This is a genomic window from Paenibacillus sp. FSL K6-2393 (assembly GCF_038002545.1).
Taxonomy (GTDB): domain Bacteria; phylum Bacillota; class Bacilli; order Paenibacillales; family Paenibacillaceae; genus Paenibacillus.
In genome coordinates, this window is sequence record NZ_JBBOCU010000001.1 from 5,190,433 (window position 1) to 5,305,775 (window position 115,343).

Below are 115,343 nucleotides of genomic sequence, written 5' to 3' on the forward strand. Positions count from 1 at the left end.
CCGTATCAAACGTCCCATCTGCAAATCCCATGTTACTCGCATCCATCGGCTTAAACTGAATCCTTCCATGGCCCGCATACGTAGCCTCTGCTTGACGTAACGAATCCATATCCGTATCCATTCCAGTAATCTGTTCGATACCACTGAATAGTTCAAGTAAAGTAGGAATAAATCTACCTGATCCCGTGCCTACGTCCAATACCTGCCCTGCCCGATGCGTACTCAAATGTTTCTTCAATTCATCCACGGAAAACACCATCCCGGTTATGACTTTGCTTTTAATTTAAAAGAAGAAGACTTCCTATGTATGTAAAATTTTCTCTCAAGGTACATCATAACCCATAATGTGGGATTTGCGAATAAACGAAGTAAGCCATCTCTGTTTATATCGCATTTCTAGCCAAAAACACGCTACTCTGCACGTGTTACATCATGCAAAGCGCGTGGATATCAGCAGAACTTTCATCCAACTTTTGTAACTGCCCACAATCTATCTAGCTATCTATTCCATAACATATTCATTATGCCGACCGCTTCAATCTGAATCTCTTTTTCTTCATTATCCGCAAAACGGTAACTATATGTTGAAAAAATCCCCATATGACGTATATGTCCACCTTTAAAATGAAGCTTCTTTCCCTCACCGTCAATTGTCTGCGTAAACGGCCTGCCTTCATTCACATCATACGAAAAATGGATGTCATGTTCACTTGCAAGCCATGCAACAAAATCTTCTTCGTTTGGATTGGTCATTACTAGAATAACGAGCAGAACAACAAGTACAACAATGCCCGCTCGTAATCCTGCGCCCCTCTTGTTACCATGCTTGTGCTCACGCTTCATCCCATTCACCCCGTTTCTTGAAGAGAAATCTCTACGTTCTTCGCCAAAACCCAACCACTCAATCCATAGGAGGATGAGATCACCATGTACTTGTATTTCTCTTCTATTAGCCGAGTTTGTAATTCCTCATAGGAAACATAACTGACAGGCCAACCGTAGCCCTTCCCCGACTCTAACAACTCTCGATTATGAGGAATAAAATGCTCTATGTCCCACTCATCGAGATCCAAAATAATACTGCCATGCAGCGGTGTATCAAACGCATGGGCCATTACACCAGAGAATAAGACATCCATATTTTTCGGCACATCATGACTCGAACGAGTACACATCCTTATCCTTTCGTTCTCTAAATCGACTTCGTAGCTTAATATGGTGTTGTCATGCAAACTTGGCATAGTACCTCTCCTTCCAGTGTGCACATATATCAAACACCGTAATATTGTTTATAGTCTGAGACCCATTCCGCTTTGGAAAAATCAACAAAATCATACGGCTCGCACTGTTTAAGGTAAAGCAACTCCTCATGGGCCTGCCCCCCGTCCATTTTTTCCAGATAAAATAAAGTCTGACTGACTTTCGGTTCTCAATCTCTTGTTTCAATAGTTCTCGGATCGGCTCTCGATGGATGTCATCAGGCTCCAATCCGTATAACTGTAGCAGTTCTTCCTCGTTCATACTTGTTCTCCTTACCTACTTGAGAATGTTATTTAACTCTTCCGCTTTTTTCCTGCTATCCATTCTAGCATAAAAATAAAAAGCGATGATGTGCAGCCAATGTTCTCATACATGATAAAAAGACTACTCACTCATGAGTAGCCCCTATGCATTCATATAACCTTACTCAATCTCCAGATACATCTCCTGATCTTGCAGGATTATCTCATTCATGTGTGCAATAGCTACTTTTGCCACAGTCTGATATGCAGCATATAATGCCTCTGTTCTCTGGAGCAAGATCGGGTCCTTCTCCAGATCCGTTGGCAGTACCTCACGCCACACTTCATCCACTCTGTTTTTGTCCGTGATCAGACTTTCTATCTGGTCCAGTACAGTTACCATTTCATCTAAATGAAAAAAGTGCATCCCATTTTTAATTCCATTCCAACTCTTGATCTCGATGATGTTATATGCCGAAAACCAATAAAACTCTGCCAGACTCTTCGTGTGATTGTGATAGGAATAGAACAGAAATAAGGCTTGTTGCCCTTCATGTAACTTTCGGTATATCTCTGTTTTGGCCGCTATATCTCTGCCCCGTACAGAAACAAGCATCGGTTTAATACACAACCAGCTAAGCTGCTTTGAATGTACATCTTCTGCTCGCACTCTAGCCTTCATAACATTCTCCTCTCTATTCAGCGCTTCAAGGATTCTCTGGTGCTTTCACTGCCGGGTCATTCTCTCCGCCCATTCTGCGTCTGGCTGTCTCCATCTTCCCTGTCGAAGGCACATGTTCAGACGCTTTAGCTAATCCGAATGTGGGCATGTTAGCGTATATGGTCTCGAAGGAACCTGACTGAGCCTTGTATGTTTCATGATAAATTCCTACTGTTCCGTCAGTACCAATGGATCGGTTGAATCTTTTCCAAGCTTCCAAGTGTAATCCGCCCCGTGCGTATTTCTCCAACTCATCGTAAGAGCGCCAGTATTGGAGTAGCGTCACCCCACGCCAGCTTATAAAATACTCTGTACTCAGAAATCCGGTCTCCGGATTCATATAAAGTTCTTTAATCATCGGGCCCATGGACTTTAAGACAGGCAGCCATTTATGTATAGCCCACAGACGATTGATCCTCATTCCGATGATAAAAACAACAAATTCTCCCTCAATCTGAGCTGAGTATCTTCCCTTATATATATTCGGCATGTCTCTCCTCCTTCTCGTCAAAAACATTCGATTTCATCGGATCTGGACGACCCTTCCTAACCGCTCATAGTCATCCAAGGGGAAATCAAAACTCCACCGTTTGTGATATTCCTCCAGTCCCATTTCCTTCAATTTGCTTAGCTCTCTGTAGAACAGCTTGGTCAACTTGACTAGGGTTAATTCCTCGGACATAAGTAATGGCCCCTCTGTAACGGCTTTCGGACTAAAATTATCACTCATCTCATACACCATGAATTGAACGATTAGCTGTGAACGTTTCTTGATCCAGAAGCGATATTCTCCAGGTTCGGTCTGCATGGTCATGGTTACCTCCGTGGCTCCGTTGTGCAATGCAACGAATTGACGTGCTATCTCATCAACCGCATCCGACAAAAAAGAAACTGGGATCTCAATTTGTTCTCCCTGATTGGGTTTAACCAGGATATCAAGCCAGCCATGCGGTTCAAGCGTCATAACAATGTCCATAGCCATCCTAAATCCTCCTTTATGTGATTCTCTGATGCAAGAATAACTGGAGACCATACCTTTCATTACATATACTTTCTAATTTAGAATTAGGTGAATTTGGGAGTAGTAGACGTCCTTTTAATTTGTGTCCAAGTCCCTTATGGTCCTGTTTGTTTCTCAGCCATTAAAACTCTTACAATGCTGGTCGCGTTGTTGAATTTCATTTTGTTATTCTTCTGTTGGTAGTCCCACCCTTGTTTTATAGCATATTGAATAAGGTTGGATATCAGTCTGGGTTCATAGACAAATATATCCCATGTATCTTCCCAAGCAACATCGAACTCTACATATGTGGATTTAAGCGCATTCGAATAAACCCGAATGACGATATCGTATGCTTGCTCATCCACAACGTACAGGAAAAGTGTATCATTCACTACAATTTTGCGGACTTGTTTCCTGTATACCTTCAGGTAAATCCCTCCCTTGCTTACACAGTGCTGCGTAAATCTTCATACACATTCCATTTTGTATACAATTGTTTTAGCGCTAACGCCGTTTTATGTATGAACTTGTCCATAGCTTCCATAGATAAAATATTTAAGTCACCCAAAGGTTGGTTGTCAGGGTTAGCTAAAAACGCCAGTTTCTCTCCCCTATACTGATACACCTCAGATTCCAGCAATCCACCTAAATCAAATGCTCTCCCTACTTTCAGCTCACTTAACCAATCGTTGGCCTTGTTCCAATTCCGTAAAATCATAAACTCCAGCTTCGTGACATCCTTCGTATACACGCTTCTTCCATTGGGGTTGGCTTCATACGCAGGGTAAATATCGAATGTCCACACGCGGTCCGTATAGATATGGGCGATGTAACCGCACAGATATTGCATGAATTTGGGATCAATATAAGCCAACTTCTTGTTGGACTCAAAAAAGGCTTGAAGCTCTTCGTCTGTTGCGAATCTTCCTGACTCTGGCATGAGGTGAGTTTTTGCTTTTTCGGTACGGGTGTTGGTTCTTACATGGATAGAATCAGGAGCGAGACTTCCCAATAACAACTCAGGGGAAGGCTTGGATATCAATTCGGATGCAATTGCAAAATGAACCATCGGCCAAGGCAATAAAAAAACTCCCTTCTTTATTAAAAATGATGTTCTATGAACTACAAAGCTAAGTGCTCACTCTCTTGTACATGTATCAATTCAATATCCTCACAATAGAATCCTAATATTCCGTCCTCGTAGTCCTCAACGAAATATTTCATTGGATGATATCCGTGGTCTTTCAGATCTTTAATATTAAACCCACTGATCTGAACTAGAACACCATGAGGCTTATAATGAAAATTTTCAATATTAGTGAATCTAAAAAGTAATTCATATGTAACATTGGAGAATTTCATTAAAAATGTAATATCGGCTATCAAAATATTTTCATAATATTTGTCTTGTTTTATATACAGATTCAACCCAGCAAGCCACTCCAAATTTTGAACAGAAAATGCTGGAATAAAAGGTTGAATTAATTCCATGTTTTTCATCATAATCTAACCTCAAATCATTTTGAGTTATTCTATTAACGCTGTCACTTGCGTAGTAATTTAGACTCTCCTTGCTTCAAGTCTACAAATATAGGCTTCTGCACCTTGTTAATTGTGGAAATATCAATCTCATCCACACTTTTAAAAACAAGCTGTAATGACTCCTTTTGTTCATCTTCAAATAAAAGAGTTACCTGATCATCACAGAGTTTTCCTTCCAACTCCGCAATAACGTCAAATAAAAACATTACAAATACTACTTCATTTCCATCCGGATACGTATAGTGCATCCTCTCGCCCGTGTAGATGGAGGCCAATTCATAAGAACTCACCTCAAGCCCTGTTTCCTCTTTCACTTCTCTAAATCATGGTTTCTTCGATTCGTTCACCTGGCTCCATACCACCACCAGGTAATCCCCAATCTCCATAATCTGATCTCTTTTGGAGCAGAACCCTCCCCATATGATCTCGAATAATAGCTCCACCCGTAACTACAATACGACTAGTCATTACTCTTGCTCCTCTCTGTTGAGTTGCTTCTCAACAGCTTACGATTTTAATCAGGAACCTTTTCTATCGATTTATATCCCAAAATGCACAATGCATTTCCCATTTATCTCAGCATACTTTGCCATGTTAGCAAGCTTATGTAATTCGTTGATTAATTCAACTTTGTTGTACACGAGTTTCTCGTAGTAGCCCTTCCGTTCTTCTCCATCAACACAGTAACTCCCTGTTAGAACAATCGGATCAGTCGCATGGTTAAATAGATCAATCCAGGCCCGAATGAGTTGATAAAACTTCAACAAAACATCCTGTTCTTCAATAACGGTTATTCCATAGTTGTTCAGCCCACTACATCTCATGCAGGTAGATGGATTCCATGTATCCAACCAACAAAGGGAATCATAGATGTACGCAATGAATTCGTCTTCCAAGGTCGCATGATTCTCTGTGGTTAATCCACTTCCATGTATTCTCCCTTGTGAATCCCATGAGTAGTAGGTATGAATATTCCCGTCTACTTGCGATTTGTTTTCGATAACAAAATGATGATTCGGCATACCTACGTACTTCCCCCCTTACACGTCACTCCCATAGACTCCTCTTAATTCATCATAACCCATGTATTGGTAAATGGAAATTGAAAAAGATCCTATCTAACTCCCAAATTAGGAGAAGCAAAATAAGACCGTGAAAAAACTTCCTTACATTCATAAAACCCTTCGTCTATTCAGAAATTCTGTTCCTTCTTCTCGATACATCTCTATAAATTCATTGGTCACATGATCATGCCTCAGTATTCCCATATAATCTGTTCCAGGTTTCTTTGGTCTATAATCTGAATCCACCGTGTAGATATTAAAGTGCACCTCATCTTCGTCCTCTGATACATCCGTATGATCGAAAAGTGAAATCACTTCATATTTACCGAGAAACCTAAACGGAGATTCCTGACGCTCTATAATATAAAAAGGATGATGTGAGGTTCTCTATCTGAATGAATTTCTGGTATCCCTTAAGCTCTTCAGGTATAAGATCCATGTACTGTCTAGCTACATCTTCTGCCTGAAATACACCCGAAATCCACTTCAAATCCCCCTTGGTTACTGCGATAATGAACAGAGTAATCACCTTCTAATTCAAATATTATTTCTCTCTTTCACGCAAAAAAGTCTGGGACAAAATCCGGTGGGTGCCAGCGATGTTGTCAATCTCAATGTTATATTCAGACTCAATATATTTAATCTGATGTTGCTCATAATACTTTTTCCAGAATGAAACTGCTGCCGCATTGTTAGCAAGCTGTTCTACTTGGAATGTGCCCTCAAATTGAGCAAAAACCAATTCAATCGCTTGCGCTGCTAGCCCCTGTCCCCGATATTTTTTCACCAAGAACAGCTCTTGCACCGTATAATCCACATCTTCTGGCACATATGGAGGTGAGCACACCAGTACGAATCCAATAACCTTCCCTTCATACTGAATCAAAAACGGATGTAATTCATCGCGTTCCAGATATAGATAGGTGTTCGTTGGATCATATGTACCCTCTTTACGCAAATCTTCGCCAGAAAATTCAGACAGATCATATAAGTACAAGTTGTACAGGTTGAGAAACAATTCCTTTTGCTCTGCCAAAATACTCGTAATTTGTACATTCATCTTCATTGCACATCTCCCTTAGTTAATGAGTTGGTTAGTGATCCATACATGACTTTACCGATCTCCACAGCGAGCTTGCTGTGCCCTGTTCTCAATATATCGTTTCAACCCGAGCAGATATAGGCAAAGTTTGGTTTAAACCATAGAGTAACCTTACATTCACGGTCGACATGCACATATGTACAAAAAAAAGACTCCCTACAGAGTCCAATTATTGGTCTTATCTTTATTTTTCACCAAGTATCCATTAGCACTTAGCTAATAATTATTGGATTTTATAGGTTCAACTAAACTTTTTACACAAAAACGGAGAGGACAGAAATAACCTGAAGAAGCGGAGCGATCGGAAGGTTGTTCTGTCATTGGAGTGCTCAGTGTAAACCTCTTTAGTTGAACTTATATAGATAATCAACCACAGGATATGAGATCACATTGCGATCTCTGTACGTTGAAATCACCACTTCGTGATGTGTGCTAAGAATTCCATTTTGCAACATCACCGGCCGGAAACCACGCTCCATCGCACCGTTGTAGGTGAATAGAACACATTCTTCTGCGGCAAAACCAGCGATGATCACCAATTCGATTCCATGACTCTTCAACACCTGCTCCAGATCGGTCTGCCAGAAGGCATTGGAAGCTTCCTTGGTAACCGTGAGATCCTTCTCGTTCACATCCACCTCGGGAATAATACGATACTCATCTGACGCTGCCTCCTCCATGCCCTCCACATCTTGTATGTGAACCACCACATGGTCGTTCGATCGCAGCACACCTGCAACATGGTTAATGTACTCACAGGCATGGTCTATCGAAGTCTGGTCCATCTTTTTCCGCACAATACTCTCTTGCATATCAACAATCAGCAAACCTACTTTCATCCAATCTCTCCTCATAAATAAATTTTACGCCGCATGGTTGAGTAACTTCCTTTGTTAAACTGAGAACTTAATCTTTAAATAATTCATTCAGCATCCGGTCGCGGTTCTCCAGAAAACTGCGGGTAATCTGATAGTGATCGGTCTCCTCATAGGCTACCTCTTGAATATGGCTATCGTCAAAACTTAAAATCTCTGCCCCCGGATATCCCAGCAAAATGGGTGAGTGCGTCGCAATAATGAATTGCGAAGTGCCTGACAGATCGTGGAGGATACGCAATAAGGAGAGCTGCCTTGCTGGAGATAAAGCGGCTTCGGGCTCATCGAGCAGATAGATGCCTTTGGAACTGAAGCGATTGACGAATAGACTGAGAAAAGACTCCCCATGTGATTGTTCATGTAATGAACGCCCGCCATAATATTGAAGCGATGCCGGCATCTCATCGACATGTGATGCGAATTGATAGAACGATTCAGAGCGCATGAAGAAACCATTCGTTATTTTGGGCAACCAGGCCAGCCTGAGATAACTCCCGAGCGAGGATTCCGAAGCATGTGTCTCATAGGTATTATTCCTGACACCCCCTGCGGTATTGAAGCCACATTGATGTGCGATGCCTTCCAGCAGCGTAGATTTCCCTGAACCATTTTCACCTACAAAAAAAGTAACGTTATTCGTGAGCTCCAATCGTTCCAAGGACCGGATCGCGGGGATGTCAAAAGGATATTGGTCCCGATTCTCGATCTTGGCCGACATGAGTTCCACACTTCGAAGATACATAATCATCCTCCCACATTTATTTTATATTAAGTTTAACTAAAGAATATTTACAATTATGAGGATAACGAAAAGCTGCGGGTTTATTGCCTTCATAATAGAAGTGCCCAATCCAGGATAAATCGTAATGGATGAGAGCGAGTAGCAACGTGACTTTGATATCAATAAACCAAAAAATCCATGCCACAAAGGCCGACAAAAACGCGAAATAATGCAAAATGCGGTTGTTCCGATCCTGATGCTCCTGAAGGTAATAACGCAAGTCCTTGCGCAGACGATTCAACATCAACCCACATCCATTTCACCTAAAATATAGCTCCTTATTTCCTTCTCCATCGTAACCTATTTCGGGGTACATATGAAACCGTTTCAACCAAAAAAGAGCAAGCCATAGGCTTACTCTCTCTTCAAGGTTAATAGACAAATCTGCGCTGCGCCCAATAGCTGAATACAAAGATGGATACCTCGGTCAATAGCTTGGCTGCGAGCAGTGGAATAATCAGTTTTTCATTATAAAAATACAGTAAACCATAGTTTAATAACAGCACCAGCAGGACAAGCGAGAAGTATTTGGGCAAAGACTGCCGAACCTTCGAGGTTCGTCCAGCGGAAAATACATACTTCCGATTAATCGTATAGTTGAAGATGGAGCTACATAGTCTTGCTGCGACAACCGACAGAAACAGATTGTGTGTGAAATACTGAATAACAAATAATAGTCCAAAATCAATCAGAGCGGACAGCACCGAAGATGTGCTGAACATCAGGATTGGCATATAGATCCGGAACGAATCAACCAGCGGGCGGAAATGGGAGGACTCATTGTGATCCAGATACACCGTATCAATAAACTCCTCCGTAATCTCATACCCTTCCTTGTGTGCTGTTAACAGCATGTTCATCTCGTATTCAAACCGATCCCCCGGAATCTGATTCAGCCAGTCCAGCATGGAGTAAGGAAACCCGCGTAGACCCGTCTGCGTGTCATATACTTTGGTACCTGTTGTGAGGGAAAAGACCGCCCGTGTGACGGTGTTGCCAAAACGGCTACGTGCTGGAATTTTACCACTGAAGCGACGGCTACCGAGTACAATTCCTGGTGTCGTTTGTGCGAGCAATACTTCAAAGATACGCTTAATATCATGTGGCAGATGCTGCCCGTCACTATCTGCGCACACGACACCGCCCTGAGGTCCAAACTCCTTAATATACTGAAAGCCCGTCTTCAACGCCCTCCCCTTACCCAGATTGACGGGATGTGTCAGGACCGTACAGCCATAGGCTTCTGCTGTTTCAAAAATGCCACGGTAACCGGGTCCACTACCATCATCCACAATCACAATAGGTCCAAGCTTAAATGTCTGTAACTGCAGAACAAGATTTAGTAAACGCACATCGGGTTCATATGATGGAATTAATATCGTCATGATCCTTGTCCCTCCGTCAGATATAAAATGTCACTCACGCCACGTTCCTGGTTGCGTCCCAGCGGGTTATTAACGACTCTGCCCATAAAATACATCGTGGATGAACCGCCGCCGTCCAGATTGTAGGCTTCGGTTGCTCCAAGGCCTTTCATGACATCAGCCAGTTCTGCCAAGGTCATGCCACGGCTGTCGTCCTGCCGTCCGTCCACCACCACGAAGACATAATGATTCGGAGCAATCATGCCGATCGCAGTTCTTGGATTCGCATCCTGGATGGAGCGGTTGCCAAAGTTGTTATCGATTTTCACACTGCTAAAATCACTGACGATCTCGCCATCCTGAATCAGAATGGGCCCAAAGGATAACGTATTGGTTGCACCTTCGGCCAGCAATTCCGAGGAAGAAATCTCGTTCTCGTTGTAGGTTTTCATCGTTCCGTCATTGAACAGGGCAAGTGCATCCCGCGTGGGGCTGTCCCGATACAATGTTCCATTTCGAATAATGACACCATCATCACGGAATCCATAGTAATCACCGTTAATGGCAAAGATCGCATTGTTGGCTGCGGCAATCTCTGACGTATTTTCGGTAATGTTTGTTCCAAAGCTGTTATCCGCCAGCGCGGTTCGCAGGCTGCTTGCATCTGTTAGCTGAACATCAGCGACATAATACGTAATCTGATCTGAGCCAGATCCTGTCTGTACCTTTTCAATATTGACCTTCATATCATCACTCGAATAATTCCAATCATCTGATGTTGCATTCACTTCAGTTGCGGTGGTCGAAGTATTGCTGAAATCATTCACGTTGTTCGTTGTTGCTGTTGCCGTGTTCCCATCCGCTACAACCACCTGCACATGCCGGATCAGGTAACGGTCAGCCAAACTGTACAGGATTCCACCAACCGCAAGCACGATGACAAGTGTGATGATGAGCCATCTGCGCTTTATTGGAGAGATGGGCCTTTTATGTGGGTCTTTCCGGGTTGGTTTCTCATAGATCTTCATCATGTGAATCTCACCTCTTCATCTAAGTTCTTAAGGCCATATTAGGCCGGGTAGCTTAAATGAATCTGAAACCACATCAATTGAACTAAAGAAATTCACACTGACACTACGATGACAGAACAACCATCCAATCGCTGGTTCAATTTATAACAAAAAAGGCCATCCGTTTTCCTATTAAGGAAATCAGATCACCCTGATTTTTAATCTATATAACCCTAAATGTCGCTGTTATCCTGTACATATCTCGTTCAACATACATATCACATTTCTTTAACAACCTCTTCCTGTTATGCGTCTGCAAAAAGAGCATCGTACGCGGGACAAGGCCGCTTTTCCAAAAATTCCGTTAACGCCGGTGGCTGTTGGGTATAGATATCCTTCAACGACGTTCCAGTATAGATGTTGCCAATCACAACAGGATGGCATAACTCACAGATGAGAATATCCCCGTTTCCGTGCAGGTGCAGCTGTTTCGTGCCATCCACACAATTAGAGAAATACACACCAGGTTGTTCGCGCAAATTCAACTGTTCAGCGAACCGATCCATACAGGTGAAATAGAGCGTTGTATCTGGCTTTTTATGTTTAATTAATTCCGTAACAGATCGAACAAGGGACTCTTTGGATACAATCTGGGTCCAGTCGGTATGCGGCATCTTAATACTGTTCTGGATCTCATGGATGCGCACACCCAGATCATACACCTTATCGCTAATGGCCTGCATGTTCGCTTGGTTACCCTCAAACAGTAACGTTTCCAGCACCGTCTCCAGACCAGCTTCCGTACACATATGGATATTCTGCTCCAGTCTCTCATACATGCGAGGATGCACGTGGTAGTACGTAGCATACGACTCCGCATCCGTATAATTGAACGAGATATGAATGTTGGACAAGCCTGCATCACGCAACGCGATGATTCGTTCTTCAGTCAGCAGACTGGCATTACTGTTCAATTGTGTATCGATGCCATGTGCCGCACAGTACGTCACAATTTCCAGGCAATCCTGATATTTCAGAGTAACTTCTCCCCCTGACAATCGCACTCTCTTGAGACGAGGAAGCTCACTAATAATACGGATGACTTCCTGACTATTGATACACGCTCCATCATCCCGATTGTAGGCGCAGCAATAGTCGCATTTATAATTGCAGTTCGATGTCACTCCCACCTCAAGCCCTTCCAGCTCATATACGCCGGGTGTTTCCAGTTCGAGTGATTTATATCTGTTTTTGGTCGTCAATTCGTTGTACCTCCTGGTTCCTTCATTCAATCCATGTTTTAATAACTTGAAGATTATAGCGAAAGGCACCAGGTTCAAGATATGACATTATGTACGTTGCTTGCTGAAAACAAAAATAAAACCCATTTCCTCAACGATCAGGAATGGGCCAACGCTAGGCATATAATTATTGAATTAGACAATATAAAATACGATACCTTGACCTTTTGATGCAGCAATTCAAGCTCTTTCTTACTTCTGCTTTTATTGTGTACCACTGATAAATTCAGGATTATAGGAAAATCCATGGCTCGCCAGCATGATAAATGACACACGACTTTTCAATAACACGTTCTTTATTTAATACTAGTATAGAAGTCTTCTTTTACGATAGCATACATCTTCAGATCCTGAAGCTCATTTTTCACCCTCATGTACTTCCTCAGCAGACCTTCGAATTGCATGCCTGCCTTCTCCATGACCTTGGCGGAACCTGTGTTTTCCACCAAACATCTGGCCTGGATTCGCTCTAGCCCCACATCGTCAAATCCAAATTGGATGATTCGTTTCACTACCTCGGTCATGTAGCCTTGATTCCAATATTGATCAGATAACACATATCCCAGCTCAACTCTCCTGTTATCGCTATCACACCCTAGATAGTTACAACTACCGATCAGCCTCTTAGTGTGTTTATCTTCAATCCCCCATGGGCCTATTAGATCCGTCTCATAGCGACTCATGACAAAATCTAAAAAAGCTTTTGTGTCTTCTATGCTCTGATGCGCGTCCCAAGTGGTGAACTCCGATACAGCAGGTACAACGCAGTAACTATACATATCGTCCAGATCATCATAGGTAAGAGGTCGGAGTAACGTCCGTTCGGTTTCCAACACGGGAAATGGTTCGAAGAAACTTTCAATCGGTTTCATAGATTTATCCTCCCTCAGATTGTTATGAAAAAGAAACTCACAGGCAGCTCGGTCCGTGTTGCCTACCTCATCTGTTGTAAAATTAAGGCCACAATCTGAGTGTCTTCCACTGCCCATCTTGCATCACATATTGGACTCGTACATGCTTGCGCTCCGAATCTCCCTGCCAAAACTCCACCTCTTGTGCATTCACGGCATATAAACGCCAATGAGGTGTAACAACACGAGGGTCACGTCTTATCTTTTCCTTCTGAGCTTCAATGGAACTATCCAACACTTCCTCGCTATCCAAAACCTCACTCTGATGCCCTGTCATAGCAACTGCTCTTGCTCCAGCTGAACGTTTGCTGAAATCATCAGCGCCCGCTTCATCTCCCCGATCCTCGGCAATTCCCCTTATCCGAATCTGTCTTCCAAGGGAAGGCCAGTAGAATGTCAGAGCGACATGAGAATTCCCCTTCAACTGCTGCCCTTTTCGACTCTCCGAACTGGAGGCAAAATAGAACGTTTCGTCGGTTACGTTTTTCAAAATCAATACTCTCGCATCAGGATAACCGTCTTGATCCACGGTAGAGATCGTCATGGCATGAGGTTCCTTCACTTCGTTCTCAACCGCCAATCTCAACCAATCCAAAAATAGTTTCCCTGGCCGCTCCGGCAACTGCCCTATATCCCACGTTGGAAATGGTCCGGATAAAGACTTCAAACGTTGCAACAGTTCAATTGGTTTATCGCTCATGTCATCTCCTCCTTCTATTTAACATGGAAAAACAACTAATCTAGATGACTTAACACATTTGCGTTGCTAAGTTTCCAACCATGCCTTCCCTTTTCAACGGTATGTACACTGGTGTTGTCCATGGGATAAAAGCTGGATTTATTGCTCCATTCCCTCTTCTCAAGCAGATAATACAGGATGTTAATCACTCCGCCGTGAGTAATTAACAGAACATTGGACTTGACTGTTTGTTCCTCTATATCTCTAAGAAGACTCTCCAAAGATGTGCTTATCCGGTTATAAAAATCCCTTGGACTTTCTCCTCCCGGAAAAGGTGAATCCATCTCAAGAGTGTTGAAATAAACTCCTGGGTAATGTTCTTCAGCATCCTTATGGAGCATGCCTGCCATATCTCCGTTATTCATCTCCCGCCAATCTTTCATTAAGCTAGCCTGCATATTTAGTTTCTTCTCAATTTCTCGTGATGTCTGTACTGCACGAGGAAGATCACTGCTAATGATCGTATGTATGTTGTACTCCTCAGCATGATGATGTAGATGCTCTCCCAGTCTCCTGGATTGATTGATCCCCTGTTCCGTAAGTCCACGATCACTCCATCCGCCTCGATACCCTTCCTCATCCATCCCATGCCTTACCAGATAAATTTTCAAGATCTCTCCTCCTTTTCACTTCTATAATGAACAATATACCTTTACACTGTATGACTAGCCCGGCATATACAATAAACCCGACCTCAGATAGCTTCTATCCAAGATCGGGCATTTCCTGCTTACCACTTATCTTACAAATGTGTTATGAACTCGCTCGGATTTGATAAAGTAAGGAATCCAGATGGCACAAGTAAGTACCGACTTGCCAATATCTCTTAACGAGTTTCCATCCTCAAGTTCTCTCGCCATCGGAATCTGAAGCAACAATAGATAATCAATGATACTAACGGCTAGACTGACACTATAAAACATGATCATAAGACGAGGAAAGATCGATTTTTTACTATACAAAGTAATGATAGTATATATGCTAAACACTAAAAACAGTGCGTTATATACCGTTTCAAAAATAACGACCGGTCCCCATAGCGGGTGATAATATGCAGATTGCTTCGAAGTTAGCAACTCCCAAGTCTCTGTTGTAAGCATGGGCAAACAATACATAACCAATTGGAGCGCCAGGAAAATCAATGTAAGAAATAATCCAATCTGGACGAGAATCAGCCAACCACCTAAGCCCGATACGCCTAGTGGACGGTAGTCTGTCTTTTGCTCTTGAATATGTGGTTCCACCTCTTAACACTTCCTTAACTAGTTTTGTTTTTCTGAGATGAGTCTTCCTCGTAATTGTAAATTGAATCTACGGGTGATTCTTACCCCTTCATTCACGTGCGTTGTATGTATTTTCACACTCTTCTTATAGCAATCTCTCCGCCCTCCTATTATATAGAATTTTACACAACTTCCTTATTGTACTACGAGTGTCAAGGCACAGGTTACCAAACATCATACTCATCCACTGTAAAAGCCAAAGAAAGACCTTCGCTATACTTCCGCCATGTTCAGTAAAGTACACGTACGTCATAATCCTCTTATACAGATGCAGATGGTGACTCTGCATTAGACTACGAAGGAGGATATGGATATGACCAATCCCAAAGTAAAACTTTTGCCTTTTGCCGACATTTCAAACTATGTCGAGGGCTTCGATATCGTTTCCACCCAGTGGGGCGGGGATGGCCTTGTTTATGTGCTTTTGATGAATCAGATTCCCGAAAGAGAGCGAGGTATGTTCGTCCAAAGTAAATTGAAGCAAAGCTATACGTACAAAGTGCTCATTGTTACAGATCAAACTATCGAGGAAGTAGTCATCTGGGGGCAGACGTTCAATTATCATTACGTACAATCATTACATGATCATCTGCTGCTCGTCGGAGCACGGTGTGCGAATTACGGAAATGAACAATTTGATTTGAACGCCAAAGTGTGTGATTTAGACGGAAATACAATTCGCGAGTTTCTGTTGGGAGACGGTATCCAAAGTGTACAGGTCACAGAGAAGGGAACAATCTGGACCAGTTACTTTGATGAAGGGGTATTTGGTAACTACGGATGGGCCGATCCAATTGGATCAAACGGTCTGTTGGCCTGGGATGAGCACGGTAATAAAGTGTACGAAAACAGCGCAGCTGACATTGCGGATTGTTACGCACTCAATGTGGTGAATGAGAAGCAGGTCTGGTTCTACTTCTATACCGATTTTGAACTCGGTTGTATCTCAGGTGGCACCAGTGAACCCAACGTTACATTGATGAATCCAAACATCTCCGGTTCCTCTGGCTTCAGTACGGATGGTTATCATTTCTTGTTCGATGCCGGGTACGGTAAACATGGTACGTTTGTGCTTAAGAAAATGGAGAAGCCCGGAAGAATGAGCAAGGGGCAGAAGATTGGTTTATTGAATGTAGATGGTCAGCCCTTCAAGCAGGCACGGCAGGATTTTCGCCAACATCGTCTGCTACTCAGTGAAGGTAACTTGTTGTATCGGGTAACGATGGAGGAGATTACTTCCGCTTCTGGTTTGGATTAGTGGAACAGCGTGAAGAGGGTTATTTCTTAAAAGACAATCCCTCTTCTTCTAATGCCTTTCGAAGTTTAGGCATGGCAGATGGTCCGATTCCGTGCAGTTTCAAGATCTCTTTCTCCCTGTACTCCGCAAGTTGTAGTAGTGTCGTAATGCCTTCATTCTCCAAGGCACGTCTGGCGGGAGCTGACAATAAGGCTAGAAATCCCTCTGTCGGTTTACGTTCAGCTTCGCACGTTGGACAGGTTGGGCAATCGCTTTTTTTATAATACGAATGTCCTTGTTCGCATGTTCTGAGTGTTCCTTTATCGTTTGCCATGTGGGCATCACTCCTTAAAAATTGTATAATATAACCAAGTCAACCTGAATGATAGTTTACTCATAGGAGTGTGTAGAATGGAATTAAAAGACAAGTTGTTATTAATAAAAGAGAATGACTACCAAGCACCCTCAGATATATTCCCATTAGTACAAGAAATGATACATAACATCGGATCGCTGGATGCCCAACTACGTGATGAATTAATTTATACAACCTTGTCGAACTGGATTCCTGGTAATGCTCTAACTGTGCACGAACTAGAACAAATCTTACCCATAGTTTTGGATGAAAACCACTTGCTTTATAGGCTTGGAGACACAAATTCAGACTCTGTATTCACTCGATCTTTCTCTATGTTGGTTATATCGCTTTTTTTATTCAGGCATAGAGAATCACCATTTCTCTCAAAAGAACACATTCATCATATAAAAGAGAACGTATTCTACAATGTACAAAAAGAGCGTGATTACCGTGGATATGACAATGTAAAAGGCTGGGCTCATGCCATAGCACACGCAGCAGATGTTTTGGATGATTTAGCTCAATGTAGCGAACTAGATGAGACCGATCTCTTAACTATCCTCGACCTAGTTTATCAAAAAATAACCGTCACAGATCGCGTGTACTCCGATGGGGAAGATGAAAGAATGGTGAGATCCATCATTAGTGTCTTAAATAGAAAGATACTTAGTGAGACTTACATAAAGCAATGGATTCAACGTTTTGGTGATGTAGAGAAAGACGCAGAATTTCTTCCCTCGTTTAGGCAAAAGAATAACATAAAAAACTTTCTAAAGAGTCTATACTTTAGGATTAAATATCACCAATTGGATGATGATCTCGGTCCAACTATTGAGCACACATTATATAAAGTAGAACCCGTATATTATCCATGATTATCAGTCCTTCCAAATTAACACCCTTATCTCAGACATATTATTGGAAGGAATCGCAATTTTAAATATTGTTAAATTCAACTCCAAACAAATTGAAATCAGGTTATGAATTCGGCTTGTTTTCTTACCATATAACTTACATTCCGTACTCGGCAAAAACGGCTGCATATTTCTTTTCTAATATCGTCCAGCGCTTTTCGGCTCCGTATTTGGCATGCAGTTGCTGTAAATAATGCTTGGCTTCTTCCGTATCGCCGGCTTTTAGCAGGAAGCGGAAGGTTACTTCGCTTAAATGTAGCGCTGTCTTGTCCATATAATAATGGACTATATCTCTGGCCCCTGTTAGCGAGTGCAGGAATGACATGCCCTCTTCCAAATGTGACACCAGTTCTTTCGATAAAGCGTCTGGATCGATATCAGGCGTTAAGCTATAGTGGGCCGGAGCGGCAGGGGCTATTTCTCTGATTCGGCAGGTTAAATGAGATACGAACTCCGATATGTCTCCATTCAATCCAACGGAATGCAACTCCGCAAGTTCGGTGGAATGAACACCACAATTAACATAAAACTGGACTTGACGACCGGTGTTATACTTTGCTCTTTGAATGTTGAACTTGTATGCGAGGTTTCCATCCGCTTTGTAGAAATTCAGATTTTTCTTAGAATAGCCGTGTTTGGCAAATACGGGTTTGACGTCTGTACTGATGATCTTCTTAAAAAGGTCCTGCATTAGATATCACTCCCAAGGCAAAGTTTATTTAATAGGTTGTTACCTTTTTTTGTTCAGAATCATGCTTGTTCAATTTTATAAAAATACTATTTAGCTTCATCTCGAAGTTCATAAGCCAGTTTGTACATCTCTGCAATGTCATGTCTGTTCTGTTCCTGGAATCTTCGGATCGCTTCCTCAATCTCTACCACTTCCACCGCAACCACCTGCTCACCATCCTCTGGATTCAACGGATCACCGACAAGTTCAACATCTCCATATCCGATGATTCGTACGAAATGGGGATGCGGGATATGTGGTCGATACGGTTCCAACGCACTGGATGTACAGTGGAATTGGCCAAAAATCTGATATGACCGAATTTCTGCCCCAAGTTCCTCCATCAGTTCGCGTTTCAGTCCATCCATATACTGCTCACCTGCTTCAAGCGTCCCTCCGGGTAGCTCCCAGTCTCCATTATCCAGTTGAAAGACAACACATTGATCCCCGACAAATGGAATGATGCTAATATTACTCACCAGCTTTTCATCCACGATGTCGTTTAATCTGAACTCTGCCTCAATAATCCCCCAATGAATTGACGTACTCAGCGCCGGAAATAATTCCGAACTTAAGCTACTCATCCGCACCCGATCCTCTCTATCGAATTCCACTATTCTTCCAATTATAGTCGAAAACACAGAAAGAAGGCCACCTTCCCACCGGGGAATACGTGACCCTCTTAATTATTCTCTCGCGTCCTTTAAGCCTTGGATCAGCATTCTTTCCAGACGCTCAGACTATGCTCCTTCTAATGCTGCACTAGTTTCCCATTTTCCAAAAAAAGAACCCGGCTACAGAGCGGCAAAACTCGCTCATCATGCGTAACCATCACTGCACTCTTGCCCTGCTCTTTCACGAGCCTTGCAATCATGCCGACAATATCCAGCCCTCGCTCCGCATCCAGGCTGGCTGTTGGTTCATCTGCGAGCAGAACAGCCGGATCGTTCATCAAGGCCCGTGCAATGGCGACCCGCTGACGTTCTCCGCCAGACAGCTTCTCCGCATACGCTTTCCGCCGATGGGTCAACCCTACCGTATCCAACAGCTCATCCACTCGTTTCTCCGCCTTGTTTTTATCCGTTCCGGCGAGCTTTGCAACGACCATGAGTTGTTCTTCTACTTTCAGATACGGAATGAGGTTGGCACTTTGAAAGATAAAACCGAGTTGCTGAAGCCGTACATCGGATATATCTTGTTTGCTTTTGCCCATAATAGAAGCCCCGTCCAGCAGAACCTGTCCCTCTGTTGGTTCAAGAAGTGCGCCAGCAATGGACAGGAATGTACTTTTACCCGAGCCGGAAGGCCCCATTACGGCCACAAGTTCCCCTTCGGCAACCTCAAGGTCCAGTTTGTCCAGAATCGTTCGTTTGCTACCGCCATCTTCAAAGGTCTGTGTAATTCCCTGCAATACCAATCGGTTTCTCATGCTGCTGTCCTCCCAATCGCATCAAGTGCATCAATTTTGGTAACCTTCCATACCGAGAACAATGAACCCGCCACAGACATGAGTATGAATAATACACAGGTCAGTGCGAGGGTGGAAAAACCTAATTGAAATGGCATTGATGCTGGCAAGATGGACTCGAACAGTCGAACCAATACTACACTAATGACCAGACTACCAACTGACAAGACCAAGACTTGTAACGAAACACTACCCGCCAGATAACCATTACGCGTTCCGATGGCTTTTAATATCCCGAACTGACTCGTTTTCTGAATCGTGATGACATAGAAGAATACCGCAAGCACAAACGCCGAGATGACATATAGAAAAGCGATCATCATGAGCAACGATCCCTGCTCTTCCTTATATCCAGGGATGGCCGATACGGCATCCGACTTTGTGATGACTTCCGTATTAGGCATTGCAGTACTCAAGCGGTCTACCTGCTCTCCCCCATCCTTGATAGCAATGGCATTGTAAATCGGAGCATTGGCATTGGTGTCTGCTGAACCTTGCGAAGTTCGTAAACTTCCCTGGAGTGCGAGCCATTCCTGTTCATTCAGGAATACCACCGGGGAGTGACTGAAGGACTCATTTTGTACAAATCCACCAACGGTCCATTCCGTTCCTGTAGCTTGATCGACCAGAACGGTGCCAATCTTGACGCCAGATTCAGACAACTTATGGTCCACCACAACCTGCCCATTTGTCTGATCTGTAATCGGAGTTCCTTCGGTAACGGTTGGAGCAAGCCAACCTTCCGGATTAACCATGAACAGCGTGACATCGATCTTTTTTGTGTCGCCCGTTGGACTGACAGTTGTCATTTTCACACCCAGTGGCTCAGCGTTCTCTTGCCCCACTACGGAGCGAGCTTGATTAAGCTGATCCTGATCCACTTGTGACCGGGTAAACCGATGATTCGAATCCTGCTCCAGCACAAAGTGGGTTGCTGCCATATTTTTGACCGAAGCTGCGTTATCATACGCCAGCCCCTGTGCAAGACCAGTAACAAACAGTACCAGAAATGAAACCAGCACCATGATTGTAGCAATTAAGGCATACCGCCCTTTGGCATACCTCATTTCCCGAATAGCCAAGTACATGTTCTGTGACCTCCCTCTTGATAACCCAAGTATAGGAGGCGAAAATGAACGGCAAATGAATAACAGATTACATCTGCGGAAGTGTCACGGTGAAGACCGTACCCTCAGGCGAACTGGAAACCTCGATCGTACCGTCATGAATTCGTATAATTTTCTGCACAATGGCAAGTCCAAGCCCGGTTCGTCCAGAAGAACGTTCCCGCGCACGATCCACCCGATAGAATCGATCGAACAGGAAAGGCAGATGCTCCGCAGCAATCCCGTCTCCTGTATCCCGAATCTGAATCACACACTGGTTATCCGTCTGCTCGGCTTGAATCTCAATGCTTCTTCCCTGTGGCAGATGATTCACTGCATTTCCCAGCAGATTCATCCACACCTGCATAAGCAGCACTTCATTGCCGACCAGCTGAATGGATTCGGGCACCGATATCCGAAGCAGTAGTTCTTTTTCTTCGAGTTGCCATTGCAGCACCTGAACCGCTTGCCGGAATTGATCTCGCAAAGAGAACTTTACTTTGGACAGATCTTCGTTTCCTTGTTCAAGGGAAGACAGGAGAAGTAGTTGTTTACTGAGCAAGGAGAGATGACGACTCTCTTCCTCAATGATCGATGCATAGTGCTCCCGCTCCTGTTCAGGCAGATCCCGATCCGCCACCAATTGGGCAAAACCCTGAATCGAGGTCAGCGGTGATTGAATCTCATGCGATACGTTGGATACAAACTGCTGCCGCGCCTGATCGACCCTCTCCAATTCACGACTCATGGTCATGAAATGCTGAGCCAGCTGTCCAATCTCATCCCGCCTTGCGGTAGGCAATTTCAGATTATATTTTCCTTGCGCAATGCGCTTGGTCGCCTCGGACAGACGTTCAATCGGATTGACCAGATAACGGGTGCTAATGAGAAAGATCAGAATACTAATGCCCACCGTCAATGCTCCAATCAGCGCAAAAAAGATTCGCAGCTCACCGAATTGCAGAATTACATCCGGGCGCATGAAGAGAGCGTAATTGGCATTGCCCAGTTGCAGATGAACACCCACGGTATTGCTTAATTGATTATCGAAGAAACCGGTAATGAACGGTTTGCTTGGAAACTGGGCGACGCCATGGTATACCTCACCCCGCAGCACCAGATCTACAGCTTGCTTGTCCAGATCTTTTTCACGGAATTCGCGGCCGTAGAATTTGTCGTTGCCTTTTCCATCCGTCACATAGATTTCGTACCCGAGTGCTGCAGCATTGTTCAAATACTGCTCCATCGTGCCGGGTTGCTGTTCCACAAATTGCTTCATTTGCGTCGCGATGCCCACCAGCTTCTCATCATTGAAATCCTTGAGCTTCGTATGATAGTAGATGTTGGACAAAAGAAAACCAAGCATGCCGCTGACTATAATCACCGCAATCGTAATGAGGAATACCCGGACGTACAAGGTCCTCAAGGTGCTTTCACCTCCATCTTGTAACCAATGCCCCGCACAGTCTGAATGACGAAATCGTCCGTATACTCGGCAAAACGATCACGCAGCCGCTTAATGTGCACATCAACGGTACGGTCATCTCCTTCGTAGTCTGCTCCCCAAACGAGCCGAATGAGCTCATCCCGCGAGAACAAACGGCCCGGAAACTGGGCAAGCTGTGAAAGTAATTCAAATTCTTTCATCGGCAAAAAGAGAATGGATTGCCCATCGGTAACCTCCACATTGTTACGGTCAATGACAATCCGGTTCATACGGATGATATCGCTGGATGTGCGATGGTACCGACGAAATAACGCTTTTACCCGGTAGACCAGTTCTTCCGGTTCAAACGGTTTGGTCACATATTCATCTGTTCCTTTCAGATAACCGTCTCTCTTATCGGATAGCTGATCGCGTGCCGTCAGTAGCATAATGGGAATGTCGTAGTGCTGTCGAATGTAATCACATAACTCCAGTCCGTCCATGCCTGGCATCATCACATCTAAGATTGCCAGATCGATCGGTGTTTCTTGCATCAGTTTGACCGCTTCCAGTCCATCCTGCGCTTCATGAACCCGATACCCTTCCTTGGTCATGACATGCCGAAGGAGTGCTCGAATATTGGCATCATCGTCTGCCAGCAGCAGATGTTTCATATCGTTGTCCGCCCTTCTATGTAGCGAGTACATCTCACTTTGATCCTGCACAGATGGTAGCATAAAAGCAACTTCATTCGCCAGCCACATTCCCGGAAACACCGCGGCCATGTTTATATTTCCATGAATCTGGTTGACACTATTATGAGGCGCAACTATAATAAAACCATAACATATGAACAAACGCTCATATATTCATTTGTTAGTGATTAACCATCGCTAAGGATCAATTATAGCCACAGTAGAAATCATATTACATAACGGAGCCTCGCTCCAAAGGAGAGGATTTAAAATGTCTGGACATCATCACAGTCATAACCAGGGGCACGATCATGGGCACAACCACGCTCACACCACCAATAACAAGAAAGTACTGTTGTTTTCCTTCATTATTATTACCATCTATATGATCGTTGAAGCCGTTGGTGGGTTCATCACCAACAGTCTCGCGCTCATCTCGGATGCAGGCCATATGTTGTCCGACTCCATTGCACTCGGGATCGCTTTACTGGCATTCACCTTTGGTGAAAAAGCGGTGAATACTGGAAAAACGTACGGATACAGACGCTTTGAGATTTTGGCTGCTACGTTAAACGGAATCACGTTAATCGCCATCGCCCTTTACATTTTCTACGAAGCCATTGGTCGTTTTATCCACCCGCCAGAAGTGGCAACCGTAGGCATGTTAATCATCAGCGTCATTGGATTGCTCATCAATATTCTGGTGGCCTGGATCATGATGCGTGGTAGCGATACCGAGAATAACCTGAATATGCGTGGGGCTTATCTCCATGTCATCAGTGACATGCTGGGATCGGTCGGGGCCATTGCGGCAGCCCTGCTCATGATGTTCTTCGGCTGGGGTTGGGCCGATCCACTGGCGAGTGTGATTGTCGCAGCACTGGTATTGCGAAGTGGTTTCTTTGTCACCAAATCATCCCTGCACATCTTGATGGAAGGAACTCCGGCCAATGTGGATGTGAATGACCTGGTGCAGACTATTAAACAAGTCGATGGCGTCAAAGGCGTACACGATGTGCACGTCTGGTCTATCACCAGTAACCTGAACGCACTGACCGCTCATATCGTGGTAGATGGAACGATGGATGTTTATGCATCCGAGATCCTAGTTCAGAAGATTGAACATATGCTGGAGCATAAAGAAATCAAACATGTGACGCTCCAAGTAGAGTCCGAAAAACATCTGCATGACACCTCGGTATTATGTACGGTCAAAGGCGACGCACCAGATGCTCACGCACATCATCACCATTGAGAAGGGTAACAAATATTAGTTGCTTCTAAATGAAAACAGGGCAGATTCCCCGGTGAAGGGAACGCCCTGTTTTTATTTTCCTAAGTTCAGCTTTTTGGTATGAGTAGAAAATAGAATAGCCTTTACCTAACCGTAGCGGGCTCTGGACTACTTGTATCTGGAGAGTAACTTCTCTTTCTTTTGATCGAATTCATATTCTGATATGATATTTTTTTCTTTTAAGTCACCTAGCTGAAGCAGTTGTTCATGAACATTTACAGGGGTCTTTTTTCTCTTGCTTGATATGATCAAAGCAAGGATTGAGAAAAGCAGACCATACAGTCCACCCAGAAGTCCCAAAACTGCCGCTACCTCCGCACCTTCTTGCGAACCATCTAAAAAAACTGCTATTAATAAAAAAATAAGTACGTACCAAATAAGGCTGACGATCGATAATGCTTTCAATGAATATTCCTCCTAAAGGTTATGTATATTTCTATTCAAAATCAGAAAAGGTCGGTCAGAAGACTAAACATCAACCTCGTCCCAGTTTATAATGACGTATCCAAGCTGGAACAACAGGATGACAATATAACTGATGTTGATTCCCAAACTGGTCTTAACTTTCTTGATCTGATCCAAGAAATCTTCTTTGTTCATTTTTCCGCGTTCCAGCTTAGACTTCATCTTTTGTTTTTCTTTCCATACAAGCACAAACTCGATTACACCAAATACACCCCATATCAATGTAAACATCAATAAAGACGCACTTGCACCCGACAATAGCATAAGGGAACCTTCATCCAAATCTTTCTCCATTCCTAGTTTGAAGCTTACATTCACACTCAAGGTGAGAATAACTACTAATCCAAAACCTATAAAACTTAAATACGGTGTGAATCTGTAGCTGCGCAATACTTCCCCTCCTTTCGGATATTAGAACCCTAGCACAAATGCCAGGGCTCTTCGATTCAAGCTCAAATTCTCTTTAAGAAACTTTGACCTTATAAACCGCATTACCAATCTAAAAGTCACAGTATTAAGTTGCTTTCGAACTGTCCATCTATTTCTTCTGTGCCTGTAACAGTTGATCATTAACAAATGCTTTCAAGAAGAAGAGTTCATTCCCATTAGGCTCCCGCAGCTGTTCCTTTTCAAAAGATGTTATCGCCTGCTCCAAGGAAGTAGATGTCACCGCTCTGCTACTGGCTGTAAGCTCTCTCCAGAATACATCCATCTCTTCCCGATCACAGATGGATTCATGACCCAACAAGAAATGCTCCGCATCATACATTTGGATATCTTGTATCATGTGGTTTAGCAAGGATTGCTTAAAATGAAACATTTTATCCGTTGTTGTTCCATAAGGACTATCTCCGAGAAAAATAGTCTTCTCATCCGGAATATAAACTATTGTTGAATCATCCGTGTGCGTACTTTGAATCCTCTCCAGCATACACAGCTTGTTCCCCAGATCAATCTGGAGGGAATCTTTAAAGACGATACCGGGCTTATCTAGTAGAAATGATTCTCTCCTCGGGATTTCCGCCTGTATAATTTCCATACAATGCGCGCTGATTATATTGGCATCTACATACTTGCGAAGTGACTGATCATCAAATGAATAATCTCTCCATTCGTTCAACCGCCGTTCTGTCAACCGATTAACGATGATCGTCGCACCGAATTCATTCATTCCCAAAAAATGATCCCAATGCGCATGAGTAATAACCACATACTGAACGGGCGGCACATCTAAGCATCGAATCTCCTCGATAAAGTCTCTGGCATGTTGAACCGAATTTCCACCATCGATCACCAGACTATGTTTTTCCCCACACACCAAGCCTAGTACCGGTCTATCTCTATCATTATCGTTGGACATATAATAAATGGAATCGCTTAATTTGTTTAACATGTCAATTTATCTCCTCTATATGAGTATTTTCATATCATAGGCAGAGAAAAACCGCATGCTTATTCTAGCTAATACATGGATTTTTCTCCGTTTATGGATTTACCAATGGAATCACCTCTTTCAATCTGTAATCAATATTTCAACGCTATGTTATGTAATGGCAACCGTTGTACTCGTTATCAGCATCAACAACGTTACGGGCGCCCAGATTCTTCGTTCCCATACACTTCTCGTAATCAGATTCAAAATCGTCCCGAGTACTAAATACGCGACGATAAACCAGATCGCTGTCTCTGCAAAAACAGACCACTGAGGCCAAAGCAATCCTGCTTTACTCAGAACAATGATACCCGTGAATGCTAAAATTGCAATCTGAAATATGCAAGCAAACCGCATGGAAACGGGGTATTTCCCGGGAAACTTTCCACCCATGGCGTACTCTCCCCAGGGCACACCTACAGCCAACGCAACCTGAAACAGAATAACGATCAGAATCAAGACGGTGAATACGATTGCCGATGTCAATACGATCATGACCACACTCCAGTATTCAAAGTGGCAGTAGAATCACTCCCATAATAGGGATACCTTATTTTCCAATCGTAGATCCTTCATTTTCTACAGAAATGCAACATGATTGTTCTCTAAATTATACAGGATATTCCACTAATTCATACTTTCTATTTTTGCCTTTCCAACTCCCCTGCCTGTCCGCTATCAAAATTCTGCGAGGTCCTACACTCCTTAACCACAGTAACATTCACTAAGTTTGTAATATAGAAACTCACCCTTGCAAACATCATAGCTCTTCATATGATCTATGGAATCTACTCGCTCTTTCAACATTCGCATCTCTCGATTGAGAATTAATACATACAAATAGAGACTTTCACTAAAGGAGAGTCTCTATTTGTATTCTATATTTGTATTTTACTGAGCAACTACTTCGCTACGGATAACAAGTTATACGGACATTATTTACCCATTAAGCTGAGTCATCATTTCTTTCATATAACGTGTTCCATGGACCTCATTTTGGGGACTTACCTTTTCAATACGAGCTAAGTCATCAGGTGTCAGTTCAATCGTTGCAGCGTTCGCGTTTTCCTCCAAATATTTGATTCGTTTCGTTCCCGGAATCGGTAATGCGTTATTAGCCATAGTCCAAGCCAAACCCAATTGTGCAGGCGTGCAACTCTTCTCCATGGCGATCTCTTTGATTTTATCCACAACTTCTATATTTTTGGCGAAATTGTCTCCTTGGAACCTCGGCATATATCTGCGCAGATCATTAACAGCCAAATCTTCGAATTTCCGTATCTCACCTGAGATAAACCCTCTGCTTAATGGACTGTATGCAATATGTGTAATATTCAGTTCTCTCGCAGTTGGTAGAATCTCGTCCTCAATATCCCGGCTCCACAGGGAATATTCACTCTGCAACGCAGAGATCGGATGAATGGCGTGTGCCCGACGTAAAGTGGAAGCCGATGCTTCCGACAAGCCAAGGCAGCGGACTTTTCCCTCTTTGACCAAGTCAGCCATCGCACCAACGGTTTCCTCAATCGGAATCTGAGGATCTACCCTGTGTTGGTAGTACAGATCAATATAGTCTGTATTCAACCGGCGAAGACTTGCTTCTACAGCCTTTTTCACGTAATCCGGATGGCCATTCAACGTTTCATAATTCGGGGTATATCCAAATTTGGTAGCAATAATGGCCCGATCGCGACGTCCCTTCAGCGCTTTCCCCAGTAGTTCCTCATTATGACCGTTCCCATACACATCTGCTGTATCTAGCAGTGTAACGCCAATCTCCAGCGCGTGATGGATGGTCTTCATTGACTCCTCATCATTGGTTTCTCCGTACATCCCCGGAGACATGCCCATAACTCCCAGTCCAATCGAAGATACGATGATATCGCTATTTCCCAGCACTCTTTGCTTCATTTCTCCATCTCTCCATCCGTTAATATTAGTCTTTGCCGATGCTTTCCATTTGGTCTAGCAACTTGCTCTCTGATGGAAGCTTTCCTGTTTCTATGTCTTCATATATGGTCAATTTGTTATTCACCGCTGCAAGTGCTTCGGCAATTTCAAGTTGGCGGCGATGTAACTCCTCTTTATATTCGTGAAGGATCGCTTTCCGTTGTGGAATCGTAGAGTCACCATCCAGCGCCAGACTAACCATATGTTTCAGTGTAGATACTTTCATTCCCGTTGCCCGGAAACAAGACATCAGTCGCATCCAATCCAGATGTTCTTCCTCGAACATCCGATTTCCATGTTGATCTCGTTGAATGTACGGAAGCAGTCCCTCCTTCTCGTAGTAACGAATTTTATGTGCAGGACAACCCAGCCGCTCCGAAGCTTCTTTTATCGAGAAAGCCATACTGCTGACTCCTCCTTTATGTTTATTTTTGGATACATTTGGCCGGTTCTTTTACATCCTAAGGCTTAATGTTCACATTAAGGCAAGCACTAATTTCAAAAAAATTAAATTCACTGACGTTCACTATTTAAACAAACGGAGGACATCACACACACTTCAGTACTGGGAAATAACGAATAGAGGAGATATGCCGAAAAGATCGGTGAAAGCTGGAATTGAGGAGAAGAGTTTGGAGATGCTGGCTACTGTTTCGCTTGCTTCAATCATTGGGTGCCATACAGTACCCGGGCTTGATCACAGTTTAACGGTTCAGTAAAAGGTACTTCCAAGAAGTATTCCAGCTGCCATTGCTGCGTTTTTAGAGCCTGTTTACTTGTTGGTTTGTCCCAAGGCGGGTATACACGTATGGCTCGCTTGCCACCTTTGCCTTGATCCGATACGATATCTCGCTGTAACAATACATGCTTTGGAAATACAAATTGACCAAAATGGCTACCTGCGCGCGTACTAATTACATACATATCTGCTGGATCTGATACATCATATGGCTGTGTCGATCCATCCTCACTACGCTGCCACAGGGTAACAAATTGTCCAATCTTGGTTGGCGTGGTTTTGGCGACGCGAAATCGAATGGAGAGAGAATTTATGGTGAACACATATGCCCCGTATTCAGCATTTTGTGCTTCTTCATGTGGTTGTGAGCATACAAAACCACACTTGTCATAGATAAGTTCTTTACTAGCAAGTAAGTCGCCATGAAGTACATCGGAGGTCGTCCAAGCATTCGGACGATTCAAACTACTTTTGTTATCCAACTTGTAATATCTCTCCTGTCTTGTATGGTCTGAACTAAGGCATTAGCGATAGCTATAAAAACTCTGCTAGTTCAAAGTTCCTGACATAATCGCTTCCATTCCTGCCACGCCTTCAAGTATTCAGGCAGATCATCAGGATGATGTTTATTACTCAGCCCAATTCGACAATACAGATGGACCAGAGCTTCCTCAATCAATCTGGATTTATCCATTTCTACTTGCTCTAAAAGTTCGAACGTAGCAAATAATGTTTCGGTGTTGATATAATCCGGCGAGGAGCTAAAAGCATACAAGAAATCATAGACGATAGGTCCAACCATTGGAGATGGGTCAATAACGCCGATGAGTTCATCTTGATCATATACAAAATTATGAACCCCCGTATCACCATGCAAAAGAAACTTCTCTTCTTCCTCATGAAACAACCGATCCACTTTGGATTGAACCAGATTATAATCATCTGTCGTTAAAACACTTCCAATATTCATCTTTGCTTCATGAATACTAATCTGATTGAATTCCTTCCATGTCCTCCGCGGGAACTCCACTCTCCCCCATGATTTCGTATCTGTAGAACGCACATATGTATTGAATAACTCTTTCACCAGACGAGTTAACCAGTCTCTCTTCTGTCCCCTGTTGAAATGGGTCGTGCCTTCCATATACGTATAAATAAAATAAGTGTTATCCGGATCAGTGAACAAAACTTCAGGCAATAACGGAGAATTCTTATACGTATCCAAAAACTGCTGGGTGATGTGAATCTGTTCGGGTTCATCCGATTTTAGAATATATTGCGTATTCAGATTCGTACTCAACCGATAAACACGTCCAGCTGTGGTACCTGACAAACTTTGAATTTCAGATATTTCTTCATTGATATGATGCATCTTGAATAAGTTATTGACCTCATTTATCGTTGGATTAATTAACATATGGTTCTCCTCATATAACTAGGATCTTGATTCATTTGGTAAACATAAGTTAAGGTGAGCATTAAGCTCCAGCTCCACGCTGAATTATCTTTCAAAATGGGCTCGTTCTTCTTGGTTGGAGCTAAAAATTATTCTCTGAATTCCGTTCCATCAATGATCCATTGTACGGCATCCCAAATATCCTCTGCGATATAATCAGGTTCGGTCTCCGTCCATTTGTCTCTAAATTTGGTTAATGAAGATTCCCCCCAGCCTGTTCTCACCATGATCTTGGTCGCTCCTACGGCATGGGCAGCAAGCATGTCTGTATCTCCTACATCTCCAATAACGATGCATTTGGATAAATCCAAACCGTGTTCCTCTGAGGCCTGTAGTAACATTCCGGGTTGTGGCTTTCTGCAACTGCATTCTTGCTCATGCGGACATATATAGGAGTGATCAAATCCGTACTCGCGAAATTGCTCTTCAAAATCCTCAACACTTGCCTCTCCACGAGAAATTCGATATTGATTCGTAAAAGCCAGTACCATAATTCTTTCTCGTTTCAAACGCATAATTGCTTCTTGAGCATTGGGGTATAATCTGAAATCTCTCGGATGAATAAAATGACCTGTACCACCAATTGTTCCATCTCTGTCTATAAAAACAGCTTGTACGTTTCCCTGTGGTTTCATCATGGTCTGTTCCCTTCTTAGAAAAATTTCAAGTCGTGTCGTTCATCTAAACTTTCTCATCGATAATATGCTTGCTGCCATCTTGCTGTTTATTGTGTTGTTGTTTTTTAATTTCAGTTTTCAGATAGTGCACTTCTTTGATTAATACATCCAGCTTTTTCGATGTTTTGGATGAATCTATCGCATACCGTACAATTGCAGCAAAGATAAGAACCACAATAAAACTTATAAGTGATACTACTAAAGCTCCATAAAACTCCAAAATGGTGTTCAACTCCTTGCTGTCAAAATAATAAGTCATAAAACTCTTTCGAAAACCAAAACCATATAATACCCAGGATAACCATAATGGTACCTAGTACTTTTAATATTATTTCGATATGTTTAGGGATATCACTATTGGGTGGGTTATCTTCAAACTCGTAATTCGGTTTAATATTTCGATATCTCATCAGGACAAATATTTTGTATAGAAAATCAGGAAAGAAGTAACATGCAATACCCACGACAAATACGGGAGTAGATAAATACCCAAAGGTACTGGTGGTCCATTCCATCTCTATTCCCTCCGTAATCATCCTCTTGGCCTCTCTCATTCTACCTCTACAAGAATGTCAGCACAGCGCACAATCAATTCAGGCATATTTTCTCCACCAAATAGAACATGAAGCTCATATCCGTTATCGATCCGATACAGCTCTTGATAAAGCCAGTAACTGCCTACAATCCCACCGTCTTGCTTAAGGATTTCCGGCGCAACGAGCGTGAGTTTATTTATATTGGTGAAGCCCCCACGGGTGTCAAAACGAATGACCACTTCATCCCCTGTCAGCAGTTCCGTCACTGTACAATCATGATATTGAACCTGGCTATGTATTTCATCGGAAATATCCTGTGCGATCATCACTTCTCTAAATTCTTTCGATATGCGTTCCATTTCTCTTCTATTTTCTGCACTCTGTTTCTTCAGCTGGAGCTTAACTTCTCTCGTGCAATAACCCAACGTAAAGACACGGATATCCGCAATTTGTTCAACGATTTCCTGTGGCAAATTCTCCGCCTTGTATTGAAAATTCCACTCCATCGATTCTTTGTACTCTTCCTTACATTTCTTCTCATCAAAAGGAGGACGTACATCATATTCTGCAATGAGTTTCTCGATATGCTCTCGTTCTTCCGGAGGCATGTGAAATACGATCTGATCCTCTTCAGTCACTTCTTCCTCACCGAAAGCTTTGTCTACGCGAGTAAGTACTTGACCATCATGCTCCAGCATGAAACGTGGGTCCAAGTTATATAGCTCTCGCTCCTGCTTCACATGTGCTTTTTCCTTTCTTTTATACAGCCTTAAAAATAGATCCTCATCTGACTCGTAAGCTCCGTTATGTACTCTTAAACCAAAATGAAGATGTGTCTGCTGACAAAGCTCATACCATTCTTTCGTTAGATATCTCATGGGCATCTCTCCTGGTAATTTTTAGAAGTCTTTTTTTTGCATCGCTACTCCTCCAAAATCTTCAGCCCTAACGATTCCTTATACTCAACAGACGTACTGGTCTACCCCAAGGTTTGAAACAATTTGTGTTTTATTTCTTTGTCGTTTCGCGCGGCCCATTCATGAACAGCTTCTACGCCTGCGGATTCCTGACCTCGTTGAAAATAAGAACATAGATCCATCGGTACTAACCGTTTACCATAGAGTTTGATGCCAATCCGTCTGTAATTCATATAAATAACTCAATCTGAGATGCATCATATCTCTGAAGTTTCATAGAAATCACATGATCGCTTTCCAGCGTAATACTGGGTTTAGTGAAAAACAAACGCCAGAGCAGAAAACGATATAACCGAGATTAAAGGTCAATATAACGATCAGGGAGTACTTCAGAATACCATTTTTATAGTAAATACCATCCCTGAAAAGTATAGCTTCAATGACCAACATACATAATAGGCTCAACCATGCTCTTGGATAAATCGTCTTGTATGTGATGAGTTCCATCTCCTAATTATTCTCTTCATTAATCCGAAGCCACTTGGAAGGGGCTTTTCTGGCAAAATGCTTTTCAACAAAATCCAAAATGTTATCAATGCCAGGCAATGCCGCATTATCTTTGGCTTCGTCAAACGTCATCCATTGGTACTCGATATGTTCATGATTTAACCGGACAACCTGACTTTCATCCACATATCCTACGAATACAGGAGCGGTATAGATATAATCCTCTATGGGTGAGTAATATTGTTCGAATTGATTGGCAGAATACAACCGGACTTCCGTAATACCTGTTTCCTCGTAGATTTCTCTGAGTGCAGCTTCCCATGCCTTCTCGCCCTCTTCTATCCCGCCGCCAACATAACACCACTCGTTATGCAACATACGACCAGCCCGCTTCAGCATCAGTACACGGTATTGATCGAGGCTTTTCTTCAACAGAACTACAGCCACGCCTTCACAACGAATAGGGACTACCTGTTTCACGTGCTCCGCACCATTCAATTTCTCGCCCCCTTCTCTTCAGAATCGAAGTCCTCCAAAACTTTAAACTTATCTCCGTGGATTTTATCCAGATGCTCTTCTCCCCAATAACATAAATGGTCCAGGGCAGGCTTGAGTCCCCAGCCGTAGTCCGTTAACTCATATTCCACTTTGGGAGGAACCTCCGAATATACCTTGCGCTGCACAATCTCATCCTTTTCCAGACCTCTGAGCTGTGTTGTCAGCATCTTCTGCGTAATGTCAGGTATCAATCTTCGAAGCTCCGACGTGCGTTTCCGTCCTGTCATCAAATGATAAATAATTAAAGGCTTCCACTTTCCGCCCATCACTTCCAAGGCCGCTTCCACGCCAACTTTATATTTCTTTGTAGCGTTTGTGTCTTCATGTTCCGTCATTTTTGAACCCCTCCATAATCAGGCTATATCAAGGTGAATCATAATCTTTTTATTGCTCTTTTTTCTATTATTTGAGCCTATTTCGAGGCATCCATTTAGGGTACTTTAATGTTCCTATAGCACTTCATTCTTCCTATAGAACATCAAAGTGCGTACTTCCAGATGTTTTCATACCTGTTTATAATAGCATCAGCCACTGATTTATGGCTACAAGACTGCAATCCAGAAAGGTAGTGAAAGATAAGATGAACGTACTCGTTGTAGTATCCCACCCAAGAAAAGACTCCTTGACCTTTCAGGTAGCACAACGTTTTGCACAGGGTCTTACCGATGCCGGTCACGGTTATGAGATATTGGATTTGCATGGGATTGGATTCGACCCGATTCTCCGAGAGATGGATGAACCAGACTATACCCAAGAAAATCAGGTGTTCTCGCCTGAGGTTGAAACCGAGATGAAGCGATTGAAGAAACACGATGCTGTGGCTTTTGTGTTTCCTCTCTGGTGGTGGCATCTGCCAGCCATGTTGAAAGGTTATGTAGATCGTGTCATGAACAACGGATTTGCCTATGGCGCGAATAAGCTCCCTCATCAGCAGATATTGTGGATCGCTCTTTCGGGTGTGACGGAAGAACAGGTGCAGAAGCGCAACTATGGTCAATCGATCGACAACCTGCTCAATGTGGGGATTGCCGATTACTGCGGCGTGTCCCAATCGAGGGTTGAGTTTTTATATGAAACGTTGGAATCCAAGCCTGAGCATTATGAGGCACTGCTGAACCATGCACATCACTTGGGACTGAACTATGCCAACGATATTCCGACTTCATGATCGTATGAGAAAAAAGGTATGACCCGAATATGTATTCTGAAGTTTTGTGGTACGTTCAATATCGAATCACAACGCTTGAACACGCAAAAAGGTCGCTCCGAAGAGCGACCCTGCCTGTGTGTCTTGCATTATTTTACTGTCGAGAGAAGAAACTTCTCCAGCATAGTGATATCGGTGATGCTATGGTTGCAAGCTGTGTTATCCGTGCATACGTACTGAGCAATAGAAGAAAAGTTGTCCGGCGAATGAGCCTTGGTCTTCACGTTGAAGAATCCAAGCTCCTGATGACGATGACAGAACATGCAGTACCCTTTTTTGTTCGTGGGTGTAATCCGTCCCTCAATACCGAGGAATCTGCCTTCGTACGGATACACGATGAACAAGCGGCTCGTCGCAATGTCAGTCCATCTCAGATAGGTTGTATGTGCATAATCGATGGATTCGAGATCGGGCACTTTGAGCTTCTTGGCTTTCGGAAAGAGCTTTTGAATCTGCTTTACTGATACTTGCGGATATGGAATCAGATATGATTCCAGCTGGTTCAGATACGTCTGCAATTCATGTGTCGTCTCATACGTGGATAACTGCTCCAGCAGTTGCTTCTGCTCCATAGTGAGTTCATCGAAGATGCTCACCGCATTCGTGCCGACCGTATAACGGACGGTTTCCAATACTTTGGGATCCACAACCGAGCGTAGCGTTTTCAGCAGGAAATCAGCTTGTTTTTGAATATAATTAAATTGATGATTCTGAATAAATGGTGTTTGCATGGCTTTCAGCCCCTTATATTTATTAAGAAAATAAAGTAAGGTGCAAAGCCTGCGGGATGTAACATTATGTTGATGTTGATTCCAGGGCAAACAATCTCATTTTGTCGCGCCCTACACAAAGTCCGCCCCTATTCAGGCTTTGCATAAGGCTTTCTAGCGAACGAGCAATCCGGCATCATCCATATTGCCACGTCATAACCCCCAATACGATAGATATATCGAAATTATAGCAGGGCTGCATAGTGTAGGCAACGGGCTTCGTTCCAATTTCCTCTGTTCAAGAAATATAATTACATCTCAGGCTTTCTTCCCATTCTCCAGGAAATGATCTACCGCTGACTGCTCAATGGCCAGTCCTTCCGTGTAACGCTCCATGAACAAGGCAAATCCATTCACATCCGCGCTATTTGGAGAAACCTCTTGTCCTTCTGCATCAATAAACACCTTGGTAGTAAGGTACTCCGCCAAACCCTCGTGCTGCTGCTTATTAACCATGTAGGAAGCCAAAATAGCCATTCCCCATGCGCCACCTTCACCAGCGGTAGACATGACCGACACGGGAATATTCAGTGCGGATGCGCACATTTTTTGAGCGACTCGTGGGGTTTTAAACAATCCGCCATGCGCCCAAATGTGCTCAATCGTTACGTGCTCCTTCTGTGTGAGAATATCCAGCCCGAGCCTTAGTGCAGCAAACGCAGCAAACAGATGGACTCTCATAAAGTTTGCCAGATTGAAGCGGCTCTCTGGAGAACGTACGAACAACGGACGACCTTTTGCAATTCCTGTAATGTTCTCGCCTGAATAGTAGCCATAGCTCAGTAAGCCACCGCCATCAGCGTCAGCTTTCAGCGCTTCATTGAACAAGACGCTGAATAACTGATTCATATCAGGCTTCTGTCCCATCGCCTCATAAAACTCACGGAACAAGTCGACCCAGGCATTAATATCGCTCGAGCAGTTATTCGCAAGAACCATAGCCACAGGATTGCCATCAGGTGTAGTCACGATGTCAATCTCAGGGTATACCGTAGATAGGTTTTTATCTAATACAATCATGGCAAAAATCGATGTACCTACGGAAATGTTACCCGTACGTTTTTGGACACTATTCGTAGCGACCATCCCTGTTCCAGCATCGCCTTCCGGAGGGCACAGCGGAATATTGGATTCCAAGTTACCTGATGGATCTAACAGTCGGGCACCAGCTTCACTAAGATATCCGGCATGTTCACCGACAGTGTACACTTTAGGTAAAATATCTTTAAGATTCCACGGGTAGCCTTTGTCGGCAATTAAATCGTCAAACTTTTTCACCATTTCTTCATGATATCCCAGTGTGGATTCATCAATTGGGAACATGCCTGAGGCATCCCCTATACCTATAGCTTTACTGCCAGTCAACAGCCGATGTATGTAACCTGATAGTGTCGTAATATAATTGATGTTAGCGACATGCTCTTCTCCGTTCAAAATTGCTTGATACAAATGTGCGATGCTCCAACGCTCTGGAATTTTAAACTGGAATTTCTCGGTTAGCTCTGATGCAGCCTTACCCGTTGTGGCATTGCGCCATGTACGAAACGGAACCAATAACTCCCCTGTTTTATCAAGTGCAATATAACCCTGCATCATAGCAGAACATCCGATTGAGCCAATTTTTTGTATCGTTACACCATAATTTTTTTCAATCTCTTGCTTTAAATGATGATAGGTTTGTTGCAACCCATGAATCATTTCATCGATATGGTAAGTCCAGTAACCGCCAATCAATTGATTTTCCCACTCATAACTGCTGGAACAGATGGTATTAAAATGGTGATCAATAAGTACAGCTTTGATTCGTGTGGATCCAAATTCAATGCCCAGCGAAGTTTCTCCCCTGACTATTGCTTGTTTCAAGATTTGATCCATCATCGTTTTCATCCTCTCTGAATTTGGAATCCACCTGATTCGGGAATAGTTGAGTTGAATAGCCAAATCAAGGTGTAAATTTCATGAAGAAAGAGCAGGATTGGAGCTGTAACGGACAATTACAAAGTTAAAACCGCCTGTACTTCGCCACATGCCAATATTTCACCGGTTTGAATAAAACCAAGAGAGTCATAAATTTTCTTCGCAACTACATTTTCAGGTTTGTAGGTGAGTTCTACAACTTTGGCTTTTCCTCGCGGAAAAGTCCTGGCATACTCAATTGCTTTTACCACCATTTCTTTACCATATCCCTTACCTTGGTATCGCTGGTCAATCATCATCTTGAAGATGCCATAACTGCTATAATCAAAATTGCCATCCCCGTCATCATAGTACATCGAAATAAAACCTACCATATTGTCTTCCTTATAGACTGCAAAAGTAATAATAATCTGCCCCTCATCTGAGGCAACGTACGCTTCAGCAAGTGCATGTTGGTTCGAGGATATGAATCTTTGTTGGTCTGGAGTAACTTTAAGTTCAATACATTCGATAAAATTATCCCAAGTTATTCTTCTAAATTCCATTTTGAATTCCCTCCTGCACTAATCATCATTACTATTTTCTTCTCTATCTCACTGCACTCGTAAAACTCGCTTTAAAAATAAGATCATACACATTCGTGTAAGAATCATAGTACTCAAGTGCCTGTTTTCTCTCTTCGTAAAACGACTTCAACCTCTCTTTGTCTCCAGTATCGACATAAGCGATTAACTCTCGACTTGCTTTTTTGTATGCTTCTACACTTCGTCTCGCAGATCCAAAATCAAAGGAATTATAGTCTAGCACGGGAGTAAAGTTCTCCGGTCGGATTCCCGCATTTGATTCAGCTTCCGCTATGAACTCGTGTAATTTCGAGAAATCTACCGGCTCTTCCAGCAGCACATTGCCCAAAATGTGAACCACTTCCTGATCCACCTTGTTGAATCGCGTTGTAAAGACATGATTAAACACATGCATCTCCATCAAATTTCTGGTGTACAGAAAATAGCTATTAACCAGATGAAGCGTTGAGTTTTTATACTCCACCGAGAATCTTGCACCTCGAAGGATATTAGCCGGGATATATACTCGGCCGTCTATCATTTTTGCTTCGGCTCCTGCCTGTGTTTGGAGTTCCTTTTCATTAAAAATCACGCTGATTTTCTTAGGTGCACTTGAAACGGTATGAGCCATGGAGCAGCTTAATAACGTTACAGCAAGTGTAAACATCATCATCTTTTTCACTATGTACAACTCCTCGATAGGAATAATCAGGATATACTTGCATTTCATTTTTCTTATCGTACCATTTTATTGAAATAAAGGTAATACACTACATATGTGCAACGTTCTTTTTCCATACACCAAAAAGAAGCCACCTCCCTGGCCTTCCCCAGTTCAGTGACTTCTTTTTCAAACCCTATTCTAACCCCTACATTCAACTACTCCTTAACAGCACCAACCACAATCCCCGTTACAAAATAACGTTGCAGGAACGGATACACAAGCAGGATCGGCAGCGCGCTGATAAAGATCTGCGAAGCCCGAATGGTCCGTTGGGACAGGTTCTTCACCGCTTCCGGATCAAGCTTCGACATATCGGCCTGCACGATGATCGTCTGCATGAATGTCGCGAGTGGCAGCTTCTCCGCATCACGGATGTAGATAATCCCGTCAAAATATGCGTTCCAATGTCCAACCATCATAAAGAGAGAAACCGTTGCAATAACGGGTACGGAGACAGGCAGATAGATTTTAATAAACGTCTGCAAGTGACCTGCACCATCGATAAATGCAGCTTCCTCCAAATCTTTGGGAACGGTACGGAAGAAGTTCAGCAGCAGAATGATGTTAAACACCGCAACCAATCCCGGCAGGATCAAGGCCAGCAATGTGTTCATCAGTCCCAGCTTCAGAATCAGGATATATCCCGGAATGAGGCCACCGCTGAACAGCATCGTGATGACAAAATACCACAGATAGATGTTACGTGCGCGGAACACCCGCGTCTCTTTGGAAAGCGCATAGGCTGCAAGCGTATTAACAATTAACGCAAGTCCAGTACCGAGTACCGTCCGCTCCACAGATACCCATAAGGAGGAGAGGAAGTTTGTATTGGCAAATGTCTTCGCATACGCCTCCAGTGTGAATCCAATTGGCCAGAACGTGACGAGACCAGCATTTGCAGGTGCGGATGCGCTAAGTGATACCATGAGCAAGTGATACAAAGGCAGCAAGCAGAGCAGTGAAAGGATGGTCAGGAACACATTGTTGAATATGCTGAATATGCGGTAAGGCATCGTTTTATGGTACATTCGTTTGTCATCCTTTCTAGAAAATTCGATATCCGGCGAATCGGTAAGCCAGTCGGTACGAGATCACAATCAGGATCAGGCTGATGACCGACTTGAACAGATTCACAGCGGTAGCGAAACTGAACTGCCCACTTAACAGACCTTCTCTATACACAAACGTATCGATAATATCACCTTGTTGGTAAATTAACGGACTATATAAGTTAAAGATTTGGTCAAAGTTGGCGTTGAGTACATTACCCAGTGCCAGTGTTGCGATTACAATCCCAATGGGAATCAGTGCCGGGATGGTAATATACATCGTTTGCTTCCAGCGTCCTGCCCCATCTACTTCAGCTGCTTCATAAAGTGCAGGGTTAATGCCAGACAGTGCCGCGAGGAAGATGATTGTGTTGAATCCAAACTCTTTCCAGACATCACTCGCAATAATTGTGAATCGGAACCAGCTGCCATCCCCCAGGAAGAAGATCGGTTTGATGCCGAATACCGAAACCAGGAACTGATTGACAATACCCGTCTGAGCCAGAATGTCGATCAGGATGCCTGACAACGTAACCCAAGACAGAAAGTGAGGAAGATACACGAGTGTTTGAATTGTTCTTTTCAGTGCCATCTTCCGTACCTCGTTAAGCAATAAGGCGAATACAAACGGAATGATCAAGTTCATGACGATCTTCGTACAGGCAAAAAATAGCGTGTTCCACGTAATTTGCAGGAAATAATCATTTTCCCACATATACCTGAAGTGCTTCAGTCCTACCCATTCGGAATTAAAAAATCCAAGTGCAGGTTTATAATCTTGAAATGCCATCAAAATCCCGGACATCGGAATGTATGAAAATATAAAGACCATAATAGCCGCCGGCAACACCATGAAGTGCAGAATCCATGGCTGTTTGTAGCGTTTTTTTCTCTTTTTATCCAGCTTGTTCCCAACGTTTGCCTGCGGGATCCGCTTACCCTCCAATTTAGCCTCCATAGCGCTTCTCCTGTTCCCAAAAAAAGTTTTTGTGTGTGATCGGGTTCTCTGATATAAATAGTATCAAGCCGTTCTGAGGTCTGACTATATAACATTGTTAGGCTTGATAGTGTTTTGTTAGGGTATCATCGGAAGAGGTTGTTTACACACGAATTAGAAGGAGACTTTTCATGCATATATGGAAGCGCTTAATGCCTTTTCAAGGTACTACCAGATCCCGATTCAGTCTTTTTGCCAAAATAAACTTGTTAATTGTGGTCTTGTTCATCCCCATTCTGATCATGTACACCTACTCGAATAACGTCACCTATGATGTCGTCAGCAAAGAACTGCAGATCTCCAACACCAAACAGCTCACATTTCTGTCCAGTCAGATCGACTCCCGCATCAATCAGATGATGGATTTCAGCCTGATTCTCTCCCGAGATCCCAATGTCAGAGCATTCAACGGCCTTAACATGTGGGATGATCGATATGACCGGATGCAGACCCGTTATGTGATACAAGAGAAGATGACGCTGCAAACCGGCGTTACGGATATATGGCCTACTCGATATGCGGTGTATTCACAGCAGAATAAGGATGTCATAGCCAACTACAACCAAACGACAGGATATGATGAGGCGTATTTGAAAAAAAATATGAGTGGACGATGGACCTATGGGGACCAGGGAGCCGCATCACAGGACGAACTAAATTCCTTCTATTGGTTTTATACCGATTCCTTGGCCCAACCAGGAATGCTCACTGGAAGCAATCTGGTGATTGAAGCCAGCTTCAGCTATGAGAATATTCAGAATATGCTGGATACGTATAAAGCAGGCGGACAAGGCGATCCTTTCTTATATCACAAAGGAAATGCCCCCATTCTCAATCGCAGCGCGGACAAGCAGTTATCCGCAGCACTTACTCAGTATCTGGATACACACTCGCCAGAGGATACCACACAGGACGTGGTCGAACTGAACGGAAAGAAATATCTGGTTAGCTCCGTGAAGTCTACCTATCTGGATTGGCATCTGGTTGACGTCATCCCGCTGTATCAGATTCTGAAACCCATCTCGCTGAGTCAGAATCTGTTCTACACCTGTATGATTTTATTGCTGGTGGTAGGCATCTCTGCTTCAATCCTGCTGTACCGGAATGTCCAGTATCCGATTAAACAGCTGATCAAGGGCTTACGCCGCGTAGAGCAAGGGGATTATTCTGTCCGACTGCATAGCAAAAACCAGAATGAGTTCTCATTCCTGTTCCGCCGGTTCAACGATATGTCCCATCAGATTCAGGATCTGATCGAGAATGTATTCCATGAGAAAATTAGAGCCAGGGAAGCTACGCTGAAGCAATTACAAGCGCAGATCAATCCGCATTTCCTATATAATTGTCTTGGCTATATCATCAACATGGCTCAGATGAAGGACGAGCAAGCCGTGGTCTCCATGGCGCATAACCTTAGTGCCTATTATCGCTATACCACCCGTATGGAACGGGAGACGTCGTCGCTACAAGAAGAGATCAAGCTGCTGATCAACTATCTGGATATCCAGAAGCTGCGTAATGGTCGTATTGAGTATCACATTGATATCCCTGAGGATATGCTTGCCCAGTCGGTACCACGATTAATGCTTCAGCCGATGGTGGAGAATTCCGTCATACATGGTGTGGCGAAGTCCTATTCATCCGGGGAAATTCGAATTACCGGGGAGCGCTTGAATGGTTTTGGCAGAATATACATCGACGACGATGGTCCCGGCTTAAGCCCGGAACAGTACGAGGCATTGAACCTGAAGATGCAGGAACCTTTACAAGAAGAAATGGGCTGCGGCCTTTGGAATACGCACCAACGAATCACGCACCTGTTCGGCAGTCACTCCTACCTCCTATTCGGCCCATCCCCACTAGGCGGATTCCGAACCGAAATCATCTGGGAGATACCAAAAGAGGACACAAATTCCGATAAAGGAAATACCGATACAAATTGATACGTTATTAACGATAAGTTGACTATTTGATTTTGAACGAACCATTTACACGAACATTTATATAAGGCCTTGTTTAAAATAAATGATTAGAATTTACGTGAACTCAAGCGAAGGATTGAAGGGATTCTGGAGAAGCGAAGCGTTCGCCTTTCAAGCACCATTTTAACCATCCAATCTTTCAATTCAGAAAATGGGGCTTGAACAGCGATCGAAAGAACCCTTCAAATCCGTAGCGATTTTGTTCACTTCACGTATCCTTTGATTTTAATTATTGGCCTTATATACCAACCACCAAGGGAGACATTATAATGCACATGATGATCGTAGACGATGAAGCACACTGGGTCGATAACCTGTCCATGACCAAGCCCTGGCACACACTGGGGATCGAACATGTTCATAAAGCATACTCGGCACACGAAGCACTTCAAATGATTGACACCCACCCCATCGATATCGTGATCTCAGACATTCAGATGCCTGAAATGACAGGTATTGAACTGATCGAACGCATCCGCATCCGGGACAAAAAAATAAAATGTATTCTGTTATCAGGTTATTCCGAATTTGATTACGCCAAAAAAGCCATCCAATTCGAAGCCGTAGATTATCTGTTGAAGCCCCCGACCGACGATGAATTAATGGGTGCTGTGCAAAAGGCCATCGATCAATTGAACAACGAATGGGAACTTGTCAGTTCACTGACACGAACACAGTTTACGTTGCGAGAGAATCTCCCCCATTTGCGAGGACGACTGCTTCTAGGGGCGTTGCAGGGACAACGAATCGCCGCTGCCGAATGGGATCGGAAGCTCGCCAATTACAATCTCCCCTTTCATACCGGGGATGCTGCTTTAATGCTGGTACGGCTGGAAGAAGAATTCGGACACTATGACAGCAATGATCAGACCCTGATCGAATATGCGATCATCAATATGGCGGAAGAGATTATGGGTGAGTTTATGGAAGTGTGGGGCGTGAAGGAGGAGCACGGATATCTGGTGTTTTTACTTCAGTTGAAAGAACGGAAAGGCGATATTGGCAAAGAAACCATTCTGGAGAAGCTGTCCATTCAGCTTCAATCCAAAGTAAAACAATTTCTGAAAGGCTCCCTCTCCATCGTTATCACCGAGTGGTTCACCTTTCCGGATCAGCTTTACGATCGTTTCCGTCAGGCTTCAGCCTATTTCCGGCAGATCGTCGGAGACGAGCGCGAATTTGTCATGCGTGTCAGTGATGTCGAGACACCTGCGGCACAAGGTCCCTTGGACGTACTGTACACCCCGCCCACCTTCATTAGTTTGCTAGAGAGCGGACAGTGGGATGCCGCGGAAGAGAAAATCCTCGCGGTCTGCGCGGAGTTGGATGAAAAATGGTCCGAATCCTGGGAGCACTGCATGGAGGCAGGTTTTCTTATCACGGCTTCGTTCACCAACATCGCCCATCGGAACAAGCTCACTCTGACCACTTTAATGGGCAATGATGTCGAGGATTTGCAAAGTGGGGAAGTTTTCGCTACCATCAGCAAATTACGGAAATGGTCGCTCAGCGTGCTCGGCAAACTCAAGGAAGGCACGTCCAACGAGATCAAGGACATCCGTTCCGAGTATGTGAAGAAGATTCAGGATTTTACGGATAAGAACCTGCATCTGGATGTGTCTTTGCGTGTACTGGCCGACCATGTTAATCTGCACCCGACCCATTTGTCCAAAATCTACAAGATCGAAACGGGCGAAGGCATCAGTGATTATATCTCGCACCTGCGCATGGATCGGGCCTGCCACAAGCTGGTCACGACCACCAAAAAAGTGTATGAAATCAGCATGGAGATTGGTTATATGGACCCGGCTTATTTTATCAAAGTGTTCAAGCGTCAGTTCGGCGTTACGCCGCAGGAATACAGAGACCAGCATAAATAACATCTTAGAGGTTGTTCAAAAAATCCGCTTTTGATTACGAAGGATGCCTCACGGCATCATCAGCATCGAATATGGAATTCAGCCGAAATAAGCGGGGGCTTACGAAGTATGTTTCCTTTGGAAACATTGTAGTTGCTCACGTAGTTTTCCTACGCTCCGCTACTCCATTTCTAGCTTTATCCCATCTTCTCGGTACTGAAAACCGAATTTTTTGAACTTCATTTGAACATTCATTGGAACATTCACTAATAGAGTCCTATGGAAACTAACAAACTCATATAGATGCCCTCCCGCCCAAATTGGTACAGTTACATTGTAAAGATCATACACCGTAGGGGGATTGAACAATGATCAAATTCAAAACATGGTGGTCACTGCTCATGGTTATCGCGCTCATCACGATCACTGCGTGCGGCAGTGGCGAGACAGCCAGTGACAATGGTAGCGATAATACGCCGGGAACAGTCGGCTCAGCGGAAGCAGAAGCTGCTTTTGCTAAAGGAAAATACGACCCACCCATCGAGTTCAGTTCGGTATTAATGCCGAAGAAATACGTGCAAGGAGATACCAAAGAAAATAACGTGCACGATCGCTGGATGCTTGAAACGCTGGGTATGAAGCATAAAGATACTTGGTATCCGGCCAATGACGATCAATACAGACAAAAGCTGCAACTGGCTATCGCCTCTGGCGAGAAGCTGCCTGATTTTGTATCCGTACCCACCAATGCGGTACTGACCAATCAGCTGATCGACTCCGGTCAATTCATCGCCATCGATGAGTTGTTCGACAAGTACGCGAGTCAGACTCTGAAAGATCACGCAGCAGCACATCCTGAACTGTGGTATCCGTTCACCAAGGACGGCAAGAAATACAACATGCCGATCATGGAGTACACCGATAACGACGATACACTGCTCTGGCTCCGCGAGGACTGGATGGAGAAGCTGAACCTGGAAGCTCCGAAAACCATCGCTGACCTTGAGAACATCATGGACAAATTCAAAAACGAGAACCCGGACGGTCTGTCTCCAGACAAAGTATTCCCGCTGGCGATCTCGCTGAAAAATAACACCAACACCTGGATGGGTCAGCTCGACTGGTTGTTCGGTGCATACGGCACAATCGAGGAGCAATGGAACAAAGACGCAAACGGCAACCTCGAGTACGGCTCCGTTAACCCGGGTGCCAAACAAGCCCTTGCCAAGCTGGCTGAATGGATGGATAAAGGTTATATCCACGCTGACTCCGCTCTGTGGGACGAAGGCAAATCCGCTGAAAGCTGGACAGCTGGCAAAGCGGGCATTCTGCCTGGCGCAAACTGGGTACCGGACTGGCCTGCACCTGACCTGCTGAAGAACGTACCTGGCTCTAAGTATAAAGCTTACCCCGTTCCAGCTGGCCCAGATGGCAAGATCGGTACGAAGTGGCAGAACTCTGGTGTCAACGCAAGTATCATGATCAACAAGGATGCGAAGCATCCAGAAGCCATCTTCCTGTACTACAACTACTTGCTCGATAACCTAGCTAACCCGAAAGCGGGCAGTGAGTATGAATACGGCTTCGCCAAAGGTTACGACTGGGATATCATTGACGGACAACCGACCAGTGACAAAGAGAAGATCAAAGACTTCTCCAACGAATTCCCTTTCCTGACCGGCCCAGCACGTATCCCGGATCTGTACATGAAAACACTCGTGAAGCTGGCCAACGGCGAGAAGCCTGAAACACCTTACGAGAAACAAATGGCCGAATTCCGTAAACCGGAAAACTGGTATGCAGGTAAAGTGGTTATGTCCCAGATCGACATCCGTAAACAAAACTATTTCACTGGCGCTGCAACACCAACCATGGTATCCAAATGGAACCTGCTCCGCCAGTCCGAGATGGAAACCTTCAACAAAATCATCTACGGCAATTTGCCAATTGATGCCTTTGACCAATTCGTCGCCAACTGGAAATCCAATGGCGGAGATCAGATCACGCAAGAAGTGAATGATTGGTTTAAGTCAGTAAGTGCGAAGTAAGATTTGGTTTTTGGAAAAGTAGAGATTATAAAAACAGCCGAAGCGATAGTTACACGCTTCGGCTGTTTTTTAGGTAGAGATTGAGGTCGCTTCCATTGTCTTATGGGTTCGCGTTAGAGGGTTGAGGAGCCTTTGTATTGCTATCCTCTAGCATCGACTGGCCCAGTAAGGATACTGTAAGCTGAATCCCATCCTTCAGCCCTTGCATATACAACCGCTCATTCTCTATTCCTTTACTGACAATGTATCGGCTTTCCCACTCAGCATATTCAGGTGTTTGCTCGATATCCTTGCCAGCAAACAATCCTTCGAACGCTTCGTCCTTTTCCTCACGTACACGACTCAACTCAGGGTCATGCTCGATTCGGGCAGATACTTCATCTAGCCTTGCCTGGATCGCTTGTTGCAACCATGGTGGAAGTTCCAAGTCTTCTCCTCCCCTACACGTTATGTACCTCATTCATCATCGTACAACTCGGTTACGTCTCGCCTTCATTTCACCCACTCGGGCCACCAGTTCGTCCACCCTTCGGCTCTGTTCTTGCACTTCGGGGTTGTCCCACAACGGAATCGCTTGCTTCAAGGATGCCTCACCAAGCTGATTAAGCTTGCGCCGTTCCTCTTCCAATAAGTCAAGCAACCGGCTCATAAATCCACCTCTCTGATGGGTCTAAACTACGCCAAGTCTTGTTAAGACTAGACGTGAGCAGTCAATTTTAATGCGATTATCTATATCCGATGTTGTATACTAATACTTTTGTCTAATCCAAATTGTAAGATAAACCGTGATTGCTTTAATGCGGAAATCGAATTAAAAATAAAAAACACCGATATAAACCTTCGGTGTAAAAACTTCGTACCTTATCCGCTAAAACCACGATTTTTCACGTTCTACAGGTCTTGTTTAACGCTTGCATTCGATAATAGCTTTAAAACTTACAGATAAGGCCATGACTTTAGCCATAATATCTATTTGATATTCTCATCGTTGGTCTGAACTTTTTGGTTATGGAGTACTCCTTAAGATCTTCAGCCTCAGCATAAGCCTTCAACACTTCATGGTTTATTTCCATCACCTAATTTCATTTCTCTAAGGCCATCATGGCGTTACTTCTTTTTAAAGCTTCAGCGAAAAAAGAGAGAAATGTCTCTGCTCAAGAAACTATTTCATAGGATGCTGCTGTGTTATGTGATGTTCTGACTCGTTAGTTTATGATTCTTACAACATTTTTTGTATTTTTTCCCGCTTCCACAAGGGCAAGGTGAATTAAGCGTAACGTTTTTGTACAATTGCTTACCTTCTTCTGAATAATTAAAGAAAAGTTCCATTTCACTTATTTCTCCTGATAAGTATTCAGTAGTGTGTGCTACATTCATCATTTCTTTCGATATTTTCTTGAATTCTACATCTAAGTTAATACTGGGGTTAGAATCGTGCTCTATAATTATATATATAGCTGTATAAATATTTTTGAGAATTTGAATTACATGACGAAATAACCTTGGTTCACTCGAATACTCCAAATATTCACCTGTAATCATTTCAACATATTTTATTTGATCAATTGCCTCTACAAATTGAGCAGTATAAACTTTCCCAGTTCGAATAATTCTTTTTTTCTCATTATTAATTTCTTCGAAGATAGGAAATATGAACTGAAGAATACCTGATAAGAATCTATCATCGTTCTTCTTCTCTACTTGACAAGACTCATATCTGCTTTGAATTTTGGTAGTGTACATATACAGTAATATCCAACATTTTTTTTTGATTCCGTTCTCATTCATTGAGTTTAGAATATAGTCCGTTCTGACTTTAATATGCCCAAATTTTTCACCTTCTTGATCACTCAATTCAAGTTTAACATCGGTTAAATGAGGTTTTGCCTGAACTAATGGTGCAAAAATCGCTAGAATCGATTCGAACGAGAACTGTTCAACTTCTCCAATATACATACCAGATAACTCCATTGCGCTGTCATTTTCACTCTCTTGGTCTATTACGATACCAAATAAGCCTAATACAGCGTATGCTTCAAGTGATTTGTTTGTCACTTCATCTTCTGCTAAATAGGAATCTACATTATCAATTCGATACTTATTGTTAATTAGAAAAACCGTAAATGCTGCAATCGAAGAATACACTGTCTCAGATAGTAGATTGATTTGGTCGAAGAAATTATCAAAACTATACTCTTTAGTGGAGATAGTTTTGGTTTTCTTTTGTCTATTCCTTAGTATTACCCTTTGATTGTCTATATCTATATCATAATCTACATGCGCTTCAGAATGACGTATGATACTATCTACACCTTCAACAAAGTAGTTAAGCTTATAATTTGTTAGTGATGCAAACTGACCACAAATATCACCAAATCCGGTCCATTCAATTAATTCATCGATATCAAAACTCTTTTCCCTATCTACGCAACTTGCCAATAACAAAAAAATCATAGAATCACGATATATCCCCTCACATAGATCTTTATACCATTTCAGTCCATTTGTCATAAGAACATGACTAGAAGGATTATGACCAAAAACAAATCCAATAGCTATTGAAAGGTCACTTAACTTTTTAAACATATACTTGTATTTTGCAGTATATCGGCTAAGAAACTCACAAACTAAGCTATTATTCTTTTCAAAGGCTTTCTCATAAGTTTTGTATGCGATACTTACCTTCCTAAAGAAACTTTCATCATCAAAAGCTATAGTACCAACATACTTGTAGATAGATAGTTTTAATAGATCATCATTTGAATAGTGTTCTTTATCTCTAGATAAAATTGATCGAAAATAGTAACTTGTTTGCTCGCACACATCACTAATTTTCTCTTCAATCGTTCCTTCATTGGAGGTTTGCCATACCATTCCTAATATAGCAGAGTGATTTAATTCACCATTCTGAAACAAATCAGTTACATTTTCGATATTGCGAGCACCAAATATACTTGAAAGTATTTTTAATTCTTGCGCTGAATTATCCAACTTTACCTGTGAAGTGTCTTTCAATTTCATAGCATCGTCAATGTTCAAGGCAATAGTTGACATGATTAGTTCAACGATGGATTCCTTATAGGCAATAACCGTAAGAAGAAGCCTTTTGTGAATATTTCTAAAAACTTTAGTAGGCTCAAATAAAGTGACCTCACCTAATAGAACATATAATTTAATCAAAAATGTGTTTATGTCATTAATAATTTGATTAGTTTCAACTAACTTAATACCCTCCTGTGTCATATTTATTGAGTAGAAAATGTCAAACCTTAATTCGTTACTTAGTATACTAATATACTCCGAAACTTTTTCCATTTCATTCTCATAGCAATTCTTAGTTCTTATACCCTTTCTAATAGCTTTTTTTAACTCTTTATATTCCAATTCCCTATTTTCAATGCATGATAATACATTGTCCAATAATAATTTGCGAGATTCTACATACGGATCAACAGATTGTCGTTGATCCTCAAGTGATATACCACATTCCTTGCATACATCATTTGTACATTCATTAAGGTGGCCATTAGCACATTTTATAGCAAAATAGTCTAATTCTATATTTATCAAAACTATCACCTCTTAACATGGATTAGAAATCTAATCTCACCTAACGTCTCTGTATTCACGACCCAGTGTATGCTGGGTGTCCGGCGATCCCCAACCAAGCCGAACTAAGAACGAATGTGCGCAGCGTGAATATTTTGTAAAAAATTCAATCCAATTAGGCACGCTTAAAATAATCGCTAAATTTTTTGATTAATTTCTTAAAACCTCCTATTTCGTTGACTGGTTCCATTTGTTTTAAAAGCTGTTTTGTAACTTCTATAGGTGGAGAGGAATCTTCTTTATTTTTCATTGTTTTTTTCGTTTCTGGAATATTAATTGATATAATATCACGCTCACTTTTTATATCAGTAGAAGACTTAGCTAAACTGTTTACATTATTTTTAGTACTTTCTTTCTTACTATTTACTATTTTTTTCTCTTTAATCTCTTTACTACTAAATCTTAAAAGCAAATCTTCATCTTTGATTACACTTACATTTAAATCACTAAGTGTATTTAAATAATACTGATCTGTAGGCTCGTAATAACTAATCTTTCCGAAAGCTATGATCATGTCGTCTTTTTTGATGTTTGTTTCATTCTTTTTGGCTGGATATATAAAGGAAGTTGTAATACTCTTCCCACCGATTTCATAAGAGTTTATATAGATTTTCCCTTTGCTGACTTTAATGCTTTGAACAATATATATGACGAATCTTTCCTTGGAATGCAGACTCTTATTAAGCTCATCTGCTAGAATAACTACTTCATTAATCCCTAATTCTTCGTTTCCTGTTTTGTATTTAAATTTGATTTTACCTAATTCATCAATTGCATTTTTTTCAAGAAGATTTTTCATTTGCGAAACTGTTCTTATAATATCTCTAAATATTTTTTTATAAGTTGTATATTTATTGTACTTTTCAACTTCTTTAGCCGATGTATTTTCGTTAGGCTTAACTATTTTTTTATTACTAAATCTATCCCCCTGTCTTCTTAAAGTATTAAGATCAATAATAATTTTGATTTCTCCCTCATTGCCGCTAAGTGTTTCAATTAATTTTTGTCCTTCCCATTCAGTATTAAAATATTCCACTGTTGTTCTCTTGCAACTATGTCCACCTCTACCTGGTAATGCTCTAAAAAATTCATTTTGCACTCCAGTTACTTCTAAAGAAGGTTCACAGAATGGACAAAAAATCTCTCCTTGTTTATGTATTGATCTATTGTAATCTGAAATTTTTATGTATCCATTTTTATACTTTGCAATAGTTAATTTATCCATATTGCCTCCGTCTCTGCTAATTGTATTTCACCTAACATTTGTGTATTCATTAACCCCGAAAGGGTTTTCTGTTGATATGCTCTTCGAAATACATCCCGCATACCCAGGCTCCGAAGGAGTCGTAGCTTGAATATGTTGTTATATGATGATGATTCTTGTTCGAGCTTGCTTACTAACCTGCTTTTTTTCATTACTCATTTTATTTTGATGTCAACTTTTTCGACGTGTTATCATATTCTTAAATAAAAACCGAGTGCAGCGAACACTTGGTCAGTACAATTGGCTTGAATGGTCTATCCCTTCTTAAGTCAAATCAGGACAAAAACCCACCTTCGGCTATCAACCTTGGGGTGGGTTTTTACTTTCTCTTTCAGAGTCATTGCATCTTTCACCTCCCTTCGAAGGAAAACCATACCCACCCAAGATTCAATTGTATCTGTATTTTACCTGTATTGACATCTGCGTACAAGTGTTCTTATCTGCTTTCTTGTATTTTTCTTTTATTCTATTTGTTGTCCATCATTTCTATCATATAACGTTCCTGCATTCATGACTCAGCGCATGCTGGGTGTCCGGCTAATGCCGGACCAAGGACGAGTGTCCGCAGCGTGAATATTATGTTATAAGATGTCCTCAACTTCCGTGATAAACGATCAAGTAATTTGTATATTGAATTTCTGAAGGGCATTATTTATTGCAATGACTTCATTCCACTCTGAAGAATCTGCTTCTCTTATTGGTAAAAACATTGTGTATGCTGTATAGCCTAATTCAAATATGGGTTTATCTGATTTTAATAAAAACGGAAATCCTATATGTGCAATTATTCCGAGCACTTGACTAGATCGGTCCCTAAACTGTTTCCAATGTATCTGCTCTTTAATAATTATTTGGATTAATTCGTTGGCAGTTCTCACTGACTTATCTGCATGATCAAAAGTTTCTACTGTGTTCATATTTTTATAGATTTTATCAAGCGAAAGTGCAATAAATCCGTAGTGATTAGTCTTTTTTATCTGAGCTTCTGCTTCTTTTATGTTTTGTTCAATACTTCCTCGCCCATTTAATCTTTTAGCAGCTACTGCATATTTTTTTGCTTTGAAATTAAATGTGAAGTCTGGTTCCTCAAGTTTCACTTGAAGCCCAGACCTTTCAAATATTGAACTTAGGTAATATTGAAATTGATAATTCCATGGTTTGGTATCTTTATTATTTTCAATAATCCCTCCACTAAATATGGATTGAATTTCACTTCGTACAGTTTTGTCTGTACATGATAAAACATTTTTCGAATTTGCAATCGTTATTAATTCCCAGTAGTCTTTATACCCTTGTAGTACATTTTTATAATTTTCATTGATCATCTCATAGTTTTTAGAAGCTATAGCATTGATATAATTATTGAAAGTTCTTTTTTTATATTCTTCAAATCTACAATTACTGTGAATAGAATAATTATGGCTTCTTAATTGATTGAGCGCTTTTTCGATCATCAATGGAACTTTCCTCACTTCTTGATCAATACCATAGTGTGGTAATAGCAAGATTAGCACCTTCTTTAAACATTTATTATTAATGCTTCAACGCTTCGGAGGATTTCTTATAACGTTCCTGTATTCACCCAGTGTATGCTGGGTGTCCGACAAATGTCGGACCCAGGGCGTATACCCGTAGCGTGAATATTATGTTATGTGTAGTTGATACCATCTTGAATTAACTTACTTAAGTCTTTAATATTGCTCTCTAAAAATTCATTTCCAAATATTAAAACCTCTTCTATAAATTCAGAGTTTGCTTGAAAAATAGATTTAGATTCGCTTCTATACAATTTATTAGACTCAATATATTCTTTGCATTCCTCTGAAATTCGTTGACTGAAAACATTGAAAAATGGACCTTCATGTACTATTCTGTTGCGAATATCTTTTAGAATATTCATTTTAACCCACAAAGAACTATCAACTTCTACATCATTTTTAACAAAGAATTTTCTTATATGATCTAAACCACAATATCTAAACTGTTCAATGTCGGTTTTTTTATTATCTAATGAATACATTACTATATTACGAATTTCTACTTCTATGAATGAAAACCAAGTTACAAATAAAGAACATAGAATATACTGAGGTATGTCGACATTTTTCTTTTTATAATCAAAATAGTTATATTCGTGCTCAATATCATCATCTAGATTTATATTTCCAACAGAGGTATCAAAATAACTTTTCAATGATTCATATTTATTATATAAAGTATTTCTTCTAAGCAACATTTCTTGTTCCATTTCATTTGTCCTCTCATATTCTTTTATCAATTACACATAAAATACTTCTGGCAGATCAAGAGCCGCATGGCCCACAACGCGAATATGTTGTTAGACGAAGGTTCTGACCTCATCGAGATACATAAATAAATTTAAATTCGCTATGAAAATATTCCAATCTTTACACCAATAGACTTACTAAAATTCTTATTTATATAACAACTCGCTGCATATAAAAAAGATATATTCTGAAACATATCTATTATTTGCGAATCAGTAACAGCCTCATCCCAAGTATTAAATCTTGAACCTACTAAATCAAAAACATCCTTTGCTTTTAATCTCCAGAATTCTGTCCCGATTGATTCAATTTCATGTCCTATTGATTGTCTACATTTCTCATGATCATCTGAGAATAGGTCCAAATAGTAAGAAGAAAGTTCTCCAATTTGTGGTTTCTTGTGTTTTCTAATAAGGTATTGAATGTAATCTGTGTAAAGATGCTCACCTAATTGTGACTTGAATGTATTTACATCCATATTGATAAGTTCTTCTTTTGAAAAATTCTTAGACAAATCAAGCCCTCCCAATTAATTTGAATTTAGGTCTTGTAAATAATATATTACAGAACTTTCGTCTAACCTTCCTGTATTCACGACTCAGCGCACGCTGAGTGTCCGGCGAATGCCTGACCAAGGACGAATGTCCACAGAGTGAGTATATTGTTATATGCTGCCTAATTATCTTTGAAATCCTTTTAACTTTAATCACTTTTTCCAGGAATAATTTTGGTCAAGCGTATATCCAAGCTTTTATCAAGATAATGAATCTCATAAAAGCTTTGTGATATCTAATACTTCAAAATTTTTGGTGTTATCAACTCCATCAACTAAGAGACAAATATAAGCATTGTCAAAATTAAATTCATGTTTTTTAAACTCTGATTTATGCTTATTCATTTCTTCTTTTAAAACAAAAATAAAATGATTAAAATAATCAATATTCATTAAATTAAGATCCAGTCCGTATTTAAATACTATCACTTGTAACATAATTCTATTTTCATTTATCTCTATAAAACTGTTGTTAGATTTAATTAGATTTTTAATCACTTTCTTTGTAAGATGACTGACATCCCAAGTAGTCTCCCAGATTTCAGAAAAACTTATTCCTGCCATCTCATTTGGATCTACAGGAAATAATTGATATATACCTTTGCCTCCCAGCTGCCTTATTTCATCTGTAAGAGGTTGAAATTTAATTTCTATTCTTTTAATTTCTTTATTTCTTTTTTTCTCGTAGATGAAGTTACCGTTATACAAATTTAAATTTTCAGTTCGAAAAAAACTCAATAATTCCTCACCTATTTTTTGTGATTCTTTTTCACTAACTATAGCCATTGGCATATGTACAATAAAGTTATCTTTGATATAATCATAAAGTTTTCGATCTATAATATTTGTCACTTGTTCAAAAGCTCCGTTTATTAAATCCCTGCCTTTTGAAAGCGCAATGTTTTTTTCCTCTTTAACTTTCTTTTGAGAAAAAGCGTGATGAAGTTGTTTAACTTCAATTGTCAGTAATTCATTACTAACAGTATTTTTGAACTGGAAATCCGCTGTAACTAAATTTTTAATTACCTTGTCCGGACAATCATGATGTTCATATTTCACTCCTTCTTTAGTTTGAAGCCATTCCATAAATAATGATACCTCTGGAAACTCACACTCTTTTGTTTCGCAATGTTCACAATAGTTCATTTGCAAGAAATTCATTTTTTCCTCCCATTAAAGTAAATATTAAATATTTATCTTTGTTTCTTCTTTTAGCTTGCATATAACGTTTCCGTATTCACGACGTCCGCGAAGGCGGATGTGTCCGGCTGCTCCTGCTTCCCCGAAATTCTTCCGGACCGAGGGGGGTATGCTCGATACGTGAATATTATGTTATATGAAGTAAGGTGCATCCTTGAGATACTTTCAGCCTTATTCCTATTGATTATTAATTTCGTTCAAAATATGAGGTATCTCTTCAAACGATTTTATCCAGATCACGTTCAGACCTAATTCCTTTGCATCCTGTTCTTCTAAGAAGTAAGCAAGAGTGTCTACTTCTTCTTTGGAATGATTATAGATAATTGGTAGTTTCTTGATTATGTAGTGATTAAGTAATTTATCTGGACTCTTTCTTATAGAAACGTCTAACAATCGTCTCATATTAGGGTCAGTCAAACTTAAACCAATAAATAGACAAGTGTTCTGGTTTAATTTGTTAAGTTGTATAAGGTTTGACCAACTGAATGGTTCGATAAATTGACTATGATAGGAATCCTCACTAAAAACTATTTTCGACTCGTGAGGAATGTCTCCGAATCGTGGGAGATATCCATGAACATGATAGATGGGTATTTCATCTGATTTATGTTTAATACCCTCACAATATATTGGTTTGTTTTTGATATTATTATTATTCAAATTCTCTTCAATAAGAGAATCAAAATTAAAAGTAATAATGGAATCCAGTGGTCGCTTATCTCTTTGAGGTCTTGCTAAATTTGTAATTGCATCAATTGTATCATTTAACGTAATATCACCCGAGTATAACGCTCTCCGTACTTCATCCTGAAATTCATTCCCCAAGTTATTTTTCAGGTATTTTCCAATAATTAGATTTGAATATTTAACATTGAAATCACTAGTGTTCTCAAAGTTGATATTTATATTATGATTGTTAGAAATCCTTTTCATCATTGCTTCCAATAATTTATTTAGTAGTACGTTCCACGTTGGTACCCCCGCACTCACTGATGTTCCAGCTCCACAAACTAATGTTAATCTTCCTTCAGATAATGATCTTGCTAATATTTTTTTATCTTCTGTCTGAGCTTTCTCATAAAATTTATCATTATCGATTGTAGATTGGTTGTTCTTCTTTTCCTCAGATAACCCACTAAGTAGTTCTCTCATTCCTTCATCAAAATTATTAGTTAAATTTATATACTTATAATTTGACAAATAACTTGGAACACTACTGTTGTCAATTACTACCGGCACAATCTTCCTATCTTCTCTTGAGAGGTCACCTAAGACCATAGCAGAAAACTCTCGAAATACCCATTTAGAATTTAATGAACTATTACTTAAAATCATTATTATTGCATCTGCATCCTCTATACCCTTATTAATTTTTTCTATAATGTTATCTCCAACATCTATTTTCCATATATCCATCCAAATATCATGACCAGCATTCATTAAAATGTTCCCAATTGAAGCAGCAATTTCTTTATCATCATGACTGTAACTAATGAAAACTTTCATCATTGCACCTGCCTACTTTTTTTATTCTGCACTTATTGCATATAACGTTCCAGTATTCATGAGGCCTGGCGAATGCCAGGCTTGTCCGGCCGCATTTGCTTCCCCGAAATTCCTCTACCGGACCAAGGGCTTATGCCCGATGCATGAATATAATGTTAAGCGTTGCTTCGGACTTCCTGAGTTATCCCATCCCTTTACCTCGTTTTGCTGAATTGCATCGTCTGTCTCTTCATCTCAGTGCCAACTCAAATTCCGAGTCTACTCTAACTATCTTGTCAACCCTTTAGCAATTCTCAGTTTCTACACTGTCTTAAATATTTCTTGTCAGAAATTTCGTTTCGCTTAATTTTTTTTTATTATTGACGACGAAGACCTCCTTATTTATTAGCCTGTAAATTATGAAGCGCATATTACGGAAATACTCGAATAAAACTCCCCTGAGTGCTATTAAATTGAACTCCATCAATATATGATAAAATTTTTATCATACCTTCGAATTCGATCTTAAAGTTTTCAATGTCTTTTGCGTTGGAATTATACCATTTTGACACATCTTCAGAAGCATGAACGTTTCTATGTCTGTTGTTCACAATTTCATCCAACATAGTTTTATCATTTCCAGAAAATGCATTACATCTTAAACCATCTTCAATGTCAAAATTAAGTTCCGTCATTATTATGTTTTTGATCTTATCAAATTTAGGGTTATTGAGTGATTTTAATCTTGATACAAGTTCTTGAAGTAAGGTGTCATTATCTCCTCTTATCATTGCACTAGTATAAATTATGTGCTTAACAGAACCTTCTAAAAACCTTGTTGCTTTTGTATACACATCTGTATTTAATACTGATCGAATCTTCACATCGTTAGCAGTTCTTATTGTAAATTGCTCAATATTCATCAGCTCTCGAAGAAAACTATTATAATATGAATCAATATCAGGATGATTAAAATTCATATAGATCACCGCTAAGAATTTTATAACCAATATTAATTCTTTGGCTTGTTTTTCTCCCTTTCATTTCACCTCTACTAACCATTTCAGTTAATCTATTAAAACTTTCATTCAAATTATCGACTCTAATATCGTCTCTAATAAGCAATCCAATCGGTATAATAAATGCATCATACAAAGCAAGACTAAACCTGCCGTTTTGTATCAAAACTTCACTGCCCAAACGACCTTCAACAAAATCTAATGTATTAAGAAATAGTTGACTGTAACTTTGAGCTTTATTATTATTAAACCTATTATCTTGTAAAAAATGATCTATTTCGTCATTAGATTTGTATGTAGTAATATGTCTAAAATGTTTATCCATAACTGTAAAGAATTTAAGTATTAATTCGTAATCTCTGTACCTATCATTTTTTGAGCCACGATAGAGATTTTTCCATAGGTAATGTTCACTAAGGATTTCAATTTCTTTCAGCATATCCCCAGCAAACATACGATTTCGTAGTTCTTGACTAGTTAAGCTTTCGCCACCAATATTTAATCTATAAAAGATATCTGTAATTACGTCTTGGCTGTTTTCCATATAGGCTACAATAGTAACTGGAATCCTTGCCATTAAAAATTTATTTTTCTCGTGCTCACTAAGTTCTTTAAATGTATGTTTTTGAAAAGTGACCATATTTTTTTTATTGTAATGATCAAATGCAAAATAATATAATGAAATTAATCTTTGAATACCATCTATAATTGTATATCTGTTGTATTCTTCTTCATAGAAAAATAAATTAGGCACTGGATAATCATTCATTAAAGAATCGAGAAACAAACTTTGCTTGGATTCAGTCCATCGTACGCTACGCTCTAAATTCTCATCAAAAGTTATGATTTTCTCTTGTAATTGGTTTAAAATTTCACTCACAGACATTGTAATATTCATCGTCTTTATTGGATTATAATTTTCCCGATACATATAATAGCCTCCGAATCATTGATATTTTTAAACACTTACTTGTTCTAAAATACTTATGCCTATGTTAAATATCATCCTTAAAGTTATCTGTTGGTCGACCTGACTTGCATAGTAAGTTTGTCTCAGTTAAAAGTTTACTTCGTTTATTCTACATTTGCCGTGTCTTCTTCGATCCTGAATACACTTAGTTGGTTCTTCATGCCACCATTGTTTATCATTTAAGTTATTTGTACTTTTGTATTTATAATATTCTTTTTCGAAGTTTCGCTTAACATCTAATCTATGTACTTCGTAAATATCATAAATCCTAACTGATATCAGAACTACGTATATGATAACCTATGAGGTGATTTATGCGAAGAAAAATTTGGTGAAAAAGGGAAAATTATTTTATACACATTTCTTCATATCCCTACGATCCAATGAACTTTGAATACGTCGAGTATTTTCAATGTCAAATGTCAAAACAAAAAGGAAGGCCTTTCTCATCCCGTAGGGAGACAAGCGACCTTCCGATGCCTTATTAATTCTTTACCGGAGATACACTACTAATCAATTTGTTCTAATGAATAATAATAAACCATTGAACCAGCTACTATTTCATCTGGTGATATCCCTTTCCCTAAACATATACCGATATTCTTTTTACCAACAATCGAATGATTGATTTGAGAAGAAATAACATCATATATCTGCTCTTCCCCATCCATTGTTTTAATCATAATCTGTTTACCGATCATCTCTTTGATTGTTGAAGGAAGTAGTTCATCCAACTCTTCATTAGCCCCCATAACGATGGTTCCGAATTCCGGAGTATCGAAGACTAACCCCACGCCAAACAGCATTTTAGTTTCCATTATATGGCCTCCTTATCTCTGATCTATGAATAGCTCGCCTTTGACATCTCGCACTCTGAGATCGGCATTACGAAGTCTAACCATCGCATCTCTCAATAAAGCATACCGTTCAGTAGAATTGAGTTCAGGAGCAAACCTTGCTGCCCGGATACTTGCCTGAGCCTCATCAAGAGCATAGTTTCTTTTGATGACTTCAGGAGGAAGATCATAAAGTGGGAACGATCTGCCTGCGATAGAAGCCTCATAGTGCCCAACAATCTCGTGAGCTAGTGTAGCATTCATTGAAATGCGTGTATTCGCACTCAAAGTCCCTACTCCCGGGGCTGCTGCTGGTAAGACATCCGTATTGATGACCAAGCGATTATACATCATGCCTGTATTCCAGGTATCATAATAACCAGGTTGTGCAATTAAGATATTTTCTTCGGGGAAATCAAGCTTGTTCAAGTAACTCTTTATCTCAATCTTTTGGTTATCCGTCAGCGGAAGCTCATTGCGTTGTCCGTCACTTAAAATCTGTCTAAAATCCACTGCCCCCTCATATTTGACAGGGGTATCGATATGCAGCTTAGGTTTGAAAACAGAGCTGACGCCTAATACCATACCACCCGTACCAAGCATACTTGCCCAATGTTCACTTGACCAAGCATTTGTAGGTAAAACGGCTTCTCTAATCGTTCCATGGACTCCAAATGTCAACCAGTTCAGTGTGTCTTGAGGCGACTCAAAAGCTTTGTCAGCTCGATCAACATACCCGTTTACGAGTCCACTCGGAATACCAAATGTCCAGTAATCCAGAAATCCGCCTACACTATCATATCTCTTCTTATATCGGTCGTCTGCCGATTGTATAAATGCTTGTCCTAGCTCTTTTAAACTATCTACAGACTTCTCAACTGCATTACGATCGTCTACACCTTCCTGTGGGCCACAAGCATTCGGTGGGGGTGGTGGTAAACAGTTCATGTCTACTTGCCCTTCCGACTCGTGATCAGCTTGGAGAAATCGTTCTCCATGGTTATGTAACACAGTTGATATTGAACTCATAAGTGTGACAACTTCAGTCATAACAAGCTGTGACTTCTTGAAATCATAGTAGAACCTTTCTCTAGTACTCCCATCCCAGTTCGCTTCTATATCAGTCATGCTTCGTAGAAGACTTTCATTCATGTGTTGAAGAGTAGTATAAGCTGTAGAGAACTGTTTACTAATTGCGAAAAGTTGCTCTGTCGTAACCATAATTCTCGTCATAGAATACCTCACACCTACTAAAGAAATATTTAGTTTCTGAATTCAGGGAATATCTGGATTTTACCGTTCATTTATTACCTCTGTCAAATACCTGTAGCAATAAGCCAGTGAAGGATCTAAACTAGAGCCCTGATCATTTTTGTTGTTACCTTTGACTTTGTTTATATACTTGTCCAACTAATTTAAAGACAGCAGGTCCCGATAAGGAACTGCTGTCTTTATGTCTTTGTAATTGACCTCACTTAATATCACTTATATATAGGAGTCATCCGCAAGCCTTTGTAATGTTTGAAATATCTATATTTAGCTTCTGCCCTTCTAAACATACAAATTCCATCCCACAACAAAAGCAGCCAAGATGAATGCCGAGAGGCCAGACATGATGTACATCACCTTTTGCTTTTTGCTGTAACTGTTCTTCCGCAGTTTGTACATAAGCAAGCCAAGAAACGCCACTGCTAGAACCACATATAGTAGGTTAAACATTAAATTGATGCGTATCGAAGAATAACCAGGATAATTAGGAAACCTCAACTTCGTCTGTAGGATGAAAAGATTAAGAAGGAGTGCCACACCAGCCAAGTTAATTGCAAGATGATATTTATTAAAATTGGTATTAGGATTCCCTCGTTTATATAGCTTGTTAAGAAGCATCCGGATTAAATAGCCGATCAAAGCAATTAAACTGAAAATGATGGCTAGTGCAACAGGGATAAGAGATATCTTAATTAAGTTCACCTTTACATTCGATACAGGCAAATAATCAATGTAAGGAGTGACTGAAATTTTCTCAATAATACCATTATACTCGACAACATTATAAGACTTTGCTAAATCAGCTTTTGTATATTTCGTTATATCGAGAAACGTAAATAAATTAGTAAATCTAGCGGCTGCCCGCCGTGCGGGTTGAAAATACCCTCCCCCCTCCGAAGTAACTCTATTAGAATTGACATTATCACCAAAAATTTCTTTGATAAGTCCATAATAATAAATTTCCTCAAAAGACTGGTTTGTCATGACCACCATCCCAAATTTAGATTCGGGATCAAAGACAAGTTTACTGGAGAATCCTTTCAAATTCCCCTCGTGCATCAGTGTAGGCACCCAGTATTCCATCTCAACGAACCCATGCGCAAATCGCGGAATCGAAGTCCCGTCATAATAGAGACTTGTCGACAACATTTCGTTTAACGTATCCCTATTTTTAAATAATACATTGCTATCATCTACAGGCATCAACGCAGCAAGAAATTTGCCTAAATCTTCTGCTGTCCCTATGGCTGCCCCTGTAGGATAAAACGTAACGTATACTCTGTTCTCAGGGATCAGTTTCAAATCTTTCGTATACCCTTCAATCTCATTTCTTCTTTGTGCTAGGTCTGGATGATCTTGCCCCGTTGGATGAATCGAGGTGTCGTTCATATGAAGCGGTTCGAAAATATGTTGATTGACATATTCATAAAAAGGTTGGCCACTTATCTCTTCCACGATGTAACCGGCTAAGCCAACGCCGTAGTTCGAATAACCCACTATGCTATTCGGTTTATAGATCTGTTTCGGCTCATTTCTACGCAACGTTTCTCCTAATTCTAACGTTTCATTCTCGGAGTAATAAAATACCTCGGCCGCTGTTTGATCTTCCCAACCCGCATTGTGATGCATCAGGTTCATTAGGGTAATCGGTTCATCGTATTTCAGCTTTTTAAAAAATCCCTCTGGCAGATATTCTTGGATATCCGTCTCCAAATCAAGCTTTCCTTGTTCGACAAGCTGCATCACACTCGTATAGACCAACAGTTTCGAGATGGAAGCCCATTCAAAAACAGTAGAGGTATCCGCCTTTCGCTGATTCTCAATATCTGCGTAACCATATGCCTTATTCACAATGGTTTCACAGTCTTTGATAGCCACAACCGAAACGGCAGCGGTATACTTCTCATACGAGGCAACATAAGCATCAATCGTTTCCTCTAACTTGGATAAAGGAATTCTGGATGGTGTAGTTTCCACCTGTTTCTCTTCAGCGTGGGCGGGTACCGCTATTGCCATCATGATAAATATGAATGACAGAACACAAGCGATTACTTTGTTTACCGTGTGATGTCTACAATTCATCTGCATTATCTTCTCTCCTTTTATATTAAATGGTAATTTCATCTCTTGTTTTTGAGTATGCGTTTTCAAAAGAATCCACGTGGCTCCAAATATATTCAAATGCAATTACACTCCATTCAGGAGAGAGGTCGGAGAATTTCACCTTTCCAATTATCGATGTTTATTTCTTTGTCTTTCAAGAGGCACCAATCAATGATTTCACCTATCAATCTTGGCGTGATGATCTCATCGCTCCATAGCGGTGTTAGTACTCTTCTGTATCCTATATGTTCTAACGTCCAGCCTTCGAATTCTTCTCCGATGATGACTATAAATGGGGTCTTGTTCTTGATACTGTGTTGTCCCACTTCATAAGTGACGATTAACTTCTTATCCTCAGAAACGATATGTAATTTGATTATCCCTTCATCGTCAATATCCGGTTCAACATACCAATAAAATAATCGATTGGAGCGAACGATTTTACGTTTATATTTTTTTCTTACGCCCATAACTCACCTCACATATTTCTTTTTCCTTGGGTCGCAGTATTTGTTCAGTTCCAAGACACAGCTAGAGTAGCTTTGAGATCTGATATCAAAAGCCACACTAAGATTAAGGAGTAGTACTCTTGTAAAAATCAATTACTCTATCAAAGATCTCGATCTCTCGTTTTTCTATGTGCGGTAATGTCTCGCTATGCTTTACAATATGATGTATATTATCTGCTACAGTCTCTGCTTTATGAATCCCTACATATCCTGGTACCAGTTCATTAAGGTAATGGAAGTATCTCATTTGAGGTTCAATCATGCGCAGATGATTATCAAAATTTCTTCTGGATCTTGTCTGATCCATCTCCTTTCTCTTGCGCAGCCCGTCTTCTTCAGCCCAGAATAGTACATAAGCATCCGGTAATGAGATTTCATTCTCCAATAATTTCTTTCTAAAAAAGTTTGCTGTTTCATCTAAAGATAGATGCTCATAACCATATATCCAGCTGTACCAAATCTTAAAAATATCGCCATCCAAAATCACATACTCATGTTGTTGATTCTTCTCATATGCTATATGCCATCTATCGATTTGTCTCTCCAGCAACCACATATAAGTTCCTTACCTTCAAGTTGAGGAGATTCAAAAAGGAACCCTGTTTCTGGAACAATAAATGCATCATATTGTGTAGCGAACTGCTGACAAGTGGTACTTTTACCTACAGAACTGGCACCTTCGAGACAAATTATCGTCATTCAATTACCTCCAGATATTACTCACAAAATGATTAATCAACCTTCACTGGCTCTTAAGCGATCATGTTGAATTTCATTAGACTATGTATTGTAGATTTCTTTGATCCTTAGCCATGTTTCATACCAAAATGTTTTTCGTTTAAGCGGTTTTATTACCTTAATCTCGACTTCTTTTCGTTTCAAATAAACCGTGCCATCCACTTCAATGAGTCTATCTCCAAATGAAAATACAATATCCTTGCAGTATTTGTGATACTGGTTCTCTCTTGTTTCTGACCACTCCGATTTTTCAATAGAATGCCGTTTTCTCAATTCTTTAAGATCCTCCTTTAAGGAAACACCACTATTTTCAGCAAAAATGATACCTGTCCCACATCATAAACACTTTGTTATCCGATATTGATGATCCTAAGGTTCATTCATTCCTACACAATGTTATCTGATGTCCATTCCTTCGAAGCGTGTTTTAAAAACTATATTTCTTATTCCAATTTTTCATTATATGGATTTGCATACAAATCAACATCAATTTCAGCATGAATCATATTAACAAATTCAATAAAATCAGAATCGAAATAAAGAGCAGGCGTTTCCCCCTCTTCTATTCTTATTACAATGAAAAATTTCGTGCTTAATTGATGTTCAATCCGAATCGAATTGATCTCTTTTGCTTTGTTTCTTAACATATCGACTACTTTTATTAATTGGTGATTCACATCTAATGATTCTTCATAATCCGTACCTAATGTCCATGATGTTTCTTTTATTCGATGCTTTTTGTTAATCATATCGCCTTTATAAGCCGTATTCGTAGGTTCAATTTTAAGTATTGAAGTTACATAATTCGGATCGAATACATCTCCAAACAAGCTAAAATAAGCCATTACTTCAGTTTTGTCTTTCAGGAGTTTCACCTCTTTAAAAATGGATGTATGGACCTCCGCTACTCCAACTCTTTTAATACAATTGCACATAACATTTGGTATTTACGAGCCGAAGAACCCTAACTGACCAGTAATTATTATTCTTGCTTCCATTGATGTGATTCGTGTAGTTTACCAGTTTCATAAAAATACTTTAGTACTTCAAGCATGGGTATTAATTCTATACAAATGTTATCGCAATAATTTCCTAACTGACCACCGATAACTAGAGAAATTTCACTATTTCCCCGATTATCGTTCATAAGCGTATATATATGTTCATCAATTGTAATAGACACTACAAAATATTCCGGTCCGCCTCCAACTAATGCTGAACCTGTGTCAGATACCTCAAAAAAAACTAATGTAAATTTATCTCCATCGAGTTTTCTCAAAAAACGTAAACTGTCTGCCCATGTAGGGTTCATAACGATCTCTTCATTAAATGTGGTCCCATTCCGTTCATCAATGCTAATAGAGTTTATCATTTTTTCTTTTTATCCTCCTTCTTTCATCACACATATCCATCTTCAGGTTCACCAACATCAAAACCCAACACTTTTGTCGCTTCCAACTTAAATGTTTCTATCCAAGACATCCATACATCGCTATCCATCTGTGCATAAAATGATAGTCCACTAGGTTCAACGGATGCTTCAATGAAGACATCATCCTCTTCAGTTCCAAACCAATATGGAATTCCACTTTTATAACCAATCCACCCTGGCATATGCTCATATACTTTAGAAACTTTAGCCCACATTTCATCAGGCAGGTCATACCTTATATTTAGGTTGCAATTATGAGAGTTTATGTTGTTCATATCCATTCTCTCCTTCTACCTTAGACGTACCAAAAATATCCTATATATACTTCTCCCACTACTTGATCAAGGATGTATCTCTTGTTCTTTATATACTATTTTCGTTTATCGTTTACCAAATATCTTCTTCCTTTAAGATTTCTTTGGTGGGCTGGTCTACAGCTAACCAAGTAGAAATATCCCCTTCTATTTTTCTCTTCCACGCTATCAAAAAATGTACTTGGCATATCTCGCGGAATCCATCTGTATCATAGGTACTTCAACGCCTTGATCAGAATGTAAGACAGAACTATACTTCTCAAAATCAGAGTTTAAAGCAAGAAATTTAGGAATCATATCACCTTGGTTTCTTTTTCGCATTATCAGTGGTTTTTCTTGAGTTCCTATGTGTAGACGGTATTGTTCATTCTCATATTCTACAGCTTCAAGATTTTCTCCCGTGTCAGCTCCGTGATCTTCCCAGCTGTATCCCTCTTTCCACGAAGCAGAAAAGCTACACGTGCTTATCTGATGATATGCATTGGGTTTGATTCTAAATACGGCCCCCCAGCATTCGTCTACTTCCTGAGGTGAAGAAAGATTATGGTTCAGATTACAGAGCAATAACTCGCAATCAAACAAGTCGTAGTAATACTGGTATAGTGTGCCGCCATGTTTGAGCTGAGCACAGTGAGTAGGAAGATAACATTCGCTGGAGACAGCAAGAGAAAGTTCAATTGTTCCTAGAGGCGTATATATTGAAGGTTTTATATGATCAGTACCTTGAATTAAGGCTTCTTTTCCACGAAAAAGCTTCATAATGTCCCTCCTTACTCATCTACTTAAGAATTACTTTCTATTCTTGATAATTAAAAAAATATTTATTATATAAGTTTGGCTCCATTTCTTTTATTCTAATTCCATTCTCTCGTGCATCTTCTATTCCTCTTATGTAGAAAAGACACTTTAAATTTTTATCAAAGACAATACAAGAAAAGTCCCAGTCTTGGTACCTGTATTGATCTAATAAATCTTTCTTGGATTTGATATATGGTATAAAACTCATCTTATTTGAGTTATCGATTATTTGTATCACATTATCTAACTTTAATACTTTATTTTTAGATAAGTAGGTATCGAGATCTTCTTCATGGTAAATGTCTAAAAATAAAATAGAATTATCTTCTATTAGTAATCCATCTAGAACCTCGGTGATATTACAATTTAGAATCTTAAAGTATGGAGGCATTTTGATAATTTGTAATGGTTTCATCAGTTCTCCCCAAAAAAGTTTTATCGAGAATTTCATAAAGTGTTCTTATATCTACAAACCCTCACTACTTTAAAGATGCAGCGACTTGTCGCAATTCAATAAGGTAGTGCAGGGTTACCTGCTGCCTCCACTTCTTCGAATACCCTCGGCAGACAAAGAAGTGGAGGCAACGTAGCGTAGATATGTTGTTATTTAGATGTCAATTACCTTCCACAAAACACTTATAGATTGTATTTCGTTTTCATTCTTTCATATAACTTATAATCCGTATTTCGATTTACAATCTCTCCTATTAACTCTTTCCATTTATTTTCAATCCACTTAGGACTTTGTTCTTTCAGAATATCCTCGTTAAATTGACTATCGATATACTCCAAATCTTGTTTAAGCACTCCTATATCCTTAATCAGTTGATTTCTCGATTCTTTTTCTAGCGATATCTTATTCGATAAAATGTCGTCTGTGATTTCTACACTTATATACGTATACATATCTCTAAACACATTGTAGATTAAATTGGTTGATGATAATTGATCTTCCTTGAAGTCGGAATTCAGAAAGACGAATGATTCTTCACCAACTTTCAAAGATACCGCCACATTTCCTAAGGCATGTATGACTGTTTCCTTGGAAGAGCCGTCCTCTAAGCTTTTTATCACATTATCTAAATTGTAGATGGATTCTTTTATACCAATTTCAGTTCCATGATTCATTTTTATGGTGTAATCAACTTCTTGATTGTCTTTGTACGCTTTGAATTGATAGTTGAAGTACATGCTTATTATCAATCCAACCATTAGTATGATTATTGCAATATTTTTTCTCATTGAATCACCTCCTACTAGTGCCTGAACTACGTATATGATAACCCATATTGTTACAATTGCGAAAGGAAATTGGCGAATAAGGGAGATTTATTAGTTTTCTCAAACCCGTATCCATACGCTCCTACGGGCTTTAAATACGCTGAATATATGCAGGGTTGTACAGAGTGCGAATATGCAGTGAGCCCTTTATTATAGTAATAATAAAACAAAAAGGCCCCTCTTCATCCCATGGGGAATCCGACGACCTTCCAGTGCTTTTGGAAAATATCAACTTTTAAAAAGGTAGCGCGTACCAACTTTCGCTGCAAGCAGGCTAGAGCCAACAACTACCTATCAAGCCAACAACGCCTGTTCAATCTGATCCACAATGCCATTGATGCCTGTTGGTCCATAACAACCGATCCATGTCGCCGCATCTACGGAGTGTATTTGCTGTCTCTCATCCGTATCAAGCATCCCCCAGACACGTTGCTCGGTCGCGGATATACCCTCCTGCATGATCTCATTGCTAAGCAAAAAGTAGTGGCTCGCCTGCACAGCCGGTAGTCTGTCAACGGAGATATGATAGGCCGTGTCGGTGGTATCTGCCACAAATAACGGAACTGGCAGACCCAGATCACGGTACAGCACAGCGCCTGTACGATGCGAGGCAGAATGTACGCGAACGAGAGAATCTAGTGGACGAATCAGTGCCACGCTCTTACCTGCCAGTACTGGAGCAAGTTCCTCTGATAACAATGTGGTTCGTCGGTGATAATCCGCAAGTATTCGCTTTGACTCTGCTCGCTTACCAGTTAATTCACCGAACAGGCTAAGAATGGTCTGCCAGCTCTCATTGCGCTTAAACATGAGAACTGGAGCGACCCGGCTGAGCCGTTCATAGTACTGATCATGCACCTCGGTGCAAATAATCAGATCCGGGGACAGTCGTTCGACAGCAAGCAGATCAGGGTACTCATACGTTCCGAGTATCTCGGTACCCTGAAGTCCTGCCCTGATATATTGCGGGAAATGGAACGTTCCACTTCCCAATCCCACACTTCCTGCTGGAGACAATCCAAGTGCAAGCAAATGATCCGCATATTGAACATCAAGTACAGCGATACGTTGCGGAGAACGGGTGACAGGATATTCACCTCGCATATGGCATATCACAGGGCCTTGGTCCGACTCGTACGAAGAAGCCATGCGATTCCGCAGCAAGGATTGAGCATAATTTGCATCTGTTTCCTTAGCAGCATCAAGTCGATAACGCAGCGGAGGGACGCCATAATATTTCTTAAATGCCCTACTGAAATAATACATATCGCGATAGCCCATCTTGTCAGCAATTTCTCCAATGGACGCATCCGTATGATGCAGCATCCGCGATGCATTTTCCATCCGTAGCTGGATGACGTACTCCATCGGTCCAAGCTGCTTCTCTTGTTTGAATCGTCGCTGTAACTGCCTTACGCTGCAACCGGCAAGGGCCGCCAACTCTTTAAGCTCCAGATTCTGGCGATAATGCGATGATATATATGACACGACTACATCCACCATGTCGGACTCTGCTCCGCCTTGACCACGTTCATACTCCATGATCAGTTCATAGATCATCCCCTGGAGCAAAGCATGGGCATGAAACCGTTCCAGTCCTTCGCCACGACGCCATTTGGCAACGATTTTTTCCGCATTCTGGATCCATTCTGCCTGAGTCACAGGGTTCTGAATAAACGAATTTTGCAGCGGATGTTTGCGATACGAGGGCATGGCATGGGAGGCTCCTTCCATGGAAGAAGCCTCGTACATGATCACGATATAATAAAGTTCGTCTGATCTGGCCGTCAGCGTAAAGGATGCTCCCTTCACCACATGACAGGCAAAAGAAGCTCCAATGTGGCTACCCTCGCCATCCATTGCAAGCTCCCCTTCACCTCCGTAGGCCAGCAGCAGCACATTTGAAGTTAAATCCGTTTCGTGTAAAACGCTGCCTGTCTGCAAAGTACCGCTATACCCGTCAAGCATCTTGATCGTTGTATCACTCCATAGACTTGTCTGTTCTTGCAGCGGCATTTCTCTCATCTCCTGACAATAGCAAAGGTAAAATTCTTGCTGTTGTCATTGTAATTGAGATTCTTTCTCATTGTCAATTTTCGGACATTTGAGACAATATTCGCCTGACATCTGGTAATAGAAACAGCAGGTAATTCGCTCGCTTTTGGCAACATGCACATTGTCCTTACAATCGGTGAAGCGGGTTAACGGATTCTTCCGCTCACCAAACACTTCCCCGGATGCCACCTGCGTCAGATAGGAAAAGTCCTCTCGAATGATCTTACTTTCCTGCTCTGTCTCGGCTTCATCAGGAGCGAATAGTCGGCCGATACGTACCATAATGTTCTCCCAGAGAATACTCATCGAAAGAGACGCAATCGCAGCAAGTGTCTTTAACAGCGGTGTAAGCTGTACCGCAAACATCTCCTCGAGCACCTTTTCGCGCCATGCTCCCCTGTCTCCAGTTAGTCCTTCAGCCTGAAGCCCATTCACCGCTAGAAAAGGAAATCGTGTGCCGCCCTCATGATCTGAGAGCGCCGGATGATAGAGAAAGCTGTTCTCCAGCTGAAAGGTTACATGCTGATGATGAAACGTCATCGCGGTCACGAGCGGAGTCGTCCATAGAAAGCCAAGCCGCTTGGCTAACATGGAGGCTGCGACTTTCATGTCAGGCGCATCGATATAGTTCTGAAACCAGCGGATATACTCTCGACACGCCTCTTCGTCATGCAACTCACTCAAAGCAATGGTACGGACACTATGTTCAGGCGGCTCACCAAGCAAAATCGAATGATCCTCTACCGTCTCTTTCCATAAGTCTGTCGAGAGATATGGATTCATATTAGTTCGATCCGAGCAGGGCTTCCGATGCCTGATCTACAATCAGATTAATCGCAAGAGGTCCGTAGTATGCAATCCACAGTGTTGAGTTTACGTCATACGTGTGGTTATTTTTCACAGCATCAAGGGACTTCCACACGGGATTAGTCAACATAGCCTCTGCCTCTGCTGCGAACAGCTCATCCGACAGCACAAAATAACGATCTGCCTTAATATCAGGGACTTTCTCCATGGAAATTTCAACAGAGGTATCATCCTTGATCTCTTTTACGAGTTCAGGCATGTTTAAGCCCAAATCATTATACAAAATGCCCCCTGTGCGGTGCTCGATGCCATGGACACGGATACCTTCTTTACGCGGACGAATCAGAGCGACTGTCTCATCTCCCATTTTCTCTGTCAGCTGTGCCTTCAGACCAGCAACTTTTTCCTCATAGGCTGTGCGCACTTTCTCTGCCTCGTCCTGCTTGTCTGTAATTTTAGCAACCGTGGCTAACGTATCACGCCAGTCTTCGTAGAAATCGAGTACCAAGGTAGGTGCAATTTTGCTTACACTTTCATACTGTTTCTCCTGGAAGTCGGTCATGATGATCAGATCCGGGTCGAGTGCAACAATCGCTTCCAGGTTAGGCTCGTCCCGTGTACCCAGAACCTGTACATCACTCGGTTGATCGCCTAAGTATTCTGGAAAATCGGTGTTGCCTCCAGCGATAACACTACCTGCCGGCTTCTCGCCAACGGCTAACATTTGATCCAGAAATTTAACATCAAGCACTGCAATTTTCTGTGGTTTTTCGTTTAGAGTGATGTCACCCTTCATACCCTTGATCGTTACAGGAAAAGCTCCGTCCGTCTGCGTTTCCGCATTCGCAGGTGTCTCCGCTGGCGTTGCCGCAGATTGCTTACCACTATCTGTACCTGTTGCGGCACCGCAAGCCGTCAAAACAAGAATAAGGGCCAGCATCAAGCCCATGAGTAATCGTGATTTGTGAGCAGTGTAGGCTTTGTTACCAGCCGTTTGCCCCTTTGTTCCTTGTTTCATTTGTAAATCCCCCTTATGTATACTAGTGATAATGATTTTCATTATCGAAACATAAAGAGAGTATATACGATCTCCGTATCGTGTTACCATGTACTTTTGCGACATTTCAGCCGGACTAATGCGACATGGCAAGCCTTTTATCCGCCCTTTAATTTCTCAGCGATATACCCTTGCAGTCGGTAGATGTCCGAAAGAAGCTCCTCTTCCTCCGGCGTATTCCCATACTCCCCTAACCAGCGCGGTGTTCGGATATGCCAATCATCTGTCAGGTATTGCTGTTCATCCCGATACTCCAAAATATGTCCCAGGAAATATTCCAGTAATCCAAAAGATTGTTTACGACTATCGTTGATGATGGATTGTGTTTGTTTAATGATTACCTGTAACATGTGTTGAATATGATCTTCTGGATTCATAGCGTTAATTTCCATCGATTACTCCCCCCTATCTCTACAAAAAATAAATTAGTATATTATTTAAATGATCCAAATATTTCTAGACGTAGAATTCTGTTCTGATTAAATACAATAAATCGATGCCCAATGAGTATTGAGACATCGATTCATATCATCTAATTATGAGGTGAAACATGAGTATGCGACCAAACATGAAGTATAGCTTTATTGTTAGCGCAGTTATTATTGTCGTTGTTCCTATTATCATTGGATTGTACATGTTGAACAAGGTTGTCGATCCTGACGAGACAATGGTTACGAGAACTGAAGTTTCTCCTGAGCTTATTACGGTAAAAGGTGGATTTGCAGACAGTATTAGCAGATATCACGGCTACTACCTCTCACATCATAACAATTCACTTTTCATTCAGATTAAAGGCAGTAAACTTCCTATCGGTGGTAGTAAAGACTTCACAATTTCATTTTCTAATACTTATAGGAATGTTGATGAAATCTACTTATTAGGTCCTGGCAGCAACTCTAAGAAAAAGATTTGGCCAAATCCCTAACTTTCATTGGAATGGATATCATATGATCTAACGCAATCAGCTTCAGTCTCTTCTGCTTAACTTCTTAAATGCCGAGTATTCCTGATCGGACTTCATATAACTTAATATCTTTTCCGCACATGCAGCTGAGCTAAGCTCTTCCGTATTTACTTCCAGATCATATTCATCATAGGAGTAGATGTAGTCGAACTGGGAATGGGCAAGTCCAATCTCACGATCTCCCCTGCTCTGCTCTCTTCTGGTGAGTTCTTCTTTCGAGCAATGCACACCTACAAACAATATCGGATAATCCGATAGTAAATTATAAAAATCGTTAAACCACTTGTCATTGCTGATAACCGTATCCACGATGACATTCAAACCCATTTCCGAAAACAGCTTAATGGTTGCACAGTACAACGAATTGATGGGGTCAAACAGGATATCGGTCATCACATGGTGTTCCACTTCTCTTGTTGGTTTCATATCTGGATATGTATTGTCGATAAACTGATCATAATTATGCAGAAATTGATCTACAGATAGATGATGAAACGGAATATCTCCCTGATTTTTCATTTCCATCGCAATGCTCGTCTTCCCCGAACTTGACGTTCCGTTCAAAAATATAATGAGTCCTCGTTCCATATTGATCACCCTTATCATTAAATTGGAAAACACTGTTCTGCCGAATTACCACTCTCTCCATTCTTCCGTAATATCTTCATCCTGGATGTCTAACCCAGCTAGCCTAGCCGCCTTGTCTATAAAATCAGCCAATTCTTCACGTTCCATCGTTTCAATAAAGTAACCATTGGCCCTCATTCATTTCATTAAACCTAAGCACAACTTCTTCTACAGCCTTCATCATGCGCTCAGAATCTTGCGTTTCTTGTAATGCTATTAATTGGTGCAAATATGTATCCAGGGCTTGATCAGACATGAGTAATCTCTCTTCTGTAAAAATCTCATCTCCGTGTTTAACCATTCTCTCGTTCCATAGTTTCGTTGGTTTTTCATGAAACAAGTTTTGTAATGTCAATGGAATCAACCCATTCCATATTTAATCATATCTATATTTTACCTGTAACCCAAATTATGAACAAGCGTTCACGCCTATTCACTTTCACCCTATTCACTCCATAGCCTTGTCACGTTCTCTAATTCCATCTCGTCAAATTGTAATCGATAAATGTCCGGTTTCTTGGTTTGATTCATAAAATCCAATCCGTAATCCGAATCAAAGTAGTTCATCATCAACGTCATTACATGTCCGTGTGTGCCGATCGCCACTTTTTTACCCTTGTATTCTTCTAAAATCTGTTTCAACACGCCCACTGCTCTATTCTGGCAAACCGTGTTCGATTCGCCTCCTGGCAATGCATAATCCGGGTCATCAAACATCTTCTTCGAAGCAGGCTCGAACTCTTCATCCGCAATCATATCATCTGAAAAATGTCTTTCCCGCAGATCCTCCATGATCTGAATATCTAATTCTAACGCTGCTGCCACACCCTCTAAGGTCAGAATAGCCCTGGCATAAGGACTTGAGACGATGGAATGTATTCCTTCAAACGTTAATATTTCCGTTATTCGTTCTGCATTCATCTTGCCCTCCAGAGTAAGCCCCCTCGTTCTTTCCGTTCCTTCCGTATACGGTGACTCCGCATGCCTTACCATAAAACGATGGTCTTCATAGGACCCTCCTTGAGTTCTTCTATCAAAATTTGTGGCCAGGCTTTAGGTCCTTCAACATATTTTATCTTTCCGTTCCAAAAATCAATTACATGGTGCCATCATATTTTAGATACTGAATTAATTCAGGATTGATAATTTGCTAGACATTTTAATTTACAATAATTTTCAGATATGTGTATAGTAGAAATGAAGCAAGATGCTTTTAAAAGAAGTTAAATCTAACGGAGAGGATGAGATCATGTCTTCTTTCAAAAGGAAGGTTGTATTAATCTCTTTATTTGTATTGGCTATCTCTGCTGCTGCAATCGCTTACGTAAATGGTCAATCGAAACCGGACGTGCCCATTCATAAAGTCGTCAACCTTTCAGCCAACTCTTTAACATTTCATGAAATTGATAAGCTGGATGCGTTCGCTGAACTGATCGTCATTGGTTATGCCACAGCAGATTTCAGAGATCGAGAGCATGTTATTACTGCATTTGATGATGGAACCATGCAATCCTTTCACACCAATACAAACATCAAGATTGAAAAGATATTGAAGAAACCCGAAGATTTCCCTTCGGATCAGAACGAATTGACAATCATTGAACCTGTTAGCCTCGAAGGAGATGTCAAATATACAGTTGATGACTATGTAGAACTTCAGAAGGGTGATAAAAGTGTGCTTTTCTTGATGAAAAACTCCTTTGGTGATTATGGATTAATCAATGATAACTTAGGCAAATTCAGCCTTGAAGGGATAACTCAATATAGTTTACCTCAATCCTCCACTGCACAAGCGTTATCAGAATACGAAACTTTCCGTGACTCCGTTATGGAGAAGTACCATTTGAATTAAGGTTTTCATCAAACAACCGTGAACTTTGCAGACATAACTGCCCCATTCAATCTATTGCACTTCTTTATCAAGACTTACGTCAAATGATGAAGTTATCGATTTTTGTCTAAAGTCATTGGGTATCACTTTAATCTCCACGTTTAGATGTATAGATTCAGGTAGATTCATTTGAGTTATATTCTCATAACCAATGAAGTAATAATGATTTTCGTCCAGTTCTATCAAACCGCCACCTGTTGAGCCAGAAGTTGAAATCAAATGTCCGTCATGATAAAGCTCACAAGCAATAGTATATTCCTCCAAACTGAACCCTTTCACTTCATATCCAACCTTGATTTGATTTTCGGTGTAATCAGCATTTCGTAAACTAATCGCACCACCATCGACCATTTGGGTCTGAATTGCAACATTTGCTTCGGGCATTTCTGGTTTCTTTAATAGATAGCCTACTTTTAGGTACCATATAGCTCCTAATACAACTACAGCAAGTACAATCATAGCAATGATAAACTTCTTTTCTTTTTTATCCATAATCCTTACTCCTTACATCTGAACACTCTTGAAGTTCTTTCCAAACCTGTGTTTCAAATAATACATTATCCCTGCGCGATCAACATCAGAAAATTTCTGTTTTAGATATGTCCAACACTCTAGTTGCTAGTAAGGAAATTAATAACTACAATGGAGTTTTAAATCAATTTAAATCTTGGATACACGGAGTAGGACAGTTAGGTTATTAACTAAAGATGGTAGGAATGTTATGTGAAAAGAAAACTAATTATTTCACTTTTTTCAGTCATTATAATTCTAATAGGGATTTATTGGTATGCTGACAGGGAACTAATTGCTCTCAGAACGGGTTCGACATTGCCATTACAATGGGATACTCCATATAATAACGATGAACAACCAATTCAGCTTACAGAACAGAATCAAGATTTAAAGAATCCAAATATACATCTTACAGAACTCTACTACCTACCAAATTCAAAAAAACTACAATTTGGGTTATGGTACAGTAAAAGAGACTATCAACCGGATAAATCAAAAAAAATTCCAGATCGAATTTTCCAAGTTACGATTCATGATAAAAATGGTGAATTGTTTGAAGAAGATACCGTTGTTAAAAAAGAAGGCCTGTTTGATGAGTTTCAACGTAGATCACTCTCGATAGATTTGGATAATCAAGACTCTATAGAAATAACGATTTCCCTGATTGAACAAGACGGAACGATCATTACTCCAATTGAGTCAGCAAGCATTAACGTACCGTTAGATAAAATAAAACAGTGATAAGCTTAACAATATACAACACCCTTTGGTGTGGAGAGAATCTTCTTATTGCAACTTTTCGAAAAAAATTATCTGCCAGAAGCCGGGTGGTTAAGTCCCCGGCTTCTTTGCTTTTCTCAAGCCAAACTAAGTAGGAATCGCCTAATTCATGAATATTACAGTATAACTTGTATTTAACTTCTCGGAGCTACCTAGAATATTTTATTGATACTTCCACAATTATTAGGGATTGTGATTAATTAAATTTCAGGTTTTCCTGTATTAGCCTATAAATATATTGTTAATTTTGTCTCGATCATAATCTAGAATCCAATCGTTATATTCTGTATAGACATCCATTAGCTCTTCCCTTGCTGCTGAAATAACATCGCAACCTCTATCATCATAGATATGAAATATCGTTTTCTTCCTTATATTAATGAAATACACCCTATGATAAATCTTTGGCTGAACTCCAACATCATGATTACATATAGCTTTGATTAACTGATTATATTTCAAGTCCTCAACTCTACATTTAGTCCAGTACCTATACATGTTGTTCCTTGGGTCCAGGATGTCATCCGGTTCAAAATCCAAACCTGGAAATATCTCAAGGCTCAAGGCTCTAATCGGCCCTTTCTTCTTGATATATTTTCTGTACAGGTTCAATTTCTTCACTTCACGTTTGGGCTTATCAGCAAAATAAGCTTGAGTTATTAATAGGACTTCATCTTCTTGATCATGAAGAGCCTTAAATAATTCAAGTGATCGATGATAAACTTGTTCCATGTAATGCTCCGTATTTATCCCAAACATCAGAGGATTGCCAAGTTCGAATCGTATTGCAACATCCCAATTATAAAAAAGAGGCGGTTTTTCTAATGTCAGGTTTGGAAAATGCTCTGCCAGGTATGTCTTCAGGTCCATTCTGTGGCCTCCAAATTCTCTTTAAAGATGAATGCCTGCTAAAAAATGAGTCCGTCTCTTCAATGGACTCCCGTTTGACATTCAGATCTTTTAATGTTAATTGGCTTACTCAACTCTCCAACTCTTTTTTTCGAAAAATTAACCCCAGAACATTCCGTTATGACCTTCGTCCACGATCTTTAGCTGTGTTTCAAAATCTTCATTCAGTTCAATATCATCAATGAAATGCCATCTGCCCTTACTGTCCTGCCAATACACTTTCCATACCTTTCATCCAATCTGAATTGTGCTACCGGCAATTGTACCCATTGATCGCTTTGAAAGGCTTGTCTTTCTTCAATCAACGTCACATGTTTTCCTCTGATTTTATAACTAATCTTTATCTGACTTTTCACATGCTCGGGTACAGCATTTCCGGTGTAATGGTCTTGATTATATCATGTTGTTCTCTCCGATTTAAATGATGCTTTTAGTGTTGTAAAAGGTGAAACGGAGCGCGGCTTATGCAATGGCAAGCCGCGTCAGGATGAGGTGCTGCGCCCAATGGGGCAGTACCTCATGGGGTTGCACCGCGTGCATTAGTGCGGTGCTCATGCTGCCATCACGAGCACACTTTCATGATGGCAACACTTGGTGCATCACGATAGCTGCGCCGTGATGCACGCAAAAAAGCGCCGCGACTTCATCGTCGTGGCGCTTCTTCCTGCATAAGCCAATCGGCCATGCAGCTTTTGTTACGCTACTGCGTCCCATTGGCGCAGCATAACAGTTTCTTTCGATTTTACAATTTTAATAATGGGGCTATGCTAATCATTTACGACTTAGGGGACAGGCCACGAGCTGGATGTTTCTCCTCATCTAAAAGCTGCCTCTCAAGCCAACAGAGCCTGAGCGATCTGATCGATAATGCCATTGATGCCTGTGGGTCCATAACAGCCGATCCATGTCGCGGAATGGTCCGTCCTAACATCCCTGGGGTTCCGCATCGCTGGAGCTTAATTCATATAAATGATGTTCAACCTTTTATACCGCTAAATGTAATGCCGCTAATAAACGTCTTTTGAAGAAAAAAGAACAAAACGATAATAGGTAATGTCATCAAGGTGGATACGGCCATTAATAGACCCCATTCGGATCCCTTTTGACTCTGAAATTGCTGCAATCCGAGCGAAACCGTGTAAGATGGTTCATTGGTTAAATAGAGCAAGGGGCCCATGAAATCAGTCCAGCTCCCCATAAATTGAAACAATGCCACGGCTAAAACGGCGGATTTGGCTAGTGGAAACATGATCTGTAAATATATACGGAACTCACTAGCGCCGTCTAAGCGGGCCGCTTCGCGCAGGGCATCAGGCAGTCCCATGAAAAACTGCCGCAATAGAAAAATGTAAATGGGCACTCCAAAAAATTGGGGTACAATCAGTGGAAGAGGTGTTCCTACCCAACCTAATTTAGTAAACAACAGGAATAGAGGAATCATCGTCACCTGTCCGGGGATCATCATAACAGCAAGGGTAACAAAGAAAAGTATACCTCTCCCACGGTACTCTAACTTGGCAAAACTATATGCAACCAAGGGACAGGATATGATCACACCAAGCGTACTAACGATAGTTATAATCGCCGTGTTTTTCAGATATGTCCAGAAAGGGATATACTCAACAGCACGGGAATAATTACTCCACAGAATTGGATGCGGAATCCACTCTGGTGGGAATGTAAAGACTTGTGTGAGTGGTTTAAGAGAAGTCGAAAGCAGCCAAATGAACGGAATCATGAAAAATGCAGAAGCAACAATTAGACATACATAGGCTAACGCACGATTGATTCTTTTGATAGCGGTAGGATTCATCCCTTACTTCCTCCTCCTTATTTCCCTTGATAATGAACCCAGCGTTTAGACGTAATAAAAATAATTCCGGTTAATGCCATAACGATAATAAATAAGATCCAGGCCATTGCGGAGGCATAACCCATTTTGAAATACCTGAATCCGTTCTCATATAAATACATGACGTAAAAAGTCATGGAATTTGCAGGAGTTCCTTGCCCTTTGGTCAACGTATAGGGAAGAGTAAACTGTTGGAATGCACCAATCATTCCCATGACAAGGTTGTAGAAAATAACGGGAGTGAGCAAAGGCAGGGTTACCTTTCTCGTTTTCTGAAACCAGTTAGCTCCATCGATTTGCGCCGCTTCATAGTACTCCTCAGGGATGTCTCCTAATCCAGCAAGGTAGATAACGACAGCTTGCCCAATACCCCAAAGCGACATCAGAATGAGAGAGGGCTTGGACCATGACTCACCACCAAGCCAAGGAGGCCCTTCGATACCGATATTCGCTAACATCCCGTTCACCAATCCGAAGTTTGGATGTAACAGCCACATCCACAGAACAGCCAGAGCCACTTGTGGCACGAGAGTAGGTAAGAAAAAGATCGTTCTGAATACAGCCATACCCTTGACCTTCATATTCAACATCATAGCGAGTGCCACACCAATAAATATACTTAAGGGAACAAAAAATACGGTAAAATAAAGCGTGTTGTATATGGATTTCCAAAACAGAGGATCATGGAAAAGATCTCTATAATTATTCATTCCGACAAATTCACCAGGCTGCAGAATGCTGTAAGTAGTGAAGCTGAAGTAGATGGACATTAGCATGGGAATTGCATAAAAGCATAGCAGCCCTATAGCCCAAGGTGAAGCAAACAGCCACCCAATCACGTTAGTTCTGTGAAGTGCTCGTTTCCTTGCCGATGGAATTGCTTTTACTTGAACTGGATCGGCCAGTTTCGCCATGTACATTCTCCTTCCAATTGTCATTCATGAATAGGCAAGGAGAGAGTTCGCTCCCTGCCTACCGAGCACCCTATTTGTCGTATTTTTCCAAAGCCTTATTAACAGTCTCTGTTACTCTATCCAGGTTCTCTTTCGGAGTACCGTTACCGCGGGTAGCCTTTTCCGTAGCGGAAGCTAACTCATTCCACAGCAGTTGTCCTTCAGGAATAACCGGGCGGTTATGTGAATTGGGCAAAATATTAATAAATTCCTTCATAATCGGATCGTCCTTGTAACCGTATTGGTCGTTAACCGAATCGATAACGGAAATTTGAGAGTCAGCGTTTAATAACGTTTGCCCCTCTTCTTTCCCTAAGAATTCGAGGAATTCCCAAGCAGAAGCGACGTTCTTGGCGCCTTTAGGGATAATAGCGGACCCGCCTCCCGACCATGTCGTAAAATTAGTACCTGTTGGGGTCGGTATTGGTGCAACACCGTAGTTTAAATCCGGCTTAAATTTTTCGATACCCTTCACCGTGAAGTTTCCACTTATCTTCATGCTGACTTGACCGGAAATGAACGGATCCATTTCCTCCGAGCCAGCTGCGCTTGTGAATCCGGCAATATCCTCGACATTGTATTTTTTGCCAAAGTCGGTCATCCATTGTAATGCTTCAACGACTTTAGGATCATTTGCGGTAATTTTGCCGGTGGCAGCGTCCTGGAATTCTCCTCCAAATGCCCATCCCCAAGTATACAGCCAGCCTTGCGAATACCATGGGATGAACCCAATCCGTTTGAAACGTTTACCTTCCTTGATGGTTAACTTATCGGCGGCCGCTTCAAGCTCGGCGATCGTTTGTGGTGGTTTGTTGGGATCCAGCCCTACTTCTTTGAAATGATCCTTATTGTAAAATAGCAGGCGAGAGTCCGTATCCATCGGCATTGCATAAAGCTTTCCTTGATAACTGGACTCCTCCCATGCAAATGGATAATACATTTCCTTACGAATTCCGGATTCTGCTGCCATCGAGGATAAGTCAGTCAGAGAACCTTGCGCAGCCCAAGTACCGACCTTAAACCGATCGAAAAGTGCAACGTCAGGAGGATTGCCGCCTGCGACTGCAGTCAGCAGCTTCTGATCGGATCCCTCGTTGGATTCTGTATAAACCAATTTCATTTTGATGGTAGGGTTTTTCTCCTCAAATGCCTTCACAACTTTATTCATATTATCTAAATCAATTGAGGTAAGACCATGCCACATCGTAACCGTTGTAATCCCCTCTCCGGCCTGATCGTTTGAGCCTCCCTTCGTTGAGCAAGCGGTTACAAGTAGTAACATAACCAGAAAGTAAACAAGAATTGGAAATGCGAATTTTTTGGATCTCCTCATTCAAAGTCCCCCTTAAGTTAAATTCATTCGTTTAACTTGGATTCCTATAAGATCCACTTCATTTTCTGATAAATCCACATTTTATGTAAGCGCTAACAACATTGGTGACATGAACTATGCAAAACAGAAAATGATGAACAAAGTGAATTTGTTATAAGGAATCCACTAGTTATACTAAGTATGTTAATATGACGTCATGCAGCGTGTCAATTGCAATATTACGACATTGATGTATGGCTACTTCACAGAAGACAGACCGCGTTTAGAAGACGTTTTTCTAGCGAGATCAGGAAGGTCCATGCTTCGAAGTTTATACTTTCTGATATCAAAAAAAGGCCGAAAAGCCCCTGGAGACTTCTCGACACATTGAACAATATCCTAGCTTTTGTTGAGCTGTGCTTGTATTAACCCTACCTGTTATTTTTAACGACCATACGATGATCAATAATGTTTAGCTCGGGAACTGCTGTTCCATGCAACTGAGAGATGAGCATATCCACTGCCAATTCACCCATCTGCTTCTCATCCTGCTTAATATGAGTGAAGATGGGTTGACCCAGGTAATCGTTCAGGGAGTCGAAACAAACAATCTCGAATTCCTCCAAAGATTTCCCCATCGAGTTGATGACCTGAGCCAGCATGGTAGCTATTAGAAATTCCGACGCGACAAACGCCTTTACATCAGGGTGTTGTTTCAAAAAATGCTCTACTGTTTCTTTATCACGTTCAATCGCTGTTCCGTTTATGTTTATGGGAAGGGTACCCTTCAAGTTCGTCAATACATAATCTTTGTTCAAGTTCATTCCTTCTTGGGTGAAGGCAAACGTATACCCGAGCAGCCTTTCCTCCAATGTTGAAGTGTTCTCTTCCGGCGGAGATAAAAAGGCAATTTTTTTATGACCTTTGCTGATCAGATGACGTGTAAGATCCATGGCTGCTTTCTGATTGTCTGTGTACACCGAACAAACCGGAATTCCTTTTAGGTATCTATCGACCAAAACAATTGGAAACCGATCCAATACAAGTCGAAGCAGCTCCGAATTATAGTGTTGACCATGAATGGGAGTCACGATTAATCCTTTGATGCCCAAACCAATAAATAAGTCGATCGCGCGTTTTTCCTCATCCCGATCCCCGCAAGTTCGCTTGATAATGAGTTGATAATTATGCTCAGCACTCCGCTTTTCCATCGATCTAAGAAGTTGTAGGCCAAACTCGTCAGAAAAATTCGGTATAATAAACCCGATCAACCGCTTATCATCCTCAGGAACCAAGGTCGTTCTTACCTCTGAATAATGCTTCGGTTCTTGTCCTCCAATTATACCATCGGCCACATATGAACCTTTTCCTTGTATTCGTTTGATAACCCCAGAATCCGCCAATTTCTCCAGAGCCTTTTTAGATGTAATACGACTGACGCCAAATTGTTCAGCCAACTCTTTTTCAGAAGAGACTCGGTCTCCTTCTTTTAAACGACCTTCTTTAATCTCTTGTACAATATAGATATATATCTGCTCGTATAAATGCAATTCCACAAAACCACCCTGACATCATAATATTAATATACTAAGTATATTACACAAGAAGTAATTCGCAAAGTTACTGAGATTACCGACGAACTTCTGTCGCATGGAGTTTTCCAAGTCTACTGTGTCAGACCTCTGCTTACAATTAGACCCCATGGTAGGGGCATGGAATAACAGGCCCTTAGTCGACAGCCGATTCCCGTTTATCTTAGAGTTCTATATTTATTACTTGTGTTACTTGAAGGAACAAACACGCAATCACAATGTTCTCCATCATTACTAATATCTCCAAACAAAATTTTATGTATTTGATCTTTGATAAAATACCCTCCTCTAAAGGCTCCGTAAGGATCCGCAGCTTGATTATGTTGTTAGGCGCAGTACCCTCTTCTTTGAATAGCTTTCAAATCTCTATCCAAAATATATTTAATATGTTTCCATCTTTTTCTAACTTCCCGCAGCGGCAGTCGCACTCGTACCGCTGCTTCCAGCCATGCCGTGCCTGAGGCACCGGCAATGCGCGGCAGGCGAACGTCTTCCGGACGTTCAGCCAGGGTCTTCATATAACCCGCCCACTGATCTTTCTGGAGTGGATCTTCCCACCAGATTTTGCGTGGTTTGTACTTGTGGCCGAGGAAATAGTCCAGCTTCATCAAGCCGAGCACGACATCCATATGCGGCGTTCTGCGCGACTTCAGGAAGCTGTGCAGACGGGTGAACAGATCCTCCAGCTGGTGACCGATCTTCTGCCAGCCCTGACCCTCCCAGTAATCCCCGAACGCCTGGAAGAAGTCAAACGGCGAGTTAAATTCCTGCTCCATCAGATACTTCAGCGTATGGTCTATAGATCAAGTCTAACCGCACAAATCATCCGTAAATTAACCATAGTCCCCCTGTGATAAACTCTCCCTACTTCACCATCTAACACGTAAAAACACCTCCAAAATTGGGCTCCGTATCTTACGATCGGATTGCACTCTCTCGGAGGTGTTACTATTTATCTCAGACTATAGGGCCCTTAAGTTCATCAAATATACTATTTTTTTGTATACTTGTTATTATAGGCGATGAGATATCTCGTTTTAGAATCTTCTACAGCAATCATATCTGTACTGTTTTCGTGTTTAATTTTAAATAGTTTTGTACCTACTTTGTATGTGTTGGAACTTATAATGTTCTCATCATCATGATCACTCTCATTCGTTGAGGATATTTCTATCTCACCTATTTGTTCATCTAGTTCATCCTCTGTAATGGTGTCATTGCTTGTAATATAGACTTCTTCCTTTAATTTTATCATTTTATCTGAAGCAAAACTTCCAGAGGACGATGAACACCCGAACAAAAATAAAATCAATGAAATGACAGGTATAAATAGCAATTTTCTTTTCATATTTCCTCCATAGATAGACGAAGGCCCCTATTTCAACGGGGCCTTGACCTTGAACTTTTATTTACCGAAAGCGGAAGTTGAAACTTCGTCAAGAGTAACTAAACGATTATCGTAAAGATTTTTATACGAGCTATCAGCCACTTTAAACGATTTTTCATCCTGTTTAATAAAGATACTTTCATCCTCGTTAATAGGAATGGATACATTATCATCAATCTTTTTTAGATACAATAATACTTCTGTACCTTCTTGGAGTTCGGTAGAATGCTCATGATAAATAATGGACGTATCCGTCTCTCCGCCAATTTGTCGTAGATTAATTAGATCTCCCTCTGAAACTTCTCCTTTGATGACATTATCTATAGCTACCTCCGATTGCTAAAATGCTTCCTCTGTTTCACCATCATTTTTGATGAGAGGACTAAGTTTGTTTTTAACCATTCCACTCACAATAACATCGGCATCATGTGCACGAGCTTCAAGGGTGCTATAGCCGATAGCCCAGGAATAATGATTTATTTTTAAGTCTTTTTGTGTGGTTTGAACCTTTTCCAAAACATTATCAGGAACATCTAACACAGGTTCATCACTCTGCACGCTAGCAAAGTTATTGTTATAGATAACATTAATGGTATTAATGTCCCATGAAGTTGGCGACTTGTTTGGACGTCCGTCAATTAAAGTTCCAGAAGAATTACGTTCAAATGTATTGGGAGTCATAACGGTAGGGTTACCAAATGGAGCGTGATCCAACCCAAGAGCATGACCAAATTCATGAGTTGCGATGCCCTTTACATGATCTGTAGTGTAATGACTTTGAGCTGTATAGTATGTATTAACCCATGTCTTCATGGTGGAATAATTTCCGGTTATAATACTAGTGGTCCACTGTGCAAATCCGTCCCAAGTAACACCACTGTCAGATTTATTGCCTGCAGTAAACTTAGAATTGGTCCCAGCTTTTAGAAAGACATCAGTAGAAAGATTCCACTCATCTCTAGCATGTGTCCATATATTGGTGTAGACATTATTGGTCCCATTGTTTTGATAAGTTATATTTCTGCTTCCCCAAGAGTAACCAGTTACTGGAGTCGCATAAACTTGTAAGTTACTAAACAACATTCCTGCTAGACCGCACAGTAATAATGCTTTCTTAACATGTTACATGTAAACACTCCTTAAAAAATGGATTTTATTACCAGTAAATTAAATATAATGATAGTCATATCGAAATGTCAATGCTCTATGTAAAAAAAGTATTTTTCTGCTATAAATCCCCACAATCATTATAAAATAAAAACAGCGGGCCCTATCTCGATTTATCGAGGTAGGGCTCGCTTAATTGTACTAGGGACTTTTTCAGTGCCCTCGTACTCTACAGGGGTCATCCTTTTTAAGTTCCATTGGGTTGCACCGCGTTTGAATAACCGCGGTGCTCATCATTGCAGCAGCATCACGGGTGCGACGCCGTGATGCACGCAAAAAAAGCGCCACGACCTCATAGTCGTGGCGCTTCCTCTTGCTGTATGGCAATAATTAGCCCATGCAGCTTATCTCAGGCCGCTGCACCTACATAGCAGCGGCTTCTTCTCCCAGCGGCAGCGTGTAATACTGCGCCTGCTGCCCTTCATGCTGCTGGTACACAACGACCAGCAGCGTCCGACCTTTCGCGGCAAGCGGGCTGGCGCCAGCTAGCACACGCTCAAGCCGGAACGGAAGCACATCCAATACGGTGTGCTTCTGCAGTTCCTTTTCGCCGAGACCAAGGTCGGCGAAAGCACGGGCACCCATGACCGTCTGTGCGGTCATGGCCGAGGTCATCGGCAACGCACGCGAAGCGTTGCCGTCCACCATGTCCGCCGCTCCATCCGCGGCGGACCCTGTTGCGTCGCCCGAAGCAAGCGACGCTGCACCCCCGGCTTCGCTGCCAATTACACCCGCCGCATTCGCGGCAGAGTCTTCCTCGGCAGCAGCCGAACTTCCCACAGCGGCACTCGGACCCGTGCCGCTGCTTTCGAGCCATGCCGTGCCTGCGGCGCCGGCAACACGTGGCAATCGAACGTCTTCTGGACGTTCAGCCAACGTTTTCATATAACCCGCCCACTGGTCTTTCTGCAGCGGATCTTCCCACCAGATTTTGCGTGGTTTGTATTTGTGCCCAAGGAAATAATCCAGCTTCATCAGGCCGAGCACGATATCCATATGCGGCGTGTTCCGCGACTCCAGGAAGCTGTGCAGACGAGTGAACAGATCCTCCAGTTGGTGACCAATCTTCTGCCACCCCTGACCTTCCCAGTAATCCCCAAACGCCTGGAAGAAATCAAACGGCGAGTTGAACTCCTGCTCCATCAGGTACTTCAGCGTATGGTCCATCCGGTGTGCGTTCCAGTATTTCTCCAGGACATCCTCCAGCCGCTTCAGGCGTACGATGTCACTGAACGGCAGGACATCACTGCCCAGAATCTCATACGGAGCGTGATCCATGTACGTATAGTTATACTTCTCCGCATCCAGACGCAGACCCGTACCACGCAGCATTTTGAGGAATCCGAGCTGAAGCTCTTCCGGCCCCAGTGCAAATACATCGTTAAACGTTTTGCGGAACGTATTGTAATCTTCCTCCGGCAGTCCGGCGATGAGATCCAGATGCTGATCGATTTTGCCACTAGCTTTGACCTTGTTGACCGTACGGCTCAGCTTGGTAAAGTTCTGACGGCGTTTCACCAGTTCATTTGTCGGATCATTCGTAGACTGAACCCCGATCTCGAACCGGAATGTACCCGGCGGCGCATTCTCTGCCAGATAGTCCAGTACTTCAGGACGCATAATATCCGCCGTAATTTCAAACTGAAACACTGTCCCCTGATGATTCTCGATCAGGAATTTGAACATTTCGAGCGCATAATCCCGTTTAATGTTAAACGTCCGGTCCACAAACTTAATCAGCTTCGCACCCTTCTCGATCAAGTACAGAATGTCCGACTTCGTCCGCTCAATATCGTAATACCGCACGCCGACCTCAATACTGGACAGACAGAACTGACAACTAAACGGACAGCCACGGCTGGTCTCAAAATAAACAACCCTTTTCCCAAGCTCCGGAATATCCTCTTCAAATCGGTGCGGTGACGGCAGATCATTCAGATCCGCCTTTGGCCGTCCTGGCATGAGAATGACTTCTTCCCCTTTGCGATACGCCAGTCCATAGACAAAGTGGAACTTCTTACTCCCTTCCAGCTCCGTCAACAGCTGATGCAGCGTCTCTTCCCCTTCACCCATCACGATGAAATCCACATTGGGAATCCGGTTCATCCAATATTCCGTGTCGTAAGACACTTCCGGCCCGCCCAGCAGAATTTTCACGTTCGGCATAACCTTCTTGAGATTATCTATGACCTTGATCGTCTCTTCGATGTTCCAGATGTAACACGAGAAACCAATCACGTCCGCGCCGCGCTGGTACAGATCAGACACAATGTTCATCACCGGGTCCTTGATCGTATACTCCGCCAGGTCAATATCAAAATCCTTCTCACTGTATGCCTTCAGACACCGCAAGGCCAAGGAGGTATGGATGTACTTTGCATTTAATGTAGAAAGAATAACCTTCATGGTTCACAACCTTTGCCTGGACACCCAGACCATATTTTTTTGGTAAAAAGAAAGCTGCACAGCCATCCTGCCCCGGATGCTGTTCATCTAAACCTCTTTTGAACTAGCCATTCCATGTCTCATGGACATATCGAACTTTTGTCTTTCAAAGAGTGGACACTCTTTTCAAAAAGACATATACACCCCGCCAAACCCAAACCACAACATACAGTATAAAACACGCACCTCTAACCTACATGTTGTATACGATGCGGTCAGCCATTTCTAACGCAAATGTCCACCCTTTGAAAGACATTTCGCCACCATTCGTCCACTCTACAGAGACAAGACAACCAACTTCAACCTGTAAAAGACCTCATTCACATTCCATCCACAATTCGATATCCACATTTTACTGCCTTGAGCCTTTAGGCTTTAGCCTCGAACCTCTACCGAACGCTTCCCCCGTATCATGGACGAACCATCGACTTGCATGAAGCATATCCATCAACTTTTTGATCAATTAAGCTTTACGTGTCATGAACTTCAAAGACTTGAAATGGCGAATGCAAAAAAAAGTTCTCACTCCATCCCAACTGGCCAAACTCGCTCATACTTACTTATACTTACTTATACCTGCTCATACCTACTCATACTCGTAAAACGCATCATCATCCGTATCCACTTCTTCACCCGATTGCTTCTGGAAAAACTCCAGGAACGGTAGTCCGTACTTGCGGTACTTGACCTCGCCGACCCCTTTGATATCCAGCATGTCACGTTCTGTCTGTGGACATACCACACTCATCTCACGCAGGGTCGCGTCATTGAAGATAATGTACGATGGTACATGCTCTTTGGCAGCCAGATCACGCCGGATCAGACGAAGTTGTTCAAATACCGTCTCATTAACCGCAGATGGCATCGCATCGCGTCCGCGGCGTCCACCATAGTTCGTACCCGAAGCCGTTGCCGCTGTTTTGCGGACGACACGTTGCATCACTTCACGCTGGCCTTTGAGCACTTCCACCGCTAGTGGTTGCAAACGTACAACCGGATACTGTCCCTCGGACAACATCAGATATCCTTCGGATACCATCACGTTGATGATCTCCGATATCTCGCGCTCTGTCCGATTACCCATCACGCCGTAGGTTGGCAGAGAGTTGAAGCCGTAATCAAGCACCTTTTTGGCACGGGAGCCTTTGAGCACCGAAGCGACCAGCGATACACCATACCGTTCACGCATGCGGTGAATACAGCTGAATATTTTCTGTGCATCAATCGTCATGTCTACCAGCTCGCGGTCGTCCGTACAGGAACTGCAAATACCGCAAGGCGTATCGTCATGCACCTCACCAAAATAATCGAGCTGCGCACTGCGCAGACAACGCGTTGTGTAACAGTAATCCACCATCTGTTGCAGCTTCCGGTAATCGTTCTGTTTGCGGTCGCCCTCCATCGGATTCTGCTCAATCAGGAACTTCTGGGTGATAATGTCCTGTGCCCCGAATAACAGAATACACTGGCTTGGCTCTCCATCCCGGCCTGCACGTCCGGCTTCCTGCACATATGCCTCCATATTTTTCGGCATGCTGTTATGAATGACGTAACGCACGTTCGATTTATCAATCCCCATCCCGAACGCATTGGTCGCCACCATCACTCGGATATCATCGTACAAAAATGCTTCCTGGCTCTGGGCCCGTTCATCGTCCGTCATGCCGGCATGATAACGTCCTGCGGGCAATCCCGCCTGCAACAAACGCTGATGCAGATCGTCCACGTCCTTACGGGTCGCGGCATATACAATCCCTGGCTCACTGGCATGCTCGCGCGCATAATTCAGGACAAAGTCCTTCTTGCTCTCGCCGCGCAGCACGCTAAACGCCAGATTATCCCGCCCAAGTCCGGTCACATACGTCTGCGGGTCCTGCAAACGCAGCAGCCGCAGAATATCGCCCATGACCTCGGGCGTCGCTGTTGCCGTAAAGGCCGCAACCACCGGCCGCTCCGGCAAACTGTCCACAAACGGCGCTACCGCCAGGTAGCTTGTCCGAAAATCATGCCCCCACTGTGACACACAGTGGGCCTCATCCACAGCAACGCATGAGATCGGCAAATAGCCCATCTCCTCGCGGAACCAATCCAGCTCCAGTCGCTCAGGCGCGACATAGAGCAACTTCAGCTCACCGCGCTGCGCCGCGCGGATGCGATCATTCACTTCTTTGCCGCTAAGTGTACTATTAATATACGCGGCAGCAATTCCGGCGGTCGTCAACGCATCGACCTGGTCCTTCATCAATGAGATCAACGGGGAGACAACAAGTGTCAGTCCCGAATATAACAGGGCGGGGATCTGATAACAGATCGACTTACCGCCCCCGGTTGGCATAATACCCAACGTATCTTCACGTTCGAGCAAGCTGGCTACGATCTTTTTCTGTCCCTCACGGAAGTCGGGGTAGCCATAATATTTTTGCAGGAGACCCTGCGCTTCTTCTAATGTAGGTGTTTGCACACTCATGTAAAGACTCCTTACTTATCACCGGTGTTTTTCCACCAGCTTGGTCCGATCCGATTCTGACATCCGAAAGCGGCTCATATCCCGCATCCTTGACAACAAAATGGCGTTCTCATGACTTGTCCGTCAAGCAAACGCCGCTCCCTTTAGTTTAACGGCCCAGCCCCGAATGAGCAACCGCGTTTTACTGTAAAACGTTTGAACCTTCATCATTAAAATAAAAACAACCGTCCTGCCATAGGTAGGCAAAACGATTGCATTTAATTTAAAAAACAATTAAGTCATACAGCGACTGTTTTGCACTGGTGGTACTTCTAATCTTTCAATGCTTCAACTTCAGGCTCAGATAAGCCGCTTGTTTTGGCGATAACTGAAACTTCAATTCCAAATGAGAGCATGTTTTTTGCAATCTCAATCGCCTTTCTTTTTTCCCCTTCTACTAACCCCTTTTCTATTCCCTTTTCCGTAGCCCACTCAATCATGGAAGCTTCATCATGCAAATACTTCTGCCGCTCTTCATACAAACGACGTGCTTCCCGATCCTGACTCAAGAACTCCAGCGTATCCCTTATTTTCTTAACCCCAGATTCATTCATGTTGTATCACCGCCTCTTGCATTCATGCGATAATACAATCCTTTCCTCTGCATCAGTTGTTCATGCGTCCCATCCTCGGCAATTCGGCCATGTTCCATCACAAGGATGCGGGAGCATTGGCGAGCAACCTCCATGCGATGTGTGACGAGTAACCCTATTCTGCCTTTCATAAAATTCAGCAAGTGATTCATCACGTTCTGTTCTGTCTGAATATCCAGGGATGACGTTGGTTCGTCCAGAATATACAGATCAGATGACCTCATAAAGAGTCTAGCAAGCGACAGTCGCTGTTGTTGGCCTCCAGATAGATTGGCCCCTTTCTCATGCAACATTGCTGCGTATTGTCCTTCTTGTGCCTCAATATATTGATGCAAACCTGCCTGCTCTGCCGCAAGCTTCACTCTGTCCAATGTAACGTCTGAACTCAGACGAATATTTTCTTCAATACTTCCTGTAAAAAAAGTAGGTGTCTGCGGCATATACGTCAGTCTGAATTGGTTATCCATTTCTATATACTCTGCAATATGTTTATCACCCAGCAATACGTTTCCGTTTGTTGGCTCGATCAGCCCTGCACACACTTGGCACAGAGTAGATTTGCCAGCACCGCTGGCGCCAACTACCGCAACCAGTTCACCAGGAACCAGATTAAAAGTAATCTGATCCAAAATCGTCCGATCACTGTTTTCATCTATTACCGTAACCTGTTGAAGACGTAGCATAGCAACTTCGTACTCTTTATGTGCCCCTTTTTGTGTATTCCCTTGATCTTGGCCACACATTCCCTGTGCAAGCTCCTCGTGCTTAGTATTGGATGCGTCTGTCTTCTTGTTCTCCGCCAATTTCAACCATGCAGAGATACGTCCAAATGCACCCACGCTGGCTTGCATCTGACTCCACTGGCTGGACAAGCCGAGTACTGGCCACACCACCAATTCAAACAGTAGACTACTTGCAACAACCATACCCGGAGACAAGGTTCCTCTAGCCGCAGACAAAGCAATAAGGAACAACGCTGCCAACTGAGCCAGACCAAACACCGCCATCGCCACTTTATCCGACATACTCAGGGTCATCTGTAACTTGGCCTGAACACGATTCAGTGAATGCTGTTGTGTCCGAAAACGAGCGAGAAACCACGGTGAAGCATCATACATCTGAATTACCGGTATCCCTTCAACATACTGCTGGATCTGTTCTTGGGACTCGCCTTCTCTGGATTCGACCTCATCGGACAGATGTACAATCCGCTGATCATACAACCTCGCCGTGAACCAGATTGCCCCTGCACTTACCAAGGCGATAACAGCAACCCATGCATCTGCTCTGTACAAATATCCCAGCGATAGAGCAATGATGAATACAACCGTAACACCCTCTGCAATAGCCTCCACAACTTCTGCACCATGCTTCGTGTCCTCCTTGATGCGAAGCATCACATCCCCGGACTTCTGTCTGCGCACCCAAGAATAAGGCATCCGGTTTAACAGTTTCAACAGATCCATGGACATGTCCCGTTGCATTGATTCCTTGAGCCATACCAGCACATAACGATGCATCGCGAGCAACACGATAAATCCTGCCAGAATGGCGATAAAGATCAACGCCGTAGCATTAAGCTGCTCCTGTCCCCCATTATGAATAGCGTCTACGAAGAACCCCTGTACAAAGGCAAGTCCCCAATCGAAGATCGCATCTGCTGCGATAAAAATGAGCAAGATCACTACAGCTAATCCATAAGGCTTCATCCAGCGAAAAATAACGGGCCACACTGTTCTCAGTGATACAACTTGCTTTGGATCATCTGGAACATCACTTTTGTTCATCTGATGATGAGCTTCTATTTCAGACTTTTCATTTTCATTATTTTCATTTATCTCATATGCTCCACTTTTCTCATGACTGCTCTTCATTTCAACGTCATCGGTATATGCTGTATCTTCGATCTTGTTACTCATGCTGTTCCTCCACTTCCGTATCCTGCTCCGCAATATAACTTCGATATCCGTTTGGCCGATCCAACAATTCACGATGAGTCCCCGTATCTTCGACGCGTCCCTTCTGAATATAGATGACCTGATCCGCCCGTTCGATCAGCGATAATCGATGAGTAACGGCAATAACCGTTGTGCCTTTGTCAGCAGTGATTCGGGCAAAGAGATCATTCAATCGTTGCTCATGCCACGGGTCTTGAGATGACGTCGGTTCATCCAACAAGAGAATATCCGGGTTCCTCAGCATCGCTCTGGCTAGACTGATACGCTGAAGCTCTCCACCCGACATCGTCCCGCCTTGTGGCTGAAGCTCTGTTCCATAGCCGAGTGATTGACGCATAATCGCGTCATGTGCATGCGTCATGTGGGCCGCAACCTCTACTTGATCGGCAGATATCCCCTCTTGTCCAAAAACAATATTCTCTTCCACTGTACCTGTGAAAATAAAGGCTTGTTGCGGAACATACACCTGATTGACTTGCGCTGTCTGAACTTCGTGCATATCCTTCAGTGAATTCTTCTGATCTTTGACCTTAATCGAACCAGTAACCGGTGTATCTAATCCAGCTATTAATTTCAATAACGTGGTTTTCCCGCACCCACTTGGCCCCGTGATAACAGTAAGTTTTCCTTTCTTGGCCTCAAAAGAAATATCTGTTAACACTTCTTCTTGCTCCGCATACCTGTAAGACACATGCTGCACGTTGATGCTAGCTGGTTTAGATTGCTTTTCAAGCTGCCCCAAATGCGTATCGGACTGTACATATGTATTTGTACTGGTATTCGCAATCCTGTTCTTTTTCTCCAAATCCAGCACTTCAAAGATTCTGGACGCATGAGAAGCCGAGCCAATAAAATCATTCCACAGCCCAGATAACGATTCAATCGGACGAGTTAACTGACTGCTTGCTACCAGAAAAGCTGCCAATCCGCCTACATCCATATGTCCATTCAGGACCTGCATGCCGCCTAGATAGAGAATCAGAATCATGCCACCATATGTCGAGACCCGTCCGGCTGCTTCCGAAAGTCGTTGTAACACAGATACGGACATCGTATGTCTGAACACTTGATCCATTCGATCTTTAAAATGATGGTGTACATAACCCGCGAGTCCGTAACTTCGGATCTCAACTGGGGCTTGGATGATCTCAGTTAGTATCTCATCTCTTGACGCTGCGCTGGCATTCAACTGATCATGCCGTCTTTGCAGACGTTTACCAAGTCCTACCGTTACAAGAGGATAGATCAATGTGAATGCAATGATAGCCAACGACAGCGGCAAGTTCACCCAGCTGAAGTAAGCAAAGGCAAGAATCAGCTGAATAATATTTTTTGCGAGTTCAATGCCATGTTGGTTGATCCCCTTCTGTGCTTCCTTGGCTGAAGTCCAGATCCTGGAGGTTAGGTCACCTGTATGATATTGTGCCAGATCACTTGTCTCTGTGTTGCTAAAGGATGAGAGCAGTAGAGACTGCACAGACAATAATGTCTTTTGCTGGAATAACGTCTCGACCCTCGTCATGAATGCGGTTACAATCAATCGTAATACGACAATGCTAACACCTATGATCAAACCTGAGTAGAGTAACGAAAACTGTGCTTCAGTCGCACCTTTGACCAGTCTTCGGATCGATTCCAAATAACCGACCTCAATCAGGGAGACCATACATGCGGCGAAAAGTAACAGAATGATGAACATACGGTACTTGCCCGTTAGTGTCCATAATCGAGTTAACATGCCTAACGTTGTATAAGTTCTTTTGTCAGCAAACATGGATGGTTTCTCCAATCTTGTCATTAAATTATGTACTTGGTTATGATATCATCGGTGATAAGGAAAAAATGAACATTTATTGCTGTAAGTACTATTAGAAGTAGGGAGATTGATATGCAACACGATCTGCTAGACACACTGGATAAGCTATTCGACTACATAGAAGACCATATTCAAGACAAATTAACGCTGGATCATCTGGCATCTGTGACTCATATATCGAAGTTCCACCTGCATCGCATGTTCAAACATGTAAGCGGACAATTGCCTGGAGAATACATTCGTTCACGCAAACTGGCACGCAGCCTGGAACAATTGGTGAACCTGAATTGGAAGATTATCGATATCAGCGGACATTATGGGTTCGAACATGAACAATCCTACATACGTGCTTTCAAACAAACCTTTGGTATCACCCCCCTGCAATATCGCAAACAGGGAGCTGGAGACCTTGAATTCACAGCCCGCATGACTTCGTCCATGATCACGATGCTTCCGTACGGATATATTTTCACACCAACGTATGTACGAAAACCAGTCATGAAACTCATCGGACAGCGTTCTCATATTCGGTATGCAGATAATGAAGAGCACTATGAAGCCAATTCAGCAGGCAACGACTTTTTCGAAAAACACTTTCATTCGATTCCTAATGTGTTGCAGCCCAACGTGTATATTGGATTTACCAATGAAATTAACGAGGATTACAGTACATATCAGCCGTCTGTAGAAGTGACCTCTCTGGATCATATCCCTGAAGACCTGAATGGAATTGAGGTCCCGGCCAACCAGTATGCCGTATTCAAATTCGTCTGTGATTTCCATCCAAGTCTGATCAATATTGATCATCTGGACAGTGTCTGGACATTTATTGATGAATATTGGCAGAGCCATTCGGGGTACGAGAAGAGTGATCCATACTACTTTGAAAGAATTGATGGCAGTCTGGCTCAGGACCACTACGGAGAAATGGACATTTATATTCCTGCAAAGCAAATTTCACTGTAGGTGGAGGTTAGATGCTTATGGACTCAAATACTCAAGCTAATTCAAGTTCATCTCATACCGATTCTCGCAAACCTTGGATACGCAGACACCCGTTTTTCGCCGCATTTACATTATTGATTCTTGTACTGTTTGTTGCCATATTCCTAAATTTCTGGCTCCGTCCATACTTCTCTACATTTGAACGTTCCGAGCTGGGGGAATTGAGTTATTCCATGCCTTCACGGAATGGTGAGTATACTGCCGAAATTTACGGCGTACCTTACGGTGGTGCGGCAGGCGGCGTTACAATCTGGGTCGATGTTAAGAAGACAAATGGCCCTGAGGACGCCACGGTAAAAACGATCTATCGTGCCGAGCACCACGGAAATAACCATCTCGAATGGGAAAGTGAAAACACACTCCGAATTGAAAACTGGAATGAGTACACGGATGAGACCATTACCCTCAATATCGATGACGAAATATATGATGGATGGGGCTGGGCGTGCAAAAGCATACGAATGAAGGACCAGTCTGTGCGATGCCTGGCACCCGAAAAATAAAACAACTTAGCAGCTAATATGATGGCTCTGAACACTCAAGGTCTCATCTTAATGCGTAATCCTCACTGCACCGCATGTCAGAAGTTCCAACGTTCTGTATGCCTTGTGAAAATTACGCCAAATGCCAATCTTCATTAGATCATGACAGGAGATACACGCGGCAAAAGAAGCCTAAAAAGCCCCACTCACCGACTCTTTCGGTTAAGCGGGGCTGCTCTTGTTCTACATTTTATCGTTTATTTACTTATACTTCATTTGTGGTCTGATATGCTTGTTCACTCATAACTTCGTATCTATCGTACTTAAAACATATGGCAGCATTAAAATTTATCTATCATATCTATTCTACCGCTTAATCTGCTTCTGCTTCTGCTTCTGCTTCTGCTTCTGCTTCTGCTTCTGCTTCTGCTTCTGCTTCTGCTTCTGCTTCTGCTTCTGCTTCTGCTTCTGCTTCTGCTTCTGCTTCTGCTTCTGCTTCTGCTTCTGCTTCTGCTTCTGCTTCTGCTTCTGCTTCTGCTTCTGCTTCTGCTTCTGCTTCTGCTTCTGCTTCTGCTTCTGCTTCTGCTTCTGCTTCTGCTTCTGCTTCTGCTTCTGCTTCTGCTCGCAATTGTGCCTTAAACTCTATTTCCACTCAACCCTTATTTTCACTGATCCGTCTTATCGCATCCTACAGCAACGATTAGTTTTTGTTGTCCTTTCACTTCTATTTCAATCTATTTTCTCTATCTATACTCCCGCTTCAAACTCCTTTGTCCTCATCTGTCCCAGCTCGTCTCCTACTTACGAGGTGATACTTCACCACGTTCTTCCCGCTCCTTCATCTCTTTGCGCACTACCACTTCGAGCTTTTGGCGATTGGCAAGCAATCCGGGATCGTTGGGCAAGTACTCACGGGCTTTGGTGTTATGCATCAATGCGTGCTCCCAGTTGCCCAGATGGGCATAACAAAGGGATAAACGGGCATGTGGCAGCCAAGTGCGGCAGGCCTCTGGTACTGGGCGCAGTCCAGGATCGCGGCTACTCACGTCTACCGCCTGCATATACCAGTAGATCGCCGAGACGGGTTCCTGCCGCTCATGAAAACAGGCCGCAATGGCACAGCAGAAGTCGGCATGTGGCAGATCATACTGGAACGACTGTAGCAATGCGCCGAGCTTACGGCCCGGCTTGCCAAGTCGTTCATAACATTCCGCTAGCCGCGCGCAGGCAATCAAGCGATCCTCGCGGTAACCACTTGGCTGCTCCAGCAGCTTTGCGTACCCGCGTGCCGCCGCCGCATAACGCTGGCGGTCATAACATTCGCCTGCATAATAAAACAGCAGGCGACCTTGGGCTACGCCCTCTTCGGCGATCCATTTGCGCAGAATGCGCACGTTTCGCGCCGAATGATGTCCCGCTTCGCGGCGGTGCGTGACGGCAATGTCTGCCGTAATGACTTCGCCGCGCGGGAAGCTGAGCTGCTCGTGCAGCCGGCCATGCCAGCGGCACCCGGCATCCCGCTTGACCAGGCGAAGGCGTCGGTCCGTCACAAGTGGACTCCCCTCCGCCCCCTCGGCCAGCGTATAGTTCAAGATCACAGCTTCCGTCTCCCCCTCAGACGGAAGCTGTTGCTTCAACACCTCCAGCTTCGCCCGTTCCGCGGGCAGCAGCACATCATCCGCATCCAGCCACAGGATATATTCCTGCGTGGCCTTGGCGAATGACTCATTCCGCGCTGCGGCAAAGTCTTCCTTCCATTCATACGTGTAGACCTGGTCGGTATACTGCGCAGCGATGTCCATCGTGCGATCCGATGAACCGGTATCCACAATGACGATCTCGTCCGCGATGCCGGCAACCGAGTCCAGACAGCGCGCCAGCGTGCGTTCCTCGTTCTTCACAATCATGCACAGACTGATGGTGATCACGTTTTGAGCCCCTTCCTGTCGTACGCGTATTGCGAAATGTCATAACGATTTGCTTGCGTTGGTTAAATACTTCGAACAAAGTACTATCGTAAGTTGAACTAAAAGATTTTTACACTGGACACTCCGATGACAGAACAACCTTCCGATCGTGTTATCCCCATTTTTTTGATCCTTCTATAAAGGGTAAATCCGTGGATAAAGGCCAAGCATATGCTTCCGATGCAGCTTTCATTCAGAACGCTTTTAGCTCAGCTTCTTAATTCTTTCGGGCTTCTCCGTTTCGTGTAAATGTTTATTCCAATTTATTTGGTATTTAGTATTGGTCACGGAATTCATTTCATTTCTACCTTGGCTAACGAACTGAGGTGACGCTATATGGTGTATTTCAGCCACTTGGAAAATGTAACGAATCTGAGACCCGCTATTCTCGCATTATAGGCATCCATTCGTCGTTTATTGCAGCTTTCAGATGAAATAACGTCGCTGAGATTCGTTACATTTCCTATCTCTGCAGAATCATCTAAATAAGGCGTGTGAGATTCGTTAGAACATAGGATAGCTCTGTCGTCATACTAAACAACACCGCTACCCTTCCCCACTCTCCTGACGACGAAGCCGTTTCACCTGCTCCACCGCACTGTCCAATGCCTTCTTGCGCTGCTTCATTACGCGAAGATGATTTTGTTCCACTTCGGCAAAATGGACATGATCCAGCTCCATCCACTTCATCAGTTGATCCAAAGTCGGCGACATATGCAGCTGTGTACTCCGCCGTTTGCGGGCCACGCAACATAGATATTTATGATGAACTTCGAGTTTCAAGACTTCGAAATACGGCATCAGGGTTATCGCCAGACTTCCCGCATAGAAGGTCTGCTTGTGGTCATAGAACGGGTGATACCCATACGGCACGGTTACCACCAGCGTCCCATCTTCTTGCAACAGCCGATGAATCTGGATCAATAACGTCTCCGGATGAGCAAAATGCTCCAGCACTTCTCCAAGCAGCACCGTGTCAAAAGTAGTTCTTACTTTCCATTGCGTAATATCCAGCATCCGAAAATCCACATTGTTTCGAACCGGCCGGGATTCTTTGGCAAGCTCGCCTTGGGCATACCGGATACTCTCTTCCTCCAGATCAATGCCAGTGACACGAAATCCTTCACGTGCCAGCAGAATGGACGTAATGCCCTGACTGCACCCGACATCCAGGATGCGTTTGCCTGTTGCCTCACGGCACATCCAGTGGATACGCGTTCTCGTCGCTTCATGAGAATCTTCCGAATTAATCTCGCCATAATAGCGTTCACTTACACGATCATGATTTGCCATGGGCATCTCCCTGATCCTCGTCGGGATCGATCGCAGCTTCACGGCGAGTTACGGCGCCCTCGACTGCCACCTTGAATTCCTCTTTTTGCCCGGACCCTTCTACTCGTTCCTGTTGCTCGTAAACTCTCTTCGCCTCATGCCGTACAGGCTGACCCAGCACCACAATATTTCCCCCGTGGCATCCGGCCGTTGCATTGCGTGTATCAAAAATCAGCTTTGCATGATCTGCCATCTCCTGATAATCAAATCCCGAATGATCCGTGGTGATGATCACCAGATCAGCTCCTGTCCACAATTCCGGCACCGCCGGACTAGCGTGAAGCACTGTACCGTCATCCTTGCGGAAGACAGGCACCATTGGATCGGTAAAAACCACATCTGCGCCCGCTGCGCTCAGCAGCCGGAAGACGTCCAGCGCAGGCGATTCGCGCAAGTCATCAATGTCTTTTTTGTAAGCCATACCCGCGAGTACAACACGTGCTCCCCGCACAGATACACCCTTCTGCTCCAACAGCTCCGCGGCACGTTTTACCACTCTCTCTGGCATTTGCCGATTGGTTGCATCCGCCAGCTGAATGAATTGCAACTCCGATCCCTGACGATTTGCAGCCCAGGACAGATAGATCGGATCGATTGGAATACAATGTCCGCCGATTCCGGGACCGGGATAAAATGGCATGTAACCAAATGGCTTGGTTGCCGCCGCATTCAGTACTTCCCAGATGTTTACCCCCATCTGTTCACAGGCTGGGGTCAGCTCATTCACAAGGGCAATATTGACACTGCGGAATGTATTTTCGAACAGTTTTGCCGTCTCTGCTACCGTCGTTGAACTAACCGGAACAACTTCGTTGAGGAACGAGCCATAGAACTGTTTACCATAATTCAGACAAGCAGGTGTGGAACCGCCAATAATCTTTGGGGTATTTTTCACACCATAATGCACACTGCCCGGATCTACCCGCTCTGGAGAATAACAGACGTAGAACTGTTCTCCAGCACGCCAGCCGTTTGCCGCTTCAATCGGTTGTTTCACGCGTTCCTCCGTTGTGCCCGGATAGGTCGTACTTTCCAGAATAACCAGGCTGCCTTCCTGCAAATACGGAGTCATGCCATCCACCGCCGCCGAGATATACGAGATATCCGGTTGATGCTCGGCAGTCAGTGGGGTAGGCACACAGATTACAATGACATTTGCCTGCGCCACAGCTGCATAATCAGCACTTGCCTTGAATAACCCAGCCTGCATAAGCGATTGCACAACATCATCTTCTATACCGATGACATACGATTCACCGGCACGCAGCTTAGCTACCTTCGAAGTATCAATGTCAATCCCGTGGACTTGATAACCAGCCTGTGCCATCTCTAAGGCCATGGGTAAACCAACATAACCGAGACCGATGACAACAGCTTTCAGGGAGCGGTCATTAATATGTTTTATTAGAGTACGTTGCTGTAACTCTTCATTTCCTTCGTTCTGCTCAGGCTGATGATTCTCTTCCATTCCTTCCACCTCCAAACGCTCCGCCTCCCTTCGGTGGGCGTGTCTGAGAACTCCGAACGAGTTTTCAGGCACGCCCTAGTCGATATAGCCGCCTGCACGTAAAAACCTGGCAATCGCTGGTTTGTTCATCATGGCACTGTCCGAGCGATACTCGGAGAAGTTCACACGAGGCAGACTGCTGTACTGATCCGTCAGGCTTTTGTCCTTGTGCTCCGGCAGGATCACATAATACTGCGCATCGTATTGGTACGTACGCGGCGCTTCAAAGGGCGAGATTAACACTTCATGCAATTTCTCGCCTGGACGTATTCCCGTCACCTTATAATCGAAAGATGGACGACCTGCCTGTTCCAACATGACGGATGCAAGTTCCGTCATCTTGCAAGCTTTCATTTTCATCACAAAAGTCTCTCCGCCCACGGCCGCTTCAGCCGCTTTAAGCAGTAAATGTATAGCTTCGGTACGCGTCAGGAAAAAACGGGTCATGCCTATATCCGTAATGGTCGGGCTTTTGCCTTCATCGATCTGACGACGGAACAGAGGCACGACACTACCGCTGGTTCCAAGCACATTGCCCCCACGGATACAGACAAACCGAGTACCCTCACTTAGCCAGTTGGCACGGATCATCATTTTTTCACCCAAAGCCTTTGTCATGCCATATACGTTAATCGGATCTACCGCCTTATCGGTGGACACATCGATGACTTTGGCAACCTGCATACGTATTGCAGCCCGAATAATATTCTGCGTCCCGATCACATTGGTCTTGAACGCTTCATCCGGCTGGTCCTCGCAGACCGGAACATGCTTCAGCGCAGCCAGATGGAAGAGCACATCCACACCTCTGCATGCATCTTCCACTGCCCGATAATCGCGGATATCCCCAATGATGAATCGCAGACGCGGATCATGGTTGAACTCTCGCTGCATCGCAATCTGGGCGTATTCATTACGTGACAGAAGGCGAATCTCAGCCGGGTCCTGCTCCAGTAGTACCTCAGTCAGCTTTTGACCCCAGGAGCCTGTTCCTCCAGTGATCAGAATTGTTTGTCCTTGAATCATGGATGAATCCCTCCCTGATCAGATCATGAATTCGCGTAATACCTGTGCCATCTCTTCGCGGCTTAATCGGTCTTTGGGTGGTACCTTTTTGACTGACGTATTGCTCGAATGCACGATGTTGACATAGTTACGCGGCGTCAGCAGCTCATGCGGCAGATCAATGACATTGCCATGTGTACCTCTGCCCGGAAGCTTGACCCAGTATCCTGCTGCGTATTCGGCTGTCTGATATAAGTAGACATAGAATTGCGGAGAACGGTGAAACGCCGGGGCCATCTCGTTATTTACACTGTCCCACAGATAACCATTCTGGTTGATCAGTGCCATCGTCTGCGGCTGTGGTTGAATATCGTAGAGTTGTTGAACAAAGGTTTTATGGTATAGATCATCCGAATCCAGACGGGCAATATATAGCTGCTCCGTACCTTTGGCAAACGCCAAAATAGCACGCACACTCTCAATATTGGTTCCAAAACGAATATTCGAAGGAAGCGGCTCCTGATCCGCAAGAATCTCCCGCATTAAGTCCCCCGATTCCTTGGATAGCTTCACCACTGTGAGGAAATCCTGATTCGTCTGTGCCTTCAGGCAATGCAATGTGAACGTGCGGAAGATGCTCATCCGACGCTCCAGCCACTCCCGCGTCAATCGCTGCGGGTCCATTCCGTAATTGTTAAAGTTAATCTCAATCACAACTTTCCTGGACATAACACTCCTCCTCATGTACGCTGCATGTTCCGTTTGTCGGATACAGACTGTTTTCATAGTTTTGATGCCGTCTTCCTACGAAGACCATCTTCTATCTATCTGATCGTTTACAAGCCACATCTCACTTGTGAATCCAGCACTCTATATCGTATGAAACGTTGATAGAAGCGGTACCGACAGATGTACTAACTTTCATATAAATAGATTGATATACAACCGAAGATGGCGCCCTTCGGGTCGAACGTACATATCGTTACGGTATTCGCAACATAGAATAGAACAGTTCAATTTTCAAAGGAGGCAACCCATCAAATGAATTCGATCTATCTTGAAATGGAAGATGTGCTTGATCAGCTCGAAGCGGCACTTCTGGAACACCGACCGCTGTCTCTTGTACGAGTCGGTGATGGAGAGAATATCGTCATGTCCCAGGAAACCGTGTGGACCACGGAACAGGTCCTTCAGGAGCGTTGGGCCAAGAAGGCCAACTTAGGTCAAAAGGGACTTCGCCTTCCCAACCCGAAACTCCGGGATGAAGTCGCCTCTTCCTTGCAACGTGCCGATATCGTCGGCATTCTTCCTCGCGGTGACAGCACCATTAATGCTCCGGATTATCTCAAAAGACCCCTGACCGACATGGTATTTGCACACTTTGGCATCTCTCCTCCACTGACTTGTCACGCCTGTGTTAATCGGGAAATGGCGCAGAACCCGCGTTTCTGGCAGATGCTTGCAGGCAAGCGTGTGTTACTCGTTACCCGTGAGATTGAGGCACTGCGTGTCATGCTCGAACGTGAGCCGTATAATCTGAACATTGTGACTGCCCTGCCCTTCGACAGCTATGATCAAATGGATGAAACGCTGCACTGGATTCAGACCAATCAACATACCTTCGATGTCGCTCTCTTCTCCTGCGGCGTCAACGCGGTTGTTCTTGCTGAGCGAACAGCCGCACTCGCAGGTAAAGTCGCCATCGACTTTGGCAAAGCCAACAACATCATTCTGAAAGGCCGTGCCAACTGATTTTCAGGCACCTCCAACCTCGAATCAGTGAGTTGCAGCGAAACTTGCATATGGTTGTACGGCAAAAACCCCCGACTTCTTGAGCCGGGGGTTTCTTGCTGAGCGCTAGTCGAAACCTATCGCTGTATTGTCTTGCGTTTCTGGGGTATGAAGCGAACTCTGCCGTCAACAGAAGTGATGACGAAGCACTCTGCTTGTTATATTTCGCCTTTCACTACTAACCGGTGGCTGCAATACCGTATAACATCTCCGGCCCGGTTCTTACTGCTGTGGACACCCCCGAGATGAACGAAGTATACACACTTTCCAATGCTGGTGGTGCAGACAGATCCTGAGCTGTGAACGAATGGAATTCGGCACCTCCGTTCTGTCCAATCGTACCTTCAGCACGGTAGATGATATAGAAAGGATCATATAAAAAACCCCGCACAAGCTCCACAACAAAGGTATCTCCCAGTTCTCCCGTAACACCTACTGTCCCGTTCAACGTAATAATGGGATTCACCACACCCTGCGTCTGTAGACCAATGGTGCCGAAGGCTGCCGGGGATTCTGACAGTGACAAACCGGGCTGTCCTACGGTTGCCGAGTTCATCGAAGTTCTCATATCGAGAAACACGCCCATGAGTAACACCTCCAATGCTATGGGATACCCTATCCTATGAATCTCACTACTCTTATGATTGGATGTATAGCAGATTGCATGAACCTATTTTTATTTGTCGACTGTTAATGGTATATTGAACTGCATAACGAAAATGAACGGATCGTATGCACACAAGCGGTACAGGCTGTTCAGAAGGAGATTACTATTCATGAATAAACGCAAACGTCCAACAGGCAAGACATCGGCCTCGGCCAAGGGGAAATCTTATGCAGGTTCATCTTCAGCACGGTCCGGCAAGTCCAACTTCTCATCTGCCAAAACATCAGGTGCTTCCGCATCACGCAATACGGAGGAGAATAAGAAGCCAATAGCCGCGAAATCATCGGGTGCACCCAAGAAAGCTGGAGGCAACAAACCCAAAAATGCCAGCGCATCCAAACGACCAGGCAATTCCTATTATCGCAAGCAGGAACCACCACGCCAGTACAAAGTGACCGAACCGGATGAACTGTTGAACTTCCTGTTGCAACATCTGAAATCGGGACGGAATGCAGTAAAATCCATTCTGGGTCGTGGACAGGTATCCGTGGATCAGAAGGTCGTAACCAAGTTTAATGAAGCGCTGACGCCAGGTCAGATTGTCTATATTCGAAAAGAAGGTGCAGTCGCTGCTCCGTCCTTGACGGGTATTAACATTTTGCATGAAGACGATGATATCATTGTGATCCGTAAGGAAGCTGGACTGTTGTCCATTGCCGCTGACAAGACGGATGACCTGACGGCATACCGCCAACTGACAGAGCATGTGCGTCGCACCAATCCGCTCAACCGGATCTTTGTTGTCCATCGTCTGGATCGGGATACGTCGGGTGTCATGATGTTTGCCAAAAGTGAAGAGGTACAGCAGAAGCTGCAAAACAACTGGAAAGAAAATGTGCAGGACCGCGTCTACGTTGCGCTTGTTGAAGGTTCGGTAGCCAAAGAAGAAGGCACTATCTCTTCCTGGCTGAAGGAAACCAAAACGCTGAAAATGTATTCCAGCTCTCGTCCGAATGATGGACAACACGCCATTACACATTACAAACGTCTGAAGTCGAACCGTGAGTTCTCCTTGCTGGAAGTGCGTCTGGAGACAGGGCGTAAAAATCAGATTCGTGTGCATATGGAAGATCTCGGACATCCGATTGCCGGTGACAGAAAATATGGTGCACGCACAAGAGACCTTGGCCGTCTCGGACTTCATGCACGCATACTCTCGTTTATTCATCCTACAACGGATGAGCTGATGTCATTTGAAACGGATATTCCGAAGCCATTCCTGTATCCGTTCCGTGCAGATGCTCCACCTGCGAAATAACTGCACCTTGATCATGCCTGAAAGGAGGAACGGACACTGAAAAACCTGTTGATCACCGGTTACCGGGCACATGAATTGCAAATTTTTGGACAGAAGCATGAAGGTATTCCTTATATCAAAAAAGCCATCTCCTCCCGCCTCACTCCCCTTGTCGAGGACGGTCTGGAATGGGTGCTGACGCCGGGACAATACGGTGTGGACCTGTGGGCCTGCGAAGTGGTGATTGATCTAAAGAAGACGTATCCGCATCTGAAGCTGTCGATCATTACTGCCTTTCAAAACCCGGAAGAGCAATGGAAAGAAGACAAGCAGGAGTATTACCGTTCCATCCTCTCTGGTGTGGACTATTACGGTGCGATTAGCAATCAACCTTATATCGGGCCGTGGCAGTTCACTGCACGGGATGACCTGTTGCTGCGTAAAAGCGACGGTCTTCTGCTCGTCTATGACGAAGATGCCGGAGAAGGCAGCCCCCGTTTTGTGAAGGAAAAAGCCGTGAAGAAACAGCAGAACGAGGATTATACAATCATCAGTGTCACTTCAGAGGATATTCAATCTGTAGCTGAGGATGAGCGCATGAACGATGTTATAGACTTTGACGATTCTTCATTCTGAAAAAATGTAGATCATCTGAAGTCCATTCATACATAGCTTTCATCAGAAGGGAATCGTATTTTGAATGACGTACATATGTTTTTTTTCGAGGCAGGTTGGGTATAAGTAGTATTATAACTGCGATGATATGTCGTATGGGATAAGGGGAACTGCAACCATGACAATTACGCCAGAGCAGCGCATTCAACTGCATGGATTTAACAACCTGACCAAGTCGCTCAGCTTTAATATGTACGATATTTGTTATACCAAAACCAAAGACGAACGCGAAGCTTACATTGAATATATTGATGAACAGTATAACGCCGCCCGGCTGAGTAAAATTTTAAACAACGTCTCTGACATCATTGGGGCTCATGTCCTGAATGTTGCGCAGCAGGATTACGTGCCTCAAGGTGCGAGTGTGACGATGCTTGTCTCCGAAGGTCCAATCGTGGAGATCCCCGAAGAATCACTCGATGAATCTCCCGGCCCTCTGCCCGATAACGTTGTCATGCAGCTGGATAAAAGCCATATCACTGTGCACACCTACCCTGAATTTCATCCTAGTGAAGGTATCAGTACCTTCCGTGCGGACATTGATGTCTCCACCTGCGGTGAGATCTCACCGCTTAAGGCGCTGAATTATCTGATCCACTCATTTGATACGGACATTATGACGATGGATTACCGTGTGCGTGGTTTTACGCGGGATACAAGCGGACGCAAGCTGTTCATTGACCATGAGATCGGCTCGATTCAGAATTATATTCCGGACGAGATCAAGAGCAGCTTTGACATGATTGACGTGAACGTCTATCAGGAGAATATTTTTCACACCAAGTGTAAACTGAGGGAATTTGATCTCGACAATTATCTGTTTGGGTACACCAAAGATAAGCTCAGCAAAAAGGAACAACAGGAGATTACAGAATGGCTGAAGCTGGAGATGGACGAGATCTATTACGGCAAAAATATTAATCGACCCTCTTAAAGAGGTTGTTCAACGCTAATCCATAAGGGCAAGGTCTAAGACAAGATTTCATGAAGGTAGGGTTCTTCTTTTCGGGGGACCTCCGGCATGTGCTTGTCTTTTTCTTTGTTTTGTTGACAGTGTGCAACTTTATTTCTTATTATAGAAGTAACTGTACAATCTACAGTGAAGGAGACTGAGCCCGTGATCGAAACGAATACGACAAGACGTAACGAATCACTGTTACAAGCACTGACTGCACAACACAATGCCATCACCAATAACATTGCCAATGCAGACACACCCAACTACAAAAAGAAAACGGTAGAATTTCAGGAAGAGTTGCGACGTATCGTTGAAAATGGCAAAACCGATCAGCTCGCCATGAAGCGGACTCATGACAAACACTTTCCTATCAGTGATCCCAATTCTTCCATCGTACAGTACCGAATTGTCGAGAACAACGAAACAACGATGAACAATAACAACAATAACGTTGACATTGACAAGGAAATGGCGGACCTTTCAGAGAACCAGCTCATGTATAACTACATGGTTGATCGGGTCAGTGGACATTACAAAAAAATGAAGAATTTATTGAATGATCTGAAATAATGAATGTACAAGCAGCCCGAAATGGCTGCTTTTTTTTATGATCTTTTTCCCTGAGTGCAGCTCGTTTGGTTCCATTTTTCGGTATCCGCTCCTGTTCGTAGTATAATGGGGAGAAACGAATGAATTCATATCGAATAAAAGAGGTGCAACATGGCTCCACGTCATTTAAATGGTTTTCAAGGTTCCAAAGTCAGATTAGCGGCTCCATGCCCGGAAGATTGCATGCGTCTCTCCCGCTTCACAGACGATTATGAATATTTGCGCAACATGGACACCGATATCGCGATCCCGTTAACGCCGGATGAGACAGGGTCCTCCTCCGTCCGCCGCGATAACGGATTTGAATTTGCATTACGTACACTGGAGGGTAACCGATTCATTGGATTCACAGCCCTATACCGAATTGAATGGAACAATCGGTCTGCTCGTTTGGCCATTGGTATCGGCGAAGAAAATGATCGGGGTAAAGGTTACGGCAGTGATGCCCTGGCTCTAATTCTTCGATATGGCTTCCACGAATTGAACCTGAACCGGATTGCGCTGGAAGTCATCGAATACAATGAAGCCGCGAGACGTGCGTACCTAAAAGCCGGATTCCGGGAAGAGGGTCGCCAGCGTTCTGCAGTTTTGCGGGATGGCATGCATTATGACCTGATCTCAATGAGTATCCTTGCCGAAGAATGGTCCGCACAGTCTGGGCTTCCTTTGTCATTCCAGTCTACTCGTACTCCTGAATCTGGGGATATGGTAGCGGGTGGTTTTTCACAACGTAATGGGAACGAACAAGCTGCGCTGTCCCTGTCGGAATTAAGCTCAGTTCCAAAAGGTGAATCTGAAATTTCACCTCACATCGGCGTAGGTGCGGTCATCCTGAATGAACGGGGCGAAGTGCTTCTCGCCTGGCGGAATCGTCAGCCCGAACAGCACACCTGGAGTATTCCCGGCGGGAAAGTAGATCCCTATGAATCACTGGAAACTGCCGTCATCCGTGAAATCAAGGAGGAAGTGAATCTGGATATCGCCATTGACAGTCTGCTCTGCACGGCGGAGACGATTCAGCCACAACAGAAGGAACATTGGATATCCGTGCTCTATTCCACCAAGGTGATTGGCGGTCATGCTCGTAATCTGGAAGAAGGCGGAGCCATCGGCGAGATCGGTTGGTTCCCACTCCATGATCTGCCCTCTCCACTCGCCTGCTTTGCCGTGCCTGGACTGGAAGCTGTGAAGAAGCTGTATAACCAGAATTAAGCTTGGAGGTGCTTGCAAGTGTTGGAGATTCCTCTTCCTCAACCTGTCCCCTTCATTCTGCATGAATCGAGTTCCCAATTCGATTGGAAAGGCAGCGGCTCGCTATCACTGAAAACATTCCGTAACGGAAAAACGCTCTATGAAGCGGGGCGCGGTCACTTCGCAGTCAATAATGAGAAATATCTGCTTCTGAATGAGGGCCAGGAATATAGTCTTCACATTGATTCATCTGCTCCAGTTGAATCCTTCTGTATCTTCTTCCCTCCTGGTTATGTGGAAGAGATCGGCCGGAATCTAATTACCAGTGATCTTCAGCTACTTGATGAGCCGTATAGTTATTCATCCTCAAACAAGATGGAGTGGGTAGAACGTACATACGCGATGGATAATCGGCTTGGCGCAGCCCTGAATCATTTGCGTAATTTCTACAGTCAAGACACGCTGGATTCCTGGGCAATAGCGGAGCAGCTTCATCAGCTTGCTGTTCACATGCTGGATCTACACCGTAACGTTCAGCAAGAGATCAACGAATTGGATATGATCAGACGTTCAACCAGAGAAGAATTGTATCGAAGAGTGTATATCGGGCATGAGTATATCTCCGCCTACTATGATCAGCCGTTAACGGTAGAACAGACAGCATCGGCTGCACAACTATCCGTGAATCATTTTCTACGCAGTTATAAAAAGTTGTTTGGTACTTCACCCCATCGTTATCTGACTGAATGCAGGCTATTGGCTGCAAAGCGGCTTTTGCTAGATTCGGACAGGTCGGTCACCAATATCTGTTATGATGTGGGCTTCGAAAGCCTCGGTTCGTTCAGTTCATTATTCACTAGACGCTTCCATAGCTCTCCTTCCCAGCTGCGGGCAAAAAGGTGATTATGAAGAAGAACCTCTGAAGAGGAACATCTATAATTACATTATCTCATCAGATGGAGGTATTCCTTTATGAATCATGCAGAACAGATTAATCAACTATTTCAGGCTGCACAGGCTGGAGATGTGGCCAACCTGCAATTATTGCTCGCTTCTCACCCGGAACTCACCAATACTGAAAATCAGGATGGGTTAACTCCGCTGGGGTATGCCTCTCATTATGGACAAGCTGGAGTAGTTCGTCTTCTTCTGGATTATGGGGCCGATGTTAACGCCCTTTCTCATTCCAAGATTTCCTTTATTCCGTCCAATACTGCACTGCATGCCGCACTTGCGGGAGAACGTTCGCCAGAAGTTATCCACCTTTTGCTCGAACATGGGGCATCAACGAGTATTCTGGACAGCGATGGACAAAATGCGCTGCACTCCGCAGCATTTCATACGGATCAGATTGAACTTATCGAGATGTTACTTCAGCATGGAGCTGATCCAAACGCACTGAACTCAGCGGGCCAGACCGCACTGGAGATTTCACTTGAACGTGGCAACACGTCTACAGCTTCATGTCTGCGAGCAGCCTTGGCAGCACAGTAGCAACAATGATTAGATAACGTGAGCAATACCGTGAATAACCGTCAGGACTCTTTTTGGAGTACAAAGAGAAGGCCTGACGGTTATTTGTTGTCCTCTACGTTCTCGTATACATAGGTAGTTCAACTTCTATAGAAATCGCAATACATCATATTTTTTTCAGGAAATAAGAACCGTTTGGAGCCTTACGCGGTCTAATACTCAACATATCCATGAAAGGAGGAGCCATGTGACCCCTACCCAGCTCACCATCGCCGCACAAAAAGGGGATGCCGAGGCTTTTGCAGCCTTAATGGAATTACATCAGAGCCGACTGTACCGTATCGCCTATGCCTACCTGCACAATGAAGGCGATGCCCTTGAAGCTATTCAGGAATCAACGTTCAGGGCGTTCCGTCAACTCAAAAAATTAAAAGAGCCCTCCTACTTTGGCACTTGGCTCATCCGCATTCTACTCAACTACTGTGCGGACGAACGCAAACGCAAAAGTCGGTTCAGTCCCGTCACCGAGATTCATGAATCCAGCAGTTGGGATCGTCCTGCGGACCCCGATCTTGCTGCCGCCGTATCCACTCTTGACCGGGATTGCAAACAGATTATTATCCTGAGTTATTTCGAAGGTTTCTCCTTAACTGAAGTTGCCGATATTCTCGACATCCCTACCGGAACCGTAAAATCCCGATTACATCGGGCGCTCGGACAGCTCCGTGATCAACTTGAAACGAAAGGAGATGTATCCTCATGACAGATGAACAAAACTCATTCGACGCATTGGAAGAACGGCTGAATGCTCGCAAGACGGAATATGAAACCATGCCTGTACCGGATGCTGCCTATCAGGCTGTTCAGTCCGGAATCCGCCAGGCTGCCCGCAAACGCAAGTCCCGGCTGCGCTGGTACATGAGTTCCATCTCGGTAGCGGCCTTCATCCTGCTGTTTACCGGATGTATCCGTGTCTCTCCCGCTTTTGCGTCCTTCGTGGAGCAATTGCCCGGCATGGAAGGCATTGTGAGTATGATTCGCCAGGACAAAGGATTAATGATGGCCATCGATAAGTCCCTCTTACAGCAGGTCGGTGTCACCGACGAGCATGATGGTGCTTCCTTGACCGTTGAAGGCATTATTACAGACGAGTCACGTATGGTCATTTTTTACACAATGAAAGGCATGAAAGATCCGGAGAAGGGTGGATATGATATCGATTTGCTGGATGAGAACGGTAAAGATCTTCCGGTTGGATTTAGTTATTCCTCTCCTAAGCCGGCTTCAGAAAGTGGCGTTTACGAGGACAAAATCGATGTCTCATTCACAGAATCTTTACCGCCACAAGAGCTGACCGTTGTATTTAAGGAACGAGGTAAGGAACCGAATAATAAGTGGAATGTCACCTTCCCCGTGGATCACAACTTAACAAAAGGCATGAAAAAAATCATTCCCGTAAACCAAACTATGAACGTGGACGGACAGCGTATCCATGTGAAACAGGCCGTTCTGTATCCCACTCGTCTTGTACTTGATATCGAATATGATCGGAACAACACCAAAAAAATCTTCGGCATTCGTGATCTGCACTTGGTAGATGAGCAAGGCCGAGCATGGAGAACCGATTCATCTTCCATCGGAGGCTCTGGAAGTTCCGTCTTTTTCGAAAGCATGTACTTCTCCACTCCGAAAAAATTGACTTTGCAAGGGTCTGGCCTTTCAGCAGTGGATCAGGATGAACTGGTTATCAGCTTCGATCCCTCTTCAGGTGAAATACAAGGCGGTCCATCGAGTTTGAAATTGCTGCAAAGCACGGTCCAAGGCAAAAATCTGATCCTCGAGTTTTCAATTGCAGATGCTCAAAATGCTACTTCAGGGCTATCATTTACCAATATTGAGGACAGCAAAGGAAACCCTTTCGACATTAATGAAGTAAGCTGGAGCCCTTCCGTCTCTGAAGCAAGAGTTGTCATTAAAAATGGAGCCGCAGCCAAAGGAAATCTGACAATGGAAATATTCTCTTACCCTGATCAAATTCGTGCACCGTTCTCTATTGAAATTCCTGTGACTCCCTAAAGAAAATGTAACAGCCATAATTGCAAGCCAAACGACGTTGTCATGCACTATAATGATAATATTAAACAGCTACATTAAATCGATATGCTTATAGGAAAGGGTGTTTCCACAATGAATAATCGCTCTATCCGTTATCCGCAACCACTCGCGCAAGGGGACATGATCGGTGTGGCAGCCCCCTCCAGCGGTGTAGGCGAATCCCTGTACCATTATCTTGAGGAAAGCAAACGCAATATGGAGCGCCTTGGTTTTGGCGTGCTGGAAAGCCCATCGCTCCGCCACAACACCAAATGTGTGAGTGCCTCCAAAGAGGAACGCGCCGAAGAGATGAATGAGTTTTTCCGCAATCCAGATATTCAAGCCATTATCCCTCCATGGGGAGGGGAATTTCTGATGGATATCCTCCCTCTGCTGGATTGGGAAGCTTTGAAATCGTTACCGCCCAAATGGATCATGGGATACTCGGATATCAGTACCTTCCTGTTCGCATACACCTTGATCACCGGAACAGCATCTGCACATGGCACCAATTATATTGATCTAAGATCAAACGCCATTGATCCCGTGACTGCGCGCTGGATTGATGTGTTACAGACCAAAGATGGCGGACAGATCACACAATCGTCTTCCACACATTATCAATCGGCATGGAAACCGGAATCTCCTGGTTTTAACCTGGATACACCTTCGCGCTGGAAACAGCTAGACCACTCGGAAGATGCAGATACCGCTGTGGCGTTCTCCGGTCGGCTGATCGGTGGCTGTATGGATACGATCACTAGTCTGATTGGTACGCCATACGCACCCGTCCAATCGTATCTGGATCAGTACTGTGCAGACGAAGGAACGATCTGGTATCTGGAGAGCTGTGAGATGAATGCGGGGGATATCTACCGTCATCTGTGGCAGATGAGACAGGCCGGCTGGTTTGCAGGTGTGAAAGGCTTCATGTTCGGCCGACCTGCGGGTTATTCCGATACAGCCGATTTCAATTTTACTGATGCCCTATCCTCTGCACTTGGGGATCTGGATGTCCCTGTACTGTACGATGTGGATCTCGGCCATGTTCCGCCCCAGCTCACCTTTGTGAATGGAGCATTGGGCAAAGTCGCTTATGAAAATGGACGCGGGAGCCTTGAGATGGCGTTTGTGTAATCACCTTTTATAGGCAGATGCATACCTTGAAGTAAGAACTTATTTTGAGGAAGGGTTGTGCATCATGTCTGAATCCACATCCACGCCATCCACGCGTGTCGTGTATCAAGCCAATCGACCGATGCTTCAATCCGTGCAAAGTGTGCGGAATATGCTTCATCATACAGCTCGGCAGCATATAGGCAAGAAGGTACAAGTCCAGAATATCGATGGGCAAGTGTGGGAAGGTGTCATCATCAGTGCAGACCGGGGGATTTTGTATCTCCAGGTTACCCCGATGCATGGATATCCTGAACCGCGCGCCTTATTTGGACCAACAATTTTGCCGCTTGTGCTGTATGAATTGTTGGTTATCACACTGTTGATGTAGGGCATTGTACTGCTATATCCGAACCTGTTCCAAGAAGCTTCGCTCCTGAGATCTTCAAAGTCTTGGGAACGAAGCTTTTTTATGGTCTCGGCGATGGTGCGGTATGATTCCTTGCGAGCGTGTGAAATATGATACAATGGTGTCGCACCACCCCATATCTCATATGAAACGGAGCTTGATCCGGTTGGAATACATACGTCATGATTCATCAC

Annotated in this window: 125 protein-coding genes and 4 pseudogenes (1 of these 129 running past the window's edge); 25 read left to right on the top strand and 104 right to left on the bottom strand. The window is 42.9% G+C overall.

The genetic code is table 11. From position 1 onward, the window contains the following. From MHI14_RS22935 to MHI14_RS23050, 24 genes are all read right to left on the bottom strand, one after another. A protein-coding gene (locus MHI14_RS22935; RefSeq protein ID WP_341131275.1) for a class I SAM-dependent methyltransferase crosses the window boundary here: on the bottom strand, window positions 1-247 show its beginning. Its footprint begins 569 nt before the window's first position; only the first 247 of its 816 coding nucleotides appear in the window; it begins with the start codon at window positions 245-247; its stop codon lies off the left edge, out of view. A 251-nt stretch (window positions 248-498) separates the two neighbouring features. Beyond that, on the bottom strand, window positions 499-843 hold the full coding sequence (locus MHI14_RS22940) for a hypothetical protein (RefSeq protein ID WP_341131276.1): 345 nt from the start codon (window positions 841-843) through the stop codon (window positions 499-501). 5 nt (window positions 844-848) lie between these two features. After that, complete coding sequence (locus MHI14_RS22945; RefSeq protein ID WP_341131277.1) at window positions 849-1,241, bottom strand: hypothetical protein; 393 nt, start codon at window positions 1,239-1,241, stop codon at window positions 849-851. 442 nt (window positions 1,242-1,683) lie between these two features. Beyond that, complete coding sequence (locus MHI14_RS22950) at window positions 1,684-2,184, bottom strand: hypothetical protein (RefSeq protein ID WP_341131278.1); 501 nt, start codon at window positions 2,182-2,184, stop codon at window positions 1,684-1,686. A gap of 25 nt (window positions 2,185-2,209) precedes the next feature. Then, the gene (locus MHI14_RS22955) at window positions 2,210-2,713 is read right to left on the bottom strand and encodes a DUF4188 domain-containing protein (protein WP_341131279.1); all 504 of its coding nucleotides are present in this window, start codon (window positions 2,711-2,713) and stop codon (window positions 2,210-2,212) included. Between the two features lie 33 nt (window positions 2,714-2,746). Continuing rightward, on the bottom strand, window positions 2,747-3,205 hold the full coding sequence (locus MHI14_RS22960; protein ID WP_341131280.1) for a hypothetical protein: 459 nt from the start codon (window positions 3,203-3,205) through the stop codon (window positions 2,747-2,749). Window positions 3,206-3,339: 134 nt separating this feature from the next. After that, complete coding sequence (locus tag MHI14_RS22965; protein WP_341131281.1) at window positions 3,340-3,618, bottom strand: hypothetical protein; 279 nt, start codon at window positions 3,616-3,618, stop codon at window positions 3,340-3,342. Window positions 3,619-3,671: 53 nt separating this feature from the next. Beyond that, window positions 3,672-4,307: a zinc dependent phospholipase C family protein gene (locus MHI14_RS22970; RefSeq protein WP_341131282.1), complete on the bottom strand. Its 636-nt coding sequence runs from the start codon at window positions 4,305-4,307 to the stop codon at window positions 3,672-3,674. Window positions 4,308-4,348: 41 nt separating this feature from the next. Then, a complete protein-coding gene (locus MHI14_RS22975; RefSeq protein ID WP_341131283.1) occupies window positions 4,349-4,729 on the bottom strand; it encodes a hypothetical protein in 381 nt (126 codons plus the stop codon). Window positions 4,730-4,770: 41 nt separating this feature from the next. Then, on the bottom strand, window positions 4,771-5,082 hold the full coding sequence (locus MHI14_RS22980) for a hypothetical protein (protein ID WP_341131284.1): 312 nt from the start codon (window positions 5,080-5,082) through the stop codon (window positions 4,771-4,773). Between the two features lie 4 nt (window positions 5,083-5,086). Further along, entirely contained in the window at window positions 5,087-5,236 is a 150-nt protein-coding gene (locus MHI14_RS22985; RefSeq protein WP_341131285.1) for an NUDIX domain-containing protein, read from the bottom strand. A 71-nt stretch (window positions 5,237-5,307) separates the two neighbouring features. Further along, complete coding sequence (locus MHI14_RS22990) at window positions 5,308-5,790, bottom strand: hypothetical protein (protein WP_341131286.1); 483 nt, start codon at window positions 5,788-5,790, stop codon at window positions 5,308-5,310. A gap of 586 nt (window positions 5,791-6,376) precedes the next feature. Next, the gene (locus tag MHI14_RS22995) at window positions 6,377-6,898 is read right to left on the bottom strand and encodes a GNAT family N-acetyltransferase (protein WP_341131287.1); all 522 of its coding nucleotides are present in this window, start codon (window positions 6,896-6,898) and stop codon (window positions 6,377-6,379) included. Between the two features lie 380 nt (window positions 6,899-7,278). After that, entirely contained in the window at window positions 7,279-7,773 is a 495-nt protein-coding gene (locus tag MHI14_RS23000) for a cysteine hydrolase family protein (protein ID WP_341131288.1), read from the bottom strand. A gap of 67 nt (window positions 7,774-7,840) precedes the next feature. After that, window positions 7,841-8,551 (bottom strand): AAA family ATPase, encoded by a 711-nt coding sequence (locus MHI14_RS23005; protein WP_341131289.1) that lies wholly within the window; start codon window positions 8,549-8,551, stop codon window positions 7,841-7,843. A 16-nt stretch (window positions 8,552-8,567) separates the two neighbouring features. Continuing rightward, entirely contained in the window at window positions 8,568-8,765 is a 198-nt protein-coding gene (locus MHI14_RS23010; protein WP_341131744.1) for an Mpo1-like protein, read from the bottom strand. Further along, window positions 8,710-8,853 (bottom strand): hypothetical protein, encoded by a 144-nt coding sequence (locus MHI14_RS23015; protein WP_341131768.1) that lies wholly within the window; start codon window positions 8,851-8,853, stop codon window positions 8,710-8,712. Before MHI14_RS23015 ends, MHI14_RS23010 begins: the two co-directional genes overlap by 56 nt. A 108-nt stretch (window positions 8,854-8,961) precedes the next feature. Next, window positions 8,962-9,975, bottom strand: a complete 1,014-nt coding sequence (locus MHI14_RS23020) for a bifunctional glycosyltransferase family 2/GtrA family protein (RefSeq protein WP_091033179.1) — start codon at window positions 9,973-9,975, stop codon at window positions 8,962-8,964. Then, entirely contained in the window at window positions 9,972-10,985 is a 1,014-nt protein-coding gene (locus tag MHI14_RS23025) for a phosphodiester glycosidase family protein (protein WP_341131290.1), read from the bottom strand. Before MHI14_RS23025 ends, MHI14_RS23020 begins: the two co-directional genes overlap by 4 nt. Window positions 10,986-11,269: 284 nt before the next feature. After that, a complete protein-coding gene (locus tag MHI14_RS23030) occupies window positions 11,270-12,226 on the bottom strand; it encodes a radical SAM protein (protein ID WP_341131291.1) in 957 nt (318 codons plus the stop codon). Between the two features lie 335 nt (window positions 12,227-12,561). Continuing rightward, complete coding sequence (locus MHI14_RS23035) at window positions 12,562-13,137, bottom strand: GNAT family N-acetyltransferase (protein ID WP_341131292.1); 576 nt, start codon at window positions 13,135-13,137, stop codon at window positions 12,562-12,564. An 82-nt stretch (window positions 13,138-13,219) separates the two neighbouring features. Next, a complete protein-coding gene (locus MHI14_RS23040; RefSeq protein WP_341131293.1) occupies window positions 13,220-13,876 on the bottom strand; it encodes a pyridoxine/pyridoxamine 5'-phosphate oxidase in 657 nt (218 codons plus the stop codon). A gap of 35 nt (window positions 13,877-13,911) precedes the next feature. Beyond that, window positions 13,912-14,526, bottom strand: a complete 615-nt coding sequence (locus MHI14_RS23045) for a histidine phosphatase family protein (RefSeq protein WP_341131294.1) — start codon at window positions 14,524-14,526, stop codon at window positions 13,912-13,914. A gap of 126 nt (window positions 14,527-14,652) precedes the next feature. Further along, window positions 14,653-15,159 (bottom strand): DUF2569 domain-containing protein, encoded by a 507-nt coding sequence (locus tag MHI14_RS23050; RefSeq protein ID WP_341131295.1) that lies wholly within the window; start codon window positions 15,157-15,159, stop codon window positions 14,653-14,655. 352 nt (window positions 15,160-15,511) lie between these two features. On the opposite strand from MHI14_RS23050, the gene MHI14_RS23055 reads away from it, so the two are divergent. Further along, window positions 15,512-16,456 carry a hypothetical protein gene (locus MHI14_RS23055; RefSeq protein WP_341131296.1) on the top strand — a complete coding sequence of 315 codons (945 nt, stop codon included), beginning with the start codon at window positions 15,512-15,514 and terminating at the stop codon, window positions 16,454-16,456. 19 nt (window positions 16,457-16,475) lie between these two features. Here MHI14_RS23055 and MHI14_RS23060 read toward each other — a convergent pair whose 3' ends face one another. Further along, on the bottom strand, window positions 16,476-16,769 hold the full coding sequence (locus MHI14_RS23060; protein WP_341131297.1) for an RNA polymerase alpha subunit C-terminal domain-containing protein: 294 nt from the start codon (window positions 16,767-16,769) through the stop codon (window positions 16,476-16,478). 77 nt (window positions 16,770-16,846) lie between these two features. Between MHI14_RS23060 and MHI14_RS23065 the strand changes: the two genes are divergently transcribed. Further along, entirely contained in the window at window positions 16,847-17,668 is an 822-nt protein-coding gene (locus MHI14_RS23065; RefSeq protein ID WP_341131298.1) for a DUF2785 domain-containing protein, read from the top strand. Between the two features lie 136 nt (window positions 17,669-17,804). Here the strand turns inward: MHI14_RS23065 and MHI14_RS23070 are convergent, their stop codons facing one another. From MHI14_RS23070 to MHI14_RS23095, 6 genes are all read right to left on the bottom strand, one after another. Further along, window positions 17,805-18,398: a DUF4304 domain-containing protein gene (locus MHI14_RS23070; RefSeq protein ID WP_341131299.1), complete on the bottom strand. Its 594-nt coding sequence runs from the start codon at window positions 18,396-18,398 to the stop codon at window positions 17,805-17,807. Between the two features lie 86 nt (window positions 18,399-18,484). Continuing rightward, on the bottom strand, window positions 18,485-19,021 hold the full coding sequence (locus MHI14_RS23075) for an NUDIX hydrolase (protein ID WP_341131300.1): 537 nt from the start codon (window positions 19,019-19,021) through the stop codon (window positions 18,485-18,487). A gap of 167 nt (window positions 19,022-19,188) precedes the next feature. Continuing rightward, window positions 19,189-19,866, bottom strand: a complete 678-nt coding sequence (locus MHI14_RS23080; RefSeq protein WP_340908981.1) for an ABC transporter ATP-binding protein — start codon at window positions 19,864-19,866, stop codon at window positions 19,189-19,191. Next, on the bottom strand, window positions 19,863-20,993 hold the full coding sequence (locus tag MHI14_RS23085) for an ABC transporter permease (RefSeq protein ID WP_341131301.1): 1,131 nt from the start codon (window positions 20,991-20,993) through the stop codon (window positions 19,863-19,865). Before MHI14_RS23085 ends, MHI14_RS23080 begins: the two co-directional genes overlap by 4 nt. Window positions 20,994-21,060: 67 nt before the next feature. After that, complete coding sequence (locus MHI14_RS23090; RefSeq protein WP_341131302.1) at window positions 21,061-22,437, bottom strand: sensor histidine kinase; 1,377 nt, start codon at window positions 22,435-22,437, stop codon at window positions 21,061-21,063. Continuing rightward, window positions 22,434-23,111, bottom strand: coding sequence for a response regulator transcription factor (locus MHI14_RS23095; RefSeq protein WP_341131745.1), 678 nt, complete (start codon window positions 23,109-23,111; stop codon window positions 22,434-22,436). Before MHI14_RS23095 ends, MHI14_RS23090 begins: the two co-directional genes overlap by 4 nt. Before the next feature lie 292 nt (window positions 23,112-23,403). Here MHI14_RS23095 and MHI14_RS23100 point away from each other — a divergent pair, with 292 nt between their 5' ends. After that, the gene (locus MHI14_RS23100) at window positions 23,404-24,387 is read left to right on the top strand and encodes a cation diffusion facilitator family transporter (RefSeq protein WP_341131303.1); all 984 of its coding nucleotides are present in this window, start codon (window positions 23,404-23,406) and stop codon (window positions 24,385-24,387) included. A 147-nt stretch (window positions 24,388-24,534) separates the two neighbouring features. On the opposite strand, the gene MHI14_RS23105 is transcribed toward MHI14_RS23100, so the two are convergent. From MHI14_RS23105 to MHI14_RS23165, 13 genes are all read right to left on the bottom strand, one after another. Continuing rightward, entirely contained in the window at window positions 24,535-24,831 is a 297-nt protein-coding gene (locus MHI14_RS23105; RefSeq protein ID WP_341131304.1) for an SHOCT domain-containing protein, read from the bottom strand. A 63-nt stretch (window positions 24,832-24,894) separates the two neighbouring features. Further along, window positions 24,895-25,281, bottom strand: coding sequence for a hypothetical protein (locus MHI14_RS23110; protein WP_341131305.1), 387 nt, complete (start codon window positions 25,279-25,281; stop codon window positions 24,895-24,897). Window positions 25,282-25,429: 148 nt separating this feature from the next. Next, the gene (locus MHI14_RS23115; protein ID WP_341131306.1) at window positions 25,430-26,284 is read right to left on the bottom strand and encodes an MBL fold metallo-hydrolase; all 855 of its coding nucleotides are present in this window, start codon (window positions 26,282-26,284) and stop codon (window positions 25,430-25,432) included. Between the two features lie 150 nt (window positions 26,285-26,434). Continuing rightward, window positions 26,435-26,818 (bottom strand): hypothetical protein, encoded by a 384-nt coding sequence (locus tag MHI14_RS23120; RefSeq protein WP_341131307.1) that lies wholly within the window; start codon window positions 26,816-26,818, stop codon window positions 26,435-26,437. A 444-nt stretch (window positions 26,819-27,262) separates the two neighbouring features. Beyond that, window positions 27,263-28,234 carry an aldo/keto reductase gene (locus MHI14_RS23125; protein ID WP_341131308.1) on the bottom strand — a complete coding sequence of 324 codons (972 nt, stop codon included), beginning with the start codon at window positions 28,232-28,234 and terminating at the stop codon, window positions 27,263-27,265. Between the two features lie 25 nt (window positions 28,235-28,259). Then, entirely contained in the window at window positions 28,260-28,676 is a 417-nt protein-coding gene (locus tag MHI14_RS23130) for a MerR family transcriptional regulator (RefSeq protein WP_091033235.1), read from the bottom strand. Window positions 28,677-28,939: 263 nt separating this feature from the next. After that, window positions 28,940-29,494, bottom strand: a complete 555-nt coding sequence (locus MHI14_RS23135; RefSeq protein ID WP_341131309.1) for a MepB family protein — start codon at window positions 29,492-29,494, stop codon at window positions 28,940-28,942. A gap of 71 nt (window positions 29,495-29,565) precedes the next feature. Further along, window positions 29,566-30,429 (bottom strand): phosphotransferase, encoded by an 864-nt coding sequence (locus tag MHI14_RS23140; protein ID WP_341131310.1) that lies wholly within the window; start codon window positions 30,427-30,429, stop codon window positions 29,566-29,568. 128 nt (window positions 30,430-30,557) lie between these two features. Further along, entirely contained in the window at window positions 30,558-31,106 is a 549-nt protein-coding gene (locus tag MHI14_RS23145) for an HAD-IIIA family hydrolase (RefSeq protein WP_341131311.1), read from the bottom strand. Window positions 31,107-31,149: 43 nt separating this feature from the next. After that, window positions 31,150-31,365 carry a hypothetical protein gene (locus tag MHI14_RS23150; protein WP_341131312.1) on the bottom strand — a complete coding sequence of 72 codons (216 nt, stop codon included), beginning with the start codon at window positions 31,363-31,365 and terminating at the stop codon, window positions 31,150-31,152. A 330-nt stretch (window positions 31,366-31,695) separates the two neighbouring features. Then, a complete protein-coding gene (locus MHI14_RS23155; protein ID WP_341131313.1) occupies window positions 31,696-32,559 on the bottom strand; it encodes a DUF4085 family protein in 864 nt (287 codons plus the stop codon). A 549-nt stretch (window positions 32,560-33,108) separates the two neighbouring features. Then, window positions 33,109-33,585 (bottom strand): NUDIX hydrolase, encoded by a 477-nt coding sequence (locus tag MHI14_RS23160; RefSeq protein WP_341131314.1) that lies wholly within the window; start codon window positions 33,583-33,585, stop codon window positions 33,109-33,111. A 14-nt stretch (window positions 33,586-33,599) separates the two neighbouring features. Next, entirely contained in the window at window positions 33,600-33,998 is a 399-nt protein-coding gene (locus MHI14_RS23165; RefSeq protein WP_047842123.1) for a winged helix-turn-helix transcriptional regulator, read from the bottom strand. 245 nt (window positions 33,999-34,243) lie between these two features. On the opposite strand from MHI14_RS23165, the gene MHI14_RS23170 reads away from it, so the two are divergent. After that, window positions 34,244-34,831 (top strand): NAD(P)H oxidoreductase, encoded by a 588-nt coding sequence (locus MHI14_RS23170; protein WP_341131746.1) that lies wholly within the window; start codon window positions 34,244-34,246, stop codon window positions 34,829-34,831. 128 nt (window positions 34,832-34,959) lie between these two features. On the opposite strand, the gene MHI14_RS23175 is transcribed toward MHI14_RS23170, so the two are convergent. The 6 genes from MHI14_RS23175 to MHI14_RS23200 form a co-directional block, all read right to left on the bottom strand. Then, entirely contained in the window at window positions 34,960-35,601 is a 642-nt protein-coding gene (locus MHI14_RS23175; RefSeq protein WP_341131315.1) for a FusB/FusC family EF-G-binding protein, read from the bottom strand. Between the two features lie 297 nt (window positions 35,602-35,898). Continuing rightward, the gene (locus MHI14_RS23180; RefSeq protein ID WP_341131747.1) at window positions 35,899-37,515 is read right to left on the bottom strand and encodes a xylulokinase; all 1,617 of its coding nucleotides are present in this window, start codon (window positions 37,513-37,515) and stop codon (window positions 35,899-35,901) included. A 119-nt stretch (window positions 37,516-37,634) separates the two neighbouring features. Continuing rightward, entirely contained in the window at window positions 37,635-38,102 is a 468-nt protein-coding gene (locus MHI14_RS23185) for a GNAT family N-acetyltransferase (protein WP_076252701.1), read from the bottom strand. Between the two features lie 43 nt (window positions 38,103-38,145). Continuing rightward, window positions 38,146-38,802: a hypothetical protein gene (locus MHI14_RS23190; protein ID WP_341131316.1), complete on the bottom strand. Its 657-nt coding sequence runs from the start codon at window positions 38,800-38,802 to the stop codon at window positions 38,146-38,148. Between the two features lie 197 nt (window positions 38,803-38,999). Then, window positions 39,000-39,872, bottom strand: coding sequence for a carbohydrate ABC transporter permease (locus MHI14_RS23195; protein ID WP_047842119.1), 873 nt, complete (start codon window positions 39,870-39,872; stop codon window positions 39,000-39,002). Between the two features lie 16 nt (window positions 39,873-39,888). Further along, a complete protein-coding gene (locus tag MHI14_RS23200; protein ID WP_370739087.1) occupies window positions 39,889-40,851 on the bottom strand; it encodes an ABC transporter permease in 963 nt (320 codons plus the stop codon). A gap of 170 nt (window positions 40,852-41,021) precedes the next feature. Between MHI14_RS23200 and MHI14_RS23205 the strand changes: the two genes are divergently transcribed. The 3 genes from MHI14_RS23205 to MHI14_RS23215 all read left to right on the top strand — a co-directional run bounded on the left by MHI14_RS23205 (window position 41,022) and on the right by MHI14_RS23215 (window position 46,779). After that, complete coding sequence (locus MHI14_RS23205) at window positions 41,022-42,833, top strand: sensor histidine kinase (protein WP_341131317.1); 1,812 nt, start codon at window positions 41,022-41,024, stop codon at window positions 42,831-42,833. 308 nt (window positions 42,834-43,141) lie between these two features. Further along, window positions 43,142-44,752: a response regulator transcription factor gene (locus tag MHI14_RS23210; protein WP_341131318.1), complete on the top strand. Its 1,611-nt coding sequence runs from the start codon at window positions 43,142-43,144 to the stop codon at window positions 44,750-44,752. A 347-nt stretch (window positions 44,753-45,099) separates the two neighbouring features. Continuing rightward, window positions 45,100-46,779 (top strand): ABC transporter substrate-binding protein, encoded by a 1,680-nt coding sequence (locus tag MHI14_RS23215; RefSeq protein ID WP_076290083.1) that lies wholly within the window; start codon window positions 45,100-45,102, stop codon window positions 46,777-46,779. Window positions 46,780-46,879: 100 nt separating this feature from the next. Here MHI14_RS23215 and MHI14_RS23220 read toward each other — a convergent pair whose 3' ends face one another. From MHI14_RS23220 to MHI14_RS23355, 28 genes and pseudogenes are all read right to left on the bottom strand, one after another. Continuing rightward, window positions 46,880-47,206: a hypothetical protein gene (locus MHI14_RS23220; RefSeq protein ID WP_143764752.1), complete on the bottom strand. Its 327-nt coding sequence runs from the start codon at window positions 47,204-47,206 to the stop codon at window positions 46,880-46,882. A 36-nt stretch (window positions 47,207-47,242) separates the two neighbouring features. Next, window positions 47,243-47,428 (bottom strand): hypothetical protein, encoded by a 186-nt coding sequence (locus MHI14_RS23225; protein ID WP_076290085.1) that lies wholly within the window; start codon window positions 47,426-47,428, stop codon window positions 47,243-47,245. Between the two features lie 536 nt (window positions 47,429-47,964). Beyond that, window positions 47,965-50,349, bottom strand: coding sequence for an SEC-C metal-binding domain-containing protein (locus MHI14_RS23230; protein ID WP_076290086.1), 2,385 nt, complete (start codon window positions 50,347-50,349; stop codon window positions 47,965-47,967). Between the two features lie 154 nt (window positions 50,350-50,503). Beyond that, window positions 50,504-51,613 (bottom strand): hypothetical protein, encoded by a 1,110-nt coding sequence (locus MHI14_RS23235; protein WP_341131319.1) that lies wholly within the window; start codon window positions 51,611-51,613, stop codon window positions 50,504-50,506. A gap of 653 nt (window positions 51,614-52,266) precedes the next feature. Further along, the gene (locus MHI14_RS23240; protein ID WP_143764754.1) at window positions 52,267-53,106 is read right to left on the bottom strand and encodes a hypothetical protein; all 840 of its coding nucleotides are present in this window, start codon (window positions 53,104-53,106) and stop codon (window positions 52,267-52,269) included. A 194-nt stretch (window positions 53,107-53,300) separates the two neighbouring features. Continuing rightward, a complete protein-coding gene (locus tag MHI14_RS23245; RefSeq protein WP_076290089.1) occupies window positions 53,301-53,900 on the bottom strand; it encodes a hypothetical protein in 600 nt (199 codons plus the stop codon). 140 nt (window positions 53,901-54,040) lie between these two features. Beyond that, window positions 54,041-54,454 (bottom strand): hypothetical protein, encoded by a 414-nt coding sequence (locus MHI14_RS23250; protein ID WP_341131320.1) that lies wholly within the window; start codon window positions 54,452-54,454, stop codon window positions 54,041-54,043. Between the two features lie 255 nt (window positions 54,455-54,709). Further along, on the bottom strand, window positions 54,710-55,654 hold the full coding sequence (locus MHI14_RS23255; RefSeq protein ID WP_076290091.1) for a hypothetical protein: 945 nt from the start codon (window positions 55,652-55,654) through the stop codon (window positions 54,710-54,712). Between the two features lie 216 nt (window positions 55,655-55,870). Further along, complete coding sequence (locus tag MHI14_RS23260; RefSeq protein ID WP_341131321.1) at window positions 55,871-57,202, bottom strand: TIR domain-containing protein; 1,332 nt, start codon at window positions 57,200-57,202, stop codon at window positions 55,871-55,873. 407 nt (window positions 57,203-57,609) lie between these two features. Further along, the gene (locus MHI14_RS23265; protein ID WP_076290092.1) at window positions 57,610-58,158 is read right to left on the bottom strand and encodes a hypothetical protein; all 549 of its coding nucleotides are present in this window, start codon (window positions 58,156-58,158) and stop codon (window positions 57,610-57,612) included. Continuing rightward, complete coding sequence (locus MHI14_RS23270) at window positions 58,148-59,128, bottom strand: DUF262 domain-containing protein (RefSeq protein WP_341131322.1); 981 nt, start codon at window positions 59,126-59,128, stop codon at window positions 58,148-58,150. The genes MHI14_RS23265 and MHI14_RS23270 overlap by 11 nt, the downstream gene beginning before the upstream one ends. A gap of 548 nt (window positions 59,129-59,676) precedes the next feature. Then, complete coding sequence (locus tag MHI14_RS23275) at window positions 59,677-59,985, bottom strand: hypothetical protein (protein ID WP_083678964.1); 309 nt, start codon at window positions 59,983-59,985, stop codon at window positions 59,677-59,679. A 12-nt stretch (window positions 59,986-59,997) separates the two neighbouring features. Continuing rightward, window positions 59,998-60,951 carry a WXG100 family type VII secretion target gene (locus tag MHI14_RS23280; RefSeq protein WP_256716856.1) on the bottom strand — a complete coding sequence of 318 codons (954 nt, stop codon included), beginning with the start codon at window positions 60,949-60,951 and terminating at the stop codon, window positions 59,998-60,000. A 30-nt stretch (window positions 60,952-60,981) separates the two neighbouring features. Further along, window positions 60,982-61,236, bottom strand: a pseudogene (locus MHI14_RS23285) (WXG100 family type VII secretion target); the annotation flags it as partial. 318 nt (window positions 61,237-61,554) lie between these two features. After that, window positions 61,555-63,453 carry a serine hydrolase domain-containing protein gene (locus MHI14_RS23290; protein WP_341131323.1) on the bottom strand — a complete coding sequence of 633 codons (1,899 nt, stop codon included), beginning with the start codon at window positions 63,451-63,453 and terminating at the stop codon, window positions 61,555-61,557. Between the two features lie 17 nt (window positions 63,454-63,470). Then, a complete protein-coding gene (locus tag MHI14_RS23295) occupies window positions 63,471-63,845 on the bottom strand; it encodes a hypothetical protein (protein WP_341131324.1) in 375 nt (124 codons plus the stop codon). Window positions 63,846-63,948: 103 nt separating this feature from the next. Continuing rightward, window positions 63,949-64,440: a hypothetical protein gene (locus tag MHI14_RS23300; RefSeq protein ID WP_341131325.1), complete on the bottom strand. Its 492-nt coding sequence runs from the start codon at window positions 64,438-64,440 to the stop codon at window positions 63,949-63,951. Between the two features lie 224 nt (window positions 64,441-64,664). Then, window positions 64,665-64,895, bottom strand: coding sequence for a hypothetical protein (locus tag MHI14_RS23305; protein ID WP_341131326.1), 231 nt, complete (start codon window positions 64,893-64,895; stop codon window positions 64,665-64,667). 170 nt (window positions 64,896-65,065) lie between these two features. Next, window positions 65,066-65,497 carry a DUF4279 domain-containing protein gene (locus MHI14_RS23310; RefSeq protein ID WP_341131327.1) on the bottom strand — a complete coding sequence of 144 codons (432 nt, stop codon included), beginning with the start codon at window positions 65,495-65,497 and terminating at the stop codon, window positions 65,066-65,068. 107 nt (window positions 65,498-65,604) lie between these two features. Beyond that, window positions 65,605-65,994, bottom strand: a complete 390-nt coding sequence (locus MHI14_RS23315) for a hypothetical protein (RefSeq protein WP_237176392.1) — start codon at window positions 65,992-65,994, stop codon at window positions 65,605-65,607. A gap of 26 nt (window positions 65,995-66,020) precedes the next feature. After that, on the bottom strand, window positions 66,021-66,329 hold the full coding sequence (locus MHI14_RS23320) for a hypothetical protein (protein ID WP_341131328.1): 309 nt from the start codon (window positions 66,327-66,329) through the stop codon (window positions 66,021-66,023). A 207-nt stretch (window positions 66,330-66,536) separates the two neighbouring features. Next, a complete protein-coding gene (locus MHI14_RS23325; protein ID WP_341131329.1) occupies window positions 66,537-67,127 on the bottom strand; it encodes a hypothetical protein in 591 nt (196 codons plus the stop codon). 37 nt (window positions 67,128-67,164) lie between these two features. Continuing rightward, window positions 67,165-67,581 (bottom strand): hypothetical protein, encoded by a 417-nt coding sequence (locus MHI14_RS23330; RefSeq protein WP_341131330.1) that lies wholly within the window; start codon window positions 67,579-67,581, stop codon window positions 67,165-67,167. A gap of 221 nt (window positions 67,582-67,802) precedes the next feature. Continuing rightward, a complete protein-coding gene (locus tag MHI14_RS23335) occupies window positions 67,803-68,408 on the bottom strand; it encodes an oxidoreductase (protein ID WP_338592473.1) in 606 nt (201 codons plus the stop codon). 333 nt (window positions 68,409-68,741) lie between these two features. Further along, window positions 68,742-70,463, bottom strand: coding sequence for a helix-turn-helix domain-containing protein (locus MHI14_RS23340; RefSeq protein ID WP_341131331.1), 1,722 nt, complete (start codon window positions 70,461-70,463; stop codon window positions 68,742-68,744). A 45-nt stretch (window positions 70,464-70,508) separates the two neighbouring features. Beyond that, window positions 70,509-71,285 carry an IucA/IucC family C-terminal-domain containing protein gene (locus MHI14_RS23345; protein ID WP_341131332.1) on the bottom strand — a complete coding sequence of 259 codons (777 nt, stop codon included), beginning with the start codon at window positions 71,283-71,285 and terminating at the stop codon, window positions 70,509-70,511. 1 nt (window position 71,286) lies between these two features. Beyond that, the gene (locus MHI14_RS23350; protein WP_341131333.1) at window positions 71,287-72,327 is read right to left on the bottom strand and encodes an ABC transporter substrate-binding protein; all 1,041 of its coding nucleotides are present in this window, start codon (window positions 72,325-72,327) and stop codon (window positions 71,287-71,289) included. Between the two features lie 137 nt (window positions 72,328-72,464). Further along, window positions 72,465-72,758: a hypothetical protein gene (locus MHI14_RS23355; RefSeq protein ID WP_341131334.1), complete on the bottom strand. Its 294-nt coding sequence runs from the start codon at window positions 72,756-72,758 to the stop codon at window positions 72,465-72,467. Window positions 72,759-72,916: 158 nt separating this feature from the next. Here MHI14_RS23355 and MHI14_RS23360 point away from each other — a divergent pair, with 158 nt between their 5' ends. After that, window positions 72,917-73,291 carry a hypothetical protein gene (locus tag MHI14_RS23360; protein ID WP_253506599.1) on the top strand — a complete coding sequence of 125 codons (375 nt, stop codon included), beginning with the start codon at window positions 72,917-72,919 and terminating at the stop codon, window positions 73,289-73,291. A 42-nt stretch (window positions 73,292-73,333) separates the two neighbouring features. Here the strand turns inward: MHI14_RS23360 and MHI14_RS23365 are convergent, their stop codons facing one another. The 3 genes from MHI14_RS23365 to MHI14_RS23375 form a co-directional block, all read right to left on the bottom strand. Next, window positions 73,334-73,918: a chloramphenicol phosphotransferase CPT family protein gene (locus MHI14_RS23365; protein ID WP_341131335.1), complete on the bottom strand. Its 585-nt coding sequence runs from the start codon at window positions 73,916-73,918 to the stop codon at window positions 73,334-73,336. Between the two features lie 151 nt (window positions 73,919-74,069). Beyond that, window positions 74,070-74,312: a hypothetical protein gene (locus MHI14_RS23370; protein WP_341131336.1), complete on the bottom strand. Its 243-nt coding sequence runs from the start codon at window positions 74,310-74,312 to the stop codon at window positions 74,070-74,072. An 89-nt stretch (window positions 74,313-74,401) separates the two neighbouring features. Beyond that, on the bottom strand, window positions 74,402-74,950 hold the full coding sequence (locus MHI14_RS23375) for a histidine phosphatase family protein (RefSeq protein ID WP_341131337.1): 549 nt from the start codon (window positions 74,948-74,950) through the stop codon (window positions 74,402-74,404). A gap of 214 nt (window positions 74,951-75,164) precedes the next feature. On the opposite strand from MHI14_RS23375, the gene MHI14_RS23380 reads away from it, so the two are divergent. Further along, a complete protein-coding gene (locus MHI14_RS23380; RefSeq protein ID WP_341131338.1) occupies window positions 75,165-75,809 on the top strand; it encodes a hypothetical protein in 645 nt (214 codons plus the stop codon). 51 nt (window positions 75,810-75,860) lie between these two features. Here MHI14_RS23380 and MHI14_RS23385 read toward each other — a convergent pair whose 3' ends face one another. Continuing rightward, the gene (locus tag MHI14_RS23385; protein ID WP_341131339.1) at window positions 75,861-76,340 is read right to left on the bottom strand and encodes a hypothetical protein; all 480 of its coding nucleotides are present in this window, start codon (window positions 76,338-76,340) and stop codon (window positions 75,861-75,863) included. A 231-nt stretch (window positions 76,341-76,571) separates the two neighbouring features. Between MHI14_RS23385 and MHI14_RS23390 the strand changes: the two genes are divergently transcribed. Then, a complete protein-coding gene (locus MHI14_RS23390) occupies window positions 76,572-77,102 on the top strand; it encodes a hypothetical protein (RefSeq protein WP_341131340.1) in 531 nt (176 codons plus the stop codon). Between the two features lie 261 nt (window positions 77,103-77,363). On the opposite strand, the gene MHI14_RS23395 is transcribed toward MHI14_RS23390, so the two are convergent. The 7 genes from MHI14_RS23395 to MHI14_RS23420 form a co-directional block, all read right to left on the bottom strand. Continuing rightward, on the bottom strand, window positions 77,364-78,011 hold the full coding sequence (locus tag MHI14_RS23395; protein ID WP_341131341.1) for a DUF3885 domain-containing protein: 648 nt from the start codon (window positions 78,009-78,011) through the stop codon (window positions 77,364-77,366). Between the two features lie 138 nt (window positions 78,012-78,149). Then, window positions 78,150-78,269, bottom strand: a complete 120-nt coding sequence (locus MHI14_RS23400; protein WP_341131342.1) for a DUF3024 domain-containing protein — start codon at window positions 78,267-78,269, stop codon at window positions 78,150-78,152. After that, complete coding sequence (locus MHI14_RS31160; RefSeq protein WP_445670352.1) at window positions 78,215-78,406, bottom strand: DUF3024 domain-containing protein; 192 nt, start codon at window positions 78,404-78,406, stop codon at window positions 78,215-78,217. The genes MHI14_RS23400 and MHI14_RS31160 overlap by 55 nt, the downstream gene beginning before the upstream one ends. Before the next feature lie 620 nt (window positions 78,407-79,026). Next, window positions 79,027-79,863 carry a carbohydrate ABC transporter permease gene (locus MHI14_RS23405; protein ID WP_341131343.1) on the bottom strand — a complete coding sequence of 279 codons (837 nt, stop codon included), beginning with the start codon at window positions 79,861-79,863 and terminating at the stop codon, window positions 79,027-79,029. Between the two features lie 17 nt (window positions 79,864-79,880). Further along, entirely contained in the window at window positions 79,881-80,816 is a 936-nt protein-coding gene (locus MHI14_RS23410) for a carbohydrate ABC transporter permease (protein WP_091033373.1), read from the bottom strand. Window positions 80,817-80,886: 70 nt separating this feature from the next. Beyond that, the gene (locus tag MHI14_RS23415) at window positions 80,887-82,188 is read right to left on the bottom strand and encodes an ABC transporter substrate-binding protein (protein ID WP_091033375.1); all 1,302 of its coding nucleotides are present in this window, start codon (window positions 82,186-82,188) and stop codon (window positions 80,887-80,889) included. 410 nt (window positions 82,189-82,598) lie between these two features. Continuing rightward, window positions 82,599-83,723, bottom strand: coding sequence for a GntR family transcriptional regulator (locus tag MHI14_RS23420; RefSeq protein ID WP_091033377.1), 1,125 nt, complete (start codon window positions 83,721-83,723; stop codon window positions 82,599-82,601). 57 nt (window positions 83,724-83,780) lie between these two features. Between MHI14_RS23420 and MHI14_RS23425 the strand changes: the two are divergent. Next, a pseudogene (locus MHI14_RS23425) lies at window positions 83,781-83,925 on the top strand (transposase); the annotation flags it as partial. 342 nt (window positions 83,926-84,267) lie between these two features. Here the strand turns inward: MHI14_RS23425 and MHI14_RS23430 are convergent. The 8 genes and pseudogenes from MHI14_RS23430 to MHI14_RS23465 all read right to left on the bottom strand — a co-directional run. Beyond that, window positions 84,268-84,559: pseudogene (locus MHI14_RS23430) on the bottom strand (DUF4080 domain-containing protein); the annotation flags it as partial. A gap of 191 nt (window positions 84,560-84,750) precedes the next feature. After that, complete coding sequence (locus tag MHI14_RS23435) at window positions 84,751-85,107, bottom strand: hypothetical protein (protein WP_289391596.1); 357 nt, start codon at window positions 85,105-85,107, stop codon at window positions 84,751-84,753. A gap of 378 nt (window positions 85,108-85,485) precedes the next feature. After that, window positions 85,486-86,229, bottom strand: a complete 744-nt coding sequence (locus MHI14_RS23440) for a matrixin family metalloprotease (protein ID WP_341131344.1) — start codon at window positions 86,227-86,229, stop codon at window positions 85,486-85,488. A gap of 447 nt (window positions 86,230-86,676) precedes the next feature. Then, window positions 86,677-88,719 carry a B12-binding domain-containing radical SAM protein gene (locus tag MHI14_RS23445; protein WP_341131345.1) on the bottom strand — a complete coding sequence of 681 codons (2,043 nt, stop codon included), beginning with the start codon at window positions 88,717-88,719 and terminating at the stop codon, window positions 86,677-86,679. Between the two features lie 625 nt (window positions 88,720-89,344). Then, on the bottom strand, window positions 89,345-91,225 hold the full coding sequence (gene recQ / locus MHI14_RS23450; protein WP_249911442.1) for a DNA helicase RecQ: 1,881 nt from the start codon (window positions 91,223-91,225) through the stop codon (window positions 89,345-89,347). Window positions 91,226-91,536: 311 nt separating this feature from the next. Then, a pseudogene (locus MHI14_RS23455) lies at window positions 91,537-91,818 on the bottom strand (Rpn family recombination-promoting nuclease/putative transposase); the annotation flags it as partial. Then, complete coding sequence (locus tag MHI14_RS23460) at window positions 91,815-93,776, bottom strand: ABC transporter ATP-binding protein (RefSeq protein WP_341131347.1); 1,962 nt, start codon at window positions 93,774-93,776, stop codon at window positions 91,815-91,817. The gene MHI14_RS23460 and the pseudogene MHI14_RS23455, both read right to left, overlap by 4 nt. Beyond that, a complete protein-coding gene (locus MHI14_RS23465; RefSeq protein WP_339308938.1) occupies window positions 93,769-95,589 on the bottom strand; it encodes an ABC transporter ATP-binding protein in 1,821 nt (606 codons plus the stop codon). Before MHI14_RS23465 ends, MHI14_RS23460 begins: the two co-directional genes overlap by 8 nt. 114 nt (window positions 95,590-95,703) lie before the next feature. Here MHI14_RS23465 and MHI14_RS23470 point away from each other — a divergent pair, with 114 nt between their 5' ends. After that, window positions 95,704-96,597, top strand: coding sequence for an AraC family transcriptional regulator (locus MHI14_RS23470; RefSeq protein ID WP_339308937.1), 894 nt, complete (start codon window positions 95,704-95,706; stop codon window positions 96,595-96,597). Between the two features lie 17 nt (window positions 96,598-96,614). Beyond that, window positions 96,615-97,139 carry a DUF5412 family protein gene (locus tag MHI14_RS23475; RefSeq protein ID WP_339308936.1) on the top strand — a complete coding sequence of 175 codons (525 nt, stop codon included), beginning with the start codon at window positions 96,615-96,617 and terminating at the stop codon, window positions 97,137-97,139. A gap of 352 nt (window positions 97,140-97,491) precedes the next feature. Here the strand turns inward: MHI14_RS23475 and MHI14_RS23480 are convergent, their stop codons facing one another. The 6 genes from MHI14_RS23480 to MHI14_RS23505 form a co-directional block, all read right to left on the bottom strand. Beyond that, entirely contained in the window at window positions 97,492-97,770 is a 279-nt protein-coding gene (locus tag MHI14_RS23480) for a hypothetical protein (RefSeq protein WP_341131348.1), read from the bottom strand. A 145-nt stretch (window positions 97,771-97,915) separates the two neighbouring features. Next, window positions 97,916-99,046 (bottom strand): glycosyltransferase family 2 protein, encoded by a 1,131-nt coding sequence (locus MHI14_RS23485; protein WP_091033408.1) that lies wholly within the window; start codon window positions 99,044-99,046, stop codon window positions 97,916-97,918. A gap of 585 nt (window positions 99,047-99,631) precedes the next feature. Next, on the bottom strand, window positions 99,632-100,378 hold the full coding sequence (locus MHI14_RS23490) for a class I SAM-dependent methyltransferase (RefSeq protein ID WP_341131349.1): 747 nt from the start codon (window positions 100,376-100,378) through the stop codon (window positions 99,632-99,634). Further along, the gene (locus MHI14_RS23495; RefSeq protein WP_341131350.1) at window positions 100,365-101,885 is read right to left on the bottom strand and encodes a nucleotide sugar dehydrogenase; all 1,521 of its coding nucleotides are present in this window, start codon (window positions 101,883-101,885) and stop codon (window positions 100,365-100,367) included. Before MHI14_RS23495 ends, MHI14_RS23490 begins: the two co-directional genes overlap by 14 nt. A 75-nt stretch (window positions 101,886-101,960) precedes the next feature. After that, on the bottom strand, window positions 101,961-102,950 hold the full coding sequence (locus tag MHI14_RS23500) for an SDR family NAD(P)-dependent oxidoreductase (RefSeq protein WP_340983132.1): 990 nt from the start codon (window positions 102,948-102,950) through the stop codon (window positions 101,961-101,963). A gap of 18 nt (window positions 102,951-102,968) precedes the next feature. Next, a complete protein-coding gene (locus tag MHI14_RS23505; protein WP_341131351.1) occupies window positions 102,969-103,658 on the bottom strand; it encodes a glycosyltransferase in 690 nt (229 codons plus the stop codon). 312 nt (window positions 103,659-103,970) lie between these two features. Here MHI14_RS23505 and MHI14_RS23510 point away from each other — a divergent pair, with 312 nt between their 5' ends. Then, the gene (locus MHI14_RS23510; protein ID WP_341131352.1) at window positions 103,971-104,681 is read left to right on the top strand and encodes a GT-D fold domain-containing glycosyltransferase; all 711 of its coding nucleotides are present in this window, start codon (window positions 103,971-103,973) and stop codon (window positions 104,679-104,681) included. Between the two features lie 217 nt (window positions 104,682-104,898). On the opposite strand, the gene MHI14_RS23515 is transcribed toward MHI14_RS23510, so the two are convergent. After that, window positions 104,899-105,306 (bottom strand): hypothetical protein, encoded by a 408-nt coding sequence (locus MHI14_RS23515; RefSeq protein WP_091033422.1) that lies wholly within the window; start codon window positions 105,304-105,306, stop codon window positions 104,899-104,901. 190 nt (window positions 105,307-105,496) lie between these two features. Here MHI14_RS23515 and MHI14_RS23520 point away from each other — a divergent pair, with 190 nt between their 5' ends. The 11 genes from MHI14_RS23520 (at window position 105,497) to MHI14_RS23575 (ending at window position 115,131) form a co-directional block, all read left to right on the top strand. Further along, window positions 105,497-106,645 (top strand): RluA family pseudouridine synthase, encoded by a 1,149-nt coding sequence (locus MHI14_RS23520; RefSeq protein WP_341131353.1) that lies wholly within the window; start codon window positions 105,497-105,499, stop codon window positions 106,643-106,645. Window positions 106,646-106,681: 36 nt separating this feature from the next. After that, window positions 106,682-107,260, top strand: a complete 579-nt coding sequence (locus MHI14_RS23525; protein ID WP_091033429.1) for a DUF1273 domain-containing protein — start codon at window positions 106,682-106,684, stop codon at window positions 107,258-107,260. 157 nt (window positions 107,261-107,417) lie between these two features. Continuing rightward, a complete protein-coding gene (speD, locus tag MHI14_RS23530; protein WP_036610662.1) occupies window positions 107,418-108,233 on the top strand; it encodes an adenosylmethionine decarboxylase in 816 nt (271 codons plus the stop codon). Between the two features lie 183 nt (window positions 108,234-108,416). Beyond that, entirely contained in the window at window positions 108,417-108,827 is a 411-nt protein-coding gene (flgB, locus tag MHI14_RS23535) for a flagellar basal body rod protein FlgB (RefSeq protein ID WP_341131354.1), read from the top strand. A gap of 150 nt (window positions 108,828-108,977) precedes the next feature. Continuing rightward, window positions 108,978-110,078, top strand: coding sequence for a GNAT family N-acetyltransferase (locus MHI14_RS31165; RefSeq protein WP_430982064.1), 1,101 nt, complete (start codon window positions 108,978-108,980; stop codon window positions 110,076-110,078). A gap of 18 nt (window positions 110,079-110,096) precedes the next feature. Next, window positions 110,097-110,960: a helix-turn-helix transcriptional regulator gene (locus tag MHI14_RS23550; RefSeq protein ID WP_133386824.1), complete on the top strand. Its 864-nt coding sequence runs from the start codon at window positions 110,097-110,099 to the stop codon at window positions 110,958-110,960. A gap of 69 nt (window positions 110,961-111,029) precedes the next feature. Next, window positions 111,030-111,551 carry an ankyrin repeat domain-containing protein gene (locus MHI14_RS23555; RefSeq protein ID WP_133386823.1) on the top strand — a complete coding sequence of 174 codons (522 nt, stop codon included), beginning with the start codon at window positions 111,030-111,032 and terminating at the stop codon, window positions 111,549-111,551. 226 nt (window positions 111,552-111,777) lie between these two features. Then, on the top strand, window positions 111,778-112,293 hold the full coding sequence (locus tag MHI14_RS23560; protein WP_339308931.1) for a sigma-70 family RNA polymerase sigma factor: 516 nt from the start codon (window positions 111,778-111,780) through the stop codon (window positions 112,291-112,293). Next, complete coding sequence (locus tag MHI14_RS23565; RefSeq protein WP_339308930.1) at window positions 112,290-113,606, top strand: DUF4179 domain-containing protein; 1,317 nt, start codon at window positions 112,290-112,292, stop codon at window positions 113,604-113,606. The genes MHI14_RS23560 and MHI14_RS23565 overlap by 4 nt, the downstream gene beginning before the upstream one ends. 111 nt (window positions 113,607-113,717) lie before the next feature. Next, window positions 113,718-114,761 carry a S66 family peptidase gene (locus MHI14_RS23570; RefSeq protein WP_341131355.1) on the top strand — a complete coding sequence of 348 codons (1,044 nt, stop codon included), beginning with the start codon at window positions 113,718-113,720 and terminating at the stop codon, window positions 114,759-114,761. Between the two features lie 64 nt (window positions 114,762-114,825). Beyond that, entirely contained in the window at window positions 114,826-115,131 is a 306-nt protein-coding gene (locus MHI14_RS23575) for a hypothetical protein (RefSeq protein ID WP_091033448.1), read from the top strand. The last annotated feature ends 212 nt before the right edge of the window (window positions 115,132-115,343 follow it).

Excerpts from the sequence above, each read along its gene's own strand:
- MHI14_RS23460 (WP_341131347.1), bottom strand. The coding sequence starts at position 93,776 with ATGAGTAACAAGATCGAAGATACAGCATATACCGATGACGTTGAAATG.
- MHI14_RS23355 (WP_341131334.1), bottom strand. The coding sequence starts at position 72,758 with ATGGAAATTAACGCTATGAATCCAGAAGATCATATTCAACACATGTTA.
- MHI14_RS23440 (WP_341131344.1), bottom strand. The coding sequence starts at position 86,229 with ATGTTGTTTAGTAACTTACAAGTTTATGCGACTCCAGTAACTGGTTAC.
- MHI14_RS23215 (WP_076290083.1), top strand. The coding sequence starts at position 45,100 with ATGATCAAATTCAAAACATGGTGGTCACTGCTCATGGTTATCGCGCTC.
- MHI14_RS23260 (WP_341131321.1), bottom strand. The coding sequence starts at position 57,202 with ATGATGAAAGTTTTCATTAGTTACAGTCATGATGATAAAGAAATTGCT.
- MHI14_RS23395 (WP_341131341.1), bottom strand. The coding sequence starts at position 78,011 with ATGGACCTGAAGACATACCTGGCAGAGCATTTTCCAAACCTGACATTA.
- MHI14_RS23475 (WP_339308936.1), top strand. The coding sequence starts at position 96,615 with ATGGACTCAAATACTCAAGCTAATTCAAGTTCATCTCATACCGATTCT.
- MHI14_RS23320 (WP_341131328.1), bottom strand. The coding sequence starts at position 66,329 with ATGAACAACATAAACTCTCATAATTGCAACCTAAATATAAGGTATGAC.
- MHI14_RS23350 (WP_341131333.1), bottom strand. The coding sequence starts at position 72,327 with ATGAAACAAGGAACAAAGGGGCAAACGGCTGGTAACAAAGCCTACACT.
- MHI14_RS23165 (WP_047842123.1), bottom strand. The coding sequence starts at position 33,998 with ATGACGGAACATGAAGACACAAACGCTACAAAGAAATATAAAGTTGGC.
- MHI14_RS23075 (WP_341131300.1), bottom strand. The coding sequence starts at position 19,021 with ATGAGTAGCTTAAGTTCGGAATTATTTCCGGCGCTGAGTACGTCAATT.
- MHI14_RS23380 (WP_341131338.1), top strand. The coding sequence starts at position 75,165 with ATGCTTTTAAAAGAAGTTAAATCTAACGGAGAGGATGAGATCATGTCT.
- MHI14_RS31165 (WP_430982064.1), top strand. The coding sequence starts at position 108,978 with ATGGCTCCACGTCATTTAAATGGTTTTCAAGGTTCCAAAGTCAGATTA.
- MHI14_RS23410 (WP_091033373.1), bottom strand. The coding sequence starts at position 80,816 with ATGGCGAAACTGGCCGATCCAGTTCAAGTAAAAGCAATTCCATCGGCA.
- MHI14_RS22990 (WP_341131286.1), bottom strand. The coding sequence starts at position 5,790 with ATGCCGAATCATCATTTTGTTATCGAAAACAAATCGCAAGTAGACGGG.
- MHI14_RS23435 (WP_289391596.1), bottom strand. The coding sequence starts at position 85,107 with ATGAAAAGAAAATTGCTATTTATACCTGTCATTTCATTGATTTTATTT.
- MHI14_RS23335 (WP_338592473.1), bottom strand. The coding sequence starts at position 68,408 with ATGAGAAAAAATATTGCAATAATCATACTAATGGTTGGATTGATAATA.
- MHI14_RS23200 (WP_370739087.1), bottom strand. The coding sequence starts at position 40,851 with ATGGAGGCTAAATTGGAGGGTAAGCGGATCCCGCAGGCAAACGTTGGG.
- MHI14_RS23085 (WP_341131301.1), bottom strand. The coding sequence starts at position 20,993 with ATGTACTTGGCTATTCGGGAAATGAGGTATGCCAAAGGGCGGTATGCC.
- MHI14_RS23340 (WP_341131331.1), bottom strand. The coding sequence starts at position 70,463 with ATGCCGCTGCAAGAACAGACAAGTCTATGGAGTGATACAACGATCAAG.
- MHI14_RS23275 (WP_083678964.1), bottom strand. The coding sequence starts at position 59,985 with ATGGAAACTAAAATGCTGTTTGGCGTGGGGTTAGTCTTCGATACTCCG.
- MHI14_RS23345 (WP_341131332.1), bottom strand. The coding sequence starts at position 71,285 with ATGAATCCATATCTCTCGACAGACTTATGGAAAGAGACGGTAGAGGAT.
- MHI14_RS23145 (WP_341131311.1), bottom strand. The coding sequence starts at position 31,106 with ATGATGAAACCACAGGGAAACGTACAAGCTGTTTTTATAGACAGAGAT.
- MHI14_RS23070 (WP_341131299.1), bottom strand. The coding sequence starts at position 18,398 with ATGCAGGACCTTTTTAAGAAGATCATCAGTACAGACGTCAAACCCGTA.
- MHI14_RS23515 (WP_091033422.1), bottom strand. The coding sequence starts at position 105,306 with ATGGGCGTGTTTCTCGATATGAGAACTTCGATGAACTCGGCAACCGTA.
- MHI14_RS23415 (WP_091033375.1), bottom strand. The coding sequence starts at position 82,188 with ATGAGGAGATCCAAAAAATTCGCATTTCCAATTCTTGTTTACTTTCTG.
- MHI14_RS23005 (WP_341131289.1), bottom strand. The coding sequence starts at position 8,551 with ATGTATCTTCGAAGTGTGGAACTCATGTCGGCCAAGATCGAGAATCGG.
- MHI14_RS23360 (WP_253506599.1), top strand. The coding sequence starts at position 72,917 with ATGAGTATGCGACCAAACATGAAGTATAGCTTTATTGTTAGCGCAGTT.
- MHI14_RS23280 (WP_256716856.1), bottom strand. The coding sequence starts at position 60,951 with ATGAACTGTTTACCACCACCCCCACCGAATGCTTGTGGCCCACAGGAA.
- MHI14_RS22985 (WP_341131285.1), bottom strand. The coding sequence starts at position 5,236 with ATGACTAGTCGTATTGTAGTTACGGGTGGAGCTATTATTCGAGATCAT.
- MHI14_RS22975 (WP_341131283.1), bottom strand. The coding sequence starts at position 4,729 with ATGATGAAAAACATGGAATTAATTCAACCTTTTATTCCAGCATTTTCT.
- MHI14_RS23315 (WP_237176392.1), bottom strand. The coding sequence starts at position 65,994 with ATGATAAACTCTATTAGCATTGATGAACGGAATGGGACCACATTTAAT.
- MHI14_RS23225 (WP_076290085.1), bottom strand. The coding sequence starts at position 47,428 with ATGAGCCGGTTGCTTGACTTATTGGAAGAGGAACGGCGCAAGCTTAAT.
- MHI14_RS23300 (WP_341131325.1), bottom strand. The coding sequence starts at position 64,440 with ATGTGGTTGCTGGAGAGACAAATCGATAGATGGCATATAGCATATGAG.
- MHI14_RS23125 (WP_341131308.1), bottom strand. The coding sequence starts at position 28,234 with ATGAAGCAAAGAGTGCTGGGAAATAGCGATATCATCGTATCTTCGATT.
- MHI14_RS22940 (WP_341131276.1), bottom strand. The coding sequence starts at position 843 with ATGAAGCGTGAGCACAAGCATGGTAACAAGAGGGGCGCAGGATTACGA.
- MHI14_RS23205 (WP_341131317.1), top strand. The coding sequence starts at position 41,022 with ATGCATATATGGAAGCGCTTAATGCCTTTTCAAGGTACTACCAGATCC.
- MHI14_RS23185 (WP_076252701.1), bottom strand. The coding sequence starts at position 38,102 with ATGGAATTTAGAAGAATAACTTGGGATAATTTTATCGAATGTATTGAA.
- MHI14_RS23385 (WP_341131339.1), bottom strand. The coding sequence starts at position 76,340 with ATGGATAAAAAAGAAAAGAAGTTTATCATTGCTATGATTGTACTTGCT.
- MHI14_RS23115 (WP_341131306.1), bottom strand. The coding sequence starts at position 26,284 with ATGTTAAACAAATTAAGCGATTCCATTTATTATATGTCCAACGATAAT.
- MHI14_RS23120 (WP_341131307.1), bottom strand. The coding sequence starts at position 26,818 with ATGATCGTATTGACATCGGCAATCGTATTCACCGTCTTGATTCTGATC.
- MHI14_RS23465 (WP_339308938.1), bottom strand. The coding sequence starts at position 95,589 with ATGTTTGCTGACAAAAGAACTTATACAACGTTAGGCATGTTAACTCGA.
- MHI14_RS23520 (WP_341131353.1), top strand. The coding sequence starts at position 105,497 with ATGAATAAACGCAAACGTCCAACAGGCAAGACATCGGCCTCGGCCAAG.
- MHI14_RS23570 (WP_341131355.1), top strand. The coding sequence starts at position 113,718 with ATGAATAATCGCTCTATCCGTTATCCGCAACCACTCGCGCAAGGGGAC.
- MHI14_RS23080 (WP_340908981.1), bottom strand. The coding sequence starts at position 19,866 with ATGAGAAACCGATTGGTATTGCAGGGAATTACACAGACCTTTGAAGAT.
- MHI14_RS23025 (WP_341131290.1), bottom strand. The coding sequence starts at position 10,985 with ATGATGAAGATCTATGAGAAACCAACCCGGAAAGACCCACATAAAAGG.
- MHI14_RS23555 (WP_133386823.1), top strand. The coding sequence starts at position 111,030 with ATGAATCATGCAGAACAGATTAATCAACTATTTCAGGCTGCACAGGCT.
- MHI14_RS23405 (WP_341131343.1), bottom strand. The coding sequence starts at position 79,863 with ATGAATCCTACCGCTATCAAAAGAATCAATCGTGCGTTAGCCTATGTA.
- MHI14_RS22955 (WP_341131279.1), bottom strand. The coding sequence starts at position 2,713 with ATGCCGAATATATATAAGGGAAGATACTCAGCTCAGATTGAGGGAGAA.
- MHI14_RS23055 (WP_341131296.1), top strand. The coding sequence starts at position 15,512 with ATGACCAATCCCAAAGTAAAACTTTTGCCTTTTGCCGACATTTCAAAC.
- MHI14_RS23235 (WP_341131319.1), bottom strand. The coding sequence starts at position 51,613 with ATGGATAAATTAACTATTGCAAAGTATAAAAATGGATACATAAAAATT.
- MHI14_RS23255 (WP_076290091.1), bottom strand. The coding sequence starts at position 55,654 with ATGAATTTCTTGCAAATGAACTATTGTGAACATTGCGAAACAAAAGAG.
- MHI14_RS23100 (WP_341131303.1), top strand. The coding sequence starts at position 23,404 with ATGTCTGGACATCATCACAGTCATAACCAGGGGCACGATCATGGGCAC.
- MHI14_RS23095 (WP_341131745.1), bottom strand. The coding sequence starts at position 23,111 with ATGAAACATCTGCTGCTGGCAGACGATGATGCCAATATTCGAGCACTC.
- MHI14_RS23065 (WP_341131298.1), top strand. The coding sequence starts at position 16,847 with ATGGAATTAAAAGACAAGTTGTTATTAATAAAAGAGAATGACTACCAA.
- MHI14_RS23325 (WP_341131329.1), bottom strand. The coding sequence starts at position 67,127 with ATGAAGCTTTTTCGTGGAAAAGAAGCCTTAATTCAAGGTACTGATCAT.
- MHI14_RS23155 (WP_341131313.1), bottom strand. The coding sequence starts at position 32,559 with ATGAGATATCTAACGAAAGAATGGTATGAGCTTTGTCAGCAGACACAT.
- MHI14_RS23265 (WP_076290092.1), bottom strand. The coding sequence starts at position 58,158 with ATGAATTTTAATCATCCTGATATTGATTCATATTATAATAGTTTTCTT.
- recQ (WP_249911442.1), bottom strand. The coding sequence starts at position 91,225 with ATGAGTGTGCAAACACCTACATTAGAAGAAGCGCAGGGTCTCCTGCAA.
- MHI14_RS22995 (WP_341131287.1), bottom strand. The coding sequence starts at position 6,898 with ATGAAGATGAATGTACAAATTACGAGTATTTTGGCAGAGCAAAAGGAA.
- MHI14_RS23240 (WP_143764754.1), bottom strand. The coding sequence starts at position 53,106 with ATGATCGAAAAAGCGCTCAATCAATTAAGAAGCCATAATTATTCTATT.
- MHI14_RS23195 (WP_047842119.1), bottom strand. The coding sequence starts at position 39,872 with ATGTACCATAAAACGATGCCTTACCGCATATTCAGCATATTCAACAAT.
- MHI14_RS23575 (WP_091033448.1), top strand. The coding sequence starts at position 114,826 with ATGTCTGAATCCACATCCACGCCATCCACGCGTGTCGTGTATCAAGCC.
- MHI14_RS22960 (WP_341131280.1), bottom strand. The coding sequence starts at position 3,205 with ATGGCTATGGACATTGTTATGACGCTTGAACCGCATGGCTGGCTTGAT.
- MHI14_RS23445 (WP_341131345.1), bottom strand. The coding sequence starts at position 88,719 with ATGAAGGTTATTCTTTCTACATTAAATGCAAAGTACATCCATACCTCC.
- MHI14_RS23000 (WP_341131288.1), bottom strand. The coding sequence starts at position 7,773 with ATGAAAGTAGGTTTGCTGATTGTTGATATGCAAGAGAGTATTGTGCGG.
- MHI14_RS23245 (WP_076290089.1), bottom strand. The coding sequence starts at position 53,900 with ATGGAACAAGAAATGTTGCTTAGAAGAAATACTTTATATAATAAATAT.
- MHI14_RS23500 (WP_340983132.1), bottom strand. The coding sequence starts at position 102,950 with ATGATTCAAGGACAAACAATTCTGATCACTGGAGGAACAGGCTCCTGG.
- MHI14_RS23060 (WP_341131297.1), bottom strand. The coding sequence starts at position 16,769 with ATGGCAAACGATAAAGGAACACTCAGAACATGCGAACAAGGACATTCG.
- speD (WP_036610662.1), top strand. The coding sequence starts at position 107,418 with ATGACAATTACGCCAGAGCAGCGCATTCAACTGCATGGATTTAACAAC.
- MHI14_RS22950 (WP_341131278.1), bottom strand. The coding sequence starts at position 2,184 with ATGAAGGCTAGAGTGCGAGCAGAAGATGTACATTCAAAGCAGCTTAGC.
- MHI14_RS23565 (WP_339308930.1), top strand. The coding sequence starts at position 112,290 with ATGACAGATGAACAAAACTCATTCGACGCATTGGAAGAACGGCTGAAT.
- MHI14_RS23365 (WP_341131335.1), bottom strand. The coding sequence starts at position 73,918 with ATGGAACGAGGACTCATTATATTTTTGAACGGAACGTCAAGTTCGGGG.
- MHI14_RS23040 (WP_341131293.1), bottom strand. The coding sequence starts at position 13,876 with ATGAGCGATAAACCAATTGAACTGTTGCAACGTTTGAAGTCTTTATCC.
- MHI14_RS23035 (WP_341131292.1), bottom strand. The coding sequence starts at position 13,137 with ATGAAACCGATTGAAAGTTTCTTCGAACCATTTCCCGTGTTGGAAACC.
- MHI14_RS23470 (WP_339308937.1), top strand. The coding sequence starts at position 95,704 with ATGCAACACGATCTGCTAGACACACTGGATAAGCTATTCGACTACATA.
- MHI14_RS23020 (WP_091033179.1), bottom strand. The coding sequence starts at position 9,975 with ATGACGATATTAATTCCATCATATGAACCCGATGTGCGTTTACTAAAT.
- MHI14_RS23510 (WP_341131352.1), top strand. The coding sequence starts at position 103,971 with ATGAATTCGATCTATCTTGAAATGGAAGATGTGCTTGATCAGCTCGAA.
- MHI14_RS23170 (WP_341131746.1), top strand. The coding sequence starts at position 34,244 with ATGAACGTACTCGTTGTAGTATCCCACCCAAGAAAAGACTCCTTGACC.
- MHI14_RS22945 (WP_341131277.1), bottom strand. The coding sequence starts at position 1,241 with ATGCCAAGTTTGCATGACAACACCATATTAAGCTACGAAGTCGATTTA.
- MHI14_RS23330 (WP_341131330.1), bottom strand. The coding sequence starts at position 67,581 with ATGAAACCATTACAAATTATCAAAATGCCTCCATACTTTAAGATTCTA.
- MHI14_RS23375 (WP_341131337.1), bottom strand. The coding sequence starts at position 74,950 with ATGGTAAGGCATGCGGAGTCACCGTATACGGAAGGAACGGAAAGAACG.
- MHI14_RS23210 (WP_341131318.1), top strand. The coding sequence starts at position 43,142 with ATGCACATGATGATCGTAGACGATGAAGCACACTGGGTCGATAACCTG.
- MHI14_RS23130 (WP_091033235.1), bottom strand. The coding sequence starts at position 28,676 with ATGGCTTTCTCGATAAAAGAAGCTTCGGAGCGGCTGGGTTGTCCTGCA.
- MHI14_RS23495 (WP_341131350.1), bottom strand. The coding sequence starts at position 101,885 with ATGGAAGAGAATCATCAGCCTGAGCAGAACGAAGGAAATGAAGAGTTA.
- MHI14_RS23180 (WP_341131747.1), bottom strand. The coding sequence starts at position 37,515 with ATGGATCAAATCTTGAAACAAGCAATAGTCAGGGGAGAAACTTCGCTG.
- MHI14_RS23140 (WP_341131310.1), bottom strand. The coding sequence starts at position 30,429 with ATGTTAATTAATCCAACGATAAATGAGGTCAATAACTTATTCAAGATG.
- MHI14_RS23490 (WP_341131349.1), bottom strand. The coding sequence starts at position 100,378 with ATGGCAAATCATGATCGTGTAAGTGAACGCTATTATGGCGAGATTAAT.
- MHI14_RS23505 (WP_341131351.1), bottom strand. The coding sequence starts at position 103,658 with ATGTCCAGGAAAGTTGTGATTGAGATTAACTTTAACAATTACGGAATG.
- MHI14_RS23295 (WP_341131324.1), bottom strand. The coding sequence starts at position 63,845 with ATGGGCGTAAGAAAAAAATATAAACGTAAAATCGTTCGCTCCAATCGA.
- MHI14_RS23175 (WP_341131315.1), bottom strand. The coding sequence starts at position 35,601 with ATGCAAACACCATTTATTCAGAATCATCAATTTAATTATATTCAAAAA.
- MHI14_RS23270 (WP_341131322.1), bottom strand. The coding sequence starts at position 59,128 with ATGTATCGGGAAAATTATAATCCAATAAAGACGATGAATATTACAATG.